Source organism: Mesorhizobium sp. BR1-1-15 (genome assembly GCF_020165475.1).
Taxonomy (GTDB): domain Bacteria; phylum Pseudomonadota; class Alphaproteobacteria; order Rhizobiales; family Rhizobiaceae; genus Mesorhizobium.
Genome location: NZ_JAIUIF010000002.1, coordinates 1 through 110,770, shown reverse-complemented (window position 1 = coordinate 110,770; position 110,770 = coordinate 1). Strand labels below are relative to the sequence as shown.

Annotated in this window: 115 protein-coding genes and 1 tRNA gene (1 of these 116 cut by a window edge); 54 read left to right on the top strand and 62 right to left on the bottom strand. The window is 64.1% G+C overall.

What is annotated here, in order from left to right:
* From kdpC to LB541_RS04185, 7 genes are all read right to left on the bottom strand, one after another.
* A protein-coding gene (kdpC, locus tag LB541_RS04215) for a potassium-transporting ATPase subunit KdpC (RefSeq protein WP_224617926.1) crosses the window boundary here: on the bottom strand, window positions 1–137 show its 5' end (the start). 433 nt of this gene lie to the left of the window's left edge; 137 of the gene's 570 nt are visible here — the first part of the coding sequence; its start codon is at window positions 135–137; the stop codon falls past the left edge of the window.
* 12 nt (window positions 138–149) lie between these two features.
* Window positions 150–2,243, bottom strand: a complete 2,094-nt coding sequence (kdpB, locus tag LB541_RS04210) for a potassium-transporting ATPase subunit KdpB (RefSeq protein ID WP_224617924.1) — start codon at window positions 2,241–2,243, stop codon at window positions 150–152.
* Window positions 2,240–2,455 carry a hypothetical protein gene (locus LB541_RS04205; RefSeq protein WP_224617922.1) on the bottom strand — a complete coding sequence of 72 codons (216 nt, stop codon included), beginning with the start codon at window positions 2,453–2,455 and terminating at the stop codon, window positions 2,240–2,242. The genes kdpB and LB541_RS04205 overlap by 4 nt, the downstream gene beginning before the upstream one ends.
* Before the next feature lie 27 nt (window positions 2,456–2,482).
* A complete protein-coding gene (kdpA, locus tag LB541_RS04200) occupies window positions 2,483–4,183 on the bottom strand; it encodes a potassium-transporting ATPase subunit KdpA (RefSeq protein ID WP_224617920.1) in 1,701 nt (566 codons plus the stop codon).
* A 22-nt stretch (window positions 4,184–4,205) separates the two neighbouring features.
* On the bottom strand, window positions 4,206–4,295 hold the full coding sequence (gene kdpF / locus LB541_RS04195) for a K(+)-transporting ATPase subunit F (protein ID WP_015315765.1): 90 nt from the start codon (window positions 4,293–4,295) through the stop codon (window positions 4,206–4,208).
* A gap of 417 nt (window positions 4,296–4,712) precedes the next feature.
* Entirely contained in the window at window positions 4,713–4,937 is a 225-nt protein-coding gene (locus LB541_RS04190) for an alkylphosphonate utilization protein (protein ID WP_140560268.1), read from the bottom strand.
* 259 nt (window positions 4,938–5,196) lie between these two features.
* Window positions 5,197–5,286 (bottom strand) — tRNA-Ser (locus LB541_RS04185).
* A gap of 370 nt (window positions 5,287–5,656) precedes the next feature.
* Here LB541_RS04185 and LB541_RS04180 point away from each other — a divergent pair.
* From LB541_RS04180 to LB541_RS04165, 4 genes are all read left to right on the top strand, one after another.
* A complete protein-coding gene (locus tag LB541_RS04180; RefSeq protein ID WP_224617918.1) occupies window positions 5,657–6,406 on the top strand; it encodes a hypothetical protein in 750 nt (249 codons plus the stop codon).
* Window positions 6,407–6,534: 128 nt separating this feature from the next.
* Entirely contained in the window at window positions 6,535–6,852 is a 318-nt protein-coding gene (locus tag LB541_RS04175) for a hypothetical protein (RefSeq protein WP_140560267.1), read from the top strand.
* A 194-nt stretch (window positions 6,853–7,046) separates the two neighbouring features.
* Window positions 7,047–8,036: a BMP family protein gene (locus LB541_RS04170; RefSeq protein ID WP_140496350.1), complete on the top strand. Its 990-nt coding sequence runs from the start codon at window positions 7,047–7,049 to the stop codon at window positions 8,034–8,036.
* 132 nt (window positions 8,037–8,168) lie between these two features.
* On the top strand, window positions 8,169–8,522 hold the full coding sequence (locus LB541_RS04165) for a GNAT family N-acetyltransferase (RefSeq protein WP_224617916.1): 354 nt from the start codon (window positions 8,169–8,171) through the stop codon (window positions 8,520–8,522).
* Between the two features lie 81 nt (window positions 8,523–8,603).
* On the opposite strand, the gene LB541_RS04160 is transcribed toward LB541_RS04165, so the two are convergent.
* Together LB541_RS04160 and LB541_RS04155 are read right to left on the bottom strand one after the other, a co-directional pair.
* Entirely contained in the window at window positions 8,604–8,981 is a 378-nt protein-coding gene (locus LB541_RS04160) for a hypothetical protein (RefSeq protein ID WP_224617914.1), read from the bottom strand.
* A gap of 18 nt (window positions 8,982–8,999) precedes the next feature.
* Window positions 9,000–9,209, bottom strand: a complete 210-nt coding sequence (locus LB541_RS04155; RefSeq protein ID WP_140513732.1) for a SlyX family protein — start codon at window positions 9,207–9,209, stop codon at window positions 9,000–9,002.
* Between the two features lie 215 nt (window positions 9,210–9,424).
* Between LB541_RS04155 and LB541_RS04150 the strand changes: the two genes are divergently transcribed.
* The 6 genes from LB541_RS04150 (at window position 9,425) to deoA (ending at window position 15,651) form a co-directional block, all read left to right on the top strand.
* Entirely contained in the window at window positions 9,425–10,957 is a 1,533-nt protein-coding gene (locus LB541_RS04150; RefSeq protein ID WP_224618055.1) for an ABC transporter ATP-binding protein, read from the top strand.
* Window positions 10,954–12,093 carry an ABC transporter permease gene (locus tag LB541_RS04145; protein WP_140513733.1) on the top strand — a complete coding sequence of 380 codons (1,140 nt, stop codon included), beginning with the start codon at window positions 10,954–10,956 and terminating at the stop codon, window positions 12,091–12,093. The genes LB541_RS04150 and LB541_RS04145 overlap by 4 nt, the downstream gene beginning before the upstream one ends.
* A gap of 1 nt (window position 12,094) precedes the next feature.
* Complete coding sequence (locus tag LB541_RS04140) at window positions 12,095–13,066, top strand: ABC transporter permease (protein WP_140496358.1); 972 nt, start codon at window positions 12,095–12,097, stop codon at window positions 13,064–13,066.
* Between the two features lie 70 nt (window positions 13,067–13,136).
* Entirely contained in the window at window positions 13,137–13,529 is a 393-nt protein-coding gene (gene cdd, locus LB541_RS04135; protein WP_140560368.1) for a cytidine deaminase, read from the top strand.
* Complete coding sequence (locus LB541_RS04130) at window positions 13,526–14,332, top strand: purine-nucleoside phosphorylase (protein WP_140665022.1); 807 nt, start codon at window positions 13,526–13,528, stop codon at window positions 14,330–14,332. The genes cdd and LB541_RS04130 overlap by 4 nt, the downstream gene beginning before the upstream one ends.
* Window positions 14,332–15,651 carry a thymidine phosphorylase gene (gene deoA / locus LB541_RS04125; protein ID WP_140624389.1) on the top strand — a complete coding sequence of 440 codons (1,320 nt, stop codon included), beginning with the start codon at window positions 14,332–14,334 and terminating at the stop codon, window positions 15,649–15,651. Before LB541_RS04130 ends, deoA begins: the two co-directional genes overlap by 1 nt.
* A 30-nt stretch (window positions 15,652–15,681) precedes the next feature.
* On the opposite strand, the gene LB541_RS04120 is transcribed toward deoA, so the two are convergent.
* From LB541_RS04120 to LB541_RS04110, 3 genes are all read right to left on the bottom strand, one after another.
* Complete coding sequence (locus LB541_RS04120; RefSeq protein ID WP_140556484.1) at window positions 15,682–16,245, bottom strand: TIGR02281 family clan AA aspartic protease; 564 nt, start codon at window positions 16,243–16,245, stop codon at window positions 15,682–15,684.
* Between the two features lie 187 nt (window positions 16,246–16,432).
* Window positions 16,433–17,062, bottom strand: coding sequence for a uracil phosphoribosyltransferase (upp, locus tag LB541_RS04115; protein ID WP_140686063.1), 630 nt, complete (start codon window positions 17,060–17,062; stop codon window positions 16,433–16,435).
* Window positions 17,063–17,192: 130 nt separating this feature from the next.
* Window positions 17,193–18,167, bottom strand: a complete 975-nt coding sequence (locus LB541_RS04110; RefSeq protein WP_224617913.1) for an adenosine deaminase — start codon at window positions 18,165–18,167, stop codon at window positions 17,193–17,195.
* Between the two features lie 133 nt (window positions 18,168–18,300).
* On the opposite strand from LB541_RS04110, the gene ubiE reads away from it, so the two are divergent.
* The 4 genes from ubiE (at window position 18,301) to coaBC (ending at window position 22,424) form a co-directional block, all read left to right on the top strand.
* A complete protein-coding gene (gene ubiE / locus LB541_RS04105; protein ID WP_224617910.1) occupies window positions 18,301–19,077 on the top strand; it encodes a bifunctional demethylmenaquinone methyltransferase/2-methoxy-6-polyprenyl-1,4-benzoquinol methylase UbiE in 777 nt (258 codons plus the stop codon).
* Between the two features lie 13 nt (window positions 19,078–19,090).
* On the top strand, window positions 19,091–20,665 hold the full coding sequence (gene ubiB, locus LB541_RS04100; protein WP_224617909.1) for a 2-polyprenylphenol 6-hydroxylase: 1,575 nt from the start codon (window positions 19,091–19,093) through the stop codon (window positions 20,663–20,665).
* A 74-nt stretch (window positions 20,666–20,739) separates the two neighbouring features.
* Complete coding sequence (locus LB541_RS04095) at window positions 20,740–20,949, top strand: FitA-like ribbon-helix-helix domain-containing protein (RefSeq protein WP_140496375.1); 210 nt, start codon at window positions 20,740–20,742, stop codon at window positions 20,947–20,949.
* Window positions 20,950–20,951: 2 nt separating this feature from the next.
* A complete protein-coding gene (gene coaBC / locus LB541_RS04090; RefSeq protein WP_210239736.1) occupies window positions 20,952–22,424 on the top strand; it encodes a bifunctional phosphopantothenoylcysteine decarboxylase/phosphopantothenate--cysteine ligase CoaBC in 1,473 nt (490 codons plus the stop codon).
* Between the two features lie 74 nt (window positions 22,425–22,498).
* On the opposite strand, the gene LB541_RS04085 is transcribed toward coaBC, so the two are convergent.
* A complete protein-coding gene (locus LB541_RS04085) occupies window positions 22,499–23,074 on the bottom strand; it encodes an invasion associated locus B family protein (RefSeq protein WP_224617908.1) in 576 nt (191 codons plus the stop codon).
* Between the two features lie 336 nt (window positions 23,075–23,410).
* Between LB541_RS04085 and LB541_RS04080 the strand changes: the two genes are divergently transcribed.
* The gene (locus LB541_RS04080) at window positions 23,411–23,719 is read left to right on the top strand and encodes a hypothetical protein (RefSeq protein WP_140522484.1); all 309 of its coding nucleotides are present in this window, start codon (window positions 23,411–23,413) and stop codon (window positions 23,717–23,719) included.
* A 122-nt stretch (window positions 23,720–23,841) separates the two neighbouring features.
* A complete protein-coding gene (locus LB541_RS04075; RefSeq protein ID WP_140496381.1) occupies window positions 23,842–24,318 on the top strand; it encodes an NUDIX hydrolase in 477 nt (158 codons plus the stop codon).
* Between the two features lie 5 nt (window positions 24,319–24,323).
* On the opposite strand, the gene LB541_RS04070 is transcribed toward LB541_RS04075, so the two are convergent.
* The 5 genes from LB541_RS04070 to LB541_RS04050 form a co-directional block, all read right to left on the bottom strand.
* Window positions 24,324–25,178 carry a citryl-CoA lyase gene (locus LB541_RS04070; protein ID WP_140879544.1) on the bottom strand — a complete coding sequence of 285 codons (855 nt, stop codon included), beginning with the start codon at window positions 25,176–25,178 and terminating at the stop codon, window positions 24,324–24,326.
* Window positions 25,175–26,359, bottom strand: a complete 1,185-nt coding sequence (locus tag LB541_RS04065; protein WP_140879543.1) for a CaiB/BaiF CoA transferase family protein — start codon at window positions 26,357–26,359, stop codon at window positions 25,175–25,177. Before LB541_RS04065 ends, LB541_RS04070 begins: the two co-directional genes overlap by 4 nt.
* A gap of 15 nt (window positions 26,360–26,374) precedes the next feature.
* A complete protein-coding gene (locus tag LB541_RS04060; protein WP_140556474.1) occupies window positions 26,375–27,898 on the bottom strand; it encodes a tripartite tricarboxylate transporter permease in 1,524 nt (507 codons plus the stop codon).
* Between the two features lie 4 nt (window positions 27,899–27,902).
* Window positions 27,903–28,439, bottom strand: coding sequence for a tripartite tricarboxylate transporter TctB family protein (locus LB541_RS04055; protein WP_140879542.1), 537 nt, complete (start codon window positions 28,437–28,439; stop codon window positions 27,903–27,905).
* Between the two features lie 130 nt (window positions 28,440–28,569).
* Window positions 28,570–29,547, bottom strand: a complete 978-nt coding sequence (locus LB541_RS04050; RefSeq protein WP_140496391.1) for a Bug family tripartite tricarboxylate transporter substrate binding protein — start codon at window positions 29,545–29,547, stop codon at window positions 28,570–28,572.
* Between the two features lie 183 nt (window positions 29,548–29,730).
* On the opposite strand from LB541_RS04050, the gene LB541_RS04045 reads away from it, so the two are divergent.
* A complete protein-coding gene (locus tag LB541_RS04045) occupies window positions 29,731–30,579 on the top strand; it encodes an IclR family transcriptional regulator (RefSeq protein ID WP_224518921.1) in 849 nt (282 codons plus the stop codon).
* A 112-nt stretch (window positions 30,580–30,691) separates the two neighbouring features.
* Here the strand turns inward: LB541_RS04045 and LB541_RS04040 are convergent, their stop codons facing one another.
* Complete coding sequence (locus tag LB541_RS04040; protein ID WP_140560257.1) at window positions 30,692–31,231, bottom strand: GNAT family N-acetyltransferase; 540 nt, start codon at window positions 31,229–31,231, stop codon at window positions 30,692–30,694.
* Between the two features lie 309 nt (window positions 31,232–31,540).
* On the opposite strand from LB541_RS04040, the gene LB541_RS04035 reads away from it, so the two are divergent.
* The 3 genes from LB541_RS04035 (at window position 31,541) to LB541_RS04025 (ending at window position 34,574) form a co-directional block, all read left to right on the top strand.
* Entirely contained in the window at window positions 31,541–32,518 is a 978-nt protein-coding gene (locus LB541_RS04035) for a tripartite tricarboxylate transporter substrate-binding protein (protein ID WP_224617907.1), read from the top strand.
* 75 nt (window positions 32,519–32,593) lie between these two features.
* On the top strand, window positions 32,594–33,055 hold the full coding sequence (locus LB541_RS04030; RefSeq protein ID WP_140513749.1) for a tripartite tricarboxylate transporter TctB family protein: 462 nt from the start codon (window positions 32,594–32,596) through the stop codon (window positions 33,053–33,055).
* A 10-nt stretch (window positions 33,056–33,065) separates the two neighbouring features.
* Complete coding sequence (locus LB541_RS04025) at window positions 33,066–34,574, top strand: tripartite tricarboxylate transporter permease (RefSeq protein ID WP_140513750.1); 1,509 nt, start codon at window positions 33,066–33,068, stop codon at window positions 34,572–34,574.
* 1 nt (window position 34,575) lies between these two features.
* Here LB541_RS04025 and nth read toward each other — a convergent pair whose 3' ends face one another.
* Window positions 34,576–35,379, bottom strand: coding sequence for an endonuclease III (gene nth, locus LB541_RS04020; RefSeq protein WP_140560249.1), 804 nt, complete (start codon window positions 35,377–35,379; stop codon window positions 34,576–34,578).
* Between the two features lie 22 nt (window positions 35,380–35,401).
* Between nth and LB541_RS04015 the strand changes: the two genes are divergently transcribed.
* Window positions 35,402–35,896, top strand: coding sequence for a DUF2244 domain-containing protein (locus LB541_RS04015; protein ID WP_140500184.1), 495 nt, complete (start codon window positions 35,402–35,404; stop codon window positions 35,894–35,896).
* Between the two features lie 45 nt (window positions 35,897–35,941).
* On the opposite strand, the gene LB541_RS04010 is transcribed toward LB541_RS04015, so the two are convergent.
* Window positions 35,942–36,757, bottom strand: a complete 816-nt coding sequence (locus tag LB541_RS04010; protein WP_140558411.1) for a class I SAM-dependent methyltransferase — start codon at window positions 36,755–36,757, stop codon at window positions 35,942–35,944.
* A 114-nt stretch (window positions 36,758–36,871) separates the two neighbouring features.
* On the opposite strand from LB541_RS04010, the gene LB541_RS04005 reads away from it, so the two are divergent.
* From LB541_RS04005 to LB541_RS03990, 4 genes are all read left to right on the top strand, one after another.
* Window positions 36,872–37,750, top strand: coding sequence for a methylated-DNA--[protein]-cysteine S-methyltransferase (locus tag LB541_RS04005; protein WP_140500187.1), 879 nt, complete (start codon window positions 36,872–36,874; stop codon window positions 37,748–37,750).
* Window positions 37,751–37,911: 161 nt separating this feature from the next.
* Window positions 37,912–38,817 (top strand): ribokinase, encoded by a 906-nt coding sequence (locus tag LB541_RS04000; protein WP_224617906.1) that lies wholly within the window; start codon window positions 37,912–37,914, stop codon window positions 38,815–38,817.
* Between the two features lie 9 nt (window positions 38,818–38,826).
* The gene (locus LB541_RS03995; protein ID WP_224617905.1) at window positions 38,827–40,266 is read left to right on the top strand and encodes an amidase; all 1,440 of its coding nucleotides are present in this window, start codon (window positions 38,827–38,829) and stop codon (window positions 40,264–40,266) included.
* A gap of 110 nt (window positions 40,267–40,376) precedes the next feature.
* Window positions 40,377–40,991: a LysE family translocator gene (locus LB541_RS03990; protein WP_140522507.1), complete on the top strand. Its 615-nt coding sequence runs from the start codon at window positions 40,377–40,379 to the stop codon at window positions 40,989–40,991.
* A 173-nt stretch (window positions 40,992–41,164) separates the two neighbouring features.
* Here the strand turns inward: LB541_RS03990 and LB541_RS03985 are convergent, their stop codons facing one another.
* Complete coding sequence (locus tag LB541_RS03985; protein WP_140500193.1) at window positions 41,165–42,106, bottom strand: nucleoside hydrolase; 942 nt, start codon at window positions 42,104–42,106, stop codon at window positions 41,165–41,167.
* A 301-nt stretch (window positions 42,107–42,407) separates the two neighbouring features.
* Here LB541_RS03985 and LB541_RS03980 point away from each other — a divergent pair, with 301 nt between their 5' ends.
* Window positions 42,408–42,833 carry an Hsp20 family protein gene (locus LB541_RS03980; RefSeq protein WP_013893014.1) on the top strand — a complete coding sequence of 142 codons (426 nt, stop codon included), beginning with the start codon at window positions 42,408–42,410 and terminating at the stop codon, window positions 42,831–42,833.
* Between the two features lie 76 nt (window positions 42,834–42,909).
* Entirely contained in the window at window positions 42,910–43,179 is a 270-nt protein-coding gene (locus LB541_RS03975) for a DUF1150 family protein (RefSeq protein WP_140500195.1), read from the top strand.
* A 67-nt stretch (window positions 43,180–43,246) separates the two neighbouring features.
* Here LB541_RS03975 and ptsN read toward each other — a convergent pair whose 3' ends face one another.
* The 6 genes from ptsN to lptC all read right to left on the bottom strand — a co-directional run bounded on the left by ptsN (window position 43,247) and on the right by lptC (window position 48,437).
* Window positions 43,247–43,711 carry a PTS IIA-like nitrogen regulatory protein PtsN gene (ptsN, locus tag LB541_RS03970; RefSeq protein ID WP_135898701.1) on the bottom strand — a complete coding sequence of 155 codons (465 nt, stop codon included), beginning with the start codon at window positions 43,709–43,711 and terminating at the stop codon, window positions 43,247–43,249.
* 58 nt (window positions 43,712–43,769) lie between these two features.
* Window positions 43,770–44,348: a ribosome hibernation-promoting factor, HPF/YfiA family gene (gene hpf / locus LB541_RS03965; RefSeq protein ID WP_140500197.1), complete on the bottom strand. Its 579-nt coding sequence runs from the start codon at window positions 44,346–44,348 to the stop codon at window positions 43,770–43,772.
* Window positions 44,349–44,612: 264 nt separating this feature from the next.
* Window positions 44,613–46,139 carry an RNA polymerase factor sigma-54 gene (gene rpoN, locus LB541_RS03960; protein ID WP_224617904.1) on the bottom strand — a complete coding sequence of 509 codons (1,527 nt, stop codon included), beginning with the start codon at window positions 46,137–46,139 and terminating at the stop codon, window positions 44,613–44,615.
* Window positions 46,140–46,334: 195 nt separating this feature from the next.
* Window positions 46,335–47,153, bottom strand: coding sequence for an LPS export ABC transporter ATP-binding protein (gene lptB / locus LB541_RS03955; protein WP_140500202.1), 819 nt, complete (start codon window positions 47,151–47,153; stop codon window positions 46,335–46,337).
* A complete protein-coding gene (locus tag LB541_RS03950; RefSeq protein WP_140500204.1) occupies window positions 47,153–47,737 on the bottom strand; it encodes an LptA/OstA family protein in 585 nt (194 codons plus the stop codon). Before LB541_RS03950 ends, lptB begins: the two co-directional genes overlap by 1 nt.
* The gene (lptC, locus tag LB541_RS03945) at window positions 47,724–48,437 is read right to left on the bottom strand and encodes an LPS export ABC transporter periplasmic protein LptC (protein WP_140500206.1); all 714 of its coding nucleotides are present in this window, start codon (window positions 48,435–48,437) and stop codon (window positions 47,724–47,726) included. The genes LB541_RS03950 and lptC overlap by 14 nt, the downstream gene beginning before the upstream one ends.
* A gap of 383 nt (window positions 48,438–48,820) precedes the next feature.
* Between lptC and sppA the strand changes: the two genes are divergently transcribed.
* The 4 genes from sppA (at window position 48,821) to LB541_RS03925 (ending at window position 51,551) form a co-directional block, all read left to right on the top strand.
* Window positions 48,821–49,777, top strand: coding sequence for a signal peptide peptidase SppA (sppA, locus tag LB541_RS03940; RefSeq protein WP_140566094.1), 957 nt, complete (start codon window positions 48,821–48,823; stop codon window positions 49,775–49,777).
* A gap of 80 nt (window positions 49,778–49,857) precedes the next feature.
* Window positions 49,858–50,142, top strand: coding sequence for an integration host factor subunit beta (locus LB541_RS03935; protein WP_006200394.1), 285 nt, complete (start codon window positions 49,858–49,860; stop codon window positions 50,140–50,142).
* A gap of 53 nt (window positions 50,143–50,195) precedes the next feature.
* Window positions 50,196–50,528: a DUF1049 domain-containing protein gene (locus tag LB541_RS03930; protein ID WP_140522516.1), complete on the top strand. Its 333-nt coding sequence runs from the start codon at window positions 50,196–50,198 to the stop codon at window positions 50,526–50,528.
* A gap of 57 nt (window positions 50,529–50,585) precedes the next feature.
* Window positions 50,586–51,551 carry an ornithine cyclodeaminase family protein gene (locus LB541_RS03925; RefSeq protein ID WP_140566092.1) on the top strand — a complete coding sequence of 322 codons (966 nt, stop codon included), beginning with the start codon at window positions 50,586–50,588 and terminating at the stop codon, window positions 51,549–51,551.
* Here LB541_RS03925 and LB541_RS03920 read toward each other — a convergent pair.
* From LB541_RS03920 to LB541_RS03910, 3 genes are all read right to left on the bottom strand, one after another.
* Window positions 51,548–51,985 (bottom strand): EVE domain-containing protein, encoded by a 438-nt coding sequence (locus LB541_RS03920; protein WP_140676844.1) that lies wholly within the window; start codon window positions 51,983–51,985, stop codon window positions 51,548–51,550. The genes LB541_RS03925 and LB541_RS03920 overlap by 4 nt on opposite strands.
* Window positions 51,982–52,377, bottom strand: coding sequence for a VOC family protein (locus LB541_RS03915; RefSeq protein WP_140676841.1), 396 nt, complete (start codon window positions 52,375–52,377; stop codon window positions 51,982–51,984). Before LB541_RS03915 ends, LB541_RS03920 begins: the two co-directional genes overlap by 4 nt.
* Window positions 52,378–52,479: 102 nt before the next feature.
* A complete protein-coding gene (locus LB541_RS03910) occupies window positions 52,480–53,166 on the bottom strand; it encodes a helix-turn-helix transcriptional regulator (RefSeq protein ID WP_140676839.1) in 687 nt (228 codons plus the stop codon).
* Between the two features lie 134 nt (window positions 53,167–53,300).
* Between LB541_RS03910 and LB541_RS03905 the strand changes: the two genes are divergently transcribed.
* From LB541_RS03905 to LB541_RS03880, 6 genes are all read left to right on the top strand, one after another.
* Complete coding sequence (locus tag LB541_RS03905) at window positions 53,301–54,374, top strand: class I SAM-dependent rRNA methyltransferase (protein ID WP_140566082.1); 1,074 nt, start codon at window positions 53,301–53,303, stop codon at window positions 54,372–54,374.
* Window positions 54,374–55,234, top strand: a complete 861-nt coding sequence (locus LB541_RS03900; RefSeq protein WP_140566078.1) for a TrmH family RNA methyltransferase — start codon at window positions 54,374–54,376, stop codon at window positions 55,232–55,234. The genes LB541_RS03905 and LB541_RS03900 overlap by 1 nt, the downstream gene beginning before the upstream one ends.
* 13 nt (window positions 55,235–55,247) lie before the next feature.
* Complete coding sequence (gene lspA / locus LB541_RS03895; RefSeq protein ID WP_140500223.1) at window positions 55,248–55,736, top strand: signal peptidase II; 489 nt, start codon at window positions 55,248–55,250, stop codon at window positions 55,734–55,736.
* Between the two features lie 62 nt (window positions 55,737–55,798).
* Entirely contained in the window at window positions 55,799–56,791 is a 993-nt protein-coding gene (locus LB541_RS03890) for an MDR family oxidoreductase (RefSeq protein ID WP_140500225.1), read from the top strand.
* Between the two features lie 85 nt (window positions 56,792–56,876).
* On the top strand, window positions 56,877–59,186 hold the full coding sequence (locus LB541_RS03885; RefSeq protein ID WP_140763228.1) for a PAS domain-containing hybrid sensor histidine kinase/response regulator: 2,310 nt from the start codon (window positions 56,877–56,879) through the stop codon (window positions 59,184–59,186).
* A gap of 183 nt (window positions 59,187–59,369) precedes the next feature.
* Window positions 59,370–60,257: a GNAT family N-acetyltransferase gene (locus tag LB541_RS03880; RefSeq protein WP_140500229.1), complete on the top strand. Its 888-nt coding sequence runs from the start codon at window positions 59,370–59,372 to the stop codon at window positions 60,255–60,257.
* Between the two features lie 117 nt (window positions 60,258–60,374).
* Here the strand turns inward: LB541_RS03880 and LB541_RS03875 are convergent, their stop codons facing one another.
* A complete protein-coding gene (locus LB541_RS03875; RefSeq protein WP_140560243.1) occupies window positions 60,375–61,007 on the bottom strand; it encodes a trimeric intracellular cation channel family protein in 633 nt (210 codons plus the stop codon).
* A gap of 112 nt (window positions 61,008–61,119) precedes the next feature.
* Window positions 61,120–61,755: a nucleotide exchange factor GrpE gene (grpE, locus tag LB541_RS03870; RefSeq protein WP_140500232.1), complete on the bottom strand. Its 636-nt coding sequence runs from the start codon at window positions 61,753–61,755 to the stop codon at window positions 61,120–61,122.
* Window positions 61,756–61,994: 239 nt separating this feature from the next.
* Between grpE and LB541_RS03865 the strand changes: the two genes are divergently transcribed.
* Window positions 61,995–62,195, top strand: a complete 201-nt coding sequence (locus tag LB541_RS03865) for a hypothetical protein (RefSeq protein WP_140500234.1) — start codon at window positions 61,995–61,997, stop codon at window positions 62,193–62,195.
* Between the two features lie 164 nt (window positions 62,196–62,359).
* The gene (locus LB541_RS03860) at window positions 62,360–63,382 is read left to right on the top strand and encodes a fatty acid desaturase (RefSeq protein ID WP_140500460.1); all 1,023 of its coding nucleotides are present in this window, start codon (window positions 62,360–62,362) and stop codon (window positions 63,380–63,382) included.
* Between the two features lie 107 nt (window positions 63,383–63,489).
* Here LB541_RS03860 and LB541_RS03855 read toward each other — a convergent pair whose 3' ends face one another.
* The 5 genes from LB541_RS03855 to cysG all read right to left on the bottom strand — a co-directional run bounded on the left by LB541_RS03855 (window position 63,490) and on the right by cysG (window position 68,378).
* Window positions 63,490–64,023, bottom strand: a complete 534-nt coding sequence (locus LB541_RS03855; RefSeq protein ID WP_140500236.1) for a DUF934 domain-containing protein — start codon at window positions 64,021–64,023, stop codon at window positions 63,490–63,492.
* A 161-nt stretch (window positions 64,024–64,184) separates the two neighbouring features.
* A complete protein-coding gene (locus LB541_RS03850) occupies window positions 64,185–64,949 on the bottom strand; it encodes a phosphoadenylyl-sulfate reductase (RefSeq protein WP_140650504.1) in 765 nt (254 codons plus the stop codon).
* The gene (locus tag LB541_RS03845) at window positions 64,924–66,594 is read right to left on the bottom strand and encodes a nitrite/sulfite reductase (protein WP_140650501.1); all 1,671 of its coding nucleotides are present in this window, start codon (window positions 66,592–66,594) and stop codon (window positions 64,924–64,926) included. The genes LB541_RS03850 and LB541_RS03845 overlap by 26 nt, the downstream gene beginning before the upstream one ends.
* A gap of 48 nt (window positions 66,595–66,642) precedes the next feature.
* Window positions 66,643–66,936, bottom strand: a complete 294-nt coding sequence (locus LB541_RS03840) for a DUF2849 domain-containing protein (protein WP_140500242.1) — start codon at window positions 66,934–66,936, stop codon at window positions 66,643–66,645.
* On the bottom strand, window positions 66,933–68,378 hold the full coding sequence (gene cysG, locus LB541_RS03835) for a siroheme synthase CysG (RefSeq protein WP_140650498.1): 1,446 nt from the start codon (window positions 68,376–68,378) through the stop codon (window positions 66,933–66,935). The genes LB541_RS03840 and cysG overlap by 4 nt, the downstream gene beginning before the upstream one ends.
* A 433-nt stretch (window positions 68,379–68,811) precedes the next feature.
* Here cysG and LB541_RS03830 point away from each other — a divergent pair, with 433 nt between their 5' ends.
* A complete protein-coding gene (locus LB541_RS03830) occupies window positions 68,812–69,261 on the top strand; it encodes a host attachment protein (protein WP_140500246.1) in 450 nt (149 codons plus the stop codon).
* 215 nt (window positions 69,262–69,476) lie between these two features.
* Window positions 69,477–71,279, top strand: a complete 1,803-nt coding sequence (locus LB541_RS03825; RefSeq protein ID WP_224617902.1) for a cation:proton antiporter — start codon at window positions 69,477–69,479, stop codon at window positions 71,277–71,279.
* A gap of 102 nt (window positions 71,280–71,381) precedes the next feature.
* Here LB541_RS03825 and LB541_RS03820 read toward each other — a convergent pair whose 3' ends face one another.
* Both LB541_RS03820 and LB541_RS03815 read right to left on the bottom strand, forming a co-directional pair.
* A complete protein-coding gene (locus LB541_RS03820) occupies window positions 71,382–71,819 on the bottom strand; it encodes a VOC family protein (RefSeq protein WP_140500250.1) in 438 nt (145 codons plus the stop codon).
* A 90-nt stretch (window positions 71,820–71,909) separates the two neighbouring features.
* Window positions 71,910–72,719, bottom strand: a complete 810-nt coding sequence (locus LB541_RS03815) for an AraC family transcriptional regulator (RefSeq protein WP_140558379.1) — start codon at window positions 72,717–72,719, stop codon at window positions 71,910–71,912.
* A gap of 143 nt (window positions 72,720–72,862) precedes the next feature.
* Here LB541_RS03815 and LB541_RS03810 point away from each other — a divergent pair, with 143 nt between their 5' ends.
* Window positions 72,863–73,783, top strand: a complete 921-nt coding sequence (locus LB541_RS03810; protein WP_140566069.1) for a zinc-binding dehydrogenase — start codon at window positions 72,863–72,865, stop codon at window positions 73,781–73,783.
* 27 nt (window positions 73,784–73,810) lie between these two features.
* On the opposite strand, the gene LB541_RS03805 is transcribed toward LB541_RS03810, so the two are convergent.
* The 7 genes from LB541_RS03805 to LB541_RS03775 form a co-directional block, all read right to left on the bottom strand.
* On the bottom strand, window positions 73,811–74,563 hold the full coding sequence (locus LB541_RS03805; RefSeq protein WP_140500256.1) for an SDR family NAD(P)-dependent oxidoreductase: 753 nt from the start codon (window positions 74,561–74,563) through the stop codon (window positions 73,811–73,813).
* Window positions 74,564–74,613: 50 nt separating this feature from the next.
* Window positions 74,614–76,878, bottom strand: a complete 2,265-nt coding sequence (locus LB541_RS03800) for a transglycosylase domain-containing protein (protein WP_140522540.1) — start codon at window positions 76,876–76,878, stop codon at window positions 74,614–74,616.
* A gap of 136 nt (window positions 76,879–77,014) precedes the next feature.
* Complete coding sequence (locus LB541_RS03795; protein ID WP_140500260.1) at window positions 77,015–77,161, bottom strand: hypothetical protein; 147 nt, start codon at window positions 77,159–77,161, stop codon at window positions 77,015–77,017.
* A gap of 23 nt (window positions 77,162–77,184) precedes the next feature.
* Window positions 77,185–77,439 (bottom strand): GlsB/YeaQ/YmgE family stress response membrane protein, encoded by a 255-nt coding sequence (locus LB541_RS03790; RefSeq protein WP_140500262.1) that lies wholly within the window; start codon window positions 77,437–77,439, stop codon window positions 77,185–77,187.
* A gap of 110 nt (window positions 77,440–77,549) precedes the next feature.
* Entirely contained in the window at window positions 77,550–77,753 is a 204-nt protein-coding gene (locus tag LB541_RS03785) for a hypothetical protein (protein WP_140657278.1), read from the bottom strand.
* An 83-nt stretch (window positions 77,754–77,836) separates the two neighbouring features.
* On the bottom strand, window positions 77,837–78,457 hold the full coding sequence (locus tag LB541_RS03780; protein WP_140500266.1) for a ribonuclease D: 621 nt from the start codon (window positions 78,455–78,457) through the stop codon (window positions 77,837–77,839).
* 148 nt (window positions 78,458–78,605) lie between these two features.
* Window positions 78,606–79,988 carry a M20/M25/M40 family metallo-hydrolase gene (locus LB541_RS03775; RefSeq protein WP_140500268.1) on the bottom strand — a complete coding sequence of 461 codons (1,383 nt, stop codon included), beginning with the start codon at window positions 79,986–79,988 and terminating at the stop codon, window positions 78,606–78,608.
* 472 nt (window positions 79,989–80,460) lie between these two features.
* Here LB541_RS03775 and polA point away from each other — a divergent pair, with 472 nt between their 5' ends.
* Window positions 80,461–83,412: a DNA polymerase I gene (gene polA, locus LB541_RS03770; protein ID WP_181176984.1), complete on the top strand. Its 2,952-nt coding sequence runs from the start codon at window positions 80,461–80,463 to the stop codon at window positions 83,410–83,412.
* A gap of 39 nt (window positions 83,413–83,451) precedes the next feature.
* On the opposite strand, the gene LB541_RS03765 is transcribed toward polA, so the two are convergent.
* The 8 genes from LB541_RS03765 to LB541_RS03730 form a co-directional block, all read right to left on the bottom strand.
* The gene (locus LB541_RS03765; RefSeq protein WP_140500273.1) at window positions 83,452–83,856 is read right to left on the bottom strand and encodes a Fur family transcriptional regulator; all 405 of its coding nucleotides are present in this window, start codon (window positions 83,854–83,856) and stop codon (window positions 83,452–83,454) included.
* A gap of 183 nt (window positions 83,857–84,039) precedes the next feature.
* The gene (gene mgrA / locus LB541_RS03760) at window positions 84,040–85,086 is read right to left on the bottom strand and encodes an L-glyceraldehyde 3-phosphate reductase (RefSeq protein WP_140560237.1); all 1,047 of its coding nucleotides are present in this window, start codon (window positions 85,084–85,086) and stop codon (window positions 84,040–84,042) included.
* Window positions 85,087–85,220: 134 nt separating this feature from the next.
* Window positions 85,221–86,363, bottom strand: a complete 1,143-nt coding sequence (locus tag LB541_RS03755) for a Gfo/Idh/MocA family protein (protein WP_140560236.1) — start codon at window positions 86,361–86,363, stop codon at window positions 85,221–85,223.
* An 11-nt stretch (window positions 86,364–86,374) separates the two neighbouring features.
* Window positions 86,375–87,121 (bottom strand): sugar phosphate isomerase/epimerase family protein, encoded by a 747-nt coding sequence (locus LB541_RS03750; RefSeq protein ID WP_140560235.1) that lies wholly within the window; start codon window positions 87,119–87,121, stop codon window positions 86,375–86,377.
* Window positions 87,122–87,160: 39 nt separating this feature from the next.
* The gene (locus LB541_RS03745) at window positions 87,161–88,261 is read right to left on the bottom strand and encodes an ABC transporter ATP-binding protein (RefSeq protein WP_181172749.1); all 1,101 of its coding nucleotides are present in this window, start codon (window positions 88,259–88,261) and stop codon (window positions 87,161–87,163) included.
* A complete protein-coding gene (locus LB541_RS03740; protein WP_140500281.1) occupies window positions 88,261–89,196 on the bottom strand; it encodes a carbohydrate ABC transporter permease in 936 nt (311 codons plus the stop codon). Before LB541_RS03740 ends, LB541_RS03745 begins: the two co-directional genes overlap by 1 nt.
* Complete coding sequence (locus tag LB541_RS03735; RefSeq protein ID WP_140500283.1) at window positions 89,189–90,082, bottom strand: carbohydrate ABC transporter permease; 894 nt, start codon at window positions 90,080–90,082, stop codon at window positions 89,189–89,191. Before LB541_RS03735 ends, LB541_RS03740 begins: the two co-directional genes overlap by 8 nt.
* Window positions 90,083–90,176: 94 nt before the next feature.
* The gene (locus tag LB541_RS03730) at window positions 90,177–91,415 is read right to left on the bottom strand and encodes an ABC transporter substrate-binding protein (protein WP_140558365.1); all 1,239 of its coding nucleotides are present in this window, start codon (window positions 91,413–91,415) and stop codon (window positions 90,177–90,179) included.
* A 403-nt stretch (window positions 91,416–91,818) separates the two neighbouring features.
* On the opposite strand from LB541_RS03730, the gene LB541_RS03725 reads away from it, so the two are divergent.
* The gene (locus tag LB541_RS03725) at window positions 91,819–92,862 is read left to right on the top strand and encodes a LacI family transcriptional regulator (protein WP_140500287.1); all 1,044 of its coding nucleotides are present in this window, start codon (window positions 91,819–91,821) and stop codon (window positions 92,860–92,862) included.
* 102 nt (window positions 92,863–92,964) lie between these two features.
* On the opposite strand, the gene gndA is transcribed toward LB541_RS03725, so the two are convergent.
* The 6 genes from gndA to LB541_RS03695 all read right to left on the bottom strand — a co-directional run bounded on the left by gndA (window position 92,965) and on the right by LB541_RS03695 (window position 98,818).
* A complete protein-coding gene (gene gndA / locus LB541_RS03720) occupies window positions 92,965–94,413 on the bottom strand; it encodes an NADP-dependent phosphogluconate dehydrogenase (RefSeq protein ID WP_281405850.1) in 1,449 nt (482 codons plus the stop codon).
* A gap of 115 nt (window positions 94,414–94,528) precedes the next feature.
* A complete protein-coding gene (locus LB541_RS03715) occupies window positions 94,529–96,133 on the bottom strand; it encodes a copper resistance CopC/CopD family protein (protein WP_224617901.1) in 1,605 nt (534 codons plus the stop codon).
* 85 nt (window positions 96,134–96,218) lie between these two features.
* Window positions 96,219–96,737, bottom strand: coding sequence for a YcnI family protein (locus tag LB541_RS03710; RefSeq protein ID WP_140500293.1), 519 nt, complete (start codon window positions 96,735–96,737; stop codon window positions 96,219–96,221).
* Window positions 96,738–96,775: 38 nt separating this feature from the next.
* A complete protein-coding gene (locus tag LB541_RS03705; protein WP_140500295.1) occupies window positions 96,776–97,318 on the bottom strand; it encodes a copper chaperone PCu(A)C in 543 nt (180 codons plus the stop codon).
* A gap of 102 nt (window positions 97,319–97,420) precedes the next feature.
* Window positions 97,421–97,777, bottom strand: coding sequence for a DUF2946 family protein (locus tag LB541_RS03700; RefSeq protein ID WP_140500463.1), 357 nt, complete (start codon window positions 97,775–97,777; stop codon window positions 97,421–97,423).
* 138 nt (window positions 97,778–97,915) lie between these two features.
* Window positions 97,916–98,818: a GntR family transcriptional regulator gene (locus LB541_RS03695; RefSeq protein ID WP_140513783.1), complete on the bottom strand. Its 903-nt coding sequence runs from the start codon at window positions 98,816–98,818 to the stop codon at window positions 97,916–97,918.
* Between the two features lie 253 nt (window positions 98,819–99,071).
* Between LB541_RS03695 and LB541_RS03690 the strand changes: the two genes are divergently transcribed.
* The 6 genes from LB541_RS03690 to LB541_RS03665 all read left to right on the top strand — a co-directional run bounded on the left by LB541_RS03690 (window position 99,072) and on the right by LB541_RS03665 (window position 106,689).
* A complete protein-coding gene (locus tag LB541_RS03690; RefSeq protein ID WP_140513784.1) occupies window positions 99,072–100,577 on the top strand; it encodes a UxaA family hydrolase in 1,506 nt (501 codons plus the stop codon).
* Between the two features lie 112 nt (window positions 100,578–100,689).
* Entirely contained in the window at window positions 100,690–101,688 is a 999-nt protein-coding gene (locus LB541_RS03685; protein WP_224617900.1) for an aldo/keto reductase, read from the top strand.
* A 335-nt stretch (window positions 101,689–102,023) separates the two neighbouring features.
* Entirely contained in the window at window positions 102,024–103,019 is a 996-nt protein-coding gene (locus LB541_RS03680) for an ABC transporter substrate-binding protein (RefSeq protein ID WP_140513786.1), read from the top strand.
* Between the two features lie 61 nt (window positions 103,020–103,080).
* On the top strand, window positions 103,081–104,634 hold the full coding sequence (locus LB541_RS03675; RefSeq protein WP_140657254.1) for a sugar ABC transporter ATP-binding protein: 1,554 nt from the start codon (window positions 103,081–103,083) through the stop codon (window positions 104,632–104,634).
* Window positions 104,631–105,599, top strand: a complete 969-nt coding sequence (locus LB541_RS03670; protein ID WP_140500307.1) for an ABC transporter permease — start codon at window positions 104,631–104,633, stop codon at window positions 105,597–105,599. The genes LB541_RS03675 and LB541_RS03670 overlap by 4 nt, the downstream gene beginning before the upstream one ends.
* A 70-nt stretch (window positions 105,600–105,669) precedes the next feature.
* Window positions 105,670–106,689, top strand: coding sequence for a zinc-binding alcohol dehydrogenase family protein (locus LB541_RS03665; protein WP_224617899.1), 1,020 nt, complete (start codon window positions 105,670–105,672; stop codon window positions 106,687–106,689).
* A 119-nt stretch (window positions 106,690–106,808) separates the two neighbouring features.
* Here the strand turns inward: LB541_RS03665 and phnF are convergent, their stop codons facing one another.
* On the bottom strand, window positions 106,809–107,543 hold the full coding sequence (gene phnF / locus LB541_RS03660; RefSeq protein ID WP_411969766.1) for a phosphonate metabolism transcriptional regulator PhnF: 735 nt from the start codon (window positions 107,541–107,543) through the stop codon (window positions 106,809–106,811).
* 131 nt (window positions 107,544–107,674) lie between these two features.
* On the opposite strand from phnF, the gene phnG reads away from it, so the two are divergent.
* The 4 genes from phnG to LB541_RS03640 all read left to right on the top strand — a co-directional run.
* Window positions 107,675–108,136, top strand: coding sequence for a phosphonate C-P lyase system protein PhnG (phnG, locus tag LB541_RS03655; protein WP_140500313.1), 462 nt, complete (start codon window positions 107,675–107,677; stop codon window positions 108,134–108,136).
* Window positions 108,136–108,747 carry a phosphonate C-P lyase system protein PhnH gene (gene phnH, locus LB541_RS03650; protein ID WP_140500314.1) on the top strand — a complete coding sequence of 204 codons (612 nt, stop codon included), beginning with the start codon at window positions 108,136–108,138 and terminating at the stop codon, window positions 108,745–108,747. Before phnG ends, phnH begins: the two co-directional genes overlap by 1 nt.
* Window positions 108,748–108,749: 2 nt before the next feature.
* On the top strand, window positions 108,750–109,862 hold the full coding sequence (locus LB541_RS03645) for a carbon-phosphorus lyase complex subunit PhnI (RefSeq protein WP_140584116.1): 1,113 nt from the start codon (window positions 108,750–108,752) through the stop codon (window positions 109,860–109,862).
* The coding region (locus LB541_RS03640; protein ID WP_224617897.1) for an alpha-D-ribose 1-methylphosphonate 5-phosphate C-P-lyase PhnJ at window positions 109,859–110,770 on the top strand (912 nt) is incomplete at its 3' end. The genes LB541_RS03645 and LB541_RS03640, both read left to right, overlap by 4 nt.

Here is a 110,770-nt window from a genome sequence, read left to right as displayed (position 1 = left end):
TTCTCGATCAGGCTGCCATTGGCCTGTTTCGGGAACAGCGCCTGGGCGATGCCGGTCATGCCGATGGGATAGATGAGCCCGGTCAGCACGGTGAAGAAGACGATCATGACGATCGCGGGTCTGATTTGCTTGAGCATCGGAATGATCCCTTATGCAAGGCCGAGGGCCGTGACGGCCATGTCGATAATCTTGATGCCGGCGAACGGCACGATGATGCCGCCGAGGCCGTAGACGAGCAGGTTGCGGCTGAGCAGCGCCCCGGCGCCGATCGCCCGGTATTTGACGCCGCGCAGCGACAGCGGGATCAGCGCGATGATGATCAGCGCATTGAAGATGATGGCCGACAGGATGGCGCTCTGCGGCGTCCCCAGATGCATGATGTTGAGTGCCTGCAGCGGACCTGTGGTCTGGCCGGGCGCGACGTAGAACACGGCGAACATGGCCGGGATGATGGCGAAGTACTTGGCCACGTCATTGGCGATGGAGAAGGTGGTCAGCGAACCGCGCGTCATCAGCAGCGCCTTGCCGATCTCGACGATCTCGATCAGCTTGGTCGGATCGCTGTCGAGGTCGACCATGTTGCCGGCCTCGCGCGCCGCCACCGTGCCGGTGTTCATGGCGACGCCGACGTCGGCCTGGGCAAGGGCCGGCGCGTCGTTGGTGCCGTCGCCGCACATGGCGACCAGCTTGCCCTTGGCCTGCTCGTCGCGGATCAGCTTCAGCTTGTCCTCCGGCGTCGCCTGGGCAAGGAAGTCGTCGACGCCGGCTTCCGCCGCGATCGCCGCCGCCGTTATCGGATTGTCCCCTGTGATCATCACCGTGCGTATGCCCATGCTGCGCAGCTCGGCGAAGCGTTCGCGGATGCCGCCCTTGACGATGTCCTTGAGGTGCACGATGCCGAGCAGGCGTCCGTCGCGCTCGACCGCAAGCGGGGTGCCGCCCGATTTGGCGACCTCGTCGGCGATCGCCTGGAGATCCCTGATCGTATCGCTGTTCGGGCGCGTTGCGTGGCTGGCTGATGTCGTCTGGTTGACATGGGCGAGCACGGAATCGACCGCGCCCTTGCGCACGGAGGAGCCGTCTATGTCGACGCCGCTCATCCGGGTCTGCGCGGTGAAGGACACGAAGGTGGCGTGCAGTGTCGCCATGTCGCGGGCGCGGATGGCGTATTTCTCCTTGGCCAGCACGACGATCGAGCGGCCTTCCGGCGTTTCGTCGGCGAGCGAGGCAAGCTGTGCCGCATCGGCCAGTTCCTGCTCGGTGACGCCCTTCACCGGGCGGAATTCGGTCGCCTGGCGGTTGCCGAGCGTGATCGTGCCGGTCTTGTCGAGCAAAAGCGTGTCGACGTCGCCGGCCGCCTCCACGGCGCGGCCGGACATGGCGAGCACATTGAAGCGCACCAGACGGTCCATGCCGGCGATGCCGATGGCCGACAAAAGCGCGCCGATAGTGGTCGGGATCAAGGTCACGAACAAAGCGACGAGCACCGTGACCGGGATATAGCCCCCCGAATAGGAAGCGAAGCTCGGGATGGTAGCGGTGGCCAGCACGAAGATCAGCGTCATGCCGACCAGCAGGATGTTGAGCGCGATCTCATTCGGGGTCTTCTGGCGCTCGGCGCCCTCGACCAGCGAGATCATGCGGTCGAGAAAGGTGTGGCCGGCGGCGGCGGTGATGCGCACGCGGATCCAGTCGGAGAGCACCTGCGTGCCGCCGGTGACCGCGGAGCGGTCGCCGCCGGATTCGCGAATGACGGGCGCCGATTCGCCCGTGATCGCCGCCTCGTTGACCGAAGCCACGCCTTCGATCACCTCGCCGTCGGAGGGGATGATGTCGCCGGCCTCGACCAGCACGGCGTCGCCCACCTTCAGGCTGGTGCCGGGCACCAGCTTGAATTTCGTCCGGTCCTCGCCGGTCAGGAGCTTGGCCTGGGTCTCGGTGCGCGCCTTGCGCAGCGAATCGGCCTGCGCCTTGCCGCGGCCTTCGGCGACGGCTTCGGCGAAGTTGGCGAACAGCACGGTGAACCACAGCCAGATGATGATCTGGATGGTGAAGCCGAGATTGCCGCCGCCGCTGGCGAGGTCCTTGATGAAAAGCACTGATGTCAGCGCTGAGACGACGGCAACGACGAACATCACCGGGTTCCTGGCCAATGTGCGTAGGTTCAGCTTTTTGAAGGCGCCGCCGATGGCGGGCCACAGGATGCCGGCATCCATGATGCTGGCTGATTTCGACTGGCTCATTTTGAAGCTCCAGCTTCGGTGTTGGTGGGCGGCACCGAGCGGTCGGATGCCGAAAGAAGATGCGGAAGCCCGTAGGCCAGCAACCACAGAACGATCATGACGGCGGCGATGCCGAGGAATGTCGACATGGTGGGGAAAGGAGGAGGCTGCTCCTCCTTTCCGTTGTCGGCGGGATGGCGATCGCTGCGATGCCTGTTGTTGAACCAGGACATCTCCGTTTCAGCCAGGACACTTCCGTCTCAGAATGTCTGCCCGTGGATGTAGGCCAGATGCTCGACGATCGGCCCGACGGCGAGTGCCGGGAAGAAGGTCAGGCCGCCGACGATGACGATGACACCGACCAGCAGTCCGGCGAACAGCGGGCCGTCGGTCGGGAAGGTGCCGGCCGAGGCGGGCACGGTCTTCTTCGCCGCCAGCGAGCCGGCGATGGCGAGCGCCGGGATGATGACCAGGAAACGGCCCATGAGCATGCCGAGACCCAGCGTGATGTTGTACCAGGGCGTGTTGCCGGTCAGGCCGCCGAAGGCCGAGCCGTTGTTCGCCGCCGCCGACGTATAGGCGTAGAGGATCTCGGAGAAGCCATGCGGACCGCCATTGGCGATCGATGCCACGGCGCTCGGCAGGACCACCGCGATGGCCGTGAAGATCAGCATCGCCAGCGGCAGGCACAGGATCGTCAGCATCGCCATCTTGACCTCCTTGGCCTCGATCTTCTTGCCGAGGTATTCGGGCGTGCGCCCGACCATCAGGCCGGCGACGAAGACGGCGATCAGGATGAACATCAGGATGCCGTAGAAGCCGGCGCCGACGCCGCCGACGATGACTTCGCCGAGTTGCATGTTGATGAGCGGGATCATGCCGCCGAGCGCGGTGAAACTGTCATGCATGGCATTGACCGCGCCGCAGGAGGCCGCCGTGGTGATGACCGCGAACAGCGCCGAAAGCGCGATGCCGAAGCGGGTTTCCTTGCCTTCCATGTTGCCGCCGTCGATGCCCAGCGCATGGACCAGCGGATTGCCCGCGGCTTCCGCCCAATAGCAGACCGCGACCCCGGCGATGAACAGCGCGCCCATGGCGGCCAGGATCGCCCAGCCCTGGCGCTGGTTGCCGACCATGCGGCCGAAGACGTTGGTGAGCGCCGCGCCGATGGCGAAGATCGACAGCATCTGGATCAGGTTGGAGATGGCGTCCGGATTCTCGAAGGGATGCGCGGCATTGGCGTTGAAGAAGCCGCCGCCATTGGTGCCGAGCATCTTGATGGCGATCTGCGAGGCGACCGGCCCGACGGCGATGGTCTGCTGCACGCCTTCGAGCGTGGTGGCGTCGACATAGGCTCCCAGCGTCTGCGGCATGCCGAGCCAAACATAGACCAGGGTGAGCACGACGCAGAGCGGCAAAAGCACGTAGAGCGTGGCACGGGTCATATCGACCCAGAAATTCCCGATCGACTTGCCGGAAGCGCGGGCAAAGCCGCGGATCAGCGCCATGGCGATGGCGATGCCGGTGGCCGCCGACAGGAAGTTCTGCACGGTGAGGCCGGCCATCTGCACGAGATAGGACATCGTGCTCTCGCCGCCGTAGTTCTGCCAGTTGGTATTGGTCATGAAACTGGCGGCGGTGTTGAAGGCGAGCCCCGGCTCGACCGCGCTCATGCCGGCCGGGTTGTAGGGCAGGCCGCCTTGCAGGCGCTGCAGGAAATAGAGCGCCAGGAAACCGGCAAGGTTGAACAACAGCATGGCGGCGGCATAACCCGTCCAGTGCTGCTCCTGGTCGCCGGTTCCAGCCAGGCGGTAAAGGGCCCGCTCGACGGGGCCGAGCACCGGCGACAGCAAGGTGCGGTCGCCGGTGAAGACGCGATGCATGTAGCCGCCCAGCGGCTTCACGAGCAAAACCAGGATCCCGCAATAGAGAAGGATCTGTATCCATCCGTTGATAGTCATGATGTGGCTTTCCGTGCGCCGGTCAGAAGCGTTCCGGGCGGATCAGGGCGTATGTCAGATAGGCGAGCAGGAACAACGTCACGCCGCCACCGAGGATGTAATCGACAAGCATGGCCCGATCGCTCAAATTCTGTCGCAGGCTTTGACGTAGGCAAAGGAGAGGGCGAAAAACAAAACCCCGATCCCGAGAACAATGATGTCCATTGTGCTTGTCCTTGCTTTGATTTTTCCACTTTGCGCCCGCTCGAAGCAGCTCGGCGATTACGCGAAAACGGCCCGCCCACTTGGGTGACGGCGTCCGACGTTTTTCTCAAAGCGGAATATGGACCCGATCGCCATAAAGGTTCGAGACGGGGCAAAGCGGAAAGAAATAGGAATTCTATAAAGATTTTCGGCGGAATGAACTGAAAGTGGTGAATGCGCCCTGGCGCCCCATATCGGCAGTCGTAAGGAGTAGCCAGGTTGGCCGACGACGCGCCTCGTCGCCGGCAAACGCAATTCTATCGCTGCGGCTCGACCGCCTTGAGGGTCACGCCTTCTTTACGAACTCGGTTTTGAGCACGAGGCCCTTCACTTGCCTGGTACTGCATTCGATCTCGCCGGGATTGCCGTTGAGGCGAATGTTCTTCACCAACGTGCCCCGCTTGATCGTCTCCGAAGTGCCTTTGACCTTGAGGTCCTTGATCAGCGTAACGGAATCGCCGTCACTCAACTGAGCGCCGTTGCTGTCGCGCACCACTACATCGTCCGGCATGCTATCTCCTGTGATCGGGATCACCACTACCAGATCACCAGGAATTCCAAAACCGGCTCGTGCGCGGCGTTTTCATAGAATGCCCAAGGATCACTCGACGCGCTTCCCAAAGCGCTCGAAACTCACAGCTGCTTTTTTAATCGTGCAAGCCGGTCGGCAAGGTTGATGACCCTGCCCTCCTACGCTGAAGCTTCGGAGGGCATCCTGCTTCGCGCTGTCGATTGAGCCAATCCTGCGAAGCTCGAAGAGCGAAGCAGGATGGCGGAGAGAGCGGGATTCGAACCCGCGTTACGGTTTCCCGTAAACACACTTTCCAGGCGTGCGCCTTCAACCACTCGGCCACCTCTCCGTCCTTGCCTTTCGCGCCGGCCGGTTTCGCCGCGCGGGTTGGGGAGATGCTCTCCCTTTGGGCTGCGGAACTTTCCGCACCGGGCGCCGCCAACCAGCGGACGCCCTGCCCGCACCTGAGCCGTCAAAGCAACAGGCGCGGGGCTCATCTAGTCGATCCGGCGCCGAATGCCAAGCCATAACGGCGGTCAATTCGCTTTGCCGGCCGCACGGCGTTCATGGGGGCCGCCGGCACATCCGTTTGGAGTCCCGCCACTTCAATCGCTGCTTGATGACGTGCACGAGCAAGGCTGCGAGGCCAGCCGCGCTTGACTTCGTCCCGAGCGGCCTGTCGAGTGTCCGAAAGGCTTTGCGGGGGGCATCGTCGCAACATGGCATCGAGCAGCGGAATTCCGGGCGGTACGCCGGACAACGGACAGCCACCGGCCGAGGGAAAGGTCCCGGCCCGACATCCGGACAGCGGACTTTCCTATGTCCCGGTGGGCTGGCTGGTTATCGTTATGGCCCTGTCGGTCTATTGGCTGGCGTCGGCCTTGTGGCTGGTGGGGAGTTCAGGCCTGCCGGACGCCGTTTTCTATTTCCTCTTCAGCGGACTCGTCGCCGACGTCATCACCATCCTGTGGGGACTTTACCTGCTCGGCCTCGCCTTCGGCCGTTCGGCGCGCTTCCCCAGCCATTTCACCATCTGGCAGGCCACCACGATCATATGGCTGCTGGCAAGTCACGCTTACGCACTCGCCGTGCCGGGCTTCGTCTTCTCCGCCAGAAGCCTGGCCATCACCGCCGCCGAGATCGCCATCGGCCTGCTTTGCATCTACCTGTTGCGCCGCGGCTCCGGCGCCGAGACCGTTTATGCCAGGCCGCGAGCCGAAGCGCCGTCGGTCTTCGTTTCCATTGTCGCCGCGCTGCTCGGCATCATCCTCGGCGCGGTCGTCGGCGCGGTGGGTGGCTTCCTGGCCGGTTCGCTCATCGCCGATATCACCGACGTGAGTTGCTTCGAGGGTGCGTGCGGCTACTTCGCCGCCTTCATCGGCCTGGCCGGGCTGGTGGTCGGCGCCATTGCCGGCGGCATTCTCGCCGTCTGGCTCGCCAACCGGCGCAAGCGCAGGAGGGCCGGGTAGACTGCGTCGGCCGCGATTCAATTCGCGTGCCGTGATTGCGAATAGGGCCTGCGCGCTCTATTTCTCGTTCGGAACACCGCCGGAGACCTCGGGAGGATATTGAGGATCGGCCAGGGGAAAGGTCTTTGATGCTTCGATTTGTCTTTCGTCTCGCGGCCATGGTCGCGCTGTCGATTTCGGTCATCATGGCGGTGCTTGACACGACACGCACGGTGGCCGCCTCGGCACTGGTGCTGACCCCGCTCAATGCAAGCTGGCTGGCCGTGTCGCCCGACACGCGCGCCACCTTTGAAAGCTTCGTTCGCGCCAAGGCCGGCCCGCTGCTATGGGACGGCCCCATCGCCTGGGTGCTCAACCAGCCGGGCTTTGCCGTGTTCGCGGTGCTTGCCTTGCTGCTCTACGCCATCGGCTACAGGCGGCAGCGGCGCACGGGGCAATTCGCCTGAAGGGCACGGGCATCGCACCCCGCCATGCTTTTCCAAAAGGTCAAAATTCCACGTGAATTTTGTTTCGGGCCGTGCCAGATTGCCGCTGAGCGGGAGGGGAATATACACTCCTGGCTGACGTCGCGCGCATGCCGGAGAACCGGGCAGGCGGGCGGGGCGTAACGGAAAAAAATAACCGACAGGGTGTGGATCACATGAAACGTATCGTTCTCGGCCTTCTGGCCGCAACTGCAATGGTTCTTCCGGCTTTCGCCGCGGATGTGCAGCCGGCCATCCTTTATGATCTCGGCGGCAAGTTCGACAAATCCTTCAACGAGGCGGCCTACCATGGCGCCGAAAAGTTCAAGACAGAGACCGGCGTCCCCTATGTCGAGTTCGAGGTCTCCAACGCTTCGCAACGCGAGCAGGCGTTGCGCCGCTTCGCCGAGGACGGCCACAACCCGATCGTCATGGCCGGCTTCGCCTGGGAGGATGCACTGAAGAAGGTCGCGACCGAATATCCCGATCTCAACTTCGCCATCATCGACGATGCCGTCGACCTGCCCAATGTCCGCTCGCTGGTATTCAAGGAGAATGAGGGCTCCTATCTCGTCGGCATCATGGCGGCGATGGCCTCCAAGACGAAGAAGGTGAGCTTCGTCGGCGGCATGGACATTCCGCTGATCCGCAAGTTCGAATGCGGCTATGTCGGCGGCGCCAAATCGGCAGGCGCGACCGACGTCATCCAGAACATGACCGGCGACACGCCGGCCGCCTGGAATGACCCGGCCAAGGGCGGCGAGATCGCCAAGACGCAGATCGACCAGGGTTCCGACGTGGTCTATGCGGCCGCCGGCGGCACCGGCGTCGGTGTGCTGCAGGCGGCGGCTGATGCCGGCAAGCTCGGCATCGGTGTCGATTCCAACCAGAACGGCCTCCAGCCCGGCAAGGTCCTGACCTCGATGCTGAAGCGCGTCGACGTTGCCGTCTACACCGCCTTCATGGACGGCAAGAATGGCACCTTCAAGGGTGGCGTCGAAAATCTCGGCCTCAAGGAAGGCGGCGTCGACTACGCCATGGACGACAACAACAAGGCGCTGGTGACCGACGAAATGAAGGCGGCGGTCGAGAAGGCCAAGGCCGACATCATCGCCGGCAAGGTCGAGGTGCACGACTACACCGCCGACAACGCCTGCCCGTATTGATCGGTAAGCACTAAGTTTCGAACCGCCGGGCCTTGTCCCGGCGGTTTTGTTTTGGAAGTCGCTGCCGGGTAGACGCAGACGTCTCGCAAGAAACACGACCCCACGCCAATGGTGCAGTTGACAGTCGAGCCCATGAACGAACGTGACATTGCAGCGGTGGCGCGATTGCGCATTGCCGCCTTTTTCACGGGCACCGGACGAACGCTGGACGACGACGTGGCCGGACTTCGTAAACTGCTGCACGGCGACGGCTTCGAAACGGCGTTCGTGGCCCGGATCGGCGACGTGCCGGTCGGGACCTGCCTGCTGGTCCGCGACGAACTCGAACCGGCGCATGATCTGACACCATGGCTGGCCGGCCTGGCCATCGCTCCCGAGCACCAGCACCGAGGGATCGGCACTGCGCTGGTCAGGGCAATCGAAGCTCATGCCACATCGCTCGGCGTGGAGGCGCTTTATCTCTACACGTGGGAGGCGCGCGATTAATACATGAGGCTTGGTTGGATGGTCGTCGAGCCGTTCAGGCAGAACGGGGAACCGATGGCGCTGATGTCGCGCCAATGTGGGCTATAGCTTTCCCGCCAGATAACCCAGTGCGAAAGCCACGACCAGTCCAATGGCGACCGCAAGTCCGCGCCGGTCGCCGAGAGAATAGAAGCCGACATCATGCGGCCTGGCGGGGCCCCGGATCACCGGTTTAGCGTTCTCAAGACCGACAGCGCGCATCTGCGGCAAGTCGCCGATGCGCTGCGTGATCTGCCGCCAGCGCTCCGCGCCACCGGCGGCTTCGGTGCGGTCGAAAATATGCATGCGCTCGGCAAGCTGGACCACGGCATCGCGAAAGGCGGGATCGATCTCCAGATCGCGCTCGGCCCGTCCGCGCTCTGCATCGTTCATCAGGCCAAGCACGTAGTCGCCGGCTCTTGCGATGCGATCGCTGGCCATCGCTCCCGCTTCCCTTCCCTACCAGTGCGGCGGTTTGGTCACCGGCACGTCGGGTGCCGCCTGTTCCTCCAGCGCCAGGAAGCGGTCGGTCAGCGCGTCGAGCTTGCGCTGCATGCGTTCGATCACCTTCCACTGCTCGGCGATCTGGCCTGACAGTTCCTCGATGGTCTTCTCCTGCTCGGCGGAGCGGATCTCCAGCGTCGTCAGCCGGTCGGCGGGCATGGTCATGCGAAGTCCTCAGGCGTTGCGCCGCAGCGTCAAATCGGCTTACCCATATTAGCGAATATGAGAGCTTCGGCCACGTTCCAAATTGACAAGCGCGCCGGGATTTGTCGAGAGTGGACACTGCTCCGGCCAATTGGCACGGGCGGAGCGTCATGCTAGGCATTTTGACCAAGCGATAAAAAAATAAGAGTGGGACAGGCTGCATGGCGCATGCCGCGATCGAACTGGCTGCAATCGAACTGATCGGCATCAACAAGAGCTTTGGCGCCGTGCGCGCCAACCGCGACATCAACCTGGAAATCGCGCGCGGCACCATCCACGGCATCGTCGGCGAGAACGGCGCCGGCAAGTCGACGCTGATGTCGATTCTGTATGGCTTCTACCAGGCCGACAGCGGCGAGATCCGCGTCGGCGGCAAGCCGGCATCGATAAGCACGCCCAACGATGCGATCGCGCTCGGCATCGGCATGGTGCACCAGCATTTCATGCTGGTCGACAATTTCTCGGTCCTGGAGAACGTCATCCTCGGCGCCGAAAGCGACGCCTTGCTGAAGAAAAGCATCGCCAAGGCGCGTTCCGAACTGGACCGGCTGGAGCGTGAATACGGCCTCGAGGTCGATCCCGACGCCATCGTCGAGGAATTGCCGGTCGGCCTGCAGCAGCGCGTCGAGATCCTCAAGGCGCTCTATCGCGGCGCTGAGATCCTGATCCTCGACGAGCCGACGGGCGTGCTGACGCCGGCCGAGGCCGACCACCTCTTCCGCATCCTCAAGCAATTGAAGGAGCAGGGAAAGACGGTGGTGCTGATCACCCACAAATTGCGCGAGATCATGGCCATCACCGACACGGTTTCGGTGATGCGCCAGGGCACGATGGTGGCAACCAGGGAAACGAAGAAGACCACCGTCGCGGAACTGGCCGAACTGATGGTCGGGCGCCGCGTGCTCTTGCGGGTGGAGAAGGGCGAAGCGGAAGCCGGCGCGGTAAAACTCGCGGTCAAGAACCTGACGGTCAAGGATTCCCGCGGCGTCACCATGGTCGACGACATCTCCTTCGACCTGCGCGCCGGCGAGATCGTCGGCATCGCCGGTGTCGCCGGCAACGGCCAGTCCGAACTGCTCGAGGCGATCTCCGGCATCAGGCACGCCGTTTCCGGTTCGGTGATGCTCGAGGGCAAGCCGATCGATCTCACCGGCAAGGCCGATCCCGGCGAACTGCGCGACCGCGGCCTCGCCCATGTGCCTGAGGATCGCCATCATGTCGGGCTGGTGCTGGCCTTCGAGGAGAACGAGAATTCCATCCTCGGCTATCATGACGATCCCCGCTATCTCAAAGGGCCGTTCCTCAACATCGACGCCATCGTTGCCGATGCCAAGGACAAGATCGAGAAATACGACATCCGCCCCGGCAATCCACGGCTGAAGACCGCCAACTTCTCCGGCGGCAACCAGCAGAAGATCGTGCTCGCGCGCGAAATCGAACAGGACCCCGGCGTTCTCATCGTCGGCCAGCCGACGCGCGGCGTCGACGTCGGCGCCATCGAGTTCATCCACAAGCGCCTGATCGCCATGCGCGACCAGGGCAAGGCCGTGCTGGTCGTGTCGGTCGAGCTCGATGAGATCCGCTCGCTCTCCGACCGCATCCTAGTCATGTTTGCCGGCCGCATCGTCGGCGAACGCGGGCCGGAGGCGAGCGAGGGCGAGCTCGGCCTGCTGATGGCGGGTGTTGAGCGCCAGGAGGCGGCGCAATGAGCACGCCCTATGCCAAATTGCCGGCCTGGGCCGACTATGGGCTGATCCCGCTGATCAATCTGTCTGTGGCCTTCATCGTCGCGGGCTTCGTCGTGCTTCTGGTCGGCGAGAACCCGTTCCGTGCCGCCGTCATCCTGGTCGAGGGCGCCTTCGGCAAGGGAACAGGTATCGCCTTTACCCTCTTCTATGCCACCACCTTCATCTTCACCGGACTGTCGGTGGCGGTAGCAGCGCATTGCGGCCTGTTCAACATCGGCACCGAGGGGCAGGCCTACATCGCCGGCCTCGGCATCGCCATCGTCTGTCTTTCCTTCGACAGCGTGCTGCCATGGTGGCTGACATTTCCGCTGGCCATCGTGGCTTCGGCGGCCGTGGGCGCCTTGTGGGCGCTGATCCCCGCCTATCTGCAGGCCAGGCGCGGCTCGCACATCGTCATCACCACCATCATGTTCAACTTCATCGCCGCTTCGATCATGGTCTACCTGCTGGTCGGCCCGTTGAAACCGGCAGCCTCGCAGGCGCCGCAGACGCGCAACTTCCTGGCGGGCGCGGAATTGCCGAAACTCAACTGGGTCATCGAGCTGTTCGGCGCCAAGATCCGCTCGGCACCGCTCAACATCTCCTTCCTGCTCGCGCTGCTCATGGCCTTCCTGGTCTGGCTGCTGATCTGGCGCACCAAGCTCGGCTATGAGATGCGCACCTACGGCCACAGCCCAAAGGCGGCGCGCTATGCCGGCATTTCGGAAACCCGTATCATCATCACCGCCATGATGATCTCGGGCGCGCTCGCCGGCATGATGGCGCTCAATCCGGTGATGGGCGACCAGCACAATGTCGCGATCGACTTCGTCAGCGGCGCCGGTTTCGTCGGCATCGCCGTGGCGCTGATGGGTCGCCTGCACCCTGTCGGCATCGTGCTGGCGGCCATCCTGTTTGGCATGCTCTACCAGGGCGGCGCCGAACTCGCCTTCGAGATGCCTGCCATCAGCCGTGACATGATCGTGATCATCCAAGGGTTGGTCATCCTGTTCGCCGGTGCTCTCGAACACATGTTCAGGCCTTACATCCAGGCGCTGTTCGCCTCGCTCAGCCCGAGGTCGGTCGGCATGGAAGCGGTCAAGGGAAAAGGCGCCTGAGATGGACACCTTCAACGCCATCGTCCAGACGCTGGACTCCACCATCCGCCTCTCGGTGCCGCTGCTGCTCGCCTGCCTGGCCGGCCTCTATTCGGAACGCGCCGGCATCTTCGACATCGGCCTCGAAGGCAAGATGCTGGTCGGCGCCTTCGCCGGTGCGGCGGCCGCGTCGGTCTTCCATTCCGCCTTTCTCGGACTGGGCATGGCGATCCTGATCTCGGTCGCGTTCGCCATGATCCACGGCTTTGCCTCGATTACCCATCGCGGCAACCAGATCGTTTCCGGCGTGGCGATCAACTTCATCGCCGCCGGCTCGACCATCATCCTCGGCCAGGCCTGGTTCCAGCAAGGCGGGCGCACGCCGGCGCTGGAACCAGCCGAGCGGTTCGAGGCGATCACATGGCCCGGCGCCGAGACGATCCGCGACGTGCCGTTTCTCGGGCCGATCTACTCGGAACTGCTGTCGGGCCACTCGATACTGGTCTATCTCGCCTTCGCGATGGTGCCGTTCACCTGGTGGGTGCTGTTTCGCACGCGCTTTGGGCTGCGGCTGCGCGCGGTCGGCGAAAACCCGGCCGCCGTGGACACCGCCGGCATCTCGGTCGCCTGGCTGCGCTACAGGGCGCTGATCTGCACCGGCATCCTGACCGGCGTCGCCGGCGCCTATCTGTCGATGGTGCAGAATGGCGGCTTCGTGAAGGACATGACGGCCGGCAAGGGCTACATCGCGCTGGCCGCATTGATCTTTGCCAAGTGGAAGCCGGTCAACGCCATGTTCGCCTGCCTGCTGTTCGGCTTCCTCGACGCCCTGTCGATCCGCCTGCAAGGCTCGCCGCTGCCGCTCATCGGCAAGGTGCCGGTGCAGTTCATGCAGGCCCTGCCCTATATTCTCACCGTCATCCTGCTCGCCGGTTTCATCGGCAAGGCGATCCCGCCGCGCGCCGGCGGCGTGCCCTATGTCAAGGAACGCTGAGGATCGAGGGCGCGGCTCGGCGCAAAAGAAGCGCCGGCTTTTGGACAAGTTCATCGGAGAGAACACTGAAATGTCGCATGAATTGTTCGAAGCGGCGAAGGCTGCCATGGCCAAGGCCTATGCCCCCTATTCGAAATTTCCGGTCGGTGCGGCACTTCGTACCGAGGACGGGCGCGTCTTCACAGGCGCGAACATCGAGGTCGCCTCCTATCCGGAAGGCTGGTGCGCCGAGACGACGGCGCTCGGCCATTACATCATGGGCGGCGGCGGCAAGATCATGGAAATCGCCGTCCTTGCCGAGCGCATGGCCAAATGCTCGCCTTGCGGCGGCTGCCGGCAGCGGCTGGCCGAATTCTGCCGTCCCGACACCAAACTCTATCTCTGCGACAATACCGGCGTCGCCGAGACCGTGACCATGGGCGACATGCTGCCTTACGGCTTTCGCGGCGACATGCTGAAATGAAGGAAGCGCTCGACCATCTGATCGAACGGCTGGACGGCCTGGCGCCGACCACGGCGCTGGTGCTGGGGTCTGGCCTGGGAGGGCTGGTCAGCCAGGTCGAGAACCCGATCCGTGTTTCCTATGCCGATCTGCCCGGCTTTCCCAGAAGCGGCGTTTCCGGCCATGCCGGAGAGGTGGTGGTCGGGCTGTTTGCCGGCACGCCGGTGCTGATGCTGTCGGGCCGCGCCCACTATTACGAGCACGGCAACGCGGCGGCGATGCGGCCGGTGCTGGAGGTGCTCGCCGGCACCGGCATCACCAAGCTGATCCTCACCAATGCCGCCGGCTCGGTCGATCCGGAGATGGGGTCGGGTTCGGTGATGCTGATATCGGACCACATCAATTTCTCCGGCACCAACCCGCTGATCGGCGAGCCGAGCGATCGCCGTTTCGTCGGCCTGACCGAAGCCTACGATGCCGGCATCCGCAAGGCGATCGAACAGGCGGCGAAGGCGACCGGCACGGCGCTGCACAAGGGCGTCTACATGTGGTTCTCCGGCCCGTGCTTCGAAACGCCGGCCGAGATCCGCATGGCGCGCATCATGGGCGCCAACGCGGTCGGCATGTCGACCGTGCCGGAAGTCATCCTTGCCCGCTTCCTTGGCCTGCGTGTCGCCGCCTGCTCGATCATCACCAATCTTGCCGCCGGCATGACCGGAGCCGAGCTTTCGCACCAGGAGACCAAGGATATGGCCCCGGTCGGCGGCGCGCGGCTGGCGACGATCCTGAAGCGTGTGTTCCGCGACGGGCTGTTGGAGAACTGATGCTTCCGCAGGAAATCATCCGCCACAAGCGTGACGGCCACAGGCTGCCGGCGCGCGAAATCGCCGACTTCATCGCCGGCGTAACCGATGGCGCCGTCACCGACGGCCAGGTCGCGGCTTTCGCCATGGCGGTGTTCTTCAACGGCATGAGCCGCGACGAGGCCGTGGCGTTAACATTGGCCATGCGCGATTCCGGCGACGTGCTCGACTGGTCGGACCTGCCCGGCCCGGTCACGGACAAACATTCGACAGGCGGCGTCGGCGACAACGTCTCGCTGATGCTGGCGCCGATCGTCGCTGCCTGCGGCGCTTATGTGCCGATGATATCCGGCCGCGGCCTCGGCCACACCGGCGGCACGCTGGACAAGATGGATTCCATCCCCGGCTACGCCAGCCAGCCCGACATCGCGCTGTTTCGCAGGGCCGTGCTGGAAGCGGGTTGCGCCATCATCGGCCAGACCGCGGACCTCGCGCCGGCCGACCGCCGGCTCTATGCCATCCGTGACGTGACCGGAACCGTGGAGTCGGTGCCGCTGATCACCGCCTCGATCCTGTCGAAGAAACTGGCGGCGGGCCTGGGCTCGCTGGTGCTCGACGTCAAGGTCGGCAATGGCGCCTTCATGGAGAAGTCGCGCGACGCGACGGCGCTCGCCAACAGCCTGGTCGAAGTCGCAAGCGGCGCCGGATTAAAAGTTTCGGCGTTGATCACCGGCATGAACGAACCGCTGGCCTCGGCCGCCGGCAATGCGGTCGAGGTGCGCAACGCCGTCGATTTCCTGACCGGCCGCCTTCGCGACCGGCGCCTGGAGGATGTGACGCTGGCGCTCGCCGCCGAAATGCTGCAGGCGGCGGGTCTGGTGCCGTCCAACCAGGACGGCATGCGGCGGGCGACCGAAACCCTTGCCAGCGGCCGCGCCGCCGCCACCTTCGCGCGCATGGTGACGGTGCTCGGCGGCCCCGCCGATTTCATCGACAAGCCGGAACGATATTTGCCCGTTGCGCCAACGGAACACGCGGTGAGAGCGATCGCGGACGGCTTCGTCACCGGCATTGCCACGCGCGATATCGGCCTTGCCGTGGTCGGGCTGGGCGGCGGCCGCACCCGACCAGACGACAAGGTCGACCCGGCGGTCGGCATCACCAGGCTGTTGCCGGTCGGCGCCGAGGTTCGAGCTGGCGAGCCGCTGGCGCTGGTCCATGCCCGCTCGGTGTCCGACGCCGAAGCCGCGGCGGCAACGGTGCTTTCGGCCTATGCGATCGGCGCTTCCAAGCCGCCTGCCGACAAGTCGGTCATCCGGCGCATCCTGCCGCGTGGCTGATATGACCCAGCCCCGAACGGCCGTGCCCGCTCACTGGACAAGAAGCAGCGTGCCGTTTTCGGCCTGATATTTGCCCAGCCGATTGAGAAAGCTCATGCCGATCAAATTGGTGTGCAGCGCCTTGTCGTCGAGCACGATGGCCTGCACGTCGTTGACGGTGATGCTGCCGATCTGCAAGCGGTCGATCATCACCACCGCCGCCTTGATCGTGCCGTTGGCCGTGTTGACCTCATGACTGAAATCCGACGGGTTCAGCGACAGACCGATCCTGCGCGCCGTCGAGGTGTTGACGGCGACCAGTGTCGCTCCTGTATCGATCATGCCGTCGATCTGGCGTCCGTTCAGTTTGAAGGCCGACGAGAAATGCCCTCGCGCGTCGGCCGTGACGACAACCTTGCGGCCCATCGGCAACGGCGCCACCGGCTTGTCGGGAGCCGCTGCCAAGGCGACCTCCGGACGGGCGTCGGCCGCTGGCTTGGCCGTCACCGCCGTTTTCAGCAGGCTTTCGAACATCTGCGGATTCGACTGATAGACAATCGGGATGGATGCCGATGTACCGGCAAAGACGCTGAGGACAAGTAGCTTGCGCAGCATGGATCGGCCCCGGCGCATGACCCCGAAAATCGGGATCGATTTTCGGAAAGGATCACGCGCGAATCAAAGTGTCGCAGCGTCCGACAGGACGCGCGGCGCTGTCGTGAAGGCCGATCCTTAACGCCGGGATGGTGTTTGCCGTTTTAACGCCGCTCGAAACCGCGCCGTTGCGTAAACTTTCGGTAAATCACTTTGTCCCGTACATGCGGTCGCCGGCGTCGCCGAGGCCGGGCATGATGTAGCCCTTCTCGTTGAGCTGGCGATCGATGGAAGCCGTGAAGACGGGAACGTCGGGATGTGCCTTGGTGAAGCGCTCGATGCCTTCGGGCGCCGCCAGCAGGCACAGAAAGCGGATGTTGGTGGCGCCGCGCCCCTTCAACTTGTCGATCGCCGCGATGGCGGAATTGGCGGTGGCCAGCATCGGATCGACGACGATGACCAGCCGGTCGGCGAGGTCGCTCGGCGCCTTGAAGAAATATTCGACTGCTTCCAGCGTCTCATGGTCGCGATAGAGGCCGATATGGGCGACGCGGGCCGCCGGAACCAGGTCGAGCAGGCCTTCGAGCAAGCCATTGCCGGCGCGCAGCACCGAGGCGAAGACCAGCTTCTTGCCTTCCAGCGTCGGCGCCTCCATCATTTCGATCGGCGTTTCGATGGTCGTCGTCGTGAGTTCGAGATTGCGTGTCACCTCATAGCCGAGCAGCAGCGAGATCTCGCGCAGCAGCCGCCGGAAACCGGCCGTCGATGTCTCCTTCTTGCGCATGATGCTCAGCTTGTGCTGGACAAGCGGGTGGTCGACGACGGTGACGCCCTTCATGATGTGCTCCGACGTGGTTCGTGGTGAGTAGCCAATAGTGAGTAGTGAATAGTGAGCCGATTTGCGAGTCCCGATGCGCGCTCCGCCAAACTGCTCACTGCTGGCCACTCCCTGTCCACCCAGCCTTCATTCACCTGGCCTTCGCATCCAGCCGGCTGAGCAGCGTTGCCTTGGTCTTCCTGTCGACGAAAGCGGCCTCGATGGCCGTTCGGGTAACGGCCGCCAGCGCCTTCTCGTTCATCGAGAAATACTCGGCCGCAATGTCGTATTCGCGTTTCAGCGAGGTCCAGAAATAGGGCGGATCATCCGAGTTGAGCGTCACCTTGCAGCCGGCCGCGAGCAGGGCGGGGAACGGGTGGGCGGCGAAACTGTCGAACACTTTCAACGCAATGTTGGAGCCGGGACAGCATTCCAGCACCACGCCCTCATCGGCGATGCGCCGGACAAGATCGGGGTTTTCGATGGCGCGCACGCCATGGCCGATGCGCGACGGGCGGATGTGATCGAGCGCCGCCTGGACCGTCTCCCACCCCGTCAGTTCGCCTGCGTGAACGGTAATGCCGAGCCCGGCCTCGCGGGCGATTTCGAATGCCCTGACGTAGTCCTCCATCTCGCCGACCCTCTCGTCGCCGGCGACACCGAAGCCGGTTACCAGCGGGTGTCCGCAGCGCGCGGCAAAGCGCGCTGCCTGCTCGATGGACTCGACGCCGGCATGGCGCACTCCGGTGACGATCATACGGCCCTCGATGCCGGTCTTGGCCTTGGCGCGCAGCATGCCTTCGCCGAGCGCGTCAGTATAGGCCTTGGGCGACAGGCCCGCCTTCATGGCATGATCCGGCGAGGTGAAGACCTCTGAGTAGATGGCGCCGTCACGAGCCAGGCTGGTCAGATAATGGTCAGCCAGCCGCGCATAGTCTTCCTCGGTCCGGAACAGGTCGGAGGCGAAATCATAGGCGGCGAGAAAAGAGGTGAAATCGTGCCAGACGAAAGAGCCGTTCTGGATATAGGGCGAGATGTCCTTGCCGTATTTCTGCGCCTGTCGGATGACGAGTTCCGGTGCCGCTGCCCCTTCGATGTGGCAGTGCAGTTCCGCTTTCAAAGGCATTCAAACATCCCGTCGGTCAGTCCAGGTCTCGAAACCCGCCACCTGGAAGCGCGGCCGAACACCGCGCCTTAAACAATAGCGCCCGCACCATCGATCGGCTATGGTCCCGCCGGTTTTATGACGGATCAAAAAAATGTCAGTTGAGAGAACCACGGCCGGCGGCGGCATGGAAACCTCCTATGGTTTCAAGCGTGTAGGGGCAGGCGACAAGCAGCCCCTGGTCAACGATGTTTTCCACAAGGTCGCCAACCGCTACGATCTGATGAACGACCTGATGTCGGGCGGCCTGCACCGGCTGTGGAAGGACGCCATGGTAGCCTGGCTCAATCCGCCGAAGCGGCCGGGCTGGTGCGTGCTCGATGTCGCCGGCGGCACCGGCGACATCGCCTTTCGCATCGTCGATGCCAGCCATGGGCATGCTCATGCCACCGTGCTCGACATCAACGGCTCGATGCTCGCCGTCGGTCGCGACAGGGCGCAAAAGAAAGGCATGTCCGGCAACACCGATTTCGTCGAAGCCAATGCCGAGGAACTGCCGTTCGCGGACGCCACCTTCGACGCCTACACCATCGCTTTCGGCATCCGCAACGTTCCCAGGATCGACGTCGCTCTCAGCGAAGCGTTGCGCGTGCTGAAGCCGGGCGGGCGGTTCCTGTGCCTGGAATTTTCCGAGGTCGAGATGCCGTTGCTCGACAGGGTCTACGAGGCCTGGTCGTTCAAGGCCATTCCGAAGATCGGCAAGGCCGTCACCGGCGACGGCGAGCCTTATTCCTATCTGGTCGAGTCGATCGCGAAATTCCCCAACCAGGCGAATTTTGCTTCCATGATAACCCGCGCGGGCTTCGATCGGGTCTCGTTCCGCAACTATTCCGGCGGCATCGCCGCGCTTCATTCGGGCTGGAAACTTTGAGGCAGGCCCGGGCATGAGCACCGTCAGCGCTGGATTTCGGCTCATGCGGGCCGGCTGGGTGCTTGTGCGCGAGGGCGTCGTCGCCGCTTTGCCCGGCGAGGAACTGTCCGGCCTGCCGAAATTGGGCTGGCGGCTGGCGCGGCTGTTTACCCGCCGCCGCGCGCTCGCCTATGAGCGCAGCGATCGGCTGGCCAAGGCGGTGGTCCGGCTCGGGCCGTCCTATGTCAAGCTTGGCCAGTTTCTGGCGACACGACCCGATGTCGTCGGCAACGACATGGCGCTCGATCTCGCCATGCTGCAGGACAAGATGCACACCTTCCCGACGGCCGAGGCGGTGGCGGCCATCGAGGGCTCGCTCGGGCGCAAGCTCGGCGACCTCTACACGCGGTTCGGCGACCCGGTCGCCGCGGCCTCCATCGCCCAGGTCCATGCCGCTGAAACCGTCGATGGCGGCGTCGCCAGGAAGATAGCGGTCAAGGTGATCCGGCCGGGCGTGCGCCGCCGCTTCTTCCAGGATCTCGAAAGCTATTTCCTCGCCGCCCGCCTGCAGGAGAAATACATCCCCTCCTCACGCCGGCTGCGGCCCGTGGAGGTGACCGAGACGCTGGCGCAGACCACCAAAATCGAGATGGACCTGCGCCTCGAGGCGGCCGCGCTTTCGGAACTTGGTCAAAGCACCAGGGAGGATCCGGGCTTTCGCGTCCCTTCCGTCGACTGGGAGCGCACTGGCCGCGACGTGCTGACCATGGAATGGGTCGACGGCATCAAGATGAACGACATCGCCGGACTCGCCGCCGCTGGACACGATCTGAGGGCAATCGCGGCCAACCTCATCCAGTCGTTCTTGCGCCATACGCTGCGCGACGGCTTCTTTCACGCCGACATGCATCCGGGCAACCTGTTCGTCGAGGCTGATGGCACGATCGTCGCGGTCGATCTCGGCATTGCCGGCAGGCTCGGCAAGAAGGAGCGCCGGTTCCTCGCCGAAATCCTCTACGGCTTCATCACGCGCGACTATCTGCGCGTCGCCGAGGTTCATTTCGAGGCCGGCTACGTGCCGCGCCAGCACAATGTCGCGGCCTTCGCCCAGGCGATCCGCGCCATCGGCGAGCCGATCCATGGCCAGCCGGCCGAGACCATTTCCATGGCCAAGCTTCTGACGCTGCTGTTCGAGGTGACCGAACTCTTCGACATGGCGACGCGGCCCGAACTGATCCTCCTGCAGAAAACCATGGTGGTGGTCGAGGGCGTGGCGCGCACGCTCGATCCGGCCTTCAACATGTGGAAGACCGCCGAACCCGTGGTCAGCGGCTGGATATCAGGAAATCTCGGGCCAAGCGGCCTGCTGGCCGACGCCCGCGACGGCGGCAAGGCGATGCTGACGCTGATCCGCCAAGCCCCCGAGTTGGCAGCGCGCACCGAGCGGCTGTCGCGCGAGATCGACCTGATGGCCGAGCATGGCCTGCGCTTCGACGAGGCGACGGCCCGCGCCATCGGAAAGGCCGAAGCGCGCTACAACCGCTCCGGCCGCGTGGCGCTGTGGGTGATAGCCCTGACGCTGGTCTATATAGCCTGGAAGCTGCTCTGAGTGACTGCAATGACAGCAATGCGGTCATTGCAGTCGAAAGACGGGATAGCTATATTGTGCGCAGGAGTGCGACTATGGCCAGGATTACTGTCCGGAATCTGGAAGATCATGTCATGCAGCGATTGCGTGAACGCGGTGCCGCGCGCGGCGTTTCCATGGAGCAGGAGGCGCGGGATGTGCTCGCGGCATCAGTGGGGCTTCCGACCACGAAAGGCTTCGATGGTGGACGCCTGACATTTAAGGACGAGGCCAAGGTTCAACCAATGGCAGGGAGGCAAAGTTAGCCATGGGTACCCTGACCATTCGCAATCTCGACGAGGATTTGAAACAAAGACTGCGCGAGCGGGCTGCCCGTCATGGTGTGTCGATGGAGCAGGAGGCAAGAAGTCTGCTGCTCAAGGAAGTGGCGCCCACCTTCAAAGGTGCCGAGGATTTCGTTACGGCGGAGGAGATCCTCGAATTCGGCCGGGAGCTGCAAAAAGCAGATTTTGATCAGAAGAAAGTCGCTGATGATCTCTGGTCCTTCATGAGCCTCTCCGGCAAGCGCATCCTGCTCATCATCGGCGGCGGCATCGCCGCCTACAAGGCACTCGACCTGATCCGCCGTCTGCGTGAAAGGGGTGCGGCGGTGCGCGTGGTCATGACGTCGGCTGCGCGGGAATTCGTCACCACGCTGTCCGCCGGTGCGCTCTCGGCAGACCATGTCTTTACCGATCTCTTCGATCGCAATGACGAGCACGATGTCGGCCATATCAGGCTATCGCGCGAGGCCGATCTGCTAGTGGTGGCGCCCGCCACCGCCGACCTGATGGCCAAGCTCGCCAACGGCCACGCCAATGATCTTGCCTCCACCGTGCTCCTGGCCACCGACAAGCCGGTGCTGATGGCGCCGGCCATGAACCCCAGAATGTGGGCGCATCCGGCGACGCGGCGCAATCGTGCGGCGCTGCACAAGGATGGCATCACCTTCGTTGGCCCCGCCAAAGGCGAGATGGCCGAGAGCAACGAGGCTGGCGAAGGTCGCATGGCCGAGCCGCTGGAGATCGTCGCCGCCATCGAGGCGCTGCTCGATACCGGATCCAAGCCGCTGGCCGGCAAGAAGATCATCGTCACGTCAGGCCCGACGCACGAGCCGATCGACCCCGTTCGCTACATCGCCAACCGATCGTCGGGAAAGCAGGGCCATGCCATTGCGGCGGCATTGGCTAGGCTCGGCGCCGACGTGAGGCTGGTCTCCGGTCCCGTCAGCATCGCCGATCCGGCTGGTGTGAAGACCATCCATATCGAGCGGGCGCAGGAGATGCGCGATGCCGTGGAACAGCTTCTACCGGCCGATGCGGCGGTATTCGTCGCCGCCGTCGCCGATTGGCGCGCCGACAGCCCGGCCGGCGAGAAGATCAAGAAAGCGCCGGGCGAAGGCCCGCCGGTGCTGCGCATGATCGAGAACCCCGACATCCTTGCGGGCGTCGGGCATCACAAGCAGCGGCCGGCGCTGGTGGTCGGCTTCGCCGCCGAGACGCAGGACCTTTTGCGCAACGCCGAAGCCAAGCTGAGGAAGAAGGGCGCCGACTTCATTGTCGCCAACGACGTGTCGCAGACCAGCGGCGTCGGCCCATCCGGTGTGATGGGCGGCGACCGCAACCGTGTTCGCATCGTCTCGAAGACCGGCGTCGAGGAATGGCCCGAGATGAGCAAGGACGAAGTGGCGACCCGGCTCGCCACCCTGATCGCGGAACGGCTGAAAACGATCGTGGTTTGACGAGCTGGATCGTCGGAATTCCGCAAAAACAAAGGTTTAGCGCGGGCTGGCGATTCTATCGAACGCTGAACGTGTTAGTCGGCAAGAAGCTCCGCGGTCCGTGCAAGCGCACTGCCGAAGCCATTGAGCGGAATGGAGAAGCTAACCGCTTGCCCCGTATCCGCCGCGAAGGCATCGACCTTCAAGGTGGTGCCCGCCTTGAGCACGGGGACGACATTGGCATCGAACGCCACCGGCACCAGGCAGCCGACAGCCTGGCAAGTGTTGAACTGCAGGCTGCCGTCCAGCTTCTGGTCGTCGATCGTCAGGCTGACGCCCTTGGCGAGCGCCAGGCCGAACGGCAAAGCGAGCGTGCCGGTCGCGTCTTCGCCCGTCTTGCTCGACAGCTCTATCGCCAGCAGGCGCTGGTTGCTTTGCTTGTTGAACTGCTGGTGTGACAGGCTGCATGCCTTGGCCGCGCCCGATATCTGGCAGTTGACCGCCCAGTCGCCGTGGGTTTCGGACAAGGCCGATGCGCCGCCGGGCAGCTGTGGCTGGTTGGCGGCGGGCGCGGCCGCCGCTTTGTCGCCTTTTGTCTGCGCCGCCGCGGCTGGAAGACCGGCGATGCAGGCAGCCGCCAGCATCGCCAGCAGATACGCATGCTTCCTCATAAGGACCCCTTTTGCCCGGCTCCATCCCTGAGCCAGCTGGATGCTGACCCTGAGGACGCACTGACGGCGTTCTGTTTGACCGTTTCCTCGAAGGCGCCGTTGCATCCGACGGACATGCCGACGCCGTTGACGCCATGGAATTCGAGGCCAGCGTCAACCCGATAGAGCGGTGAATCGACCGCTTCCGTCAAGTGCGATGCGGGCGGCGGGGCAGATTCTCCTCCGCCGCGAAGGGGGCGCGATCACGCGATTTCCTGTTAATCGGCACTCTGGCGTGGCACGAGGGGACAAACGCACTATATGTAGAGTGAATTTTGTTTGTGCGGGAATGAGCAGATGTTGGCGCTTCGGCCATCAACGGTTTTCATGACGGCGGCATTGGCAGCCTCGACGCTGGCGGGCATCCGTCTGCCTGCTTCCGCGCAGGTGCTCATTCCCTCCGTCGACAACAACGCGTTGATCCAGCAGAACGATCTGCAGGCCTTGCAAAACCGTGTCCAGCGGCAGCAGTTTCAGCAACAGCAGCAACAGAATCGAGCTCAGGACCGGGTGATCGTGCAACAGCCGCCGCCCATCGTGCCGCGGGTCAGGCCGAACTGCCAGACCCAGATAATCGGCAACACCGCCGTAAGCACCTGCCGCTGAGGCGGGCTTCCCTTTTATTTAGCCGACTTACATGGTAGGGGCGTTCAGGTGCCCCTGCCGCAGTTTGAGTTTTGTAACGACACCGCGTCACGGTATGGGCACTGCACCGACTGGATTTTCGAATGGCAGCCACCAAGAAAAAGGCCGTGCGCAAGGCCAAGAAGGGCGAGACGATCCGCCAGGTCGCGGCTATCCCTTTTCGGCTGGACCAGCGCGGCGACATCGAGGTGATGCTGGTCACCTCGCGCACCACCAGGCGCTTCATCGTACCCAAGGGCTGGCCGATGAAAGGCAAGAGCGGACGCAAGGCGGCCACCATCGAGGCGCAGGAAGAAGCGGGCGTACTCGGCAAGACCCTGAAGCAGCCGGCGGGCACCTATTCCTATTGGAAGCGGCTGGCCAACCGTTTCGTGCGCGTCGATGTCATCGTCTATCTGTTGGAAGTAACGCAAGAGCTTGCCGACTGGCAGGAAGCCAAACGGCGGCAACGGGCCTGGCTGGCGCCGGCCGATGCGGCCATGCTCATCGACGAACCCGAACTTTCGACGCTGGTAAGGACCTTGAAGCTTCCCCAGCCGGCACAAATCGGCCCTACGTAAAGGCCTCACGCCCCGGCGCCGTCCTCTTCGGGGAGCGATCGCACCGGCGTACCGGCATAGGCCCACAGCCATTCGCGTGGCAGCGGACCTTTGTTTCGCTCGGCTTGCTGCGATTGTTCCCAGGCATGAGCCAGGATGCCGACCGAGCGCGACAGCACGAAAAGCCCGCGCGTCAGCGGTGGCGGAAAGCCAAGCTCGCCGTAAATGACGGCGGTCGCGCCATCGATGTTGAGCGGTATCTTTTTGCCCTTGCGCCGCGCGACCTCCGCCTCGATCGCCTCGGCGATATCGGCGAAGCGGCCATTGATCACGCCGCGCGCGGCAAACTCCCGCGTCAGTTCCATCAGGCGCGGCGCGCGCGGGTCGACCGGATGGAAGCGATGGCCCAGCCCCGGCACGTAGCCCTTTTCCCCGGCAAAGAACCGGTCAAGCCGCCCCGAGACAGCCTCTTTCAGCGTCGTGCCGCCATCGAGCGCCGCGGCAATGTCGCCATAGAAGGCAAGCGCCTGCTCGCCGGCGCCGCCATGGACGTCGCCAAGCACGTTGATGGCCGAAGCCATGGCGCTGTTGATACCGACACCGCAGGTCGCCGCCATGCGGGCGATAGCGATCGACGGCGCCTGCGGCCCATGATCGACGGCCGCGCCCAGCGCAATGCCGAGCAGCGCGGCCTGTTCCTCGCTGGGCAATTCGCCGCGCAGCATCAGCCAGATGACAGCCGGGAAGCTGACGCGGCCGATCAGGTCCTGGATTTCATAGCCGCGCAGCCGGATGACGCCGGGCCGCATTTCGATGATGCCGGTCTGCCACCACTCCTCTGCACGCTCGCGGCCCGTCTTTTGCTCGCTCATATCGCTCATGTGAGTGCCTTTGCCTTGGCTCGCGGCGGCAGGCCGGCGAAAACCTCGTCCATGTGCTCGCCCAGGGCCGGTGGCGGAGAAGCCGGCAATGGAGCCGTACCATCGACCATGAAGCCGCCGCGCAGAACCGTCAGCGGTCTCTCCATGTCAGCCACGCCGTCGAAAGCCCTGGTCATCTGGCGCTCCAGCACCTGCGGTTCGGCCAGCACCTGCGGGATCGTCAGCACCCTGCCCGCCGGCACCCCGGCGCGGTTCAGTTTTTCTTCCCACGCAGCCGCCGGGCCATTCGCCAAGGCCCCCTCGATCTCGATCTTCAGCGCCGCACGGTTCCGCTTGCGCGTCTCGCGCTCGGCAAAGCGTGGATCCGACGCCAGCTCCGGCCGTTCGATAAGCCGGCAAAGTGTTACGAACTGCTCCTGCTTGTTGGCGGCGATGTTGAGCAGACCGTCGCCGGTGCGAAAGGCGCCCGACGGTGCCGCCGTCATGTTCTCATTGCCCATCGGCTTGGGATCGACCCCGGCCGTCAGATAGTTGGAAACCGGCCAGCCAAGCGCCGACAATGTGCATTCAAGCATCGATACGTCCAGGAAGGCACCCTCGCCGCTCGTCTTCTGCCTCACCAGCGCCGAGACGATGGCGAAGGCCCCGACCAATCCGCCCAGCGTGTCGGCGACGGGATAGCCCACCCGCAAGGGTGCCGTCTCCGGCGTGCCGGTGATGCTCATAATGCCCGAAAGGCCCTGGATGATCTGGTCATAGGCCGGATTGTCACGCATCGGCCCGGTCTGGCCGAAGCCCGATATCGCGCAGTAGACAAGGCTGGGGCGGACCGCCTTCAGCGCCTCGTAGCCGAGGCCAAGCCGGCCCATGACGCCGGGGCGGAAATTTTCCACCAGCGCATCGGCGCTGGCGACCAGGTCGAGGAAGCGTTCGCGCTCGGCTTCCTTCTTGAGATCGAGCACGACGGAGCGTTTGCCGGCATTCTGCGCCAGGAACGAAGCGCCCATGCCGGCCTGGTTGAGTTCCGGCGAACCGCCGAGCTGTCGCGCCAGGTCGCCGCCTTGCGGCGCCTCGACCTTGATCACGTCGGCGCCGAGCAGCGCCAGCTGGTAGGCGCAATAGGGCCCGGCCAGGACGTTGGTCAGGTCGAGCACGCGAATGCCGGAAAGCAGGTCTGTCATGTCACTTCAAATCGATCAGGCATCGCCCGGCACATGCTCCGGCCCCCGCAATCGGCGGCGTTCGATGTAGGCCCAGATATGCGGCCCGACCAGGCCGATGAAGGCCAGCGTCAGCAGGGTCAGCGACAGCGGGTGCTTGTAGAACACCGACCAGTCGCCGTTCGAGATCGTCATGGCGCGGCGGAACTGGGTTTCGGCGAGCGGTCCCAGGATCATGCCGATGATGACGGGCGCGGTCGGGAAATCGAAGCGCCGCATCAGGAAGCCGGCAGCACCCAGGAGATAGAGGATGGCGAGGTCGATCGGCGACTGCGAAATGCCGTAGGTGCCGACGGTGGCGAAAACCAGGATGCCGGCATAGAGTTGCGGCGCCGGGATCTTCAGCAGCCGCACCCAAAGCCCGATCAGCGGCAGATTGAGGATGACGAGAATGACATTGGCGATGAACAGGCTGGCGATCAGTCCCCAGACCAGATTGCCTTGTGTCGTCAGAAGCAGCGGGCCTGGATTGATGCCGTAGCTCTGGAAGGCCGAAAGCATGATTGCCGCCGTCGCCGAGGTCGGCAGGCCGAGCGTCAGCATCGGCACCAGCACGCCGGCGGCCGAGGCATTGTTGGCGGCCTCCGGACCGGCTACGCCCTCGATGGCGCCAACCGTGCCGAATTCCTGCTTGTGCTTCGAAAGCTTCTTTTCGATGGCATAGGACAGGAAGGTCGGGATCTCGGCGCCGCCGGCCGGCATGGCGCCGATCGGGAAGCCTATCGCGGCGCCGCGCAACCAGGGCTTCCACGAGCGCCTCCATTCGGCCGCCGTCATGTAGAGCGAGCCCTTCAGCGGCACGATCTCGTCCTTGCCGGCATAACGGCGCGAGGCCATGTAGAGCGTCTCACCGACGGCGAACAGGCCGACGGCGGCGATGATGACGTCGACGCCGTCGAGCAGTTCGGTCATGCCGAAGGTGAAGCGCGGCTGGCCGGTCTGCAGGTCGACCCCGATCATGCCGATAACAAAGCCGGCGAACAGGCTGGTCAAGCCGCGCACCGAGGACGAGCCGAGCACCGCCGAAACCGTGATGAAGGCCAGCACCATCAGCGAGAAATATTCGGCCGGGCCGAAGGCCAGCGCGAACCTGACCACGATAGGCGCCAGGAAGGCGACGCCCAGCGTGCCGAGAGTGCCGGCGACGAAGGAGCCGATCGCCGAGGTGGCAAGTGCGGCGCCGCCGCGCCCGGACCGGGCCATCTTGTTGCCTTCCAGCGCGGTGACGATGGTAGCGCTTTCGCCTGGCGTGTTGAGCAAGATCGAGGTCGTCGAGCCGCCATACATGGCCCCGTAATAGATGCCGGCAAACAGGATGAAGGAGGCCTCCGGCGCAACCTGGTAGGTGATCGGCAGAAGCAGCGCGATGGTCAGCGCCGGTCCGAGGCCGGGCAGCACGCCGATGGCGGTGCCAAGCGTGGTGCCGAGCAGGCACCACAGAAGGTTGACCGGAGTGAAGGCGACGGCGAAACCGTGTGCCAGATGGCCTAGCGTTTCCATGGCGTCAGCCCCTCAGCGTGCTGGTGAACGCATCGATTACCGTATTCAGCTGGTTCTCGATGAAACCGGCGCCGATATTGACGCCGAGCGCCCTGGCGAAGCCGAAATAGGCGGCCAGCGCCAGCACGAGGCCAGTGAGCGCATCGCGCAGCGTATGCCGGCTGCCGAAGCCGTAGCAGACCAGAACGAACATGATGACGGATGCCGCGGTGAAGCCGAGCGGCTGGATCAGGAGCAGGTTGGCGACAAGGCCGATGACGACGAAGCCCATCGCCTTCCAGTCGGTCGGCGTCTCCCTTTCCTCTTCCGGCTGCCAGCCGCCGCGCAGTGCGGCGACGATGAGCAGGAGCGAAAGAACCACCAGCCCGAACATGGTGAGATAGGGAAAGACGGTCGGGCCGACCTTGGAGTAGAGCGGCGACACCGGGATCGCCAAGGTCTGCCAGGCAACCGCCCCGGCACAGGCCAGAAGCCCGATGCCGATCAACAGTTCGGGTACGGCAAGGCGCGAGGACGCAGCCTGCTGGTCGCTGGTGCTCATGAATGTCCTCCCAAGGCAGCCGGCGTCTCACAGTCGGCTTTTATTCTATCTTCACCCCCGGTGGATCGCATGTCCATGCGAACGGCGGGAGGAAAAAGGGCGGACCATGGACCCGCCCTCTTCAGGGAAATCAGGCGAGCCCGAGATCCTTGAGGATGGCTTCGATGCGGGCCGTATCCTCGGCAAGGAACTTCGCATAATCGTCGCCGGTGAGCAGGATGGGCGTCCAGTTGCGGTTCTTGCATTCCGTGGCCCAGGCATCGCTCTTGGCCATGGTCTCGACCAGCGTGATCATCGCCGCCTTATCGGTATCGGAGACACCGGGGGGTGCGAAGACGCCGCGCCAGTTGAACAGTTCGACGTCGATGCCGGCTTCCTTCAGCGTTGGCGCATCGATGCCCTCCTGCCGCTTGTCGGCGGAAATGGCGAGCAGCCTGAGCGCCCCTGCCTTGACCTGTTCGGAGAACTCGCCAAAGCCGGAAATGCCCGCCGCCACCTGGTTGCCGAGCAGCGCTGACAGCGCCTCGCCGCCGCCCGCGAACGGCACGTAGGACAGGTTTGTCGCCGGCACGCCCGCCGTCTTGGCGATCAGGCCGAACAGGATATGGTCCGAACCGCCGGCCGAGCCGCCGGCGACGGGAACCTTCGTCGGATCCTCTTTAAGCGCGGCGACGAAGTCGGCGGCCGTCTTGAACGGCGAGGCCGCCGGCACCACCAGCGCTTCGAACTCGCCGGTGAGCCGGGCGATCGGCGTGACCTGCGTCAAATTATTGGCAGCCTTGTTGGCGATGATGGCGCCGACCATGACCATGCCGCCGACCATCAGCGAATTGCCCTTGCCGTTCCATTGACTGATGAATTGCGGCAGCCCGACCGTGCCGCCGGCGCCGCCGACATTGGTGATCTGCGAGCCGGAGATCAGCTTCTCGCTGCGCAGCACCTGGTCCATCGTGCGCGCGGTCTGGTCCCAGCCGCCACCGGGCGCCGCCGGCACGAAAATCTGGATCTGCGGCGTGCCTTGGGCAAGAGCGGGAGAAAGACGCGACGCCACCAGCCCGGCGGCCCCCGCGGCAGCGGTGCTCATCAAAAATTTGCGTCTGTTCAGCATGGGATTCCTCCAAATCACGACACCTCCTCCGGTGCCCGCCAAAAACGCGCCTGAAACCAGACCCGTGCTTGAGTTCAAGCAGACTTTACCGCGTTCCGTCAACAGGAACGATATTCTGCTGGACAGAATGCTTGAGCTGCGCGACACAATCGCGCCGCTCGACCTTTGTTCGACTGGGGACCAATGAATTCGGCAGGCAAACCAGCTGGCATCGAAATCCGGAGCGCGTCAGCCGACGGTGTTGCCGCGCTTGACCGGGCCATTGCCATCCTCGATGCATTCACCACGGCGGACCGCTCGCTCAGCCTTTCCGAGATCGCGGCCCGAACCGGCCTCTATAAGAGCACCATTCTGCGCCTGGCCAATTCGCTTTTGCGCGGACAATTGCTCGAGCGCCTGGACGACGGCCGCTACCGCATCGGACCGGCCAGCTTCCGGCTCGGCGCGCTCTATCAGCGGTCGGTCGTGGCGGTCGACATCCTGCTGCCGATCATGCGCGATCTCTGCGAGCTAAGCTGGGAAAGCGTTGCGTTCTATGTCCAGTCGGGAGACGTGCGCACCTGTCTCTATCGCGTCGAGTCCAAGCATCCTATCCGCTATACGATTCGCGAGGGTGACGTCCTGCCGTTGCTGGTGGGCTCCGGCGGGCGTGTGCTGGCGGCGTTTTCCGGACAGCCGGGCGAACCCTACGAAACCATCCGCAAGACCTGCAACTGCCTCGCCATCGGCGACCGCGACCCGCAGACGGCGGGCGTCTCGGCGCCGGTGTTCGGGCCTGGGCGGGTTCTGCTCGGCGCCTTGACCCTGGCCGGCCCGAGCACACGCGTCGACGCGGCCTTCCTGCGGCGCATGCGGCGGCCGCTGCTCGAGGCTGCGGCCCGCGCCACCCGCGCCTTCGGCGAGGATGCCTCGATGCTCGATGAAGCGGCTCGCGAAGCCGCGGTGCAAACGGATAATGCCAGTCCCGGCGCGGTTATCAGGAGCAGACGGCGTTCTCGGATCATTTCGACGCCCTTGCGGAACGACCGCTAATGCATGCCGCCCAAAGGGACCTCGGCTTTGGGAGAACGACGTAAAACAAGAAAGCTAAGCGCAGCGCATGAATCCGTTTCGACGCCGCGCGCTTTAGGCACTTGGCGAGTGCTCAGGCCAACCGCTCCAGCAGGATGGTCGGGGTTTCGTGATAGATGGTCCGCGCCACCTCCCGGTAGCCGCACTTCGTCGCCACGTTCAAGGAAGCGGTGTTTTCGGGGTCGATGATGCAGACGGTTTTGCCACGTCCGAAGGTCTCGTCGCCCCAGCCAAGCACGCGGCTGACGATCTCGGTGGCGAGGCCGGCGCCGTGGGCGGCCGGAGCGAGCGCCCACCCGGCCTCCGGAATGCCCTCTATCGGCGGCTCCATATCGCGCTTGAGGTCGTGAAACCCGGCCTCACCGACGAAACGGCCCGTCGCCTTGTCCTCGATCGCCCAGAAACCGTAGCCGAGCAGCGACCAGAGCCCGGCGTGACGCAGGAAGCGCATCCAGCTCTCTTCCCGCGTGCGCGGCCTGCCGCCGATGAAGCGGGTGACGACCGGATCGGCCCACATGGCGACATAGGCGTCGAAATCCTCCAGCCGGTGCGCTCGCAGGATGGCGCGCGTCGTTTCGATAATCGGAACGCCGCTTGTGTCGTGATGGTTCATGGGTCGCCCTCGCTCAAACCTGCAAAGCACCTAACAAATCACCGGCCGCGAGCAAGGGCCAGGCCGGCGCGGATCATCTTCCAGACAGACGGCGCGCGCTTGGCGTGTCTCGATCCAGCCGGGACAGTCGTTCCTCCGATGGTCCGGCCGCGCCTCATGGGCCGCCAGCCAGAACGGTTGCGGATATCAGCACTTTGCCATTTGAGTACGATTGCAATCTGTTAGCCTGCCCTAGTTGTATCCGTGCAGCCGGTGTCGAGGAGAACTCCGCGCGGCGGTTGAAGATTTAAGCTCTGGGAGGAAATCACGATGAGAAGATTTGTCGCCGCTCTGGCTGCCGCCGTGGCGGTCATGCTTTATCCCGTCGCCGCAGGCGCGCAAACCTATCCCGAACGCACCATCACCGTCGTGGTGCCGTTTGCGGCCGGCGGCCCGACCGACACGGTCACGCGTCTTGTCGCGGAAGCCATGTCCAAGGATCTCGGCCAGCAGGTCATCGTCGAGAATGTCGGCGGCGCCGGTGGCACGCTGGGCGCTGGCCGCGTCGCGAAGGCCGAGCCGGACGGTTACACCCTGCTCCTCCATCACATCGGCATGGCCACCAGTGCCACACTCTACCGAAAGCTCGCCTACGACACGCTGAACGCCTTCGAATATGTCGGCCTCGTCACCGAGGTGCCAATGACCATCGTTGGCCGAAAGGACCTCGAGCCGGCCGATTTGAAGGGATTGGTCGAGTACGCCAAGGCCAACAAGGATAGCGTCACCGTAGCCAATGCCGGCATAGGTGCTGCCTCGCATCTCTGCGGCATGCTGTTCATGAGCGCTATCAAGACGCCGCTGGTCACCGTCCCCTACAAGGGCACCGGCCCGGCCATGACCGATCTCCTCGGCGGCCAGGTCGACATCATGTGCGACCAGACGACCAACACCACCAAGCAGATCCAGGGCGGCACGATCAAGGCTTACGCCGTCACCTCGCCGGAGCGCCTCGATGTGCTGCCCGATGTCCCGACGACGACGGAAGCCGGCCTTCCCGACGTGCAGGTCAGCATCTGGCACGGTCTTTATGCCCCCAAGGGCACTCCGGCGGAGATCACCGAACGGCTGTCGAAATCCCTGCAGGTCGCGCTGAAGGACGAGAACGTCGCCGCCCGCTTCGCCGAGCTCGGCACCAGGCCGTCGCCGCAGGCCGACGCGACGCCGGCCGCGCTGAAGGCCAAGCTGGAAAACGAGATCGTTCGCTGGAAGCCGATCATCGAAGCCGCCGGCCAGTACGCCGACTGAGGTTTGAACGGGGCGCCGCCGGCGCCCCGTTCTCGCTTCGGTATCGTCGCGCGCCCGCAGCCTGGGAGGAATGTCATGAAGGCTTTCGCAATCGACAGGACGAACGGCATATGCGCTGCGCTGTTCATCGTTTTCGGCGCATTTTTCGCGTTGCAGTCGCTCGGCCTGGAAATCGGCACCGCCTTCCGCATGGGGCCGGGCTATTTCCCGCTGGTGCTGGCGATCGTGCTGATCCTGCTTGGCCTCGTCATCCTCTTCCAGGCGGTGCGATTCGAGGGCGATCCGATCGGCTACATTGCGTGGCGCGGCTCGCTGTTCATCCTTCCCGCTCCGATCTTCTTCGGCCTGACGGTGCGCGGCCTCGGCTTCATTCCGTCAATCTTCCTGACGGCGCTGATCGCATCGTTCGCCAGCGGCCGCATGAAACCGCTGACCGCGTTCGTGCTGTCGGCTGGCCTGACCCTGTTTGCATTTTTCGTCTTCAGCTACGCACTCGGCCTTCCGTTCCGGCGCTTTGGCCCATGGCTGCCATTGTGAGGAGATGAGCATGGAGCTCCTCGACAATCTGGCGCTCGGCTTTTCGACCGCTTCATCGCTGACGAACCTTGGTTTCTGCCTGATCGGCGTCCTTCTTGGCACGCTGATCGGCGTCCTGCCCGGGATCGGCGCCACCGCGACCATCGCCATGCTCTTGCCGATCACCTTTCAGATCGGCGACCCGGTTTCCTCCCTCATCATGCTCGCCGGCATCTATTACGGTGCGCAATATGGCGGCTCGACCACAGCCATTCTCATCAACATGCCCGGCGAATCGTCCTCGGCCGTCACGGCGATCGACGGCTATCAGATGGCCAGGAACGGCCGCGCCGGCGCGGCACTCGCGATCGCGGCGATCGGTTCGTTCTTCGCCGGCACGGTGTCGACCTTCCTCGTCGCCATCTTCGCCCCGCCGCTGACCTCGATCGCGCTGGAATTCGGCGCGGCCGAATATTTTTCGCTGATGGTCGTCGGCCTCGTCTCGTCGGTCGCGCTTGCGCACGGTTCGATCGTCAAGGCGCTGGCGATGGTCGTGCTCGGTCTGTTGCTCGGCATTGTCGGCACCGATATCTACACCGGCACGCCGCGCTTCACGCTCGGTATCCCCGAATATGCCGACGGGCTGAATTTCGTCGCCGTGGCGGTCGGCGTCTTCGGCATCGCCGAGATCCTTCGCAACCTCGAAAACGAGCATGAGCGCTCGGTGATGATCCGAAAGGTTTCCGGCCTCATGCCCACCCGCGACGACTTCAGGCGCATGGCGGCGCCCATCGTGCGCGGAACGATCATCGGTTCAGCGCTCGGCATCCTGCCGGGAGGCGGCGCGATCCTCGCGGCCTTTGCCTCCTACACGGTCGAAAAGCGCGTATCGAAAAACCCCGAAGAATTCGGCAAGGGCGCGATCGCAGGTGTCGCCGGGCCGGAATCGGCCAACAATGCCGGCGCGCAGACCTCCTTCATCCCCATGCTGACGCTCGGCATTCCAGCCAATCCGGTCATGGCGCTGATGATCGGCGCGATGATCATCCAGGGCATCGTGCCCGGCCCGAATGTCGCGACCGAACAGCCGGCGCTTTTCTGGGGCATCATCGCCTCCATGTGGATCGGCAACCTGATGCTGATCGTCCTGAACCTGCCGCTGATCGGGCTCTGGGTGAAGCTGCTTACGATCCCCTATTACGTGCTTTTCCCGATCATCATGGCGTTCTGCTCGATCGGCGTTTACAGCGTCAACACCAATGTCTACGACCTCTACGCCGTCGCCTTTTTCGGCTTCCTCGGCTATCTCCTGACCAAACTGCGCTGCGAACCCGCGCCCCTGCTGCTCGGCTTCGTGCTTGGCCCCCTGCTTGAGGAAAATCTCCGCCGGGCCATGATTCTGTCGCGTGGCGATCCCAGCGCCTTCGTGACGAGACCGATCAGCGCCGGCCTGCTCCTCATCGCGCTCGCCGTGCTCGTCATCGTCTTCCTGCCCGCGGTCAAGAAGAAGCGCGAAGAGGTGTTTGTGGAGGAGAGTTAACTTATTGAATTCCGCTCGCTTCCTCGAGCGGAGCGATCTCGACCAGCGGCGCCGGCACGCTGGTCGTCTTTTCCTGCGCCTTGCAGAGGTCGGCGATGACGCAGGCCGGGCAATCCGGCTTGCGCGCCTTGCAGACGTAGCGGCCATGCAGGATCAGCCAGTGATGCGCGTGGCGCATATATTCGTCGGGAATGATCTTCAACAGCCCCTGCTCGACCTGGTCGGGCGTCTTGCCGGGCGCCAGTCCTATGCGGTTGCCGATGCGGAAGATGTGCGTGTCGACGGCCATCGTGTGCTGGCCGAAGGCCATGTTGAGCACGACATTGGCGGTCTTGCGCCCGACCCCCGGCAATTTGACCAGTTCGTCCCGGCTGTCCGGCACCTCGCCACCATGATCGCGAATCAATGCCTGCGACAACGCGATGACGTTCTTGGCCTTGTTGCGCCACAGACCGATGGTCCTGATATAGTCGCCGACCCTGGCCTCACCCAGATCCAGCATTTTGCGCGGCGTATCGGCGATCTTGAACAGCGCCCGTGTCGCCTTGTTGACGCCGGCGTCGGTCGCCTGCGCCGACAGCACGACGGCCACCAGCAGGGTGAAGGGGTTTACATGTTCGAGCTCGCCCTTCGGCTCCGGCCGCTGGACGGCAAAGCGCCGGAAAATCTCGTGCACCTCCGCCGGACTGTAGAGCGTTCTGGATCGGGCCGGCCTGGGGCTCGGCTTGGCGTTCGAGCCGTCGCGCCGTCCAGGCGGTGGCTTCTTTTCGGATTGTGCGGGTACTTTGGACTTGGGGCTTGCCATTTCCTTCCTATAATATCCAGATATGAACGACACAAATGCCTCGTTCCAGGCGGACGAACCCTTCTTCAGCGCCTTGCTGACCCCGCACCGGTCGCTGGGCAAGACCGGCTTCGCCGTGCTGATGGTCGCGCTGCTGTTCGGCTGGCTGGTGACCGGGGCTTTTTTCCTGTCGCGCGGCGCCTGGCCGGTTTTCGGCTTCTTCGGTCTGGACGTTGTCGCCGTCTACATTGCCTTCCGCATGAACTACCGTGCCGCCCGCGCCCGCGAGGAGGTGTCGATCTCGCGCACCAGTCTCGATATCCGCAAGACCGCGCCGTCGGGAAAATCGGAAGCGCACCGCTTCAACCCGTTCTGGGCGCGCTTTTCGGTCGCCCGTCACGCCGAAATCGGCATCACCCGGATGGCGGTCGAGGCGCAGGGACAAAACGTGGCGATCGGCGGCTTTCTCGACCCCGATTCCCGCGAAAGCTTCGCCACCGCCTTTTCACGTGCGCTCGCCACCGCCAAGGCGCGCTAGCCGAACAGCTTGCGTCCGGACCGCGTCGAACAAGGGTACGACGTTTCAGAAGCGATAGCGCAAAAGCCTGCCGATCTTGCGCAGTGCGGGAATGTATTTCCAAAGCCGAACGAACAGCTGCGCGGGCCAGCCCATGCGGGCGGCGTGTTCAGGTCCATAGGCCGGAATGTCTTCGATGAATCGCAGCTTCGGGACAGCCAGTTCCAGTTCGCGCGGATCCTCGATCGCCCAGTGGACCTCGGCGCCTGTCGCCCTGATCGCCGGATTGAGGCGCAGCAGCTTCAGGCCGAAACCGCTGTAAGCGTCGAAAATCAGGTCGCCGCCGGCAAGATGTATGACCAGGCGCGAGAACAGGCGGAACCCTTCCTCGGCCGGGAGATAGGGCGTCAGCCCCTCCGCCACCACGATGGCCGGTCGGTTGCGGGGCACTTCAGCCAGCCAGTCCGGCTCTGTTACCGACGAAGCGATGAGGCGATAGCGGTCGCGCGGCGGGTAAAGCTTGCGCCTGAGTTCAATGACTTCCGGATAGTCGACATCGAACCAGTCCACGCCTGGCGGCGGATCGACCCGGAAGATGCGCGTGTCGAGCCCGCACCCCAGATGCAGCACGATGGCATCAGGATTTCTGGCCAAAAACTCCTCGACGCGGACGTCCAGCGTCTTTGCCCTGATCGCCAGGCCGATGCCGAGATTGCTGTCGACCTTGAGTCTTGAGAAATCATAGTCGATCTTACGCACCGCCTCGTCGGCGAAACGATCCCCAAGCAGCGAATGGGGCATCCGGCTTTCCAGCGCCTTGCCGTAGAGCGTCATCAGCAAGGTTTCTTTCGCGCCGGCGAGATTTACCTTTTCACCCGCCATGGCGACTCCTGGGCTCGAAAACCAGAGTTTATCTGGGTATGCGCCGCAAGAAGGCAAGTTTCGGGTGGTGATCGGCGCCCCAAGGGCTGATATTCCGGCTCAAGGAGAAGTCCCATGAGTACACAGACAGCAGTCCTCAAGAAGGACATCACGCCCGAAGGCAGCGACTACGAAATCGTGCGCCGCGCCATCGAGAAGATCAGCCTCGACTATCGCGACCAGCCTTCCCTCGAGGAGCTTGCAGAGGAGGTCGGCGAGACGCCGACCGGCCTGCAGAAGCTGTTCACACGCTGGGCCGGCCTTTCGCCCAAGGCTTTCCTGCAGGCGGTGACGCTGGACCATGCCCGCAGGCTGCTCGATTCCGGCATGCCGCTGCTTGAAACATCGTTCGAGCTCGGCATGTCCGGCCCCGGCCGGCTGCACGACCTGTTCGTCACCCATGAGGCGATGTCGCCGGGCGACTACAAGACGCGCGGCGCCGGGCTCACCATCCGCTATGGCTATCATAGCTCGCCATTCGGCACCGCCCTGATCATGGCCACCGACCGCGGGCTTGCCGGCCTCGCCTTTAGCGATCCGGGCGAGGAACGCGCCGCTTTCGCCGATATGTCCAGCCGCTGGCCGAATGCCGTCTATGTCGAGGACATGGCCGCGACCGGTCCCTACGCCGCACGCATCTTCGACCCGACGCTGTGGCGCCCGGACCAGCCGCTGCATGTCGTGATGATCGGCACCGACTTCCAGGTTCGCGTCTGGGAGGCCTTGCTCCAGATTCCGATGGGCAAGGCTCGCACCTATTCCTCGATTGCCGCCAGCATCGGCGCGCCGAGCGCCAGCCGCGCCGTCGGCGCCGCCAACGGCGCCAACCCGCTCTCCTTCGTGGTGCCTTGCCACCGCGCCATCGGCAAATCCGGCGACCTCACCGGCTACCACTGGGGCCTGACCCGCAAGCGCGCCATTCTGGGCTGGGAGGCTGGACAGGTCACCTCTTGAAATCGGGAACGCCGGCAACTTCCGCCGGCATTGTCACGTGGAAAACGACGACGCCCCGCTGACTCGCATGACGCGGCACCGCAGCGCTTGCCATATCGGCATGCACTGGAAAGCAACGATCTTACAGGATAGCTTCCCGCTCATTCATGAGGAGGCATTCCTTGATCATCGTCGTCGGCTCGATCAATCTCGACCTTATTGCCAATGTCGACCGCTTGCCGAGCCCTGGCGAGACGGTGAGCGGCTCCGGTTTCGCCACCGCGCCCGGTGGCAAGGGCGCCAACCAGGCGTTGGCCGCCGCGCGCGCCGGCGCCAAGGTGCGCATGGTGGGAGCCGTCGGCAAGGATAGTTTCGCCGGCGAGGCCCTGGCGCTGCTGCGCCAGGCCAAGGTGGATCTGTCTGGCGTGGGCGAAACTTTTGCCTCGACGGGCACCGCGCTGATCATGGTCGGCGACGATGGCGAGAACATTATCGCCGTGGTGCCGGGTGCCAACGCCTCGGTGCTGCCCGGCGACCTGGCCAAGGCCTTCCCCCGAAAAGGCGATGTCGTGCTCCTGCAACACGAGATCCCGCTTGCGACCGTCGAAGCCGCGCTCGATCAGGCAAGCGCGGCCGGTGCCGTCACCGTGCTCAACACCGCACCCTTCCATCGCGACGCGGCCGGCTTACTCGGCAAGGCCGACTATGTCGTCGCCAACGAGACCGAGTTCGACCTGTATGGCGAGGTGCTGTCGCTGAGCGGGCGCGACCACGCGGCACGGATGCGCGACTTTGCCGGGAAAACCGGCCGCACCATCGTCGTCACGCTCGGCGGCGACGGCGTGATGGCGGCGACGCCGACCGATTCCCTGACGGTTCCCGCATTGAAGATCACCCCGGTCGACACGGTTGGTGCAGGCGACACCTTTTGCGGCTATTTCGCCGCCAGCCTGTCGTCGGGCCTGCCCCTCGAACAGGCGCTCGCCCGGGCCGGCGCGGCCGGCTCGCTGGCATGCCTGAAGCCGGGCGCCCAGCCGGCCATCCCGTTGGCCGCCGATGTCGACCAGGCACTCCTGAAATCCCGCTGAGACGACAGAATGCGCCCCCAGACAAAGCATGCCGCGCCACCGGCCGGCGACATCTGCCGCCTGTCTGCCGTCGAACTGGCCGACGCGATCCGGCAAAGGAAACTTTCGGTACGTGAGGTCGTGACGGCATTCCTCGACCGCGTCGAAGCCGTCAACCCGCTCGTCAACGCCATCGTTTCCTTGCGCGATCGTAGCGATATCCTGCGCGAGGCCGACGCAGCCGATGCCCGTCCGGACCGGGCCGGTGCGCTCTTCGGCCTGCCGATCGCGGTCAAGGATCTCGCAATGACCCGCGGCCTGCGCACCTCCTTCGGCTCGCCGATCTTCGCCGATTTCGTGCCGCAGGAGGACGATTTCTTCGTCGAGCGCATGCGCAAGGCCGGCGCCATCATCATCGGCAAGACCAACGTTCCCGAATTCGGCCTCGGCTCCAACACCTACAATCCCGTGTTCGGCCCGACGCTGAACGCCTTTGATCCAGATTTGAGCGCCGGCGGCTCGAGCGGCGGCGCCGCGGTGGCGCTGGCGCTGGACATGGTGCCCGTCGCCGACGGCAGCGACTTCGGCGGCTCGTTGCGCAATCCAGCCGCCTGGAACAATGTCTATGGTTTCCGGCCATCGCAGGGGCTCGTCCCCGGCGGCCCGGACGTCGAGGTCTTTCATGCCCAGATGGGCGTCGATGGGCCGATGGGGCGCAATGTCGGCGACATGGCGCTGCTGCTCGACGTGCAGGCGGGCTATCATCCGCGCGCACCCTTGTCCTATGAGAAACAAGGCTCCTTCCTCGAAGGCCTGCATGTGCCCGCCAAAGGCGGCCGTGTCGCCTGGCTCGGTGATCTGGGCGGGCATTTGCCCATGGAGCCCGGCATCCTCGAGCTCTGCCGAGCCGCGCTCGACCGCTTCGGGCAGGCCTCGTTCAAGGCCGAGGCACTGGTGCCGGATTTTGATTTCGAGGCCTTGTGGCAGGCCTTCGTGACGTTGCGCCAGGCAAGCAGCGGCTGCGCGCTGAAAGTGCATTATGACGATCCCGCCAGGCGCGCCCTGTTGAAGCCCGAAGCCGTCTGGGAGGTGGAGAACGCGCAACTCCTGACGGCGCCTCGGATTCGCGCCGCCTCGGTCGTCCGGACGTCCTGGTACCGGACGCTGCTGTCGCTGTTCGACCGCTTCGATCTCATCGCGTTGCCGACCGCCCAGGTCTTTCCGTTCGACGTCGGCACCCATTGGCCGCGGGAGATCGCCGGCCGGCCGATGGACAGCTATCACCGCTGGATGCAGGTTTCGGCGCCCGCCACCATGGGCGGCTGCCCGGCCGTCAGCGTGCCGGTCGGCTTCGACGCCAGAGGCCGGCCGATGGGCATGCAGCTGATCGGCCGGCCGCGTGGCGACATGGCTGTGCTGAAGGCGGCGGCGGCCTATGAGGCGACGCTGCCGTGGCCGTCCGGCGCCTGAATCCGGTGCATCTGCGTATCGCGCGGCTCCATGTGCCGGCTTGCACCGGCATCGCCGCCATGCATTGATTGTGGCGCCGCACAGGCGGCATTCTGCCCGAGGGAAAAATCATGTCGCTGGAACTCTATGCCGCCTATGTCCTTGCGTGCGTCGTCATCATCCTGGTGCCAGGGCCGACGGTCACGCTGATCATCGCCAACAGCATCCGTCATGGCTCCCGCGCCGGCCTGGCCAATGTCGCCGGCACGCAGGCCGGCCTGGCGGTCATGATCGCCATCGTCGGCATCGGCCTCAACACGCTGATATCGGGTATGGGGCACTGGTTCGAATGGGTGCGGCTGATCGGTGCCGCCTACCTGATCTGGATGGGCGTGCAGATGTTCCGGTCCAAGGGCAAGCTGAACGCCGACGGAACGGCGCGGAAGCCGCGCGGCGGCTTTTTCGTGCAGGGCCTGCTGGTAGCGCTCAGCAACCCGAAGACGCTGATCTTCTTCGGCGCCTTCTTTCCGCAATTCATCGCGCCGCAAGGCAATTATTCGCTGCAGATCGCCGTCATGGGCCTCACCGCCATGATCTTCGCCGCCATGTCGGATTCGACTTATGCGCTGGCCGCCGGCCGCGCCGGTCGCATCCTGTCCGCCCGCCGCGTCAAGCTCCTGTCCAGGATCAGCGGCAGCTTCATGATCGGCGGCGGCCTGTGGCTGGCGTTTTCACGGTCGAAGTGAGCACCGCCGCCTTTCCTTCCCCCTTGTGGGGGAAGGTGGATCGGCGCGCAACGCCGAGATGGTTGAGGGGTGCGTGACGGAGTGAGGCGTCGGCGTTCCCCGGAACACCCCTCATCCGACCTCGCTTCGCGAGGCCGCCTTTTCCCGCGAGGGGAGAGGGTAAGGAGGCGGATTTAAAGCCGCCCCAGCCGTTCCAGCAACAGCGCGAAGAAGCCGTCATGGTCGATGTCGCCCATCACCTTGGCGTTCTTTTCCCGCTTGGTGACGCCCCACCAGTCGATCACGGTCATGCCCATGGTCAGTTCCGAGCTGGTTTCCACGCTGACATTGCAGTTACGGCCTTTGAACAGCTCCGGTTTCAACAGGTAGGCGATGACGCAGGGGTCATGCAGCGGCCCGCCATCGGTGCCGTATTTCTCCTCGTCGAAACGCTCGAAAAACTCCAGCATCTCGGCCGTTGCGGTACCGACCTTGGTGCCGAGCTTGCGAAAGGCCTGGGTGCGCTTGGCGGTGGTCAGCGCCTTGTGGGTGACGTCGAGCGGCATCAGCACGATCGGAATGCCGGATTTCAACACCACCTCGGCCGCGTGCGGATCGACATAAATGTTGAATTCGGCCGCCGGCGTGACATTGCCGCCTTCGAAGAAGCCACCGCCCATCAGGATGATTTCCTTGATGCGCGGCGCGATCTTCGGCTCGCGGATCAGCGCCAGCGCGATATTGGTGAGCGGCCCGAGAGCGCACAGCGTGATGCTGCCGCTCTCTTCCTTCATCAGCGTCTCGACGATGAAATCGACGGCGTACTTATCCTGCAGCTTCATCGTCGGTTCGGGCAATTGTGGCCCGTTGAGGCCAGTTTGGCCATGCACCGCCTCGGCCGTAACCAGTTCACGCGCCAGCGGACGGACGGCGCCGGCATAGACCTTGATGTCGGGTCGGCCGGCCAGTTCGCAGATCTTGCGGGCGTTCTTTTCGGTAAGGTTCAGCGGCACGTTGCCGGCTACGGCTGATATGCCGACGATCTCCAGCTCGGGGCTGCCAAGCGCCAGCAATATGGCGACGGCATCGTCCTGGCCAGGATCCGTGTCGATGATGATCTTGCGTGTTTGGGGCATTTCAATTCCTTGTTTGGCCATGAGCTCATGCGTCCGAGCGAGCATGCGAAACGCACCGAACCGGCCTTGAGCTGCCGAACCGCTCCGCCCGGGGGACGAATCCCGGCGCAGCGCTTCTCCTTGCATCTCACTGCCGTTTCAAGCGCCATGTCGATCATTCTTGTGAGTCCACGACGTGGTCTTTTTGGGCGGGTGTTTTGATGGCTTGAACTTGGTCGTGGGGCGGACCATATCAAGACCATCGGGAAAAATGCCATCTGGGTTTTTCCAGTTTATGTCGCTCTTGAGAGGACAATGTAACATGAGCCGAATGACGCCTTTCTCCAGCCCGCTTCTCCTGGGTTTCGACGCCATGGAAAAGACGCTGGAGCGCCTGGCGAAATCCGGTGACAGCTATCCTCCTTACAACATCGAGCGGCTCAGCGGCGCCGACGGCAAGGCCGAAAGGCTGCGCATCACGCTCGCTGTCGCCGGTTTCGCCGAAAGCGATCTCGATGTCACCACGGAGGAAAACCAGTTGGTCGTGCGCGGTCGTCAGACCGACGATACCGAGCGCGAATTTCTTCACCGCGGCATCGCCGCACGCCAATTCCAGCGCTGCTTCGTGCTGGCCGACGGCATGCGGGTGATTGCGGCGGAGCTGAAGAACGGCCTTTTGTCGATCGATCTCGATCGGCCCGAGTCCGAGCGGCTGGTACGGAAAATAAACATATCGGTGAAAGACTGATCTTTGCCGATGGCTCTCATGCGGGATGGCCTACTGCCCAGAACCAGGGCGGCGTCTCGCGCCAAGGAGGCTTGAAATGACCAGAACTGACCAAAATCCTACACAAAATCCCACCATGACCAGCGGTGAATTCGCCCATCTCGGCGAGGGCTCGGTCGCTTATCTGCGCAAGGTTACGAGCGAGGAACTGCTCGGCCGTTTCCCGGGCATTGGCGAAATCGCGCCCGGCATGGAATTGTGGGCGCTGTTTGCCGCCAACGGCCAGCCGATCCTGCTTTCAGATGCGCGCGATCGCGCGCTGGCCGGCGCCATGGAAAACGACCTGACCACGGTCGCCATTCATTAAGGCGATTTTCCGCTGAAAACGAACGGGGCCGCCCGTGGCGGCCCTACCATTGTTCATCCAGAAAACGTCAGGCCGCGTGCGAGGCCTGGGTGTCCGATAAAAGCGCGTGGATCGCCACGGCGTCGCGCGTTCCCCTGATCTTGGCCACCGTATCGGCGTCGCGCAGCACCCGCGCAATGCGCGACAGCGCCTTCAGATGATCGGCGCCGGCCCCTTCAGGGGCCAGCAGCAGGAACACCAGGTCGACCGGCTGGTCGTCGAGCGCCTCGAAATCGACCGGCGTCTCCAGGCGGGCGAACACGCCGGCGATGCGCTTCACGCCGGCCAGCTTGCCGTGCGGAATGGCGATGCCGTTGCCGACCCCGGTCGAGCCGAGCCGCTCGCGCTGCAGGATCGTGTCGAACACCTCCCGCTCCGGAATGCCGGAAATCGCGGCCGCCCTCTCCGACAGCAATTGCAGAAGCTGCTTCTTGGAGTTCGCCTTCAACGCCGGCAATATCGCCGGAACGTTGATGAGATCGCTCAGATCCATACTTGAAAATCCCTTGTTCGCCTGCCGTCACCAGTCCCCACCCCTCGTGCGGCCGGTTTTATCCCTGTGCGACCTTGGTCGTGGACGGATCGATCCAGCCGATGTTCCCATCCGGCCGGCGATAGACGATGTTGACGTGATTGTTTCCGGCGTTGCGGAAGACGAAGACCGGACTGTCCTTTGTGTCGAGTTCTATGACCGCCGACGCCACCGACATGGTCTTCAGCGTCATGGTCGATTCGGCGACGATGGCCGGCGCAAAATCCTCCGGAATGTCCTCGTCGTCATCGGCGAGCGGCGCCATCACCGTGTAGGCGATATCGGTGAGCTCGCCATTGCCCGAATTGTGCGATTTCAGCCGGCGCTTGTAGCGCCGAAGCCGGGTTTCCAGACGATCCGCCGCGGCCTCGAAAGCCAGCGTCGGGTCCTGGGCATCGCCGGTCGCCTGCAGCGAAGCGCCGGAATCCAGCCGGATCATGCAATCCGCCGAATAGCGCGAGCCCGATTTGATGACGGTGACATGTCCGGCAAAGCCGCGGTCGAAATATTTGCCGATCGCCTCGCCGACACGATCGTTGATGCGCGTACGGAACGCATCGCCGATATCCATGTGTTTTCCCGATATGCGCAGATTCATCTGAAAACTGACCTTCCTTGCTCAGGCTTCAAACTGGCCGGAGTTTATACTCGTGGTCCGTGCGCACAAGCTTTGCGGCGTCACTCGCGCCGATTTAAATCCAAACTTTCCGGTTGATCACAAGCCGCCTTCTTGACCATCCCTAGGCCATTGTCGTGACGGACCATCCGCTAGCGGGCGCCGAGCCCGTCTCATGCGGGCGGGCTTCTAGCCACTTCACCGCAGCTTGTCAATGAAGCACGAACCCTGTGGAAATCGCCGAACCTAGCGCCCGGCGCTGGCAAGGGCCCGCTTCTCGCGCCGGCGCTGCACCGAGGACGGGATATTCATGCCTTCCCTGTATTTGGCGACCGTACGCCTGGCGATATCGACGCCGCTTTCGCGCAACATGTCGACGATCGCGTCGTCGGACAGGACGTCGACGGTTTTTTCCTCGTCGATCAATTGCTTGATGCGGTCGCGCACCGCTTCCGACGAATGCGCCTCGCCACCGCCCGACGAGGCGATCGAGGCGGTGAAGAAATAGCGCAGTTCGAACACGCCGCGCGGCGTCAGCATGTACTTGTTCGCGGTGACCCGGCTGACGGTCGATTCGTGCATGCCTATGGCGTCGGCCACCGTGCGCAGGTTGAGCGGCTTCAGCTGACGCACGCCATGGACGAGGAAGGCATCCTGCTGGCGCACGATCTCCGATGCGACCTTGAGAATGGTCTTTGCCCTCTGATCGAGGCTGCGCGTCAGCCAATTGGCGTTCTGCAGGCACTCGGCCAGGAAATCCTTTTCGGCCTGGTTCTTGGCGTGCGGCGAAACCTGCGCGAAATAGATGTGGTCGACCAGCACGCGCGGCAGCGTTTCGGCGTTGAGCTCGACCGTCCAGCTGCCGTCATTGGCCGCGCGCACCTCGACATCGGCAATGACGGCGTCGCTGGCGCCGCCCGAAAATGCCATGCCCGGCCGCGGATCGAGCGCCCGGATCTCGGCCAGCATGTCCAGCAGGTCCTCTTCGTCGACGCCGCAGATCCGCTTCAGCGTGTGGAAATCGCGGCGCGCCAGGAGTTCGAGATTGGCAATCAGCGCCTTCATCGCCGGATCGAGCCTGTCGCGCACGGCAAGTTGCAGCGACAGGCATTCGGCAAGGTCGCGGGCGAACAGGCCGGCCGGCTCGAAGGTCTGGCACACCGACAGCACCTTGGCCACGGCGTCGGCGCCGCTGCCAAGGCGCGAGGCTATCTCAGCCATATCGGCGCGCATATAGCCGGTCTCGTCGAGGCCGTCCGCGAGTTCGCCGGCGATCAGGCGCGCCGCCGGATCGGCGAAAGCGAGCGCGATCTGCTCGCTGACATGATCGCGCAGCGTGATCGCGGTCGCCGCCATGTCGCTGGCATCGAAGCCTTCGGACGAGGACGTGCCGCCATTGCCGGTCGCCGATTTCCACTGTGCCGTGAGGTCTGGTCCGAGCCGCTCGCTGGTGCCCGGGTCGTCCGGGAACAGGTTCTCCAGCGATGTGTCGAGCTTTTCCGAGATCGCCTCGGCGCTCCATCCCGCTTCGGTCTCGAACCAGTCGCCGTCGTCGGCCGTTTCCGGTGCCGCCTCGGTCCTCGGCGCCTGGTCGCTGGCGGCGTCGTCCTGCGGCTCGGCGCGCTCCAGCAACGGGTTGCGCTCGATCTCCTCGTCGATGAAGTGCTCGAGTTCGGCATGGGTGAACTGCAGCAGCCGGATCGACTGCATCAGCTGCGGCGTCATCACCAGCGACTGCGACTGTCGTAGCTGTAGTTTCGCCGCCAACGCCATGGTTCGGTTTCAAACGCCTCGTCTGCATCCGGACTGCCGGAAGGAATTTTCGCGAACCGATAGAAACTGGCCCGGCTTTTGCTTGTCAAGGCAAACGCTAGCAAAACCCGCTTACCGGAGCGTTATCCCGGAGCAAAATCGCGAGAAAGCGGCCCCTGACAGGAAAAAAATCGCGTCAGGAAACAAATTTCACGCTCAAAGCGTGAATCCCTCGCCCAGATAGAGCCGCCGCACGTCGGGATTTGCGACCACTTCATCGGCCCGGCCATGAGTGAGCACCTGGCCGGCATGGATGATGTAGGCGCGGTCGATCAGGCCGAGCGTCTCGCGCACATTGTGATCGGTGATGAGCACGCCGATGCCGCGCGCCGTCAAATGACGCACCAGTTGCTGGATGTCGGCGACGGCGATCGGGTCGATGCCGGCGAAAGGCTCGTCGAGCAGCATGTAGGCCGGGCGCGTGGCCAGCGCACGCGCGATCTCCAGGCGCCGACGTTCGCCGCCGGAAAGCGACATCGACGGCGCCTTGCGCAAATGGCTGATATGGAACTCCTCGAGCAGTTCGTCGAGGCTGCGCTCGCGCTCCTTGCGGCTCTTTTCGACCACTTCCAGCACGGCGCGAATGTTCTGCTCGACGCTGAGGCCGCGGAAGATCGAGGCCTCCTGCGGCAGATAGCCGATGCCCAGACGCGCACGCCGGTACATCGGCATGGAGGTGACATCGAAGCCGTCGATCTCGATCGTGCCCTCGTCCACCGGCACCAGGCCGGTGACCATGTAGAAACAGGTGGTCTTGCCGGCACCGTTCGGACCGAGCAGCCCGACGGCCTCGCCGGCACGCACCCCGAGCGTGACGCCGCTGACCACCTTGCGACCCTTGTAGCTCTTGGTCAGGCCCTTGGCGATCAAGGTTCCCTTGAACTTCGCCTTATCGGCGGTGACCGTGGCCGGAGCCGAAACCTTGCCGGCGGCCCGCCCCGGAAGACGCGCCGTCAGCGACGACAGGCTGGCCATCAGGGGTTCGTCGCTCCCGATTTCGGCGGTGGCGTCATCGACATGATGACACGTCCGCCGCAGCCGTCGACATTGGCGAGGCCGGTCTTCATCTGCACGGTGAGCTTGCAGCCCTTGAGGACATTGGGGCCTTGCGACAGCACCACTTCCTTGCCGGACAGGACCAGCACCTGCGTCTTCATGTCGAAGGTGCCATTGTCACCGGTCGCGATCTGGTCATTCGACTTGATGTAAACTTTTCCGCTGACTTCAAGGTGGTCGATGTTGGCGGAGCCGGTCATCGCCGCTCCCGCTGCTTCCGTCCCCTTTGCGGCCGCGTTCGGGTCCTTGACGTAGTAGACCATCATCTTGCCGGACTTGAGCAGGGTCGGTCCCTGCACGACCGTGACGTTGCCGGTGAACACGGCGACGTTGTCTGCCTGCCGGACCTCCAGCTTGTCGCTCTCGATCTGGATGGGCTTGTCGCCCGACAGTTTGAGCCCGGACGCGCTCTCGGCGGTGGATTGCGCCAGCGCCGGCGCAAGCCCCAGCAAAAGCAGCGCCGAAGCTGCGGCGGCAAGCCGTGTCGAACTAATGAGCCACATTCGCTTCTTCGCCCTTTGCCTCTGCCGCCTTCAGATTGGCGGGATCGATATTGACGCGCACCTTGTTCTCGAACACCAGAACCTTGCCATTGTCCTGCACCGACAAGGAATTCGCGGTGATCTGCGACCCGTCACGGCTGACGTCCACGGGATCATCCGTCTTCATAGTGCCTTTGCCCATGTCGAGGAAGACCGATTTGAACCTGGCCTGAAGACCGTCGGTCGTGGCGATCGTGACGTCGCTGGTCAGGTGCATCGTATTGCCTTCGCGATCGTAGGTACCATGCGTGGCTTTGATCGCAGCGACATTGTCGGCCGCGATCGGCACCTTGGCGTCGATGCCGTCGAGTTCGATGATGCCTTGCGTGCTGACGTCCTGTATGGCGCGCAATGCCGTCATGGAATAGGGCAATTTCTGCTTGGTGAAGCCGTTGAGCTTGGGGTTGGCCATCACCAGCTTGCCGTTGGAAAAGGCGGTGCCTTCCGCCTGGACCGCGACGGACACCGGTGCGGCGAGGTAGGAATAGACCGGGAAGGCAATGGCGATCAACGCCGCCAGCACCGGCACGGCGAATTTGAGCACGCGCACCCGGCGCGAATGCCGCCGTGCGCGATCGAACGCGTCCCCCCTCGCCGGGCCGTCCGCCGGGGGAGCCAACTCCGTCTCGGTGCTGCTCGCTTCACTCGTTCGCGCTAACATAACTGCTTTCTTCTAAAACCCCTGCCCCGCCGGGCAACACCGCCTATAGGTGGGACGTCGGCGCTTTCAAGCAAGCACAAGCCGACGAAAACCGCGAAAATGTGACAGTTGCGGTCGTGCAGATCAGAACGGATCAACACCGACAGCCCTGCTTCATAGCAGAAATAGACGTCTGGCGTACATTTTTCGTTACCATCGGCTCCCCCCTTGCCTGCCGTTCGTTTCACGGACCAATCACGAAACCGACGTCTTGGCGGACGCTGACGCGCACTTGCCTCGCGTGCGCCGCGCGCGGATTGCCGCGTCATGCGCAGACGGAATTGCTTCCAGACCGGGACGTCATGGTCTAAAAGCATCTCTTTCCATCGACCGTGAGGCTGACCATGGCATTGAGAGCCGACGACCTGATCGACCGCCGCCGCTTGCGGCGTAAGCTGACCTTCTGGCGCGCTGCGGCCATCGCCATCGTTGCGCTCGGCGTCATTGCGATCTCGGCCTGGTTCTATCGCGACGATTTCGGCGGCTCGGCCGTCGATCATATCGCCAAGGTCAGGATCGAAGGCACCATCACCGAGGACGACGAACTGATCGAGCGGCTGGAAGCCATCCGCAAGTCGCCGAGGGTGAAAGGCGTGATCCTCGCCATCGATTCCCCCGGCGGCACCACCGTCGGCGGTGAATCGATCTATGAGGAGGTGCGCAAGCTCGCCGCCGACAAGCCTGTCGCGGCCGAGGTCGGCACGCTCGCCGCGTCGGCCGGCTACATGATCGCGAGCGCCACCGATCACATCGTCGCCCGCAAGACCTCGATCGTCGGATCGATCGGCGTGCTGATCCAGTATCCTGATGTCAGCGGCCTGATGGACAAGCTCGGCGTCAAGCTGGAGGAAGTGAAATCCTCGCCGCTCAAGGCCTCGCCCTCGCCTTTCAAGCCGACCAACGACGACGAGCGCGCCATGGTCCGCAAGCTCATCCTCGACAGCTACGACTGGTTCGTCGGCATCGTCGCCGAACGCCGCAAGATGACCCGCGAGCAAGCGCTGGCGCTCGCCGACGGATCGATCTTCACCGGTCGCCAAGGGGTCTCCAACGGCCTGATCGACGCCGTCGGCGGCGAGACCGAGGCGATCGACTGGCTGGCGACCAAGGGCGTCGACTCGAAACTCAAGGTGGTCGAATGGAAGGACACGGAGCGGCGCGGCGGCTTCCTGTTGTCCAAAGCGATGGTGAGAACGATCGCCGGCGCGCTCGGCCTGCCGGACTACAGCGGCGATATCATCCATGAACTTGGCGCCGACCGCTTGTTTCTTGACGGTCTCGTTTCCGTCTGGCACCCTTGAGACGCCGTTTGGGGTGGATGAAAAAGCAAACAAAATCATCCTCATAATTTCGACCGCACCGATTTCAGGGGACCCGTCCGATGATCAAGTCCGAACTTGTGCAGATTATTGCCACGCGCAATCCGCATCTTTTCCTGCGCGACGTTGAAAACATCGTCGGCGCGATTTTCGACGAGATCACCGACGCGCTCGCCGAAGGCAACCGGGTCGAATTGCGTGGCTTCGGTGCCTTTTCGGTGAAAAATCGCCCCGCCCGCACCGGCCGCAACCCGCGCACCGGTGAATCCGTCGAGGTCGAGGAGAAATGGGTGCCTTTCTTCAAGACCGGCAAGGAACTGCGCGAAAGGCTGAATGGCGGAAAGTAGGCGCGACGCCAGACCGGCCCTTCCCGGGAGGCCGGTTTCCGACGGAAAACATCATGCTCAATCGCTTCATGCTCATCGTGGTCTTCGTGCCCCTGGCGGTCATCCTGATCGCGCTGGCCGTCGCCAATCGCGAACTCGTCGCCTTCACGCTGGATCCGTTCAATCCCGGCAATCCGGCGCTGACGCTCACTTTGCCGCTGTTCATCTTCCTGTTCCTGGCCCTCGCCGTCGGCATGGTCGTCGGCAGCCTGGCGACCTGGGTCAAGCAGGGACGCTACCGCAAGCTGGCGCGCCAGCGCGGCGTCGAGGCCGAGAACCTGCGCCAGGCGATCGGCCGCACCCCGTCGACACCGCAGGGACCGGTGCTGCCGAAGCCGACCAACTGACCGCCGCACGGCGCTGTGGGCCCTCTCGGGCCCGCGATTTTCTTCACGGAGTTTCCCATGCTGACCATTTCGGCCGCAGAGGTCGACCAGGCGTTGACCTTCCCAGGGCTGGTGGAGACGCTGCGCGGGGCTTTCCGTGACGGCGCGGTGCAACCTGTCCGGCACCATCACACGGTCGAACGGCCGGACGGTGCGGCCTCGACCTTGCTGCTGATGCCGGCCTGGACCGACTTCAACGCAGCCGGCATCTCGGCCGGGGGGCATATCGGCGTCAAGATCGTTACCGTCTCGCCCGACAACAATGCCATCGGCAAACCGGCAGTGATGGGGGTCTATCTCCTGCTCAACGGCGCCACCGGCGAACCGGAGGCCCTGATCGACGGCCAGCGGCTGACGCAATGGCGCACGGCCTGCGCCTCGGCGCTCGCCGCATCCTATCTGGCGCGCGAAGACGCTTCCCGGCTGCTGGTGATCGGGGCCGGTGCGCTGTCGCCATTCCTCGCCAAGGCGCATTGCGCCGTGCGGCCGATCAGGACCATCCGCATCTGGAATCGCACCTTGGACAACGCCGAGAAGGTCGCCGCCGGACTGCGCGCCGAGGGCTTCGCGGCGAGCGCAGCGGCCGATCTCGATGCCGAGCTCGGCCAGGCCGATATCGTCTCGTCGGCGACGATCGCCACCGATCCGCTGATCAAGGGCGCCCGCCTGAAGCCGGGAAGCCATGTCGACATGGTCGGCGGCTTCACCCCGACAATGCGCGAAAGCGACGACGAGGCGATAGGGCGCGCCCGCGTCTATGTCGACACCCGCGCCGGCGCCACCAAGGAAGCGGGCGACATCGTCATACCGCTCGCTTCGGGCGTGTTGAAACCGGAAGCCATCATAGCCGACTTGCACGAGCTGGCGCGCGGTCAAAAGCAAGGGCGCCGGAGCGCCGACGAGATCACGCTGTTCAAGTCGGTCGGCGCCGCGCTCGAGGACCTTGCCGCCGGCATTGCCGTCTACAAGGCGCTCCGGACCTAGCTTACTGTCCCGGCTGCTTTAGCGCCCATTGCTTCGGCGATTACGGCGAAATCGGCCGCGCTTACCGAGAACAGGCCGAAGCGCAGTTGATACCCCCAATTCGGCTTGCCGGCCGTGAAGTCCAGCCTGTCGAGCAATGGCTTGATCGGCGCTTCCCCGGCCGCCGCCCAGTCGACGTCGCGGCGAAAGGGCGTGAAGCCGCCGCCCATGTCGCCTTGATAGGGTTCTCCCTCCCGCACCGTGCCGATCGCCGTGAACGCCCGCAGCCCGTCTTTCTCGCCCAAAATCGTTGTCGGCGAATAATAAACAATGCCGTCCCCGGGCTGGACCCGCCGCAGCGGCGCCGCCTTGCCGTGGTTGACCTGCATGAAGCCGCCCTCGCGGCCGCGCCGGACGTGCTGCGCCGACGCCACCGCGATCCAAGACGCGCTCATTCCTGCTCCCCGTCTGCCTGCTGCCCGTCCGACAGCCAGTAGACCCGCAGGCGATGGTTGTCGGGATCGAGCGCAACGAAGGTGCGGCCGAAATCCATGTCGGTCGGCGCCTGCAGGATCTTCAGCCCACGTCCGGACCAGTCGGCATGGGCGGCATCGACTGCCTCGGGCGTATCCAGGGCAAAGACGATCTCGGCGCCGCCACGGGTCGCTGCCGCCGCCGGTTCCACCGTATGCCTCGACCAGAGACCGAGTTTGAAACCGTTGTCGAGCACGAACAGCACGAATGTCGGCGCGCTTTCGACCGGCTCGCGGCCGAGCAGCGCGCTGTAGAAGGCGCCGCTACGCTGCGGCTGGTCGACGTAGAGGATGACGAAATTGGGGGTGACCATGACTGTTCTCCAGGGGTTTCGACCGGGACAGACATAAAGCGCATCACTGTCAGATTCTGGCAGTATCCGTCACGAAAGGCGCCCTGGACAGCTTACACACCGCTAACGCCGTGGGGTGTCGAGCGTTGCCCGCCATTCCTTCAGCAGCGCCTGACGGCGGCGCGGATAGCGCAGATCCGTCGTCTTGAGCTCGGCTATGCGGTCGGTGCGAAAATGCCGGAAATCCTGCCGCATTTCGCACCACGCCACCACGACCCGCACCTTGTCGAAGAAGCCAAGCGCGAACGGCCACACCACGCGCCGCGACCCCGCGCCGCTGGCATCGCGATAGAAAAAGTCCAGCTTGCGCTCGTTACGGATCGCCTGCCGCACCAGGCCGAGATCGATGCTTTCAACAGTCGGGGCGGGCGGCCCGACCAGCAGTGTGGTGGCGTCGAGATCCTCGCGCAGATCATCAGGCAGCACCGACGCGATCTTGGCAAGCGCGTTGACGGCCGCTGACGAAAGCCGCGAATCCGGCTGCTTGGCGACCCAGCGCGAACCGAGCACAATTGCCTCGATCTCCTCGTCGCTGAACGTCAACGGCGGCAGCATGAATCCGGGCTTCAGCACATAGCCGAGCCCCGCCTCGCCCTCGATCGGCGCCCCCTGGCCCTGCAGCGTTGCGATGTCCCGGTAAAGCGTGCGAATTGAAATCCCGAGTTCGTCGGCGAGCGACTGCCCGCTCACCGGCATGCGATGCCGGCGCAATGTCTGGATCAGGTCGAGCAGGCGTTCGGAGCGGGACATATCGAAGATTTGCCTGTTTCTTTGACATTGGTCCATCGCAAGCCGACATGACCAGGCGACGCTTGCGCGGCGGACTTGGTTGCGAAGCCGGTTGCCCTATGTCAAAAGCGGCCACGCCTCGGAGATGCTCCTGCTTGAAATCTTTTCGCGACAAACGCCGCGACAGCCGTCCGCCCGCAAAAAGCGGTGCGCAACGGGTGCGTCCGCATGAAGGCCGTGGAACGGCCAGGCCGCAGGAGCGGCCCGAGGCCAGGGCCGACGAGCGCCCGGAACCGAAGTCGGCGCCCCGCATCCTGGCCCGTCGCGACGGCGCTCTTCCGGCCGAACAGCTTCCGCTGATCCTCGAAGTGGCACCCAATGCCGATTATGCGCTGCTCGACAGCGGCGCCGGCCAGAAGCTCGAACAATACGGTCCTTATCGGATCGTCCGCCCCGAGGGCCAGGCGATCTGGCAGAAGGCGCTACCGGCAAGGGAATGGGACCGCGCCGACGCTGTCTTCACCGGCGATACCGACGAGGAAGGCATTGGCCGCTGGCGCTTCCCCGGGACGCCGCTCGGCGAGACCTGGCCTATGAAGCACGACGGCATCGACTATCTCGGCCGCTTCACCTCGTTTCGCCACGTCGGCGTGTTTCCCGAGCAGGCCTCGCACTGGGATCACATGGCCGGACTGATCGCGGCGGCCAGGCGGCCGGTCAAGGTGCTCAACCTGTTCGGCTATACCGGCCTTGCCTCGCTGGTGGCGGCGCGCGCCGGCGCCGAGGTCACTCATGTCGATGCCTCGAAAAAGGCGATCGGCTGGGCCCGCGAAAACCAGGAGATGGCCGGGCTTGGCAACAAGCCGATCCGCTGGATCGTCGAAGACGCGGTGAAATTCGCCGAGCGCGAGGAGCGCCGCGGCAGCCGCTATGACATCGTTCTGTTCGACCCGCCCGCCTATGGCCGCGGCCCCAAGGGCGAGGTCTGGCAGTTGTTCGAGGACCTGCCGGCATTGACCGATCTCTGCCGATCGATCCTGACCCCGAAACCGCTTGCCGTGGTGCTGACCGCTTATTCGATCCGCGCCTCCTTCTTCGCCATCCATGCCCTCATGCGCGACACCTTTGCCGGCATGGGCGGCAGGGTTGAATCGGGCGAATTGATCATCCGCGAAAAATCGGCGGGCCGCGCGCTGTCGACCTCGCTGTTCTCGCGCTGGGTGGCCTGATGAGTGGATATGACGGCGCCCGTCCGGTCGGGCAGGTGAAAGAGGTCACCAGCCTCGCCAATCCGCTGGTCAAGGACATCAAGGCGCTGGCCTTGAAAAAATTCCGCGACCAGCAGAACGCCTTCATGGCCGAGGGACTGAAGCTGGTCATCGATGCGCTCGACCTCGGCTGGCATATCAGGACCCTGGTCTTCGCCAAGGCCGGACGCGGCAACGCGGCGGTGGAGAAGGTCGCTGCGCGCACGGTGGCTTCCGGCGGCACGGTGCTTGAAGTCTCGGAAAAAGTGCTTGTCGCCATAACCCGCCGCGACAATCCGCAAATGGTGATCGGCGTTTTCTCGCAGAAATTCCTGGCCCTGAAGGATATCCGCGCCGACAATGGCGATGTCTGGGTGGCGCTCGACCGGGTGCGTGATCCCGGCAATCTCGGCACCGTCATCCGCACGGTGGACGCCGTAGGCGCGAAGGGCGTGATCCTGGTCGGAGACACCACCGATCCCTTTTCGGTGGAGACGGTGCGCGCCACCATGGGCTCTATCTTCGCCGTTCCGGTGGCCAAGGCGACGACCGAGGCATTCCTCGCCTGGCGCGGCGGGTTTTCGGGTCTCGTCGCCGGCACACACCTCAAAGGCGCGGTCGACTACCGCTCGGTCGATTTTTCCCGGGGGCCGGTGCTGCTGATGATGGGCAATGAGCAGCAAGGCCTGCCCGAAAGCCTGGCGGCGAGTTGCGACAGGCTGCTCAGGATTCCGCAGGCAGGGCGTGCCGATTCGCTCAATCTTGCCGTCGCCACCGGCGTCATGCTGTTCGAGATCCGCCGCGGCGCGCTGAAACTGGACCCTATGGTGGATTCGCAATGAGGGTTGCCCAATCGTGAAATCATGGTCTCCCTATGCGCTGCTGGTCGTCGCGGCCATCGCGCTCGACCAGTGGATAAAACATTTGGTCGAGATCGGCCTTCCCTTTCAGGAAAAGCTCGATCTCCTGCCCTTCCTGGCGCTGTTTCGCACCTATAATACCGGCATCGCCTTCTCGATGTTCTCATCCTTCGGCGATACCGGGCTGGTGATCATCGCCGTTCTCGTCGTCGCCTTCGTGCTCTATCTGGCCACGCACACGCCAGCGGGCCATGTTATTGCCCGCACCGGCTTTGCCCTGATCATCGGTGGCGCGCTCGGCAATCTGATCGACCGCGCCGTCTACGGCCACGTCATCGACTACATCCTGTTCCACACTCCGGTCTGGTCCTTCGCCGTGTTCAATCTCGCCGATGCCTTCATTTCGGTCGGCGCCGCGCTGGTCGTGCTTGACGAAGTTTTGGGCTGGCGGCGCCAGCCCAAGCCCCAGGGTCCCGACGCCTGACCGATTGACCCGGCGCGGCCGCCGCAGCAGAGTCCAAACGTCGATAGATCGAGGAGAGAAAAATGCCCGAAACCTTCAAAGCCATCCTCGTTTCGCGCGACGCCGAAAAGAAACAGTCGGTGGCGGTGACCGACCTCACCGAAGCCGATCTCATGGACGGTGACGTCACCGTCGCAGTCGAAGCGACGACGGTGAACTACAAGGATGGGCTCGCAATATCAGGCAAGGCGCCGGTCATTCGCCGCTGGCCCTTGGTGCCAGGCATCGATTTCGCCGGAACGGTCTTATCCTCTTCCCATCCCGACTGGCGCAAGGGAGACAAGGTCATCCTGAACGGCTGGGGTGTCGGCGAGACGCATTTTGGCGCCTATGCCGGGCGCGCCCGCGTCAACGGCGACTGGCTGGTGCCGCTCCCCGACGGCATCAGCGCGCATGACGCGATGGCGGTCGGCACCGCCGGCTATACCGCAATGCTGTGCGTCATGGCACTGGAGCGGCACGGCATCGTGCCCGATCGCGGGCCCGTGGTGGTGACGGGCGCGGCCGGCGGCGTCGGCTCGGTCGCGGTCTCCATCCTGTCCAGCCTGGGCTATCACGTCATTGCCTCGACAGGGCGCAATGCCGAAAGCCCGTATCTCATCGATCTTGGCGCCGCGGAGGTGATATCGCGCGACGAACTCAGCCAGCCGACCAAGCCGCTCGCCAAGGAGCGTTGGGCGGGCGGCATCGATTCCGTCGGCAGCCACACACTGGCCAATGTGCTCTCTATGACCTCCTATGGCGGTGCCGTCGCGGCCTGCGGCCTGGCCGGCGGCATGGACCTGCCGTCGAGCGTGGCACCTTTCATCCTGCGCGGCGTTTCGCTGCTCGGCATCGATTCGGTGATGGCGCCGAAACCGGTGCGGCTCGAGGCCTGGCGCCGCATCGGCGCCGACCTGGATCTGCGCAAGCTCGCCAGCCTGTCCACGACCATCGGCTTCGACAACATCATCGACGCCGCGCGCGACATCGTCGACGGCAAGATCCGCGGCCGCGTCGTCGTCGACATGCAGTGAGTTCGCCGGGGTAAAACAACCTATCCGCTAAAATTCGAACGATCCCCCGCAGGCTTCCATAATTTCTGTCCGGTAGGATTTTCGCATGGTCGCGGAATCCGGCATCCAGGAAGTGGAGACTGGCGAAGACGTCGATGCGGTACCTCCGCCGGCGTCGGCGCGGCGGTTCGTCGCCGCACCGCCGCTGGCGCCTGAGCCGCAACAGGCCAGGAATGAGCCGCGATTGGCCGGCCGCGAAGGCTTGCCGCTGCTGACCTTCGTCGCCATCATCATGCTGGCGGGGCTGACGCACCTGACCGGCGCGCCGATCTTCATCAGCCTCGCTTTGCTGGCGACCGGCCTTGCCGGCTTCGGCCTGCACCTGCGCGCCAGAAGGAACGAATACCGCACCGCCGCGCTGCTTGATGAAACCACGGCTCGCAGCCGTGCCGAGATCGAGACGCTGGCCGATCGCATGTGGGAGATGCAGGAGAGCGAAGAGCGCTTTCGCGGTCTGATCGACGCGCTTGGCGATCTCGTCATCCACCGCGACCGCGACGGCTATATCGTCTATGCCAACAAGGTGTTCGCCGATCTCGTCGAGGTCGACCAGCGCGACCTCGCCGGCAAGACCCTGGCTGAACTTGGCATCGAAGTCGGTATCGTTCCCGACGCCGCCTTTTCCGACCATGAATGCCTGAGTTCCACCGACGTCGCCATCCGCACCCCCGGCGGTTCGCGCTGGTTCTCGTGGATCGAACTGTCGGTGCGCGACAAGGACAGCGGTTCTGTCTCGCATCGCGCCATCGCCCGCGACATCACCGCCCGCAAGCGTGCCGAATCCTCGCTGATCACCGCGCGCGAGCGGGCCGAATACGCAAGCCAGGCCAAATCGCGCTTCCTCGCCACCGTCAGCCATGAAATCCGCACGCCGATGAACGGCATCATGGGCATGGCCAGGCTGTTGGCCGATACCAGCCTGTCGCCGGAGCAGCAGACCTATGTCGGCGCCATTTCGACCTCGGCCAGCGCCCTGCTGGCCCTCATCGAGGACCTGCTCGACTATTCCAAGATCGAGGCGGGACGCTTCGATCCCGAACCGCAGCCAATGTCGGTGCGCGAGATCGCCGACAACGTTGTCGAGCTCCTCGCCGCGCGCGCCTTCTCCAAGGATATCGGCCTCGGCTGCCATGTCGAGCCCGACGTGCCGCAATTGATCACCGCAGATCCGGGCCGGGTCAGGCAGGTGCTGCTCAACCTGATCGGCAACGCCATCAAGTTCACCGACAGCGGCGGGGTGCTGGTGAGTATAGCGCGCGCCCGCACTGAAACCACCGACCGCATATGCTTCACCATCGCGGATACCGGGCCAGGCCTGCATGAAGACGACATGGAGCGCATTTTCGAGGAGTTCGAGCAGGCCGACGGTACCTCGACGCGCGCGCATGGCGGAGCCGGTCTCGGTCTTGCCATCTCCAAGCGCCTGGTGACCGCCATGGGCGGCACGATTTCCGTCTCCAGCCGGTTGGGTCAGGGTTCGGAATTCGTCTTCGATATCCCGGCCATCTCCGCGAGCGAGCCACCACCGGGCCGGATGGACGCGCTTCAGGGCAGGCACGCGGTAATCCTGTCGAGAAATATCGTCGAGGCCGACGCCATCGCCCGCAGCATCCGCGCCAACGGCGGCGCGGTCGATATCGCCACCACCGTGGCGCAGGCGGCATCGTTCTCCGGCGATTGCGACGTGCTGCTGGTCGACGCGGCCATGGAAGAGGGCGACGGAAGACTGCTCAAGCGGCTGCGCCAAAGCGGTTTTTCCGATTGCGAAGCCATCACGCTGATCGCCCCGACCGATCGCGGCATGCTCGGCGAGTTCCGCGCCAGCGGCTACGCGACCTTCCTCGCCAGACCGGTGCGAGGCGGAACACTTTTGCGTGTGCTTCTGAGCAGTCATGCGCCGGCGCTTGCCCCGACACGGCCGGAAAAGCCCCACCCGCCGGCGCTTCGCGCCGCCAGTGATCGCCAGCGTGGCCTGTCGGTGCTGATCGCCGAGGACAATGACATCAACGCCATGCTCGCTCGCGCCACGCTGCTGAAGGCCGGTCATCGCGTCAAGGTTGTCGGCAACGGCAAGGCGGCGGTCGAGGCCGTTACCGGTGCCGGACACAAACACCGCTTCGACGTGGTGCTGATGGACCTGCACATGCCGGTGATGGATGGGATGGACGCCATCGCCGCCATCCGCCGCCATGAGGAGGAGACGGCCGTGCCGCCAGTGCCCATCATGGTGCTGTCGGCCGACAGCCAGGAAAAGACCCGCCATGCGGTGCTCGCCCACGGCGCCAGCGGCTTTGTCACCAAGCCGCTCGACCCCGATGCACTGGTCGACGCCATCGAGGGGCAGGTCGCCGCCTGAGACTTTTTTTCTTCAATCTCCTGCCGAGCGGCGCCACCTTGCTTTTGCATAACGTAGCCGGTTGACCGTATTCGCCAGCCGACGAAGTATTGCCCGCGACGCCGTATCACGGTACTGTCACAATCCTGTTGCACCTACACCGTATCCCCGTGCCAAGAGGGATGGCTCGAAGGAGAATCACTCGTGCATACAGTTATGCCGGAATGTGACACTCGGCCGAACGCCGGCGGCGCCTTGCTTGCCGGGCGCAATGTCGATTCCGTCACAAAGGGCGCAGCGCTCGGCCGTATCGGCAACCTCGAAGTGCGGCTGGCCCGCAACGAGGCCGAGATCGCGGCCGCGCAGGAAGTGCGCTACCGGGTATTCTACGACGAGCTTGGCGCCAGGAAGAACCTGTTTCAGGTGCAGGACCGCCGTGATGCCGACCGCTTCGATCCGCACTGCGATCACCTGCTCGTCTTCGATACCTCGCTTTCCGGCCCCGAACATCGCCGCATCGTCGGGACCTACCGGCTGCTGCGGCAAGAAATCGCTGCGGCCGCCGGCGGCTTCTATTCCGAAGGCGAGTTCGAGCTGACCAAGCTCATCGCCCGTCACCCCGGCCAGCGCTTTCTCGAGCTCGGCCGCTCCTGCGTCCTGCCGGAATACCGTTCGAAGCGCACCATCGAGGCGTTGTGGCAAGGCATCTGGGCCTACATCAACCACTACGGCATTGGCGTGATGACCGGCTGTGCGTCTTTCCAGGGCACGGTGCCGGCGGCCCATGCCGAGGCGCTCACCTATCTGGCGCATCACTGCCGCACGAATTCGGCTTGGGACGTGCGCGCCGTCGCAGGCCGCTATTGTTCCATGGACCTGATGCCGATCGAGGCGGTCAATGCCAAGGCAGCGATCGCTGCGATGCCGCCCTTGGTCAAGGGCTATCTCAGGGTCGGCGCCCGCATCGGCGACGGCTGCGTCATCGATCGTGAATTCTCGACGGTCGATGTGTTCGTGGTGATGCCGGTCAAGGAGATCGGCGCCCGCTACGTCAATTATTACGGCGGGGAAGCGCAGCGTTTTGCGGCGTGATCGGTAGTCAGTAGTCAGTAGTCAGTAGTGAAGACATCATAATTTACACCTACTGATTAACCCTAATCACTACTCACTACTCACTACTCACTAATCACTAACCCCTAATCCCTTCTCTCACGAAATATCCTCCGGCCGCCTGCCGGGCCGGCTCTTGTAGGACGCAAACGACCAGCCGAATTTGAGCGCGCCGCCGCGCACGGCGAATGCCGCGGCGAAACCGGCCAAGCCTGACACGATCTGCGGCAGTCCGGCGACATCGCCCAATGTGAAGATCGACGCGCCAACCAGGGCGGCCGTAACATAGATTTCCGGCCTCAGCAGCACCGAAGGCTCCCCTGCCAGCACGTCGCGCAGGATGCCGCCGAATGTGGCGGTCAGCACGCCGGTGATGACGGAAACGACTGGCGAACCGGTGATGGCCAACCCTTTGGCCGCACCCATCACCGAAAAAGCGGCTAGCCCGACGGCGTCGAGCCAGAGCAGCCACTTCCAGCGGGATTCGACACGGTGCGCGCTGAAAAACACCAGCACCGAAACCGCCGCGCAGATCAGCACATAGCTGGAATTGGCGATCCAGAAAACCGGCAGGTTAAGGATGACGTCGCGAAGAGTGCCGCCGCCGATGCCGGTGACGCACGCCAGGAAAAGGAAGCCGATAACGTCGAGCTGCTTGCGCGACGCGGCAAGCGCACCTGTCGCCGCGAAGACCGCAACGCCGGCATAGTCGAGAAGCGCGATGGGGTTCAAGGGCGGGACCAGGGAGTAAGGCAGCAGGGGAGTAGGGAAGTATGTTTAGCACGAAGCCGTACTGTTGATACGCCCCTTACTGCCTTACTGCCTTACTGCGCTATTCCCCTAACTACGCATCCTTCTCCGCCTGCTCGTTGACGGGCCCCGGCTCGACCGGCGCTTCGCCGGCGGCGATTTTCGGGCCGCCCTTGGCAACGCCGACCATGGCCGGGCGCAGCACCCGCTCCCCGATCGAATAGCCCGGCTGCACGACCTGCACCACCGTGTTGGCCGGCACATCGGGATTGGGCACTTCGAACATGGCCTGGTGGAAATTGGGATCGAACTTCTCGCCTTCCGGCGCGAGCTTCTTGACGCCGTGCCGCTCCAGTGCGGACAGCATGGCACGCTCGGTGAGATCGACGCCGTCGATCAGCGCCTTGAAACCCGCATCGCCGGACGCCTTGGCCTCGGCGGGAATAGCGTCCAGCGCGCGGCGCAGATTGTCCGAAACCGACAGCATGTCGCGGGCGAAGTTCGCGACCGCATAGGTACGCGCGTCATGCACGTCGCGCGCGGTGCGGCGACGCAGGTTCTCCATCTCGGCCGCAACGCGAAGCGCCCTGTCCTTCAGCTCTTCATTCTCCTTCAGGAGCCGCACAACCGCTTCATAATCGCCATCGACGCCACCTTCCGTGCGCTCGGCATTGGCTTCGGTCGCCTCAATTTCGTCGGGCGCGCGTTCGTCTTTTGCCTGGTCGCTCATCGCCGTTTCCCATCATCTCGAATAGTGTGGATTTTGAGCCCGATATCGAGGTTTGGTGGGCAAAAATCAAGGGGTAAGCGAAGGCACGCGCCCAGCCGTTCAAACCGAATGGCGATCAGTGCGATGCTTCGATTTTAATTCAAACTTTACCATAGCTTCCACCTTTGCTTGCCCCGGCGGCGCGATCGGGGAACCATTTGCTGGCTGGAGGATTTTCGAACCGACACAGGATTTTTGAAATGACACCCCGCGACAAGGGCGAAAAGAAAGATCGGATCGCCGCCGAAATCCGGCGCCAGCTAGGCACGGCGGCGGTGAGACGCTTTCTGCATGCGCTGCCGGCCTTTCGCGCCGAGAAAGACATTCCCGACCGCTTCCGGGACCAGCTCGAACGTCTCGACGGCCTGGAAAACAGCATGGCTGGCGGCGCGCGCCATTGATGCATGTGACCGGATGCGATCCGGGTTGGCAGAGTTGCAGGGTTAGAACAGAACCTGAAGTCGCGGCCTGGATCGAGGATCCCGCGCCCCATCGCGACAATTACGCGCGGTAATTTCTCGTGATTAGCCTTGCGGGAGCCGGGCCCCTCCGCCTATGCTTCATGATGAACATGATTTCCCCTGAGACTGCCGCCAACAGTAAGCGCGCCTGGTTGAAGATCCTGGCGCGCTACAAGAAGCCGGACAGGCGGCGCAGCGCCGTCGAACTGGCGATCACCCTGATCCCTTTCGCAGCACTCTGGGCGCTGTCCTCGATCGCCTTTGCCTATGGCCATTGGTGGGGGCTGGTGCTGATCTTGCCGGCGGCGGGCTTCCTGGTGCGGATTTTCATGATCCAGCACGATTGCGGGCACGGATCTTTCTTCGCCAACCGCACCGCCGATGACTGGATAGGCCGCGTCCTGGGCGTGCTTACGCTGACGCCTTATGATTGCTGGCGGAGTGCTCATGCCACCCATCATGCCAGCGCGGGTAATCTCGACGAGCGCGGCGTTGGCGATATCAAGACGTTGACGGTCGCGGAGTACCGGCGGATGTCCTGGAGAGGTCGCCTCGCCTATCGTCTCTATCGCCATCCCTTGGTCATGTTCGGACTGGGGCCGATATGGCTCTTCATCTTCGAGCAAAGGCTGCCGGTCGGGATGATGCGCGGTGGCCTGAAGCCCTGGGTATCCTCGATGGCCACCAACCTCGCCATCGTTCTGGCAGCGTCGATCCTGATATGGTTCGTCGGTATTGGCGCTTTTCTGGTCGTCCACCTGCCGATCGTCATCCTTGCCGGATCCGCCGGCATCTGGCTGTTCTATGTCCAGCACCAGTTCGAGGAGACCGAATGGGCGAAGGACGATGAGTGGGAGTTCCAGCGTGCCGCCTTGCACGGATCCTCCTATTATGACCTGCCGCCGGTGCTGAACTGGTTCACCGGCAACATCGGTGTCCATCATGTCCATCACCTCTCCGCGAAGGTGCCAGGCTACCGCCTGCAGGAAGTGCTGCGCGATTATCCGGAACTGCGCGGCATAGGCCGCATCACCCTTCTTGAGAGCCTGCGCTGCGTCAAGCTGGCGCTGTGGGATGAAAACAGCGGCAAGCTGGTGTCGTTTCGCCAGGCACGGATGGCGGCGTAGCCATCTTCTGCCTGGCTCTGCTGTCCCCGATCCGCCGGCGGCACCTCCTGTCGTCGTGACGGGAGAGGACAGGCGGCCGCAAACCTGTCGCTGGAAGTGTCGTGACGTCAGCCGGCACGCAGCCGACGCCAGGAGTATTTTGGTCCCTTGGGCTTCGGCACGGCGGCAGGCTGGTAGTAGAGTCCCAATCCGCCGGTGCGGCCTTCGTCCAGCCGCTTCAAGAGCACGGGATTGGAGATTTCGAATTCATCGAAACCGAGCCGCAGCATATGCGGCAGTTGGTCGACCAGCACCTGGCCGGTGGCGCGCACGGCACCTTCGAAATGATGTCGGCTGCGCAGCAATTCGCCCTTTGAGAAGGAGCGGCCATCGCTGAACGACGGAAAAGCCAGCGCCACCAGCGACAGTTGGTCGAGCAGGCCAGCAATCCTTTCGAGCTGATCGCCGGGTTGCAGCACGACACCGATCCTTTCCTTGGCCGACCGGCGCACCTCCGGATCGAGATCGAGAAACGCCTGCAGCGGCAGGATGAAGCGGCCATTGCCGGACAGCGCTTCCGCGCCTTCGGCATGAGCCCACTCATCCTCCCGAAAACCCGTCGGGGTCCAGAGGCGGGTCTCCGGTATCGTCGGTTCAGTCATCGAAATTTCCTAAAATTCAAAGAGCTCAAGGGGGTGTGGAGATTCAAGCAGGCCCGAGTCGAAAACGGTAGCTTCCGAGAGCCGGAGCGGAGCGTACTTGTAGTACGTGAGCCCCCGAAGCCGCCGTTTGCAGGCCGGCCTCACCTGAATATCAGCATACCCTATAACGATGCGTCGGTCAGCGACTTCTCCAGTCCCGACAGGTGAATGCCGCACTCGGTCTTGGCATGGCCGGCCCAGCGGCCGCTGCGCGCGTCCTCGCCCGGCTGCACCGGCTGGGTGCACGGGAAGCAGCCGATCGACAGATAGCCATAGGCGACCAGCGGATTTTCCCGCAGTGCATGCGCGCGCATGTAGTCCGCCTGGTCCGACGTCGTCCAGTGCGCCAGCGGATTGATGCGGATACGTGGGCCGACCGCCTCGAACACCGGAAGTGCCGCGCGCGTCGAGGCCTGGAAGCGTTTGCGGCCGGTGAACCAGGCGCGGAAAGGCGCTACGCCCCGCGCCAGCGGCTCGACCTTGCGCACATCGCAGCAGGCGTCGGTATTAGTCTGGTGCAGATTGCCGGTCGGATCGATCCGCTCGAGTGCTACCTCGTCGGGCTTGATCACCTGGATGTTGGTCAACCCGAAATCGGCGACCAGGGCGTCGCGATAGCCGAGCGTCTCCTCGAAATGCTTGCCGGTATCGAGAAAGATGACCGGCAGCGAGCGATCGACTTCGGAAATCATGTGCAGTAGCACGGCCGAATCGGCACCGAAGGAAGACACCGCGGCAATCTCGTCGTGAAACAGGTCGCCTGCCCCGCGTTCGATGATGTCGAGCGGATTCAGGTGGCCGTAAAGCGCGTCAAACCCCGCCGCTTTGGCGGCGATGCCGTCATCGGCGTCGACGATAGGGTCAAGCGGCCTTGGCTTCGCCAGCATAGAGCGCCTCCTTGAACGGCGCGGGACCGACACGGCGGTAGGCGTCGATGAATTTCTCTTGAGGATTGAGCCGAAGGCCGAGATAGGTCTCGACGATCTGCTCGATGGCGTCGGTGATCTCTTCCGACGAGAAGCCGCGGCCGATGATCTCGCCCACCGAAGTGTTCTCGTCGGCCGAACCGCCAAGCGTCACCTGGTACAGCTCGGTGCCTTTCTTTTCGACTCCGAGAATGCCGATGTGTCCGACATGGTGATGGCCGCAGGCATTGATGCAGCCGGAGATCTTCAGCTTCAACTCGCCGATCTCGCGCTGCCGCTCCAGCGAGGCGAAGCGACGCGAGATCTCCTGCGCGATCGGGATCGAACGCGCTGTGGCCAGCGCGCAATAGTCGAGGCCCGGGCACGAGATGATGTCCGATATCAGGTTCGAATTGGCGGTCGCCAGGCCGATATCGACCAGCGCGTCATAGACCGCCTTCAGGTCGGCGCGCGCCACATGCGGCAGGATCAGGTTCTGCTCGTGGCTGACGCGCAACTCGTCGTATCCATACTTCTCGGCGATATCGGCAATCGCTTCCATCTGGCTGTCGGTCGCATCGCCCGGCACTTCGCCGATACCCTTCAGCGAGATGGTCACCGCCGCATAGTCGGGGTGGCGATGCGTCACCACGTTCTGGTCGAGCCAATCCGAGAAGCCCTTGGAATCGAGGCGTGCCAGCTTTACAGCCTCGTCGCCGTCCGGCCGCGCGGTCAGCGCTGGTGGCGCGAAATAGGCGTCGATGGCGCGGATGTCTGCTTCCGGCAGCTTCAACTCGGCGTCCTTCAATTGCTGCCATTCCGCCTCGACCTGGCGCGTGATCTCCTCGACGCCGGTCTCGTGGACCAGGATCTTGATGCGCGCCTTGAACTTATTGTCGCGGCGGCCATGCAGGTTGTAAACGCGCAGGATCGCCGTGCAGTAGGACAAAAGGTCGGCTTCCGGCAGGAAATCGCGGATCTTCCTGGCGACCATCGGCGTGCGCCCCTGGCCGCCGCCGACATAGACGGCGAAGCCGAGCTCGCCGGCCGCGTTCTTCTTCAGGTGCAGGCCGATGTCGTGGGTCTGGATGGCGGCGCGGTCGCGCTCCGCGCCGGTTACCGCGATCTTGAACTTGCGCGGCAGGTAGGAAAACTCCGGATGAACAGATGACCACTGGCGCAGGATTTCCGCATAGGGACGCGGATCGGCGACCTCGTCGGCCGCCGCACCCGCGAAATGGTCCGCGGTGACGTTGCGGATACAATTGCCGCTGGTCTGGATGGCGTGCATCTCGACACTCGCCAGATCGGCCAGGATCGCAGGAATGTCGGACAGCGCCGGCCAGTGGAACTGGATGTTCTGGCGCGTGGTGAAATGGCCGTAGCCCTTGTCGTATTTGCGCGCGATGTGGCCGAGCATGCGCAACTGCTTGCTGTTCAGCGTGCCATAGGGCACCGCGATGCGCAGCATATAGGCGTGCAATTGCAGGTAGACGCCGTTCATCAGCCTGAGCGGCCGGAACTGGTCCTCGGTGATCTCGCCGGCGAGCCGGCGCTGGACCTGGTCGCTGAACTCGGCGACGCGGGCCTGGACAAAATCGTGATCGAACTCATCGTAGCGGTACATGCTTCGTCTTTCAGGGCGCGTCCGCCCGTGTTCACTTCTGGTCTGGGCTTACGCCGCCCGGGAGGCCTGCTTGCCAAGATCGTTGCGAATGGTCGGGCCCGCGGCGCGGATCTTCTCGCGCAACCGCACCGGCTCGACAACGCCGTTCACGATTTCGGCATCGATGAGGTTGACGTCGAGGACTTCGTTGTCGGCGTGGGCCTTGGCACCGATCGCTTCCAGGCGATCCTCGGCCGCCTTGTCATGGGCGAGGTCGGCATGGTCCGCCCTCTCGGCCCAGCCGCCGTCTGCGTACCAGACGGCGATGCCGTCGGCGAGCCGGTTGGCGGTCAGTATCTTCATTGCTGAACTCCCTCGGTGGCAGCTATGGGCGCACCTTCATGCCTGTGTGCCGCGAGCGGTTCGGACCGTTCGAAATTGGCGCCGGCGACCGCATCGCCGATGATGGTCATGACCGGACCTGAGAGATCGGCGCGCGCTTCCAACGACGGCAGGTCGGCAAGCGTGCCGTGGAAACGGCGGCGATTGCCGAGGCTGGCATTCTCGACCACGGCTACCGCCGTATCGGGCGAAAGCCCGGCCTCGATCAGCCGGCCGGCAACCTCCGCGGCCACCGAGCGGCCCATATAGACAGCAACGGTGGCACCCGAAATGGCAAGCTTGGCCCAGTCGGGCAGCGAATTGCCCTTGAGATCATGACCGGTGGTGAACACCATCGAGGAGGAAACCCCACGCAGCGTCAGCGGCAATTCGAAATCGGCGGCGGCGGCGAAAGCAGCGGTAACGCCCGGAACCACCTCATAGGCGATGCCGGCATCACGCAGCGCCGCCATCTCCTCGCCGGCCCGGCCGAACACCAGGGGATCGCCCGACTTCAGCCGCACCACACGCATGCCTTCGCGGCCAAGCTCGACCAGCAGCGCATTGATCTCGGCCTGGCTCTTGGTGTGACAGCCCTTGCGTTTGCCGACCGCCAGCCGCTCGGCGTCGCGTCGGCCCATGGCGACGACAGCCTCCGGCACCAGCGCGTCGTGGACGATGACATCGGCCTCCATCAGCAGGCGATGCGCACGCAGCGTCAAAAGGTCCTCGGCACCGGGGCCCGCGCCAACCAGGGCGATATGGCCTGAAGCGGATGCAGCCGAACGCAGAAGATCGGCGGCTGCGTCATGCGCCTGCGAAAGCTTGCCAGCTTCGACGGCGCGCGCCGGCGCACCGCCGAAGAACTCGCTCCAGAACCGGCGGCGCGAATTGCCCCTGGGCAGGCTTTCAGCGGCGGCCCGGAAGGACGCGGCGAGAGCCGCCAACCTGCCCAACGAGGGCGACAGCATGCGGTCGATGCGGGCACGCAGCATCTGCGCCAGCACCGGCCCAGCGCCTTCCGTGCCGATGGCGATCGCGACCGGTGCGCGATTGACCAGCGCCGGGGTGAAAAAATCGCAAAGCTCCGGCCGGTCCACCGCATTGACGGGGATGCCGAGCCGGCGCGCATCCTGGACAACGCGCCGGTCGAGCGCCTCATCGCCGCTGGCAGCGAACACCATCACCGAGCCTTCCAGCCGACTCGCCTCATAGGCCGCGATGTGGGTGGCGCCGCTCTGCGCGATGAAGCCGAGCATGTCCGGTGAGGCGCTCTCCGCGACGATGCGCAGCGTAGCGCTGGACTGCCCAAGCAATCGTGCCTTGGCCAACGCTTCGTCGCCGCCGCCGACGATCGTTACGGCTTCGTCCTCGACCCGTACGAAGACGGGGAAGGCATTGAGCTTGGGGGCGGGCTGCGGCATGGATACGAACGGAATCCTGATCTGGTCTTCACTTCTACGCGTGGGCGCGAAAAAGCTGAAGAAACCCACTCGCGCATCACCTTCCGGGATGCAATCGCTTTTTCTAAAGGGCCGCAGCCAAGAGAAAAATATTCCACCTTGTTGCGGAGACCGGCATCAAGCCGCTGTCGCGGGCGTTGATTTCTCCTCTTTTTTGGGCCGAACGCGCTTTATGACAAAACCCTTTTTTCTAAATTCTACTAATTTAGTAGATTAAAGCTGCCCCGGCGGTCGTGCGTGCGCCTCCGCCTCGAAGGAGCGCCCGTATGACCTGGCTTTTTGGCTGGAACATTACCGGATCGAGGCGCGTTCCTTCCGCATGCGCAATGCAAAATCATACCTGGCCGCGGCGTGAAGCCAAGCGTGGCGGCAGCGAAGGAAGGAGCCCGGCGTCATGAGCGCGATCAAGTTGAAGCACGGCATCTGGATCATGGTGGCCGACGGAGAAAAAGCGCTCTTCCTCAGAAATGCAGGTGACACCAAATTTCCGAACCTCGAAGTGGTGCAGGAAGTGAGGCAGGACAACCCGCCAACGCGCGAGCAAGGCAGCGACAGTCCCGGTCGCTACAATGACGGTCCCTCGGTTCACCGCAGCGCGGTCGAGGAGACGGATTGGCATCGGATCGGCAAGGAGCGCTTTGCCGACGAACTCGCCGAACGGCTCTACAAGCTGGCTCATCGAGGCTCTTTTGACGAAATCATCCTCATCGCGCCGCCGCTCGTGCTCGGCGCGATGCGCAAGATCCTGCACAAGGAAGTCAGCGACAAGGTCAGCGCGGAAATTCCCAAGACGCTGACCAACCACGCGGTATTCGAGATCGAGGCCCTGTTGCGGGCAGCTTGATCGTTGGCGATCGAGCGCCGCCGTTGCGGCGCATGATTTCGGCTGACCTCGAATTCCGGCTTGCTTGCCCACCGGCGAGGTATTTGTCGCTTCACCGGCAATTCCCGGTTTTGCGGGGTTGCGTGGCCGACACCCAATCCACCATATTGCAAACAGGCGGCGGCTTCGGGCGGCGCATATCCTGCATCGCTGGCTTGAAAGGCGCTCCATAGACAATGCCGCATGACACTCCCCTTATCGCCACCATCGTAGCCGGTCTGGGGCTCGCTTTCGTCTTCGGCGCTCTCGCCAACCGCTTCCGCATTCCGCCGCTGGTCGGCTATCTCGTGGCCGGCGTGCTGGTTGGGCCGAACACGCCCGGTTTCGTCGCTGACGCCGGCCTTGCCAATGAGCTCGCCGAAATCGGCGTCATCCTGTTGATGTTCGGCGTCGGCCTGCATTTTTCGCTGAAGGATCTCCTGTCGGTCCGCGCCATTGCCGTGCCCGGCGCCATCGTTCAGATCGGCTTTGCCACGGCACTCGGCGCGGGGCTTTCCTGGATGCTCGGCTGGTCTGCGGGAGCAGGACTGGTCTTCGGCCTGGCGCTGTCGGTGGCCTCGACCGTGGTGCTGCTGCGCGCCCTGCAGGAGCGCCGCCTGATCGAGACCGAGCGCGGCCGCATTGCCGTCGGCTGGCTGATCGTCGAGGACTTGGTCATGGTGCTGGCCCTGGTGCTTTTGCCAGCGCTTGCCGGCGTGCTTGGCGGCCAGGAGCAGGCGGATGCCCATGCGAGCGGCCTGCTGTCGCTGCCCGCGAGCTACGGCATCTGGGGTGTCGTCGGCATCACGCTGGCCAAGGTCGCCGCCTTCGTCATCGTCATGCTGGTGGTAGGCCGCCGCGTCATTCCCTGGATCCTGCACTATGTCGCCCATACCGGCTCGCGCGAGCTGTTTCGGCTTTCGGTGCTGGCGATAGCGCTTGGCGTCGCCTTCGGCGCGGCCAAGCTGTTCGGCGTCTCGCTGGCACTGGGCGCTTTCTTCGCCGGCATGATCATGAGCGAGTCCGAACTCAGCCACCGCGCCGCGGAGGAATCGCTGCCGTTGCGCGATGCCTTCTCGGTGCTGTTCTTCGTCTCGGTCGGTATGCTGTTCGACCCGTTCAGCCTGTTCAGCAACGGCTTGCCGATTCTGGCAACGCTCGCCATCATCGTCGTCGGCAAGTCGCTGGCGGCCTTCCTCATCGTCGTCGCCTTCGGTTATCCCCTGGCGACGGCGCTGATGATTTCGGCGAGCCTTGCCCAGATCGGCGAGTTCTCCTTCATCCTGGCCGAACTCGGCGTCGGGCTGAAACTGCTGCCCGAACAGGGGCGAGACCTCATCCTGGCGGGCGCCATCCTGTCGATCGTGCTCAACCCGGTGATGTTCCTGGTCATCGACTGGATGAAGCCATGGCTCGAGGCCCGCGCCGCCAGGACGGCGCCGCCTGTTGAGCCCAAACCGGTCGGCCCGGCGACGGAGCCCGGCCAGGTGGCTTCCGTCGCCTCGGCGGCGAAGCAGGAGGATGGGCCGCCGCCAAGAACGGCCCTCAGCGGCCACGCTATCCTGATTGGTTACGGCCGTGTCGGCAGTCTCGTCGGCGCTGCGTTGAAGGAAGCCGCCCTGCCCTTCCTGGTGGTCGAGGATGCCGACAAGACACTGGTGAAGCTCAGGGCCGAGGGCATCGAGACCGTGGCCGGCAACGCCGCCAATGCCGAAGTGTTTGCAGCCGCCAATCCCGAAGGCGCAAAACGGCTGATCCTGGCCATCCCCAATGCCTTCGAGGCCGGTCAGATCGTGCTGCGTGCGCGCGCCGCCAATCCCGCCATCAATGTCGTCGCCCGCGCCCATTCCGATGCCGAGGTCGAGCATCTCAAGGGGCTCGGCGCCGATACGGTGATCATGGGCGAACGCGAGATCGCGCGCGGCATCGTGGAAGAGGTGCTTGGTCACAAGCCGCGGGCGGCTGAACCGTCCGCCTACACGGAACTAGTCCGTGCTTAGCGAGAACGCGGCCGACCGTGGAGGGCTGGACCTCGAACAGGTGGGGCGGCCTTGGACGCGCCCGCTGACATCGGCCACTCCTGCCATTTCTTCGTATTGCGCTTAACCGAGTTCTTGGGCGAGTCCGATGAGCAACCCCTCAGGCCCACGGATGTAGCAGAGCCGATACACGTCTTTATACTGGACTACTTCGCCTACGAGCTGCGCGCCGCGCGTGCGGAGCCTTTCAAGCGTCTCGTCGATGTCATCCACGGTGAACATGACGCGCAGGTACCCTAGGGCGTTGACCGGGGCGTTCCGGTGATCTGCGACGACAGGCGGCCTGAGGAAGCGGGAGAGCTCGAGCCGGCTATGGCCGTCCGGTGTGCGCATCATGGCAATCTCGACATGCTGATCGCCCAGTCCGGTGACACGTCCGGCCCATTCTCCTTCGATCGTGGCCCGTCCTTCAAGCTCGAGGCCGAGTTCGCGAAAGAAATCAACCGCCTCTCCGAGGTCTTCGACGACGATTCCTACGTTGTCCATCCGCTTGAGCGCCATGTTTCCATCTCCAAGGTGTCGTTCGAATCTACAAGGCGTCGCCTGGTCTAACAATGGATGCTCGAGGTGCTCCGCCTGCAGCCAGGTTGATCACGCCACGAAGGCAGAGCCGCCATTTTGCGCGACGCTGCCGAGGTATTTTGCCGGCGGCTTGCCAAGCGCCTTTTTGAACATGGTGATGAAGGCGGTGACGGAATCATAGCCGAGATCGCCGGAGACCTGCTGCACGCTCGCACCGGAGGCAAGTTCTCGAATTGCGACGATCAGATGCAACTGCTGGCGCCAGCGTCCGAAGCTTAAGCCAGTCTCCTTCACGACGAGACGGGCGAGACTGCTCTCGCTGAGCGCAACCCGGCTGGCCCATTCCGACAATGTGCTGCGGTCGGCGGGATCCTGCGCCAACGCTTCGGCGATCCGCCTCAATCGCGGCTCGGATGAGATCGGCAGATGCAGCCGCTGGACAGGCATGCGCGGCAGCTCAGCAAGCAGCATCCTGATCAAAAGCGCATCCCTCGCCTCATCATCCCCCACGCCATCGGACAGTTCGATGATCAGTTCGCGCAGCAGCGGCGAGACCGAAAGGGTGCAGCACCGGTCCGGCAATTCGGCGGCTCCCGGCTCGATGTAGACGAAGAAGATCCGGGCGTTGGCGGTCGCGATATTGCTGTGCTCCATGTCGCCGGGAATCCACACCCCGCAATGCGGCGGCACCATCCACAGGCCGCTCGGGACGCGGCATGTGACGCCACCGCCGAGCGCGAAGACGAGTTGGCCTTTGCGATGCCGATGGGAGGGGACTTCGGCCCTGGTTTCGGTAACGTCGACGCGCACGGCGATTGCCGGTGCGAGGACGTCATCCACATTGAAATCGAGCCATGGGTAACGAAGAGGTTGTCTCATGATTGACGGCTTTTAGCGATTAAACGCCACGATAGCTAAATTCTTCAAGCTGGGAAGTCGATAGGTTCCAGCTTGCCCATGCACCCGGTTGATCAGGATGCCACCGCGCTTTGCATCCACAAACCAGCAGGAAGGTACGTCTCATGCTCGCCCTAGCCATATCTTCCGACAGCCCCGCCGGACTGACGCTTGCCGAGGTCGAGGACCCACGGCCTCTCGCAAACGAGGCGCTTGTCTCGGTCCACACAACCTCGTTGAATCGCGGCGAATTGCGCCTGCTCACCATACGCCCGGACGGCTGGATACCCGGCCAGGACATCGTCGGGATCGTCGAACGGCCAGCGGCCGACGGCTCCGGGCCAGCCGTGGGCGCCCGCGTCGCGGCCTTGGTCGACCAGGCCGGCTGGGCCGAACGCGTCGCGGTTTCGACCGACCGCCTCGCCGTCCTGCCGGATGAGGTCAGCTTCGTTTCCGCGGCCACGCTTCCGGTCGCGGGCACCACCGCGCTCAGGACTTTGCGCCATGGCGGCGACCTTGCCGGCCAACGGGTCCTGATCACCGGCGCAAGTGGAGCGGTCGGCCGTTTCCAGATCCAGATCGCGCGCGAACAGGGCGCGAGCGTGACCGCGGTCGCGGCCTCCCGGCATGGCGAGGATCTCCGCCGCCTGGGTGCCGGGCAAGTCGTCGAGTCGATCGAACTGGCCGTGGGGCCGTTTTCGCTGATTACCGAATCGGTCGGTGGCCAAAGCCTCGCCCACGCGATCGAACGCGTCGCTCCTGGCGGGACGATCGTCATGTTCGGCTCAAGCAGTGGCGAACTCACGCCAATTGGGTTCCGCCAGTTCGTTCCGGGTCACGAGGGGGCGAGGCTTCAGACTTTCGCCTACTACACGTCTGGCGCGGGCATTGGCTCGGACATCGCCTCGCTACTCGCTCTCGTTGCGGCCGGCCGGCTGGAAACCCGCGTCGCCCTGACCATGCCATGGACCGACATCGCCCAAGCCCTGGACGCTCTGCGACAGCGCAGCTTCAGCGGCAAGGCCGTTCTCACCATGACCGGATGAACGATCCCTAGCCTGAGATCAGTCCGCTCACACGTGCTGGCCGCCATTGATGTGGATTTCCGAACCGGTCACATAAGACGCCTGCCCGGAGCACAGGAAGAAGATGATGTCGGCGACCTCGGCCGTGGTACCCAGCCGCCTGAGCGGAATGGTCTCGACGATCTTGTCCGTGCCTGGCGACAGGATCGCGGTGTCGATTTCGCCCGGCGCAATGGCGTTGACGCGGATCCCGTGCGGCCCGAAATCATGCGCCATCTCGCGCGTCAGCGAGCCGAGCGCCGCCTTGGATGTCGCATAGGCGGTGCCGGCGAAGGGGTGCACCCGGGTGCCGGCGATCGAGGTGACGTTGACGATCGACCCTTTCGCCGATGCCAGTTCCTTGAACAGCCCGCGCGCCAGCATGATCGGCGCGAAGAAATTGACCTGGAACACGTCGCGCCAGACATGCATCGGCGTGTCGATGGAGTTCATGCGGCTGTTGCCGTCCTTGAGCTTTGGCGAAATGCCGGCGTTGTTGACCAGCGCGTGCAGCTGCCCGCCATGCGCCTCGAGCCGGTGGCGGATTTCGGAGACGGCGATGCCGACATCCTCCTGGTCGGCGAGATCGACCTTGATGTGGTCCTCGGGCCCGGCCGGCCACGGGCAATCCTCGGCAAACGCCTGGCGCGAGCAGGTGATGACGCGCCAGCCCTCGCGCGAGAAACGCTTGACCGTGGCATGGCCGATGCCACGGCTGGCGCCGGTCAGCACAATGGTCTTCCTGGTGTCGATCTCTGCCATGTCGGGAGGTGTAGCCGAACGGTGTGGCGCTGGCGAGAGGCGAGTTGCCGCTAGCCTCCGCCGAGAATGTCGAGGATCGACGTCTGCCGCTTCTTGAGCGGACCGCCGACACTGCCCGGCGGCACCGGATGTCCGACCGAGGCGGTGGTTCCGGAGTCGCCCGGCATATCGAAACCGTCGGCGTCGACCGTCTGGGCCGGGCGGGGCGCGCGAACCGGCGCTGGCTGCGCCGCGACGGCAGCGGGCGCCGACTGGCCGACAGGCGCTTGCGGCTTCGGAGCCGGCTGTGTCGCATCGGCCGACGGGATTTCGTCCGGCACGATCCTATCGGCCGGCGTCGATTTCCAGGTACCAGGCAGCGGCCGCACGGGCACGCCCTCATGCGCGGCGACCATGAACTCGTGCCAGGCCTGCGCCGGCAGCGCGCCGCCGGTGACCTTCTTCATCGGGCTGCCGTCGTCATTGCCGAACCATACGCCGGTGGTGAGATTGGCGGTGTAGCCGACGAACCAGGCGTCGCGCGAATTCTGGCTGGTGCCGGTCTTGCCGGCCGACGGCCAGGTGAAGGCCGCCTTCCTGGCCGTGCCGATCTCCACCGTCCCGGTCATCATCGAGTTCATCATGCCGACGATCTCGGGCTTCACCACGCGCGGCGCGCTGCCGCTGCCGGCGTCGTACAGCACCTTGCCCTCGGCTGATGTCACGCGGCGGATGAAATGGATGTCCGGCTTGTAGCCGCCATTGGCGAAAGGCACATAGGCCGAGGTCAGCTCCAGCGGCGTCACTTCCGACGTGCCTAGCGCGATCGAGGTGTTGGCCTGCAGATCGGACTGGATGCCCATGCGATGCGCCGCCTCGACCACTGCGTCCGGCCCCACTTCCATGGTCAGCTGGGCCGCCACCGAGTTCAGCGACTTCGCCAAGGCGGTTGCCAGCGTCACCTTCCCGAAATACTTGCCGCCGTAATTGTCGGGTGTCCATTTGCCGATCTTGATCGGCGCATCGTTGCGCACGCTGTCGGGCGTGCGGCCGGCCTCGAGGGCGGCCATGTAGACGAACGGCTTGAACGCCGAACCGGGCTGCCGGCGCGCTTCCGAGGCGCGGTCGAACTGGCTGGTCGAATAATCGTAGCCGCCGACCATGGCACGCACCGCGCCCGAATCGTCGATCGACACCAGCGCGCCCTGGGTGACGTTGAGCTTCTTGCCGCTTTCATCGATCAGCCGGCGGATCGATTGTTCCGCGAGCTTCTGCAGGTTCAGGTCGACGGTGGAATCGATGACGATGTCGCCGCGCACGTCGCCGATCAGATCGGGCAGCTCTTCCATGATGGTGTCGGCGACGTAGTTTTCCGAGCCTGTCCAGTAGGACGGCGCGCGCGTCGCCGGCGCGCTCATCGCCGTGGTCAGTTCCTTGGCGCTGATCTTGCCTTCGTCGCGCATAGCGGCGAGCACCAGCTGCGCGCGGTCCTCGGCGGCCTTGGGATCGCGCGCCGGCGACAGTCGCGACGGCGCCTTCAGGAGACCGGCAAGCAGCGCCGCCTCCGACAAGGTGACATCGCGCGCGCTCTTGCCGAAATAACGGCGCGAGGCCGCTTCGACGCCATAGGCGCCCGAGCCGAAATAGACCCGGTTGAGGTACATTTCGAGGATCTGGTCCTTGGTGTGCTTGTGCTCCAGCCACAGCGCCAGCAGCACCTCCTGCACCTTGCGCTCCAACGTCCGGTCCGGCGTCAGGAACAGGTTCTTGGCCAGTTGCTGCGTCAGCGTCGAACCGCCTTGCGAGAAATGCCCGCCGGCGAGATTGGCGACCATGGCGCGCGACAGGCCGATCGGGTCGACGCCGAAATGCGAATAGAAGCGGCGGTCCTCGATGGCGATGACCGCCTCGGGGATGTAGGGCGACATTTCGTGCAGGCCGACCGCCTCGCCGCCGCTCATGCCGCGATTGGCGAGCAGTTGGCCGTCGGCGGAGACGATCTTGATATTGGGCGCGCGATCGGGGATCGACCAGGTCGTGGCCGCCGGCATCTTGGCGCCGTAGTAGACGACGACTCCGGCCACCGCGATGCCGCCCCAGATGGCCAGCACGAAGCACCAGTAGACCAGCCGGCCGAGCACGCCGAACAGGCCGCGCCGGCTTCGGTCGCGCCTGGCACGCGACGATTTTGCCTTCGGCGGTTTGCGTTTGGCGGAGGCTTTGCGGTTGCTGGGCACGACGCGATCCTCCTCGCTCACCGAAAGACCTGTCTGGGATCTCGCTTGTGGCGGTCCCTCGAAACTGGGTTCGATGCGGCTGTCTCTGCGGTTCGCCATGCGCTGCGCTTGATATCCCGATGCCTATGGCGTCGGGTTGCAGAGTAGATGCGGCGGTTTAAAGGCGGGTTAAATCCGGCAGGCAGCGATAGTCAGGCGTGGGGAGCAATGCGGAGCCGGCAAGCCCGGGCTCCGTTCAGTTCTGCTGGATCGAGATGCCCTTGTCGTCGATCTTGAGCTCCACGCCTTTCGGCTTGGTCTGTTCGCGGTAGACGTAGACGCCGAGCGCGATGACCACGACGACGAGCGCGCCAATGACGAGATAAAGCGTATTCTGTTTCATGGCGCGCTCCTCGGTGCCCGGCCTCAGGCTCGCTTCAGGACCCTGACCAGGATCAGCAGGATGATGGCGCCGATCGTGGCGTGGATGATCGAGGCGAGGATGCCGCCGCCGATGGACAAGCCGATCCGCGGGAACAGCCAGCCCGCGATGAACGCGCCGATGATGCCGACGATGATGTTGCCGATCAGGCCGAAGCCGAAACCGGAGACGATGAGACCGGCGAGCCAGCCGGCGATGGCACCGATGATGATGAAGACGAGCAGGCTTTCGACGCCCATGGCGATTTCCCTCCGAGCAAGAGGCGAGCGCGGAGCGGAAAGCCCCGAATCGGCCTCGATATCAACGGCTTCAGGCTATGCGAAAGCCGCCGCCCTCGCCAGCGGCCTGCTCATTGGTCGCCGTCGTCGCTCGCGGCGGGCCGCCAGCTCGTCGGCTCGACCTTCTTCTGCGTATCGCTGTCGATGTAGACCCACCAGCCGCCGTCCCGGTATTGCGCGATGGATTCGTTGAGCACGCCGTCGCCGTCCTTCCAGGTCACGGTGACCTTGGAGCCGTCGGTGGGCGCGGTCGATATGGGCTTCCTATCCGCCATGTCATCCCTCTTTTCGAGCCGACGGAACACGACGGCCGGCATCTGGTCCCGGACGGAACATCGGCGGCAGCGCCGCGACGCCGTCAGCTATGAGCGAAAATATCCTCTTCGTCCCAGCCCATGAGGTCAAGCTTGGCGCGTGTCGGCAGGAAGCGGAAACAGGCGTCGGCCTCTTTCGTGCGATCCTCGCGCGCCAGCCGCGCCGCCAGCACGTCGCGCAGCCGGTGCAGATAGAGCACGTCGGATGCGGCGTATTCGAGTTGTTCGGGCGACAGCGTTTCGGCCGCCCAGTCCGACGATTGCTGCGCCTTGGACAGGCCGACGCCCAGAAGCTCGAAGCAGATGTCTTTGAGACCATGCCGGTCGGTGTAGGTGCGGGTCAGCCGCGAGGCGATCTTGGTGCAGAATACCGGCTCGGGCATCACACCGAACGCATGGTAGAGCACGGCAAGGTCGAAGCGCCCATAGTGGAACAGCTTGGTCACGCTGTGGTTTCCCAAGAGCTTGACGAGGTTCGGCGCTTCCTTTTGGCCCGGCGCGATCTGGATGACGTCGGCGCTGCCGTCGCCGGGTGAAATCTGCACCACGCACAACCGGTCGCGATGCGGGTTCAGTCCCAGCGTTTCCGTATCGATGGCAACCGCCCCGACATTGTAGCGGGACAGGTCGGGCAGATCGTTTTTGTGGAAACGGATATCGCTCATCGTCTTCTCCGGGGTCGCGCTTTCGGCATCGCGCATCCATCGAGCGGACGCGCGCGCTCCAGCACGTTGCGCTGGCAACCCGTCCTTGCCGTGATCGGTGGAAAAATCAACATAAACTTGATTTTCCCGCCTTTCGTGAGTTCCCGGCTCAGCGCGTCAGCGCGTCCAGAATGCGTGCCCAGGAGCGCTGGCCCTTGTGGAACGAACTCAACTCATACTTTTCGTTGGGCGAGTGGATGCGGTCGTCGTCGAGGCCGAAACCGACCAGCAGCGATTCCATGCCGAGATAGGTCTGGAAATCGCCGACCACGGGGATCGAGCCGCCGCTGCCGATCGTCACCGCCGGCTTCGGCCATTCGTCCGACAGCGCCGTCTTGGCCTTGGCCAGGAACGGCGAGTCGTAGGAAAGCTGGATCGCCGGCGAGCCACCATGCGGGTGGAACTCCACCGAACAGTCGGCCGGAATGCGCTCCCTGACGAATTGCTGGAAGGCGGCGCGGATCTTCTTGGGATCCTGCTTGTGGACGAGGCGGAAAGATACTTTCGCCGAGGCCTGCGCCGCAATCACTGTTTTGAAGCCCTTGCCGGTATAGCCGCCGGTGATGCCGTTGAACTCGGCCGTCGGCCGTGCCCAGGTGAGTTCCAGCAGCGAGCGGCCCTTTTCGCCCGACGGGATCGAAAGGCCGACGGGGCCAAGGAACGTCTCGGCCGTTTCGCCCAGCGTTTCCCATGATTTCAGGATCTGCGACGGCGTTTCCTCGACGCCGTCATAGAAGCCCGGGATGGTGATATGGCCGTCCTTGTCGTGAATGTCGGCCAGCACCTTGGCCAGGATGCGGATCGGGTTGGCAGCGGCGCCGCCATAGAGACCCGAATGCAGGTCGCGGTCGGCGGCCTTCACGATGATCTCCTCGCCAACCAGCCCGCGCAGCCCCACGCAGATCGACGGCGTGTCGCGGTCCCACATGCTGGTATCGCAGACCAGCGCGAAATCGGCCTTGAGTTCATCGGCATTGGCCTCGAGGAAGGGCTTCAGCGACGGCGAGCCCGACTCCTCCTCTCCCTCGAACAGGATAGTAATGCGGCACGGCAGATTGCCATGCACCTGCTTCCAGGCCCGGCAAGCCTCGACGAAGGTCATCAACTGACCCTTGTCGTCGGCCGAGCCGCGCCCGGTGATCACCTTGTGGCCGGGCTCGATCTCCTTGACCGCCGGCGCGAACGGGTCGTTTTCCCAAAGCTCGATCGGATCGACCGGCTGTACGTCATAGTGGCCATAGAACAGCACATGCGGTGAACCGGCCGGCCCATCATGATGCGCAACCACCATCGGGTGGCCGGGCGTGTCGCGGACGCTGGCGTCGAAGCCGATCACCTTGAGTTCTTCCACCAGCCATTCGGCCGCCTTGCGGCAATCGGCGGCATAGGCCGGATCGGTGGAGATCGACCTGATCCGGAGCAGACCGAACAGGCGCTCCAGGCTCTGGTCGAGATTCTTGTCGAGACGGTCGAGAACGGGGGAAATTGACATTGGCGAGCCTTTCGATTCAGTGCCGGAACCGTAAAGGCAGAGCGGGCAAACGAAAAGCCCGCGAGCATTGGACCACGGGCTCAAGCGTTATTCGAAACAAAAAAGACCGCCGTGGTGGAGGGGGAACCACGGCGGCCCTTCTACTCGAAACGATGCGGCAGCCCGGAGAGGGGGGATAGGCTGCCGCAGGTGTCCGGGATAGGCGGGGGACGGGCCTTGCTCCGGACGTCGGCGAAAATTGCCGATGACATTTATCTGTGTCCTCGAACGTGGCGATTCAAGGGCACGAATATTACACTTTTGTAACATGGCCGTGAGCTGCCGTTCGACAGGCGGGACCAAGCCCTCCCGCGGGCGAAAATAATGCCATTTCAGCTCTTTCCAACCAACCCGTCGCCTGCCTGTCAGGGTGTTGCTGGAAGCGGTGCCTTTGGCATGGACCAAGCCGCCGCGCCGCGCTATCCCTGCCGGCATGAAAAAAGGCGATCATCTCTTTCTTGTCGACGGCTCCGGCTACATCTTCCGTGCCTATCATGCGCTGCCGCCGCTGACCCGCAAGTCCGACGGCCTGCCGGTCGGCGCCGTGTCCGGCTTCTGCAACATGTTGTGGAAGCTGATGCAGGATGCCCGCAACACCGATGTCGGCATCGTGCCGACGCATTTCGCCGTCATTTTCGACTATTCGTCGAAAACCTTCCGCAACGATCTCTATCCCGAATACAAGGCCAACCGTTCGGCGCCGCCGGAAGACCTGATCCCGCAATTCGGCCTCATCCGCCAGGCGACCAGGGCGTTCAACCTGCCCTGTCTCGAGATGGAAGGGTTCGAGGCCGACGACCTCATCGCGACCTATTGCCGGCTGGCCTGCGAGGCCGGCGGCGACACCACCATCATCTCCTCCGACAAGGACCTGATGCAGTTGGTCGGCCCGACGGTGAGCATGTACGATCCGATGAAGGATCGCCAGATCGGCATTCCCGAGGTCATCGAGAAATGGGGCGTGCCGCCGGAGAAGATGATCGACCTGCAGGCATTGACCGGCGATTCCGTCGACAATGTTCCCGGCGTGCCGGGCATCGGACCGAAGACTGCGGCGCAATTGCTCGAACAGTTCGGTGACCTAGACGGACTGCTTGAGCGCGCCGGCGAGATCAAGCAGGAGAAACGACGCGAATCCATCATCGCCAATGCCGACAAGGCGCGCATCTCGCGCCAGCTGGTGACGTTGAAGAACGATGTGCCGGTGGCCGAGGGGCTGGACGAATTCGTCCTGCACGCGCCGGACGGGCCGAAGCTGATCGGCTTCCTCAAGACCATGGAATTCTCTTCGCTGACCCGCCGCGTGGCGGAAACCACGGGAACCGAGGCAAGCGACGTCCAGGCGATCGCTGTGACGGTCGAACGCGCCGACTCCGCGCATGGGCCGGATGTCGGCGCCGGCGCGCCGGTCGCGCCCAGCGCCGAGGCGAAGCAGGACGGCGAGACGGCCCTAGCCGCAGCCGGCGGCACCAAGGAGGGCAACACCCCCTCGCTTCTGTCGGCGCTTCGCCTGGAGGCCGCCACCGCCCGCAAGATCGACATTTCGGCCTATCAGTGCATCCGCGACGTCGCCAGCCTGAAGGCCTGGGTCGCCGAGGCGCTGGAGACCGGCATCGTCGCCTTCGATACCCGCGCGACGTCGCCCGATCCGATGCAGGCCGAACTGATCGGCTTGTCGCTGGCGACGGCGCCAGGTCGCGCCGCCTATGTGCCGTTCGCCCACAGGAGCGGAAATGGCGACCTGCTCGGCGGTGGTCCGATCGACAACCAGATCCCGCTGCGCGAGGCGCTGGCCGTGCTGAAACCGCTGCTCGAGGACAAGTCTGTCCTCAAGATCGCGCAGAACCTGAAATACGATCTCGTCATCATGAGCCGCTACGGTATCGACGTCGGCCCTTTCGACGACACCATGCTGATCTCCTACGTGCTCGATGCCGGCACCTCGCATGGCCACGGCATGGACGCGCTTGCCGAGAAATGGCTGGGCCACAGTCCGCTTCAGCTCAAGGACGTGACCGGCTCCGGAAAAAATTCGGTCGGCTTCGACCAGGTCGATGTCGACAAGGCGACCGCCCACGCGGCCGAGGACGCCGATGTGACGCTCAGGCTCTGGCTGGTGCTGAAGCCGCGGCTCGCCGCCAAGGGCCTGGTGTCGGTCTATGAGCGGCTGGAACGGCCGCTGGTGCCGGTGCTGGCGCGCATGGAACAGCGCGGCATCTCGGTCGACCGGCAGATCCTGTCGCGGCTGTCGGGCGAACTGGCCCAGGGCGCAGCCCGGCTCGAGGAAGAAATCTACCAGCTCGTCGGCGAGCGCATCAACATCGGCTCGCCCAAGCAGCTCGGCGATATCCTGTTCGGCCGCATGGGTCTGCCCGGCGGCTCCAAGACCAAGACCGGCCAATGGTCGACCTCGGCGCAGCTTCTGGAAGACCTCGCCGCCGAAGGCCACGAACTGCCGCGCAAGATCGTCGACTGGCGCCAGCTGACCAAGCTGAAATCGACCTACACCGATGCGCTGCCCGGCTTCGTCAACCCGGACACCAAGCGCGTCCACACCTCTTACGCGCTCGCCGCGACGACGACGGGGCGGCTGTCATCCTCCGACCCGAACCTGCAGAACATCCCGGTGCGCACCGCCGAGGGGCGCAGGATCAGAACGGCCTTCATCGCCGACAAGGGCAACCGCCTGGTTTCGGCCGACTACAGCCAGATCGAATTGCGCGTGCTCGCCCATGTCGCCGAGATCCCGCAATTGCGGCAGGCCTTCGCCGACGGCGCCGACATCCACGCCATCACGGCCTCGGAAATGTTCAACGTGCCCGTGGAGGGCATGCCTTCGGAAGTGCGCCGCCGCGCCAAGGCGATCAATTTCGGCATCATCTACGGCATCTCGGCTTTCGGCCTTGCCAACCAGCTGTCGATCCCGCGCGAGGAGGCCAGCAACTACATCAAAAAATATTTCGAGCGCTTCCCCGGCATCCGCGACTATATCGAAGAGACCAAGGCCTATGCCCGCGAGCACGGTTTCGTCGAAACCATCTTCGGCCGCCGCATCCACTACCCCGAGATCCGGTCTTCCAATCCCTCGATCCGCGCCTTCAACGAGCGCGCCTCGATCAACGCGCGCCTGCAAGGCACCGCCGCCGACATCATCCGCCGCGCCATGGTGCGCATGGACGAGGCGCTGGAGAAGGCCAGGCTTTCGGCCCGCATGCTCTTGCAGGTGCATGACGAGCTGATCTTCGAGACGATCGAGGCGGAAGTGGAGGCGACGATCCCCGTCGTGCGCCATGTCATGGAGAACGCGGCCATGCCGGCGGTGTCGATGTCGGTGCCGCTGCATGTGGACGCTCGAGCGGCGAACAATTGGGACGAGGCGCACTAGCGCCAGGCCGGCATCACCTGAATATCGATACACCTTAGACTAGGCAGCTTGCGCCCGGCACTTGGCACAGGTCCCGCGGAACTCGATCACCGCCTTCTTGGCGGCAAAGCCGGTGGAGCGCACCCATTCGTCCAGCCGGTGACCGACATCATGGTCGGACATTTCGCTCACCTGGCCACATGTGTCGCAGATGGCGAAAGCGGTCATGGAATGGCTGTGATCGTGCGGTTCGACGCAGGCGACGAAGGAATTGAGGCTTTCCAGCCGATGCACGAAGCCGGACTTCACCAGCGTGTCGAGCGCGCGATAGACCTGCAGCGGCGCGCGGAAACCCCGCTCGCGCAGCTGGTCAAGCAAGGTGTAGGCGCTGAGCGGCCCGCTGGCGGCCTCGAGTTTCTCGAGCACGCACAGCTGGTTCTTCGTCAGCACATCCCTTGCCGCCATGATCCTGTTTCCGACCTGCCTTGTGTCACATACGGGCCGTTTCCATATGCAAACGGCCCGTCCCATTCAGATAGCGACGAACCGCTGTCTTTGCTACTCCTCTGTTGAAACGCGCTGGCGCGGCATTCCGCGAATGACAACGGCGGGAGGGCTCCCACCGTTGTCGTTTGCCGGCTCCGATGCCTACTTCCTCGGCGGGCCGTTGCGCTCGGCCGAGGCTGCCCACAGATTGATGTCGGACTCGCGCGCGTAATTGTCGATCTCGGCAAGCTCGGCGTCGCTGAAGTCGGGCGCCTCCAGCGCGCCGACACAGTCCTCCACCTGCTCCGGCCGGCTGGCGCCGATCAGCGCCGATGTCACCTTGCCCTTGCGCAGCACCCACGCCAGCGCCATCTGCGCCAGCGTCTGGCCACGGCGGCCCGCGATCGCGTTCAACGCCTGTATGTTGGCGATGGTGTTGTCGTTGATGAAGGCCGGCCGCAGCGACTTGCCCTGGGAGGCACGGCTGCCCTCGGGGATGCCGCCGAGATATTTGTCGGTCAGCATGCCCTGTGCCAGCGGCGAGAATACGATCGAGCCGACGCCCAGCCCATCAAGCGTATCGAGCAGGCCATCGTCCTCGACCCAGCGGTTCAGCATCGAATAACTCGGCTGATGGATTACGCAAGGCGTGCCGAGCCGCTTCAGTATATCGGCCGCCTCGCGCGTGCGCTGCGAATTGTAGGATGAGATGCCGACATAGAGTGCCTTGCCCGCGCGCACCGCATGGTCGAGCGCGCCCATCGTTTCCTCCAGCGGCGTATCCGGATCGAAGCGGTGCGAATAGAAGATGTCGACATAGTCGAGCCCCATCCGCTTCAGGCTCTGGTCGAGGCTGGCCAGCAAATATTTGCGTCCGCCCCATTGGCCGTAGGGCCCCGCCCACATCTCGTAGCCGGCCTTGGTCGAGATGATGAGTTCGTCGCGGTAGGCGGCGAAGTCGGTGCGCAGCATCTCACCGAACGCAATTTCGGCCGAGCCGGGCGGCGGCCCGTAATTGTTGGCGAGGTCGAAATGCGTGATGCCGAGGTCGAAGGCCTTGCGCACGATCGCCTGCTTGGTCCTGTGCGGCGTGTCGTTGCCGAAATTGTGCCACAGCCCCAGCGAGATCGCCGGCAGCTTCAGGCCGGACCGCCCGCAGCGGTTATAGACCATTTTTTCATAGCGGTTTTCGGCGGCGACATAGGGCATGGGGAAAATCCTCGAAGCTGGATGGACTGGGCACTGTCATCGCGAACGCGACGCGCAGGCCCTGCGCCCCAACCCTTACCCTCTCCCCGCGAAAACGGGGAGAGGGTTCATCAAAATTATCGATAATCCGCGATCTAGTTCTTCTTCGCCATCAGCGCCTTGGCTTCCTTGATGCCGAGCGCGGCTGGACGTTCGCAGGTGGTCTGCATGGCGACGAACTTGCCGGTTTCGCCCGAGCGCAGGATTCCCGTCATGACGTCGACGGCGTGCAGCGCCAGCTCCATCGAGCAGCGGTGCGGCCTGCCCTCGGAGATCGCAATCGCCATGTCGGCGAGGCCGGCGGTGCGATAATTGGCCATCATGCCCTGCGAATGCATCTCATTGGGCACGCCGAACGGATGCTGCCATTTCGGCAGCTTCTTGACCGGCTTGGCCGCTTCGGTGAAGCGCACGTCGCCGCCGAAGAAGTTCGGATCCGGTACGAACACGCTTCCCATCTCGCCATAGAGCTCCATCGGCGCATGGCCATGGCTCCAGACGTCCCAGCTGGTGTTGAGCGTGATCACGGCTCCGTTCTCGAACTCCAGCAGGCCGTGGATGGTTGTCGGCGTGTTGACCGGGATCCTTTCGCCCGCGCGCGGCTTCGAACTGATCGTGCGTTCCTTGGCCGGGGTTGTGGCGAAGGCCGCCACCTGCTTCACCGGTCCGATCAGCTGGATCAGATTGGTGATGTAATACGGCCCGATGTCGAGCACCGGGCCGGCGCCCGGCTGGAAGAAGAAGTCCGGATTGGGGTGCCAGTGCTCCATGCCGTGCCCCATGACATGGCAAGTGCCGCTGGTGATCCTGCCGAGCTTGCCGGTATCGATCAGGTTGCGCACCAACTGATGCGCGCCGCCGAAGAAGGTGTCGGGTGCCGAGCCGATGCGAAGTCCCTTCTTCTCCGCCCGCTTCTTCAAGTCGAGCCCCTCCTTGACCGAAAGCACGAAGGGCTTTTCCGAATAGACATGCTTGCCCGCGTCGAGCACCTGTTTCGACACTTCGTAGTGCACGGCCGGAATGGTCAGGTTGACGATGATCTCGATGTCGTCGGCCTTGAGCAGGTCCTCGACCGTCTCGGCGCGCAGCTTGAACTCCTTCGCCCGCGCTTTCGCGGCGTCCATGTTGATATCGGCGCAGGCCCGCATCTTGATGCCGCGAAACAGCGGCGCCAGCGAGAAATATGCCTTCGAGATGTTGCCGCAGCCGATGACGCCGACGCCAAGTTTGTTTGCCATGATGATTGTTCCTAGTAGGCCTTTACGGTTGCAATCGAACGGCGGGCGAAGCGCTCGATGTCGTTGGGATTGTCCTGTTCCATGACGAAATATTTGGCCGCGCTCTTGGCCCGCAGCGCCTTGATCAGGCCGGCCCAGTCGATCGTGCCGTGACCGACATCCGACCAGCCGTCCTCGTCCAGCCCCTCGCCCGGCCTTGCCATGTCCTTGACGTGGACGGCAACGATGCGCTTGCCGTGCTGTTCGATCCAGGGCAGCGGATCGGCGCCGCCGCGCACCACCCAGGCGACATCCATCTCCCAGCCGATGTCGGGCGCGGAAGCCAGGATGTGAGCCTGTGGCAGCGAGCCGTCGGCGAGCTTCTTGAACTCGAAATCATGATTGTGCCAGGCAAAGCCGTAGCCGGCCTTCTTCGCCGTCTCGCCGACCTTGGCCAGGCGCTCGCCGAAGCCGCGCCAGCCGGCAGCGTCCGAAGGCCTGGACTCAGGCATGAGAAAGGGGCAGATCAAAAGCTTGATGCCGAGCGCTTCAGCTATCCTGCGCACGCCGTCGAAATCCTTCTCCAGCGCATCGATGGAGAAATGCCCGGTCGGCATGGCAAGGCCGTTTTTGTCGAGTTGAGCGCGGAAGGCCTTGGGATCGTCATAGACCCCGCCGAAGCCTTCGACCTCTGTGTAGCCGAGCTTGCCGAGCATCTCGAGCACGCCTTCCCAGGGCTGAAAATTGCGTGCGCTGTAAAGTTGGAATGACCAGTTCATCGTCTTTGTCCGTTCTGCTTGGGGGATGGTTATCGGGCTTTAGATGCGGCTGCCGGTTTGGGCATCGAAGAGCGAGGCGCGCATCGGGTCGAAGCCCACCGTCACCGCCTCATCGTTTTTGGGCGTCCGTTCCGAGGTGACCCGGACGCTGAAATTCTGCTTTGCAAGCTTCAGCCACACCAGCGTGTCGGACCCCATCGGTTCGACCACCTCGACATTGGCCGCCGTCGAGAATGGCCAGCCCGTGCCGCTGTTCAGGCTGACATGCTCGGGCCTGATGCCGAACACGGCAGGGCCGGCGTCCGGTTGCTTGTCGAATTGATAGGTGCCGAGTGGAACCTTGAGATTGTCGGCCACGAAAAACCAGTTGCCAGCGTCTTTCTCGAGCCTGCCGTCAATGAAGTTCATCGCCGGCGAACCGAGGAAGCCGGCGACGAAGCGGTTGACCGGTTTGTTATAGATGGTCTGCGGCGCGTCGAGTTGTTGGATGACGCCGCCGCGCATGACCGCGATACGGTCGGCCAGCGTCATCGCCTCGATCTGGTCATGCGTGACGTAGATCATGGTGTTCTGCAATTTGCGGTGCAAAAGCTTGATCTCGACGCGCAGTTCGGAGCGCAGCTTGGCGTCCAGGTTCGACAGCGGCTCGTCGAACAGGAACACGTCGACGTCGCGCACCAGCGCGCGCCCGATCGCCACGCGTTGGCGCTGGCCGCCGGAGAGCGCCGCGGGCTTGCGCTGCAACAACGGCTCGATCTGCAGGATCTCGGCGGCGCGCGCTATGCGCTTCGCGATCTCGTCCTTGGGCACGCCCGCGACGCGCAGCCCGAAGGATAAGTTCTTCTCCACCGTCATCTGCGGATAGAGTGCGTAGGACTGGAACACCATGCCGATGCCGCGGTCCTTGGGCTCTTCCCAGGTGACGTTCTTGCCCTTGATGAAGATGCGGCCGTCCGAAATGTCGAGCAGTCCGGCGATGCAGTTGAGCAAGGTCGACTTGCCGCAGCCCGAGGGTCCGAGCAGCACTATGAACTCGCCCTCGGCGACGTCGAGGTTGAGCGTCTGCAGCACCGAGACCAAGCCGAAGTTCAGCGACAGGTCCTGGATCGAAACGCTGGTGCCGTTTGCCGCCATCGACATCACCCTTTCACCGCGCCGGCGGCAATGCCGCGCACGAACAATTTGCCGGAAATGAAGTAGACGACCAGCGGCACCAGCCCGGTCAGGATGGTGGCGGCCATATTGACGTTGTATTCCTTCACCCCCTGCACCGAGTTGACGATGTTGTTGAGCTGAACCGTCATCGGATAGGTGTCGGGGCGCGTATAGACGACGCCGAACAGGAAGTCGTTCCAGATGCCGGTCACCTGCAGGATGACGGCGACGACGAAGATCGGCAGCGACATCGGCAACATGATGCGCAGGTAAATGCCCCAGAAGCCGGCGCCGTCGACGCGCGCAGCCCTGAACAGTTCCTCCGGCATGGAGGTGAAATAGTTGCGGAACAAGAGCGTCAGGATTGGCATGCCGAAAATGGAATGCACGATCACCAGGCCGCTCAGGCTGCCATAGAGGCCGATCTCGCGCAGGATGATGACGATCGGATAGATCATCACCTGATAGGGGATGAAGGCCCCGACGATCAGGATGACGAAGAACGTGTCGGCGCCCTTGAAGCGCCAGTTGGCGAGCGCGTAGCCGTTCACCGAGGCGATTGCGATCGACAGGATCACCGAGGGGACGGTGATGCGCACCGAGTTCCAGAAGCCGCGAGAGAGACCGTCGCAGTTGAGACCGGTGCAGGCCTGCGACCATGCCTTGACCCACGGCTCGAACGTGATCTCGACCGGCGGCGAGAAGATGTTGCCGAGACGAATTTCCGGCATGCCCTTGAGCGAGGTGACAACCATCACATAGAGCGGCAGCAGGTAATAGAGCGCCACCACGATGAGCGTGCCGTACAGGAAGATGTTGCGGCGCGAGAACATGTGCCGGGGCTTCGGTCCGCTCGGCCCCGAGGCATCGGCGCGAATGGCGGCGGGGGACGCGGCCAGGGAGACGGCATGATCAGACACGCTTGCGGCCCCCGAATTCGAGATAGGCCCACGGCACGATGACGATCATCACCGACAAGAGCATCATGGTCGAGGCGGCAAAACCCTGGCCGAGGTTCTGGGCGAAGAACATGTAGTCGTAGACATATTTGGCTGGCACTTCAGAGGAAATGCCGGGACCGCCGCTGGTCTGCGCGACGACGAGGTCGTAGACCTTGACGATGCCCGACGCGATGATCACCAGCGTGGTTATGAAGACCGGCCGCATCATCGGGATGATGATGAAGAGATAGGTCTTCCAGGTGGGGATGCCGTCCACCCGCGCGGCCTTCCAGATGTCCTCGTCGATGCCGCGCAGGCCGGCCAGCATCAGGCACATGATCAGCCCGGTGCCTTGCCACAGCGCGGCGATCAATATGCCGTAGATGACGATGCTCGAATTGTAGAGCGGATCGAAATTGAAGCTTGTCCAGCCGAGGTCGCGAACCACTCCCTGAATGCCAAAATCGGGATTGAGCAGCCATTGCCAGACGAGGCCGGTGACGATGAAGGAAAGCGCGAAGGGATAGAGAAAGATGGTGCGGAACGTGTCCTCGAAACGGATCTTCTGGTCGAGCAGGGCCGCAAGCAGGAAGCCGATTACCAGCGAGAAGACGAGCGACAGCACGCCGTAGATCAAGAGATTCTCGATCGAGACGAGCCAGCGCGGCGTCGCCCACAGCCGGTAGTACTGGTCGAGCCCGACGAAATGCAGACGCGGCAGAAGCTTCGAATTGGTGAAGGAATAAAGCACCGTCCAGGCTGTGCCGCCGACAAACACCACCAGCGCGGTGAGGATCATCGGGATCGAAGCGACCTTCGCATTGAGGTTGCGGAAGAGTTGGCTCGGGCGTTCGCTCTTGCTCATCGGTGCAGCCATGCTGGATCGGGTAAGGGCGACAAGGTCGGCACGCCTCGCTCCCGGCCCTGAGGTGGCCGGGAGCGAGGCGGCTTGTCGGGGGTCAATCGGCCGAGGCGATGATGTCGGCGAAGCGCTTCTGCGCCTCTTCGAGCGTCATGTCGGGCTTGGCGAAGAACTCCGAGAACAGGTCCTCCTTCTGCTTCTGGCTGTCCTGCGAGAGCAGTTGGTCCGTCCAGGGAATGACGGCGCCCTTGGCCAGGATGTCGAGCCCCTTCTTCATGCAATCGTTGGCAGCGTTGAGGTCGACGTCGCCGCGCACCGGCAGCGAGCCTTTCTTGAGGTTGAAGGCGACCTGGGTCTTGGGATCGAGCAAGGTCTCGGCCAGCACTTCCTGAGCCTTGGACTTGTCGGCGTCCTTGAGCAGCGGGAAATAGAAGGCGTCGCCGCCGGTGGCGATCACCTCGTTCAGGCCAAGCCCGGGAAGGCAGGTATAGTCCTTGCCGGCGGTCTTGCCGGCGACCTGGAATTCGCCTTGCGCCCAGTCGCCCATGATCTGGCCGCCGGCCTTGCCGGTGATGACCATGTTGGTCGCCTGGTTCCAGTCCTGCACATTGGTGTTCTTGGCCATCTTGCGCGCATCGTCGGCCGCCTTGAAGACCTTGGCGACTTCAGGACCGGCGGCGAACGTCGCATCCTTGTCCTTGTAGACCTTGAGGAAGGTGTCGGTGCCGCCCACCGCGGCGAGCAGCACGTCGAATGCGCCCGACGCCTGCCAGGCCTGCCCGCCAACCGCGAGCGGGACGATGCCGGCCTTTTCCAGCGCCGGGGCGGCGGCGACATATTCGTTCCAGTTCTTCGGCACCGGCACGCCCGCCTTCTCGAAGGCCGCGTTCGACAGCCACAGCCACTGCCAGGAGTGAATATTGACCGGCACGCAATAGATCTTGCCGTCGATGGTGCAACCGTCGAGCAGGCTCTTCGGCCGCACGACCTCGGTCCACTTGCCCTTGGTGGCGACATCGGTGAGGTCGCGCATCAGGCCTGCCTGCACCAGCTCTTCCGCCTGCCGGCCGTGATTGAACTGGGTGGCGCCCATCGGGTCGCCGCCGGTGATGCGGCTGATCATGATCGGCCGCGCCGTGCCGCCGGACCCGGCGATGGCGCCGTCGACCCAGTGGTTGCCGGTTGCGTCGAAGGCCTTGGCGAGTTCGGCGACCGCCGCGGCCTCGCCGCCGGATGTCCACCAATGGGTGACTTCCAGATCGGTTGCGGCCGCCGGCCCGGCAAAATTCAACGCCACCGTCGCCGCAAGCGCGGCGGTCAGGAATTTGTATCGCATTTCGGTTTCCTCCCAGAATCTGAAACGTTACAGATTTTCGATACGGCAATTGCAAGATATGCGCAACCCTTCCCTTGAAAGTCAGTTCGATATTTTTCGAGGCGCGAACAAAATCCTTTCGGGATGGAGCCCGTTGTGCAGCGCAATACGCAAAATCCCACATGGCAAGACAGAAAGCTCGCAAGAAGCTTGCTCCCAATGCCTTTCCTGCTGATTCCCAACGCTTTTCGGCGGCGAGCCCATGCGGACTTTCGACCTCGGCCACAGCCTGGTCGAACACCGGTCGTGACAATCTGTAACGTTTCAGTATAGGCTTGTTCAGCTAAGGAGACGCGCCATGGGAGCGACGGCGGCGATTGCCGGCCTGGCCGGCGGCTGCTAAGCGCCTGACGGGGCGGGACGAATGGACAGACGGCGCACGGACAGCGATGACGAGACGTCGGCCAGGGAGCGGCCGACGCTGAAGACGCTTGCCTTCATGACCGGGCTCGGCGTCACCACCGTGTCGCGGGCGCTGAAGGACGCGCCGGAGATCGGCGCCGAGACCAGGCGCCGCGTCCAGCTCGTGGCCAAGCAGATCGGTTACCGGCCGAACCGCGCCGGCGTGCGCCTGCGAACCGGCAAGACCAACGTCATCAGCCTCGTGCTCAACACCGAGCACGAGATCATGAGCTTTGTCTCAGACATCATCTACGGCGTCACCGAAGTCATCGCCGATACGCCCTACCATCTGATCGTCACGCCCTACTCGCGCTCGCAGGATCCGCTGGATCCGGTGCGTTATCTCGTCGAGACCGGCTCCGCCGACGGCGTCATCATTTCGCGCACGCAGCCCAACGATCCAAGGGCCCGCTACATGCTGGAGCGCGGCATACCTTTTGCAACGCACGGCCGCACCGATATGGGGCTCGTGCACCCCTATCATGATTTCGACAATTACGCCTTCGCGGCCGAGGCGGTGCGCCATCTGGCCGGCCTGGGCCGGCGTCGGCTGGCCCTGGTGACGCCGCCGGTAGGCCTGACCTATCACGGCCACACCGTGAACGGCTTTGCCGACGCGCTGAGCGAAGTCGGCGCCTCGGAGGTGCCGTTCAACACCGTTTCGATCGACCACTCGATCGAGCAGATCAGGATGAGGACCGCGCAGCTGATGCGGCGCGACATCAGGCCGGACGGCATCGTCAGCAGCGCCGCGGCCGCCACGCTTGCCATTGTTGCCGGCATCGAGGACGCCGGGTTGAAACTCGGCCGCGACATCGACGTGGTGTCGAAGCAGTCGTCGGAATTGCTGCATCTGTTCCGCCGGGAACTGCTGATCGTCAACGAGAACTTCCGGCTGGCCGGTTCCGAGCTCGCCCGCGCCGTGCTCGGCTGGATCGGCGGCGCGGCCCCCGGCTCGCTGCAGTCGCTCAGCGCGCCGGGCGAAGTTGTGGCCTATCGCGGCTGATTGAAGCCCCGCCGCCAGAGCAATTCCCGCGTAGCTTTCCTAAGGCATTGCCCAAAAAACAAAGAGATAGAGCGGTACGCCGTTCCGCGAAACGCTGAACCGCTAGCCGGCGGCGCCGCTCCCCCAGGGTCCATGGAAGGCGCCCTTGTCATCGATACGCTCGAAGCCATGCGCACCGAAGAAATCACGCTGTGCCTGGATCAGGTTCGAGGTCCCGCGGCCCTGGCGATAGCTGTCGAAATAGGCAAGGGCCGAAGACAGCGCCGGCACCGGCGAACCGGCTTCTGAAGCCCTGGCCACGACACGCCGCAGTGACGGATGCGCCTCCTGCATCATGGTGATGAAGGCCGGCGCCATCAGGAGATTGGTCGAAGCGCCGCCGCTGCCGAAAGCTTCGGCCATGGTGTCGAGCATCTGCGATCGGATGATGCAGCCGGCACGCCAGATCTTGGCGATGGTCGGCATCGGCAGGTTCCAGTTGAACGCCTTCGAAGCGCCGCTCATCACCGCGAAACCTTGCGCGTAGGCTGATATCTTGCCGGCGAACAGCGCCAGTTCCAAATCCTTGAGCAGGTCTGCCTTGTCGCCCGAAATCCTGGTGACGCCGATGTTGCCATAGGCTTTTTCCGCCGCAAGCCGCTCGTCCTTGATCGACGACAGGACGCGTGCCGCCACCGCCGCCTCGATGGCGGTCGCCGGAATGCCGAGTTGCTGTGCCTCGATGACCGACCATTTGCCGGTGCCCTTCTGGCCGGCGCGGTCGAGGATGATGTCGACCACCGGCTTGCCGGTCTTGGGATCATCTGACGCCAGCACCTTGGCGGTGATCTCGATCAGGTAGGAGTTGAGCCGGCCCTTGTTCCAGCCGGCGAATACGGCGCCGATCTCCTTCGGCCCCATGCCCAGGCCGTCGCGCAGGATGCCGTAGATCTCGCCGATCATCTGCATGTCGGCATATTCGATGCCGTTGTGAATGGTCTTGACGAAATGGCCGGCGCCGTCGGTGCCGAGCCAGGCCGCGCATGGCTCGTCCTTGAACTTGGCGGAGATTGCCGTCAGCACCTTCTCGACGCGCTTCCAGGACTCTTCGGTGCCGCCGACCATGATCGACGGCCCGTGGCGCGCACCCTCCTCGCCGCCGGACACGCCCATGCCGATGAAGGTGAGGCCGGAGCCCGCCAGCTCGGAAAAGCGCCGCATCGTGTCGCGGAAATTGGCGTTGCCGGCATCGATGACGATGTCATTATGGGACAGCACGCCGCGCAATGCGGCGATCTGTTCATCGACCGGCTTGCCGGCCAGCACCATGATGATGATCGGACGCGGCGGCCGGATCGCGGCGGCAAGTTCTTCCAGGCTGTAGCAGGGGACAACCATATCCCTGAGCGCGCCGGCATTCTCGACAAAGGCATCCGTACGCGCCTTGGTGCGATTGAAAACAGCGATGCGGTGCCCGTGCTCGGCGATGTTGAGCGCCAGGTTGGAGCCCATCGTGCCAAGGCCGATCAGGCCGATTTCGGCTTTTTCCATGTTTCTTCCCTGCTTTCGGATCTTGTTTGTTCGAGCCCGCGATTGCCCGGGTTTTTGCCAAGATGCATCCTGCCAGGATGATTGACGGGCCTTCAGGCTCGCGTCAACCGCCTCGCCGAATTGTGTTGGACAGCCATCACGGCCTGATGTCCACAGGCGCCTCGATCTTCACCATCTCGAAGTCGGAGACCAGTATGTCGATGCGCGCCATCCACCGGCCAGGAACCGGGATGACGAGATCGTCGACACGCCAGCTGCCGTCATCGGACTTTGTCGCCGCCCGCTTCAGCAGCTCGATGCCGGAGTCCGGCTTCGACAGCACCAGCATCACCTCCTTGGCGTCGAGCGGCCCGAAATCGCCGGTCATGATGATCATCGAGGCGGCGACCGGCCCGGCATGGCCGGGCGTGATGCTGAGGTCGGCCATCGCCTTCAGCGCGTGGATATGAACCGACACCGGCTGCGCCGCGGCAATCGCCAGCGCCCGCGGCGGCGGCGTGAAGCGCCAGCCGGCGGCAACACCGAAGATGGCGAGCACGATCAGTATTTCGACGCCGATCGAACGGGTGAGCCTGCGCCGCACTTCCGTCGCCCCCGCCTCGGCCATTGCCGTCAATCTCCAGCGGTTGACGGCGGCGAGCGTGAACAGGAAGACCAGCAGCGCAAGCTTGACCAGCAGCAGCCGGCCATAGGCGGTGTTGACCAGCGCTGCGGGTGTTTGCACCTGGATGACGGCCAGCACCACGCCCGCGGCGGCGAGCAAGGCCACCACCGGCATGATAGCGGCGGAGAACCGGCGAAGGAACGTGACCGCTTCGGCATCCTGCCGTTTCAGCGCGAGTCCGAGCGGCGCCAGCGCACCGGCCCAGAAGGCAATGCCGGCGCCGTGCAGGAACACCATCGGCCGCGTCAGCCATTGTGGCTCGGCGGCACTCGCGTGGCCGCTGGCCGCGAGCGCGAGGCCCGTTCCGGCCAGGCCGGCGAGCGCGAGGGGCCTGGCGGCCGCGCGCGGTCCGGCCAGCGACAAAAGGCCGAGCCCTAGCGCGATCAACGCGATCAACACCGTCCAGCCGAAGCTGGTGCCGAGACCGGCGGTCCAGATGGCCGGCTGCGCCATATGCGAGAGCGGTGCGCCGAGCGCATCCAGCCCTTGAAAGCCAAGCGACATGGGTGCCGCGACAAGCCCGCACAGGATTGCGGCGGCGACGCAGCGCTGTCCGGCGCGGCCACTTCGCGCCAGCCAGGCGAGAGCGAAGGCGCCGCCGACGCCGAGGAACAGGCCGATATAGAGGCAGACCTTGCCGATCCAGATCGCCGAGCGCAATTGCCAGTCGACGGCTTCGGAAACAGTCGGCGGCTGGCTCGCCGCGCCGATGGAAAACAGCAGAGAGCCGCCGACCGGATGACCATCGGCGGAAATCACTCGCCAGCTCAGCACATGCGTGCCCGATCCAAGTGCCTGCGGATCGTCGATCACGACGGTCTGGTCGCTGAGGCGGAAGGACGTCAGCGGAACGGGCGTGCCGTCGGGCTTCACCAGCGTCAGCACCAGTGGCGAGACCGGTTCGCTGAAAGTCAGCGCGAATTGCGCCGGGGCCTGCGACAGCACGGCGCCATCGGCCGGATCGGTCTTGATCAGCGCGGCGTGGGCGAAAGCCTGATTTGTCGCCGCCATGGCAATCAGCAGCACGGCCACGACCAGCAGCCCAGCAGAAACCCGGCCGATGAGCTTGCCGGCCATGCGAACCATCCTGGAAGGGAATATCACCGTCATGTCATTGCCATGAAATGCAGCGCGCTCCCGACATGGAGCGCACCGCGAGAGCTTACTTTTTCGGCGTGAGCTCGATGCCGGGCGCGGGGTTCTCCAGGGCGTCTTCGTCCTGCCCGGCCGCCGGGATTTCGATCCAGCGGTCGGCGGCGCCATCGCACTCCTGCACCACCGGGAAATAGAGTTTCTGACCCGCCGGGAGGTCTGCCGTCAGCATCGCACGGAAGACGAACTCGTCGTAGAATTCGTCCGGCAGATTGCCGCCGCTCCAATCGACCTCCTTGACGCCGTCGGCCACCGCCTGGCCGTAGAGCTGGTAGGATTTCTCGTACTTGCCCTTCTTGGTCTGCAGCGTCCAGCCGGGCTTCGGCATCGGCTTCACCGCGATCACCCCTTCCGGGATCTGCACGCGCACGGCGGTCGTCGCCTTGCCGTCACAGCCATGCGGCACCCGCAGGATGGCCTTGTAGGTCGAACCGACCGCCGCTTCCTGTGTTTCGAGCGTGACATGCGCAAAGGCGGCACTGGTCCCCAGCGCCAGAAGCGCGCCGGCCGACAAAAGATACTTGTTCATGATGGTCCCTCTGAATTCAATAGTTGTGGATGGCGCGGTCAATTGGCGTGGTCGTCCATGCCGCCGCCCATGCCTTCGACAGCGAACTCGACGTTGACGGCGCCAGCCTTTTCGAAAGTCAGCGTGGCGGCGAATTCTTCGCCCTGCTTGGGTTGCCGCTTCAGGCCGATGAACATCAGGTGATAGCCGCCGGGCGCCAGCGCCACCTTGCCGCCGGCCGGGATCTCCAGGCCGCCCACCACCGGCCGCATGGTCATGACGCCGTCCTTGACGCCCATTTCATGCAGCTCTGCCTTGTCGGAGACATCGGAGGAAATCGACAGCAGCCGGTCGGCCGCATTGCCCTTGTTGGTGATGGTGAAATAGCCGCCGGCCACCTTGGCGCCTGTGGGTGTCGCGCGCGACCAGGGATGCTCGATCTCGAGATCGCCGGCCTTGAATTCATGCGCGCAGACGGCCTGGGCACCGAAGAACAAGAGCACAAACGCCAGCACGGCAAGGCCGACACGTTCATTGAAACGGCGCGGGAATTTGGTGCGGCCGCCCGAAGGAGGCGCCGCGATATGAAAAGCTTGGGACATGGTTTGCTCCATGAATAGGGGATCGCGCCGTTGGCCGGTCGCGAACGATTCGTTCTTTGGATGAAAGCACCGGCGGAAGGTTCCGCCGAGCGTACAGCAGGCTCAGGCCGAAAGCGGCGGCGCGCGCGGGTTCGACGGCGACCGCTGGCGCGCGAAATTGAGATGCGTGGCCGCCGGAAAGATGAAAACGACGGCTTCGAACGAAAGCGAGGCCAGCGCAAGCCCGGCATCGGGTGGCGGCGCAAAGGCCGCTGAAACCATGCTGCAGCCCAGCATGCAGCATGCCGGCAGATGCGACGGATGCGGGCCGCCATCGGGAAGCTGGGCAGTGCCCTCGTGGGTGCAGATGACGTTGCCGAAGGCGTCGATTTGCGAGGCGGCCGGTCCGGTGGCGAAGGCGAATGCGCTCAGCGTCGACTGAAGCAGCAGCAGGTAGGCCGCGACAAGCGCGACCGGAATGCTCCACCGTCTCCCCTTTTTGGTCAAATGACTTGCCTGTTCAAACCATCTGCATCTTCAAGCGATCACCGGAAGATGTCTACCACGGCAGCAAGAGACGGAAAATCGGCAAATCGGTGCTGCGGCAACGCGGCGCGATCAGGGCCTCTGTGGGTGCCGGCTCTCGGGAATCGAGGTCAGCAGCGTCTGGCGCGCCGACTTCAAATGTTTGCGGCAGGCGGCATCGACCTTGCCCAGGTCGCGTGATTTGAGCGCCGCGATATAGGCCAGATGCTCGCCGATCGCGATTTCGTTGCGCTCGCGCTCCTGCGCCTTGTTCCACTGGTAGTGGTAGTGGAAGATCATGGCGATGACATCATAGAAATCGACGATGAAGCGGTTGTGCGAGGCGCGGTGGATCAGCCGATGGAAGCGCTCGTCGAGCTCCGAGAACTCGTTGAAACGCGTGGCGATGTCACGGGCCAGGCCGCGGTGTTCCTCTTCGAGATTGTCGAGATCGACCCACACCGCGCTGTCCTGCGGCAGTGCGGTGAACGCCGATGCCGAGCGCAGCTCGAACATCTCGCGGATTTCCGTCAACTCCAGCGCGAAGGCGCGGGTGAAACCCTTCAGCACCCAATGGCTGTTACGGCGCTTCTCGATCAGGCCGAAGCGGGAGAAGCGGATCAGGAACTCGCGCACGCTGGTGGTGCCGACGCCGATCTCGCGCGCCAGTTCGAGCTCGTTGATCTGCATGCCGGCCTCGGCGCCGCCGGCGAGCAGCCTGCGCATGAACGACCGCTCGATGATCTCGGCCAGCGTGTCGGTCTCTTCCTCGGGAAAGAAATCATCGGGGCGCGTTTCACGCAGCACCGTCTTGGCGCGCTTGTTCCAGGCGATCAGTCCGGTTTCTTCCATGCGCCCAAGGATGCTGCGCACCGTGGTGCGGCTGACGCCGAGCAGCGTACCCAGTTCCGGTTCCGAAGGCAGGCTGCGCGTCTCGTCGAGCAGCCTGAGGCACCTGTTATAGGCATCCTTGTAAACGTTGTTGCTCTTCGACATGCCCTGACCCATCGCTGGCCGGCGCTTGCGGCGGCCGGCTTGAAGCGCAAATATGACGTTCCTATCGCCCTCGAAAGCGGAATCGCTTTGCCGAGGGGCTCGCTTACCGGTTGCAGCGCCGCTACTCATCCAGGCGCACAGGAACTGCCGGAAAAAACAATTGACGTAAAACTGTTTTTTCACGATAAAAGACATTAACTCTTAACAAGCGCGTGTCAATCCGCGCCTCCCAGGATCACCCCAGGAAACGCCCGTGAACGCCTCCAACTCAATTCTTCTGTCCCCAGCCGACAATGTCGCGGTCGCCAATGGCCGCATCGAGACCGGCACCGCGCTGCCCGGCGGAGCGCTTGCCGCCGCTATCATCGAGCCCGGCCACAAGGTGGCGATCAAGCCGATTCCCGCCGGGTCCGCCGTGGTCAAATATGCCCAGGCAATCGGCCGCGCCACGCAGGACATCGCGCCCGGCGAACATGTCCATTCGCACAATCTGGTGTTTGAGGCCGGCCGCCTGCCGGTGGTGCCGCCAAGCGAGGCCGAACATGCGACCGAGGCTGACCGCGCCCGCACCTTCATGGGTTATCGCCGCGCCGACGGCCGCGCCGGCACGCGCAACTTCATCGGCATCATCGCCAGCGTCAACTGTTCGGCGACCGTCTGCCACGCCATCGCCGACGCGGCCAACCGCACGCTGCTGCCAAAATATCCCGGCATCGACGGCTTCGTCCCGATCGTCCACGGCCAGGGCTGCGGCATGAGCGCCACCGGCGACGGGATGATGGTGCTGCACCGCACATTGGCCGGCTATGCCCGCCACCCCAATTTCGGCGGCGTGCTGATGGTCGGGCTCGGCTGCGAGGTCAACCAGCTCACGCTGTACGGCCAGAAGGGTGCGGCCGCCGGTAAACGCCATTTCAACATCCAGGACGCCGGCGGGTCGCGCAAATCGGTCGAAAAGGCCATGGGCGTACTGGCCGAGATCGCCGAGGAAGTCGGCGAGCTCAAGCGCGAACCCATCCCGGTAAGCGAAATCGTCGTCGGCCTGCAATGCGGCGGCTCCGACGGCATGTCGGGCATCACGGCCAATCCTGCTCTAGGTGCCGCGGTCGATATCCTCGCCGGCGTCGGCGGCATCGGTATTCTCTCCGAGACGACGGAAATCTACGGCGCCGAACATCTGCTCGCCTATCGCGCCGCGACGCCCGAGATCGCCAAGAAGCTCGATGGCTACGTCAAGTGGTGGGAAGACCACGTCGCCAAGCACGGCGCCTCGATCGACAACAACCCCTCGCCCGGCAACAAGCGCGGCGGCCTCACCACCATCCTGGAGAAGTCGTTGGGCGCGGTCGCCAAGGGCGGCCAGACGCCGCTCAACGGCGTCTTCGGCTATGCCGAAAAGGTCACCGGCAGCGGGCTGGTGTTCATGGACACGCCCGGCTACGACCCGGTGTCCGCCACCGGCCAGGTGGCGGGCGGCGCCAACATCATCGTCTTCACCACCGGCCGCGGCTCCTGCTTCGGCTGCCGGCCGACGCCGTCGATCAAGGTCGCCACCAACTCGACCATGTATCATCAGATGGAAGAGGACATGGACGTCAATTGCGGCGTCATCGCCTCCGGCGAGAAGACCATCGCCGGCATGGGCCGCGAGATCTTCGAACTGATCGTCGAGACGGCCTCCGGCCGCAAGACCAAGAGCGAGGATTTCGGCTACGGCGACAACGAGTTCGTGCCCTGGCATCTCGGCGCGACGCTCTAGCTCTTTGAAGTCGCGCAGTCCGGAAAGTGGCCACGAACTTTCCTGGAATGCTGCGGCTTGAGGTCTTGGAATCTGCCGCGCCGGATAATGGCGGGCAACGGGGAGGTTGTGCATGGAAAAACGCCGCATCGGCCAGACGGCGCTCGAGGTCACCGAAGTAAGCTTCGGCGGTGCCGCGATCGGCGGGCTCTACCGCGCCTGTTCGCGCGAGGCGGCGATGGAAACGTTGCAAGGCGCGTGGGAGGCGGGCCTGCGCTATTTCGACACCGCGCCCTTCTATGGTTTCGGCCTGTCGGAGCGGCGTTTCGGCGACTTCCTGCGCTATAAGCCGCGCGATTCCTATGTGCTGTCGACCAAGGTCGGGCGCCTGTTCCGGCCCGTTCCGGAGAACCAGGTCCCCGATCACTCCTACGTCGATCCGCTGCCCTTCGCGCTCGACTACGACTATTCCTACGACGGCATCATGCGCTCGGTCGACTTCAGCTATGCGCGGCTTGGTCTAAACAGGATAGACATCCTGTTTGTGCACGACATCGGCGTGTACACGCATGGCGTCGAGAAGACCAAAATGCACTTTCGCCAGTTGATGGACGGTGGGCTCAAGGCGCTCGAAGAACTGAAAAACTCCGGCGTCATTTCCGCCTACGGGCTCGGCGTCAACGAAGTCCGGATATGTCTCGACGTGATGCGTCGCGCGCCGCTCGATTGTATCCTGCTCGCCAGCCGCTATTCCTTGCTCGATCGCAGCGCCGAAGCCGAACTTTTGCCGCTCTGCCGCGCCCGACAGACTTCGCTGGTCATCGGCGGTGTGTTCAACTCCGGCATATTGGCGACCGGACCGGTGCAGGGCGCCCATTTCGACTACAAGCCCGCCAGCGGTGACGTGCTCGACCGCGTCGGCGCGATGGAGCGGATCGCCGCCGAAGGTGGTTACCCGCTCGCCGCCGCCGCGTTCCAGTTCCCCCTCCAGGAATCCTCGGTCGCCACCGTGCTGACCGGCACCGCCAAGCTGGCGAACCTGACCCGCAATCTCGAACTGCTTGATGTCGACGTGCCTCAGGCGGACTACGCCAGATACCGCCCCTACACCGTAGTGCAGGAATTGGCATGAAGTGCCCGATCCGCCCGGGCGAAGGCGTGCGATCGCGGGGCTTCACGATCCCGCGAACCGAAGAAGGAACGGGCATTCTATATTGACTAATTTATGGAATTAATATTCCATACGTTAGTCACGCGAAACGGAAGCGTCGGGCAGCGTGGGGAGAGCAAGGCGCCAGTGCGGTCATGACCGCCGTGCCCCGAGGATGGCATAAACACCGCTTGCATCGACCGGATCGATGCACTATCAAAATGCTGCAACTGTTTTTTATTGATAAAGTTCTGTTTGGCTACGCCTATCCGAACCGAGCTTCCGTATCGTTCACGGGCGACCTAGGGAGGAATTCCATGAAATTCGTGACCAGCATTCTCAATCGCCGCGCAGTCATGGCGCTGGCGGCCGCGTCGATGCTTGCCGGCGTCATGCACTCGGCGCCGGTTTCGGCGGCGGACGTGACCATTCCGATCATCGTCAAGGACACCACGTCCTTCTACTGGCAGATCGTTCTGGCCGGGGCCCGCAAGGCCGGCAAGGATCTCGGCGTCAACGTGCCGGAGCTCGGCGCCCAGGCAGAAACTGACGTCAACGGCCAGATCTCGATCCTCGAAAACGCCGTTGCCAGCAATCCGGCGGCGATCGTCATCTCGCCGACCGAGTTCAAGGCGCTCGGCAAGCCGATCGACGAAGCCGCAGCCAAGGTCAAGGTTATCGGCATCGATTCCGGCGCCGACTCCAAGGCCTTCACCTCCTTCCTGACCACCGACAACGTCCAGGGCGGCCGCGTTGCCGCTGACGGCCTCGCAGCGGCCATCGGCGAAGCCAATGGCGGCAAGATCGAGGGCGACGTTGCCCTGATCACCAACACGCCTGGTGCCGGCTCGCTCGAACAGCGCAAGCAGGGCTTCATCGAGCAGCTCAAGGCGAAATATCCGGGCCTGAAGCTGGTCGCCGACAAATATGCCGACGGCCAGGCCACCACCGGCCTCAACATCGCCACCGACCTGATCACCGCCAATCCGAACCTCAAGGGTATTTTCGCTTCCAACCTGATCATGGCGCAGGGCGTCGGGCAGGCTGTCGCCGAAAACAGCCTCGGCGGCAAGCTGGCGCTGGTCGGCTTCGACAGCGACGAGAAGCTGATCAAGTTCCTCAACGACGGCGTCATTTCCGCCCTCGTCGTCCAGGATCCCTACCGGATGGGCTATGACGGCATCAAGACCGCACTTGCCGCCTCCAAGGGCGAAAAGGTCGAGACCAATGTCGACACCGGCGCCAACCTGGTCACCAAGGCCAACATGAAGGATCCCAAGATCGACGCGCTGCTCAACCCGAAGCTCAACTGAGCATCGGCACGCGCAACTGTTTCCGGGGCCTCTGCGCCCCGGAACAACAGGGAGGATTGCCATGACGCCGACCGCGCAGGAACTGCATCCGGCCCCCGTGCTGGAGCCCGGTAGGACCATCCTCGAGCTGCAGGGTCTGGAAAAGCGCTATCCCGGCACGCATGCGCTGAAGCCTGTGACCCTGGCCTTCAAGGCGGGAGAGATCCACGCCATCGTCGGCGAGAACGGTGCCGGCAAATCGACCCTGATCAAACTCCTGACCGGCGTCATCCCCCGCACCTCCGGAGAGGTTGTGTGGGAAGGCAAGCCGGCTGCCCTGGCGACGCCGCACGAAGCCATGGCGCTCGGCATCAACGCCGTGCACCAGGAAGTCGTGCTCTGCCGTCACCTGACCGTCGCCGCCAACATGTTCCTCGGCGAGGAGAACTCGCGCTTCGGCATCCTCCAGCAGCGAGCCATGGTCAGGGAAGCGCAGAAGATCATCGACGGTCTCGGCTTCGACCTGCCGGCGCATGTCGTGCTCGGCGATCTCACCATCGGCCAGCAGCAGCTGATCGCCGCCGCCCGCGCCACCGTGCGCGGCACCAAATTCCTGATTTTCGACGAGCCCACCGCGTACCTCACCCGCAAGGAGGCCGACCAGCTGTTCACGCTGATCCGCCGCCTGAAGGGTGAAGGCGTCACCATCATCTACATCAGCCATCGCATGGAGGAGGTGTTCGAGCTCGCCGACCGCGTCTCGGTGCTGCGTGACGGCACGCTGGTCGGCACCCGCAACATCGCCGAGACCAATGAGCCGGAGCTGGTCAAGCTGATGATCAACCGCTCGATCGAGCAGATCTATCACAAGGAGCATTTCACGCCGGGCGCCGTCATCGCCGAGGCGCGGAATCTGTCCGGCAAGGGTTTCGAGAATGTCTCTCTGTCGGTGCGCGCGGGAGAGATCGTCGGGCTCTACGGCCTGATCGGAGCCGGCCGCAGCGAATTCGTCACCACCCTCTACGGCCGCCACCGCAAATCGGCCGGCCAGGTGTTGTGGGAAGGCAAGGAGGTGCAGGTCAACTCCGAGCACGACGCCATCAAGCTCGGCATGGCGCTGGCACCGGAAAGCCGCCGCGACCAGGGCCTGTGTCTCAACCTGCCGGTCGCATTGAATCTCAATTTGCCGATCTACAAACGCATATCGAAAAATCTGCTGATCTCGTCTGCGCAGGAGAAGGCCGAGGCGGACCGGCAGATCGCCGACCTCAGGATCAAGACGCCGACGCGCGGCGCGCTGGCCTCCAGCCTGTCGGGCGGCAACCAGCAGAAGATCGTCATCGGCAAGTGGCTGGCGCACGGCGCCAAACTGTTCATCTTCGACGAGCCGACGGTCGGCGTCGATGTAGGCACCAAGGCCGAGATCTACCGGCTGTTCAGTGTGCTGTTGTCCAAGGGCGCGGGCATCATCCTGATCTCGTCCTATCTGCCTGAGGTCTACGAACTGGCTGACACGCTGCATGTGTTCAGGCGCGGCAAGCTGGTGGCCACGCATGGTTTCCGCACCGCCGATCACGAGGACATTCTGAGCCAGGCCCTGGCCGAGAAACAAGAAAAGACGGGAGGACAGACATGAGCACCGAGGCGATCCCTGCCGAAAAGCCGAAGCGCAACTACAATGCCCTGTTCGGGCTGACGCTGCTTGGCCTGCTGCTTCTGATGTGGGTCATCCTGGCGGTCGCCACGCCGTCCTTCGCTTCGGCGCTCAATATCACCAACCTGCTGCGCCAGGGTTCTCTGATCGCCATCCTGGCCGTCGGCCAGACCTTCGTCATCATCACCGGCGGCATCGACCTTTCCGTCGGCGCCATCGTCGGCTTCGCCACCGTCATCGTCGCGCTGCTGATCAATGCCGGCTGGCCGGTCTGGATCGCGGTTCTGGCGACGCTGCTGGTGGGGGTCGCCATCGGCCTGTTCCATGGTTTCGGCATCGTCAGGATGGGCCTGCCGCCCTTCATCATCACGCTGGCGACCATGACCTCGCTGCGCGGCATCGGTCTCCTGATGACCAATGGCAATTCGATATCGATCAACAGCGACGCGTTCCAGGCGTTTTCGCGCGGCTCGCTGCTAGGGATCCCCTATTTGTTCTGGATGGTGATCGTGGTTGCCCTGCCCTCCTACGTCTTCCTGCATCACACGCGATGGGGACGCTATCTCTTCTCCGTCGGCTCGAACGCGGAAGCCGCGCGCCTCTCCGGCGTCAACGTGCCGCGCACGATCTACATGGCCTATGTGCTGTCCGGCCTGTGCGCGGCTTTCGTCGGCGTGCTGCTCGCGTCCCGCATCGGCATCGGCAATCCGACGCAGGGCGACACCTACGAGCTGCAAGCCATCGCCTCGTCGGTGATCGGCGGCACGTCGCTGTTCGGCGCTATCGGTTCGGTGCACGGGCCGCTGATCGGCTCGTTCATCCTCTCCACCATCAACAACGGCGCCAACCTGCTCAACGTCAACACGTTCTGGCAGCGCGTCATCACCGGCATGTTGATCATCGTCATCGTCTACTTCGACGGCCTGCGCCGCCGGGGTGGCAAGTAAACCGCTGAAATCGATCGCCGGCCCGGTCGAAAGATCGGCCGGCGATTCCATGAACCGACTGGATTGAAGCATGAAAGCCGTTGTCTGCCGTTCGCCCGGCGACCTTGTCGTGGAAGACCGTCCCGCGGCTGGCTCGCCGCCTCCCGGCTGGGCGCTGGTGGCGGTCAGCCATGTCGGCATCTGCGGCACCGACTATCACATCTTCGAGGGCAAGCATCCCTTCCTCGTCTACCCCCGCATCATGGGCCATGAAGTGTCGGGGACCATCGTCGAGGCGGGCGAAGGCGTTGGTCTTGCCACGGGCGAGCCGGTCATCATCAATCCCTATCTGGCGTGCGGCAAATGCATCGCCTGCCGGCACGGTAAACCCAATTGCTGTGTCCGGATCGAAGTGCTCGGCGTGCATCGCGACGGAGCCATGTGTGAACAGATCCTTATCCCGGAACAAAACCTCTATCCAGCCAACGGCCTGTCGTTGGCCGATGCCGCGGCCATCGAATTCCTGGCCATCGGCGCCCATGCGGTGCGGCGCTCGCGTGCCGATCCCGGCGCACGGACGCTCGTCATCGGCGCCGGACCGATCGGGCTCGGCACCGCCATCTTCGCCCGCATCGCCGGGCTCGACGTGACGCTGCTCGACATGAGCAGCGAAAGGCTCGGCTTCGCCGCCAATGAACTCGGCTTCAAGACCCTCGACGGGTCGCGCGGCGCGGCATCCGATCTGGTCAGCGAAGCGACATCAGGCGAAGGCTTCGACGTGGTCTTCGACGCCACCGGCAACACCGGCTCGGTGCAGTCGGCCTTCGCTCATGTCGCGCATGGCGGGACATTGGTGCTGGTCAGCGTCGTCAAGGACGACATCGCCTTTTCCGACCCCGAATTCCACAAGCGCGAGATGACGCTTGTCGGCAGCCGCAATGCCTTGCGGGCCGATTTCGACCACGTCGCCGCCTCGATCCGCGATGGCGCCGTGCCGCTGGCCAAGCTCGTCACCCACCGCACCACGCTTGCCGACACGCCACGTGACCTCGCCCGCTGGGCGCATGAGAAATCCGGCCTGATCAAGGCCGTGATCGAGGTGGGGGCATAAGATGGCAGGCGGTGAACCCGGCCTGAGTTGACGACGCCCCGCGCAGGTCGACCCCCAAACGCCAAGCCGCTGACAACCGAGCTGGTCTGGTACCAGCGTTAGTATAAGGCCGACACGCCCTACAGCGCCGACAGTTTCAGCTCCACCCGCTCTGCCGGGAAGCGCGCCTCGGCGAATTGGATCGGCCGGCCGGCCGGCGTCATGTTGACGGCGATCGTGACCAGCACGATGCCGCCCGGCTGCAGATCGAGGTCGGCAAGGTCGGAAGCATCGGCGTGACGCGCCGACAGCACCGTCGATTGCCTGAGATAATCGTCTATGCCGAAACGCTTGAGCGATGCGGTGATCGACCCGGTCTCGGCCATGGCCACATCGATGCCGGCGAAGCGCTTGGCGTCGAACCAGCCGGAAGCGCGCGACACCGGCTTCCCATCGGCCTCGCCGCGCGTCTCCAGGCGAATCACATCCGATCCCCTGGCAAGGCCCAGGGCTTCGGCGACGCGCTGGCTGGCCGGCTCGACCGATGAGGACAGGAGCACGATATGCCGCTCCGACGCCTGGCCCTGCAAGCCGGTTGAAAATCGCGTGCGCGCGCCGATGGGATAGGACAGCCGCTTGCGCGACAGCACGAAAGTGCCGCGCCCCTGCTCGGCCCGCAGTACCCCGTCTTGCACGAGCGCCGCGATGGCGCTGCGCACCGTGTGACGGTTGACGCCATAGCGCTCGGCCAGCGCCACCTCCGGCGGCAGCGCGGCATTCTCGGCGAAATCGCCGGCAGCGATCGATTGCAGGATTCGGTCGGCGATCTGGCGCCACAACGAGACGCCGCTGCGCCGCTCGATACCGTCAGCCACGTGTTTTCCGTTCACGGTTTCGCCCCTGGCCGGCCCCTGTCACGCACCCGTCATGGACTCGCGTTAGGTAATGGGTATAATTCGTATGGTTGTCTATATCAATAGACAAATTAGAAGCAAGGATGTTGCTCATGCGAGGACAGGAAGCGCGCGACCAGGCCGAACGCAAGGCGGCCATGGCAACCCTGGCGCAGTCCAGCGGCGACGACATCGTTCGCCTCTGGAACGAATCCGGCCTGCCTGCCGAGGCCGAACTGCTGCGCGGTCCCGAGACCGGCCTGGTTACCATGCGCGGCCGCATCGGCGGCGGCGGCGCGCCGTTCAATGTCGGCGAGGCCACCGTGACCCGCGCCACAGTGCGCCTGCCGTCCGGACAGGTCGGCCATTGCTATGCGCTCGGCCGCGACAAGCAGAAGGCGAAGCTGGCGGCCATCGCCGACGCGCTGTGGCAGGACCCCGCCCACCGAGAGGCGGTCGAAACGGGCCTTCTCGCGCCGCTGCGGGCTGCCTTGACCACGGCACGAGAAAGGCGCCGCGCCGAAACGGCGGCAACGAAGGTGGATTTCTTCACCATGGTTCGCGGAGAAGATTGATGGATATCGCAGCGCAATCGATCGAGGGCGGGTTCGCCGATCCGGTGTTCAACGCCCAGACGGTGTTTCGCGCCGTCATGGACGCAATGGCGCGGCCGGGCAGCGTGCAACCCTTGCCGGCCCTGGCCCGCCCGCCGGCGCCGCTTTCGGCGACATCGGGCGCGGTTGCGCTGGCATTGTGCGACAATGACACGCCGCTCTGGCTCGACCCGGCCCTGCATGCCTCGGCAGCGGTCATGTCCTGGCTCGGCTTTCACAGCGGTGCGCCGCTGGCCAACACCCCGGCCGACGCGCATTTCGCGTTTGTGGCCTCGCCGGCCGAGATGATGGCGCTCGACGGTTTCTCGCAAGGCACGCAGGACTATCCCGACCGCTCGACCACATTGATCCTGCAGGTCGGCGATCTCACGTCAGGCACGCCGCTGCTGCTCGAAGGTCCTGGCATCGAGAAGACGGCGACGATCGCGCCGGCCCGCATGCCGCGTCATTTCATCGAGCAGTGGAAGCAGAACATCAACCGCTTTCCGCGCGGCGTCGACATCATCCTGGCGGCACATGACAGCCTCGCCTGCCTGCCGCGTACGACACGCATCAAGACGACGGAGGCCTAGCGATGTATGTTGCGGTAAAAGGCGGCGAAGCCGCGATCGCCAACGCCCACAGCCTGCTCGCTGACCGTCGGCGCGGTGACCGCTCGGTACCGGCACTGCGCCTCGACCAGATCGTCGAACAGCTGGCGCTCGGCGTCGACCGGGTGATGAGCGAAGGCTCGCTTTACGATCGCGAACTCGCCGCACTCGCTATCGTGCAGGCGCGCGGCGACATGATCGAGGCGATCTTCCTGGTGCGGGCCTACCGCACCACGCTGCCGCGCTTTGGCTATACAAATGCCATCGACACCGCCACCATGCTGGTCGAACGCCGCGTTTCGGCGACCTACAAGGACCTGCCCGGCGGCCAGTTGCTTGGGCCCACCTTCGACTACACGCACCGGCTGCTCGATCCCGAGCTTGCCGCCGGCGCCGATGTCGCCGCGCCCTTGCGGCGCGAGACGGAAGCGCAGGCAATGCCGCGCGTCTCGGCGATCCTCGCTCGCGATGGGCTGATCGAGCCGGACGGAGACATGCCGCAGGACCATGTCCCCGGCGACATCACCCGCGAGCCGCTGGAGTTCCCGATGGCTCGCGACATCCGCCTGCAGGCGCTGTCGCGCGGCGACGAGGGCTTCCTGCTGGCGCTCGGCTATTCCACGCAGCGCGGCTATGCCCGCAACCATCCCTTCGTCGGCGAGATCCGCATCGGCGAGGTCGAGCTGGAGCTCGACGTGCCCGAACTGCCTTTCGCGGTGCCGCTCGGTACCGCGCGCGTTACCGAATGCCAGATGGTCAATCAGTTCAAGGGCTCGGCCAAGGCGCCACCGCAATTCACACGCGGCTACGGGCTGGTCTTCGGCCAGAGCGAGCGCAAGGCGATGGCCATGGCACTCTGCGACCGCGCTCTTCGTGCAAGCGAACTCGGCGAGGACATTGTCGCCGCCGCCCAGGACGAGGAATTCGTCATCTCGCACTCCGACAACGTCCAGGCGACCGGCTTCGTCGAACATCTGAAGCTGCCGCATTATGTCGACTTCCAGGCCGAACTCGACCTCGTGCGCCGCATGCGCGCCGAGTACGACGCCCGCGAAAATCCCGGCAAGATTGAAGAGAAGAAAGAGGCCGCGGAATGAGCGCGCAACCGACCGACATCGCCAGCTACAACTTCGCTTATCTCGACGAACAGACCAAGCGGATGATCCGCCGCGCGATCCTCAAGGGCATCGCCATTCCCGGCTATCAGGTGCCGTTCGCCTCGCGCGAAATGCCGATGCCCTATGGCTGGGGCACCGGCGGCGTCCAGGTTACCGCTTCGATCATCGGCCCCGACGATGTGCTGAAGGTCATCGACCAGGGCGCCGACGACACCACCAATGCGGTCTCGATCCGCGCCTTTTTCAAGAAGGTCGCCAATGTGGCGGTTACGACCGATACCGCCAGCGCCAGCATCATCCAGACCCGCCATCGCATTCCCGAACATCCGCTCGCCGCGGGCCAGGTGCTGGTCTATCAGGTGCCGATCCCCGAGCCCCTGCGCTTCCTCGAGCCGCGCGAGACCGAAACGCGCAAGATGCATGCGCTGGAGGAATACGGCCTCATGCATGTGAAGCTCTACGAGGACATCGCCAAGCACGGCCGCATCGCCACCACCTACGCCTATCCGGTGAAGGTTGAGGGCCGCTATGTGATGGACCCGTCGCCGACGCCGAAATTCGACAATCCCAAGATGCACCGCTCGCCGGCTTTGCAGCTGTTCGGCGCCGGCCGCGAGAAGCGCATCTATGCGCTGCCGCCCTTCACTGATGTGGTCAGCCTCGACTTCGAGGATCATCCGTTCGAGGTGCAGACCTTCGACCAGCCCTGCGCGCTATGCGGAGCCGAGAACGTCTATCTCGACGAGGTCATCCTCGATGATCACGGCGGCCACATGTTCGTCTGCTCCGACACCGACCACTGCGAGAAGCGGCGCAGCACCCCTACCTCCCCCTTGTGGGGAGGTCGGACCGCAAGTCCGGGTGGGGGTAGCGCCCCATCGGCAGGG

Excerpts from the sequence above, each read along its gene's own strand:
- LB541_RS03780 (WP_140500266.1), bottom strand. The coding sequence starts at position 78,457 with ATGAGCGATATCCGTTTCCACAAAAACGATCTGCCCGACCTGTCCCGC.
- LB541_RS03710 (WP_140500293.1), bottom strand. The coding sequence starts at position 96,737 with ATGAACAAGTATCTTTTGTCGGCCGGCGCGCTTCTGGCGCTGGGGACC.
- LB541_RS03910 (WP_140676839.1), bottom strand. The coding sequence starts at position 53,166 with ATGTCCCGCTCCGAACGCCTGCTCGACCTGATCCAGACATTGCGCCGG.
- LB541_RS03985 (WP_140500193.1), bottom strand. The coding sequence starts at position 42,106 with ATGCCCCAAACACGCAAGATCATCATCGACACGGATCCTGGCCAGGAC.
- LB541_RS03645 (WP_140584116.1), top strand. The coding sequence starts at position 108,750 with ATGTATGTTGCGGTAAAAGGCGGCGAAGCCGCGATCGCCAACGCCCAC.
- LB541_RS03930 (WP_140522516.1), top strand. The coding sequence starts at position 50,196 with ATGCTCAATCGCTTCATGCTCATCGTGGTCTTCGTGCCCCTGGCGGTC.
- LB541_RS03695 (WP_140513783.1), bottom strand. The coding sequence starts at position 98,818 with ATGTCGAAGAGCAACAACGTTTACAAGGATGCCTATAACAGGTGCCTC.
- LB541_RS03915 (WP_140676841.1), bottom strand. The coding sequence starts at position 52,377 with ATGGTCACCCCCAATTTCGTCATCCTCTACGTCGACCAGCCGCAGCGT.
- LB541_RS03685 (WP_224617900.1), top strand. The coding sequence starts at position 100,690 with ATGGAAAAACGCCGCATCGGCCAGACGGCGCTCGAGGTCACCGAAGTA.
- LB541_RS04170 (WP_140496350.1), top strand. The coding sequence starts at position 7,047 with ATGAAACGTATCGTTCTCGGCCTTCTGGCCGCAACTGCAATGGTTCTT.
- LB541_RS03705 (WP_140500295.1), bottom strand. The coding sequence starts at position 97,318 with ATGTCCCAAGCTTTTCATATCGCGGCGCCTCCTTCGGGCGGCCGCACC.
- LB541_RS03830 (WP_140500246.1), top strand. The coding sequence starts at position 68,812 with ATGAGCGCGATCAAGTTGAAGCACGGCATCTGGATCATGGTGGCCGAC.
- LB541_RS03845 (WP_140650501.1), bottom strand. The coding sequence starts at position 66,594 with ATGTACCGCTACGATGAGTTCGATCACGATTTTGTCCAGGCCCGCGTC.
- LB541_RS03890 (WP_140500225.1), top strand. The coding sequence starts at position 55,799 with ATGCCCGAAACCTTCAAAGCCATCCTCGTTTCGCGCGACGCCGAAAAG.
- coaBC (WP_210239736.1), top strand. The coding sequence starts at position 20,952 with ATGGGTACCCTGACCATTCGCAATCTCGACGAGGATTTGAAACAAAGA.
- LB541_RS03680 (WP_140513786.1), top strand. The coding sequence starts at position 102,024 with ATGAAATTCGTGACCAGCATTCTCAATCGCCGCGCAGTCATGGCGCTG.
- LB541_RS04155 (WP_140513732.1), bottom strand. The coding sequence starts at position 9,209 with ATGACCATGCCCGCCGACCGGCTGACGACGCTGGAGATCCGCTCCGCC.
- phnH (WP_140500314.1), top strand. The coding sequence starts at position 108,136 with ATGGATATCGCAGCGCAATCGATCGAGGGCGGGTTCGCCGATCCGGTG.
- LB541_RS03670 (WP_140500307.1), top strand. The coding sequence starts at position 104,631 with ATGAGCACCGAGGCGATCCCTGCCGAAAAGCCGAAGCGCAACTACAAT.
- LB541_RS03795 (WP_140500260.1), bottom strand. The coding sequence starts at position 77,161 with ATGAAACAGAATACGCTTTATCTCGTCATTGGCGCGCTCGTCGTCGTG.
- LB541_RS04165 (WP_224617916.1), top strand. The coding sequence starts at position 8,169 with ATGAACGAACGTGACATTGCAGCGGTGGCGCGATTGCGCATTGCCGCC.
- nth (WP_140560249.1), bottom strand. The coding sequence starts at position 35,379 with ATGGCAAGCCCCAAGTCCAAAGTACCCGCACAATCCGAAAAGAAGCCA.
- LB541_RS03975 (WP_140500195.1), top strand. The coding sequence starts at position 42,910 with ATGACCAGAACTGACCAAAATCCTACACAAAATCCCACCATGACCAGC.
- LB541_RS03900 (WP_140566078.1), top strand. The coding sequence starts at position 54,374 with ATGAGTGGATATGACGGCGCCCGTCCGGTCGGGCAGGTGAAAGAGGTC.
- LB541_RS03765 (WP_140500273.1), bottom strand. The coding sequence starts at position 83,856 with ATGGCGGCAAGGGATGTGCTGACGAAGAACCAGCTGTGCGTGCTCGAG.
- kdpB (WP_224617924.1), bottom strand. The coding sequence starts at position 2,243 with ATGAGCCAGTCGAAATCAGCCAGCATCATGGATGCCGGCATCCTGTGG.
- LB541_RS04055 (WP_140879542.1), bottom strand. The coding sequence starts at position 28,439 with ATGAGCACCAGCGACCAGCAGGCTGCGTCCTCGCGCCTTGCCGTACCC.
- LB541_RS04175 (WP_140560267.1), top strand. The coding sequence starts at position 6,535 with ATGCTTCGATTTGTCTTTCGTCTCGCGGCCATGGTCGCGCTGTCGATT.
- LB541_RS03980 (WP_013893014.1), top strand. The coding sequence starts at position 42,408 with ATGAGCCGAATGACGCCTTTCTCCAGCCCGCTTCTCCTGGGTTTCGAC.
- LB541_RS03715 (WP_224617901.1), bottom strand. The coding sequence starts at position 96,133 with ATGGCCGGCAAGCTCATCGGCCGGGTTTCTGCTGGGCTGCTGGTCGTG.
- grpE (WP_140500232.1), bottom strand. The coding sequence starts at position 61,755 with ATGAGCGACCAGGCAAAAGACGAACGCGCGCCCGACGAAATTGAGGCG.
- LB541_RS04010 (WP_140558411.1), bottom strand. The coding sequence starts at position 36,757 with ATGGCGGGTGAAAAGGTAAATCTCGCCGGCGCGAAAGAAACCTTGCTG.
- LB541_RS03860 (WP_140500460.1), top strand. The coding sequence starts at position 62,360 with ATGAACATGATTTCCCCTGAGACTGCCGCCAACAGTAAGCGCGCCTGG.
- LB541_RS03785 (WP_140657278.1), bottom strand. The coding sequence starts at position 77,753 with ATGGCGGATAGGAAGCCCATATCGACCGCGCCCACCGACGGCTCCAAG.
- LB541_RS04050 (WP_140496391.1), bottom strand. The coding sequence starts at position 29,547 with ATGCTGAACAGACGCAAATTTTTGATGAGCACCGCTGCCGCGGGGGCC.
- LB541_RS03950 (WP_140500204.1), bottom strand. The coding sequence starts at position 47,737 with ATGTGGCTCATTAGTTCGACACGGCTTGCCGCCGCAGCTTCGGCGCTG.
- LB541_RS03820 (WP_140500250.1), bottom strand. The coding sequence starts at position 71,819 with ATGGCGCTCAAGCGGATGGACAACGTAGGAATCGTCGTCGAAGACCTC.
- LB541_RS03925 (WP_140566092.1), top strand. The coding sequence starts at position 50,586 with ATGCTGACCATTTCGGCCGCAGAGGTCGACCAGGCGTTGACCTTCCCA.
- LB541_RS03825 (WP_224617902.1), top strand. The coding sequence starts at position 69,477 with ATGCCGCATGACACTCCCCTTATCGCCACCATCGTAGCCGGTCTGGGG.
- LB541_RS03920 (WP_140676844.1), bottom strand. The coding sequence starts at position 51,985 with ATGAGCGCGTCTTGGATCGCGGTGGCGTCGGCGCAGCACGTCCGGCGC.
- LB541_RS04075 (WP_140496381.1), top strand. The coding sequence starts at position 23,842 with ATGGCAGCCACCAAGAAAAAGGCCGTGCGCAAGGCCAAGAAGGGCGAG.
- LB541_RS03800 (WP_140522540.1), bottom strand. The coding sequence starts at position 76,878 with ATGGCGAACCGCAGAGACAGCCGCATCGAACCCAGTTTCGAGGGACCG.
- polA (WP_181176984.1), top strand. The coding sequence starts at position 80,461 with ATGAAAAAAGGCGATCATCTCTTTCTTGTCGACGGCTCCGGCTACATC.
- cdd (WP_140560368.1), top strand. The coding sequence starts at position 13,137 with ATGTCGCATGAATTGTTCGAAGCGGCGAAGGCTGCCATGGCCAAGGCC.
- lptB (WP_140500202.1), bottom strand. The coding sequence starts at position 47,153 with ATGGCCAGCCTGTCGTCGCTGACGGCGCGTCTTCCGGGGCGGGCCGCC.
- LB541_RS03730 (WP_140558365.1), bottom strand. The coding sequence starts at position 91,415 with ATGCGATACAAATTCCTGACCGCCGCGCTTGCGGCGACGGTGGCGTTG.
- ubiE (WP_224617910.1), top strand. The coding sequence starts at position 18,301 with ATGTCAGTTGAGAGAACCACGGCCGGCGGCGGCATGGAAACCTCCTAT.
- LB541_RS04025 (WP_140513750.1), top strand. The coding sequence starts at position 33,066 with ATGGAGCTCCTCGACAATCTGGCGCTCGGCTTTTCGACCGCTTCATCG.
- LB541_RS03725 (WP_140500287.1), top strand. The coding sequence starts at position 91,819 with ATGGACAGACGGCGCACGGACAGCGATGACGAGACGTCGGCCAGGGAG.
- LB541_RS03995 (WP_224617905.1), top strand. The coding sequence starts at position 38,827 with ATGCGCCCCCAGACAAAGCATGCCGCGCCACCGGCCGGCGACATCTGC.
- rpoN (WP_224617904.1), bottom strand. The coding sequence starts at position 46,139 with ATGGCGTTGGCGGCGAAACTACAGCTACGACAGTCGCAGTCGCTGGTG.
- LB541_RS04180 (WP_224617918.1), top strand. The coding sequence starts at position 5,657 with ATGGCATCGAGCAGCGGAATTCCGGGCGGTACGCCGGACAACGGACAG.
- LB541_RS03990 (WP_140522507.1), top strand. The coding sequence starts at position 40,377 with ATGTCGCTGGAACTCTATGCCGCCTATGTCCTTGCGTGCGTCGTCATC.
- hpf (WP_140500197.1), bottom strand. The coding sequence starts at position 44,348 with ATGAATCTGCGCATATCGGGAAAACACATGGATATCGGCGATGCGTTC.
- phnG (WP_140500313.1), top strand. The coding sequence starts at position 107,675 with ATGCGAGGACAGGAAGCGCGCGACCAGGCCGAACGCAAGGCGGCCATG.
- LB541_RS04110 (WP_224617913.1), bottom strand. The coding sequence starts at position 18,167 with ATGCCTTTGAAAGCGGAACTGCACTGCCACATCGAAGGGGCAGCGGCA.
- LB541_RS04065 (WP_140879543.1), bottom strand. The coding sequence starts at position 26,359 with ATGACAGACCTGCTTTCCGGCATTCGCGTGCTCGACCTGACCAACGTC.
- sppA (WP_140566094.1), top strand. The coding sequence starts at position 48,821 with ATGGCATTGAGAGCCGACGACCTGATCGACCGCCGCCGCTTGCGGCGT.
- LB541_RS03745 (WP_181172749.1), bottom strand. The coding sequence starts at position 88,261 with ATGTCGATGGCGGCAAACGGCACCAGCGTTTCGATCCAGGACCTGTCG.
- lptC (WP_140500206.1), bottom strand. The coding sequence starts at position 48,437 with ATGTTAGCGCGAACGAGTGAAGCGAGCAGCACCGAGACGGAGTTGGCT.
- LB541_RS03775 (WP_140500268.1), bottom strand. The coding sequence starts at position 79,988 with ATGTCAATTTCCCCCGTTCTCGACCGTCTCGACAAGAATCTCGACCAG.
- LB541_RS03755 (WP_140560236.1), bottom strand. The coding sequence starts at position 86,363 with ATGGCAAACAAACTTGGCGTCGGCGTCATCGGCTGCGGCAACATCTCG.
- LB541_RS04120 (WP_140556484.1), bottom strand. The coding sequence starts at position 16,245 with ATGCTGCGCAAGCTACTTGTCCTCAGCGTCTTTGCCGGTACATCGGCA.
- LB541_RS03665 (WP_224617899.1), top strand. The coding sequence starts at position 105,670 with ATGAAAGCCGTTGTCTGCCGTTCGCCCGGCGACCTTGTCGTGGAAGAC.
- LB541_RS04145 (WP_140513733.1), top strand. The coding sequence starts at position 10,954 with ATGAGCACGCCCTATGCCAAATTGCCGGCCTGGGCCGACTATGGGCTG.
- deoA (WP_140624389.1), top strand. The coding sequence starts at position 14,332 with ATGCTTCCGCAGGAAATCATCCGCCACAAGCGTGACGGCCACAGGCTG.
- mgrA (WP_140560237.1), bottom strand. The coding sequence starts at position 85,086 with ATGCCCTATGTCGCCGCCGAAAACCGCTATGAAAAAATGGTCTATAAC.
- LB541_RS03850 (WP_140650504.1), bottom strand. The coding sequence starts at position 64,949 with ATGCTGGCGAAGCCAAGGCCGCTTGACCCTATCGTCGACGCCGATGAC.
- LB541_RS04205 (WP_224617922.1), bottom strand. The coding sequence starts at position 2,455 with ATGTCCTGGTTCAACAACAGGCATCGCAGCGATCGCCATCCCGCCGAC.
- LB541_RS04035 (WP_224617907.1), top strand. The coding sequence starts at position 31,541 with ATGAGAAGATTTGTCGCCGCTCTGGCTGCCGCCGTGGCGGTCATGCTT.
- kdpF (WP_015315765.1), bottom strand. The coding sequence starts at position 4,295 with ATGCTTGTCGATTACATCCTCGGTGGCGGCGTGACGTTGTTCCTGCTC.
- LB541_RS03805 (WP_140500256.1), bottom strand. The coding sequence starts at position 74,563 with ATGGCAGAGATCGACACCAGGAAGACCATTGTGCTGACCGGCGCCAGC.
- LB541_RS03885 (WP_140763228.1), top strand. The coding sequence starts at position 56,877 with ATGGTCGCGGAATCCGGCATCCAGGAAGTGGAGACTGGCGAAGACGTC.
- ubiB (WP_224617909.1), top strand. The coding sequence starts at position 19,091 with ATGAGCACCGTCAGCGCTGGATTTCGGCTCATGCGGGCCGGCTGGGTG.
- ptsN (WP_135898701.1), bottom strand. The coding sequence starts at position 43,711 with ATGGATCTGAGCGATCTCATCAACGTTCCGGCGATATTGCCGGCGTTG.
- cysG (WP_140650498.1), bottom strand. The coding sequence starts at position 68,378 with ATGCCGCAGCCCGCCCCCAAGCTCAATGCCTTCCCCGTCTTCGTACGG.
- LB541_RS03840 (WP_140500242.1), bottom strand. The coding sequence starts at position 66,936 with ATGAAGATACTGACCGCCAACCGGCTCGCCGACGGCATCGCCGTCTGG.
- LB541_RS03865 (WP_140500234.1), top strand. The coding sequence starts at position 61,995 with ATGACACCCCGCGACAAGGGCGAAAAGAAAGATCGGATCGCCGCCGAA.
- upp (WP_140686063.1), bottom strand. The coding sequence starts at position 17,062 with ATGAAGGGCGTCACCGTCGTCGACCACCCGCTTGTCCAGCACAAGCTG.
- LB541_RS03675 (WP_140657254.1), top strand. The coding sequence starts at position 103,081 with ATGACGCCGACCGCGCAGGAACTGCATCCGGCCCCCGTGCTGGAGCCC.
- LB541_RS03815 (WP_140558379.1), bottom strand. The coding sequence starts at position 72,719 with ATGAGACAACCTCTTCGTTACCCATGGCTCGATTTCAATGTGGATGAC.
- LB541_RS04070 (WP_140879544.1), bottom strand. The coding sequence starts at position 25,178 with ATGAGCGATATGAGCGAGCAAAAGACGGGCCGCGAGCGTGCAGAGGAG.
- LB541_RS04080 (WP_140522484.1), top strand. The coding sequence starts at position 23,411 with ATGTTGGCGCTTCGGCCATCAACGGTTTTCATGACGGCGGCATTGGCA.
- LB541_RS04095 (WP_140496375.1), top strand. The coding sequence starts at position 20,740 with ATGGCCAGGATTACTGTCCGGAATCTGGAAGATCATGTCATGCAGCGA.
- LB541_RS03790 (WP_140500262.1), bottom strand. The coding sequence starts at position 77,439 with ATGGGCGTCGAAAGCCTGCTCGTCTTCATCATCATCGGTGCCATCGCC.
- LB541_RS04040 (WP_140560257.1), bottom strand. The coding sequence starts at position 31,231 with ATGAACCATCACGACACAAGCGGCGTTCCGATTATCGAAACGACGCGC.
- LB541_RS04085 (WP_224617908.1), bottom strand. The coding sequence starts at position 23,074 with ATGAGGAAGCATGCGTATCTGCTGGCGATGCTGGCGGCTGCCTGCATC.
- LB541_RS04030 (WP_140513749.1), top strand. The coding sequence starts at position 32,594 with ATGAAGGCTTTCGCAATCGACAGGACGAACGGCATATGCGCTGCGCTG.
- LB541_RS04140 (WP_140496358.1), top strand. The coding sequence starts at position 12,095 with ATGGACACCTTCAACGCCATCGTCCAGACGCTGGACTCCACCATCCGC.
- LB541_RS04005 (WP_140500187.1), top strand. The coding sequence starts at position 36,872 with ATGAGTACACAGACAGCAGTCCTCAAGAAGGACATCACGCCCGAAGGC.
- LB541_RS03935 (WP_006200394.1), top strand. The coding sequence starts at position 49,858 with ATGATCAAGTCCGAACTTGTGCAGATTATTGCCACGCGCAATCCGCAT.
- LB541_RS04045 (WP_224518921.1), top strand. The coding sequence starts at position 29,731 with ATGAATTCGGCAGGCAAACCAGCTGGCATCGAAATCCGGAGCGCGTCA.
- LB541_RS04060 (WP_140556474.1), bottom strand. The coding sequence starts at position 27,898 with ATGGAAACGCTAGGCCATCTGGCACACGGTTTCGCCGTCGCCTTCACT.
- LB541_RS04190 (WP_140560268.1), bottom strand. The coding sequence starts at position 4,937 with ATGCCGGACGATGTAGTGGTGCGCGACAGCAACGGCGCTCAGTTGAGT.
- LB541_RS03735 (WP_140500283.1), bottom strand. The coding sequence starts at position 90,082 with ATGAGCAAGAGCGAACGCCCGAGCCAACTCTTCCGCAACCTCAATGCG.
- LB541_RS04160 (WP_224617914.1), bottom strand. The coding sequence starts at position 8,981 with ATGGCCAGCGATCGCATCGCAAGAGCCGGCGACTACGTGCTTGGCCTG.
- LB541_RS03810 (WP_140566069.1), top strand. The coding sequence starts at position 72,863 with ATGCTCGCCCTAGCCATATCTTCCGACAGCCCCGCCGGACTGACGCTT.
- LB541_RS04015 (WP_140500184.1), top strand. The coding sequence starts at position 35,402 with ATGAACGACACAAATGCCTCGTTCCAGGCGGACGAACCCTTCTTCAGC.
- LB541_RS03750 (WP_140560235.1), bottom strand. The coding sequence starts at position 87,121 with ATGAACTGGTCATTCCAACTTTACAGCGCACGCAATTTTCAGCCCTGG.
- LB541_RS04130 (WP_140665022.1), top strand. The coding sequence starts at position 13,526 with ATGAAGGAAGCGCTCGACCATCTGATCGAACGGCTGGACGGCCTGGCG.
- kdpA (WP_224617920.1), bottom strand. The coding sequence starts at position 4,183 with ATGACTATCAACGGATGGATACAGATCCTTCTCTATTGCGGGATCCTG.
- LB541_RS03855 (WP_140500236.1), bottom strand. The coding sequence starts at position 64,023 with ATGACTGAACCGACGATACCGGAGACCCGCCTCTGGACCCCGACGGGT.